Origin of the sequence: Pseudoalteromonas atlantica (assembly GCA_007988745.1) — a bacterium.
Taxonomy (GTDB): Bacteria; Pseudomonadota; Gammaproteobacteria; order Enterobacterales; family Alteromonadaceae; genus Pseudoalteromonas; species Pseudoalteromonas atlantica.
This window is the reverse complement of record BJUT01000010.1, coordinates 1-93,896: the sequence shown is the minus strand read 5'-3', so window position 1 is coordinate 93,896 and position 93,896 is coordinate 1. Positions and strand designations below refer to the sequence as shown.

Here is a 93,896-nt window from a genome sequence, read left to right as displayed (position 1 = left end):
TTCCTAAATTACATAGTTGTAATTACTTGGCTGCTGAGTTCCAAGCGGGGTGAACTTTAAATATTTTTATAAATTTGGTCAAGTATTTTTTAGCAATATTTAACTGTTATCGTTTATTTTTGATAGACTCGAGAAAAATACCTCGCGAAACGACAAAAACAATGAAAAAAAGTATCTGTATACTTGCTTTGCTACTTGCAGGGTGTGCAAGTAATGAAGCGCCTCCTTATGAAATAAATAACAAGCAGTTTTATGAGAACGTGGATGAGCAAGGTAACAAAATATTTGCTTATGTTGTATCGGTAAAGGCTGAGCATCGCAGTAACATAAACTTAAATAACGGCGGGCGAGGCGAAAAAAGACCGAGCCGCTCTGATGTAAAACGTTACATAGAACAAGAACACTTCGAAGACTCTAGTGTGTTAAAACTTAAGCTTGAGGATGAAGCCGTCAGGTTTTTAAACGAAACCCTCAGTGAAAATAACTATTGTGAAAATAAACACGAAATTACACAAGTGCTATGGCGTGACTTAAGTGTGCAGCTAAGAGGGCGTTGTTTGTAGTATGTTGGCCGATAAAGCAAAGCTTGCGCAGTTGTTAGCGCAATTAGGTATAAATTACGATGTAATAGAACACCCTGCGTTACATACCAGTTTAGATGCTGATGCATTTATGGTGGAGCGCCCAGGTACGCGACTTAAAAACTTGTTTTTGCGTGATAACGAGGGCAAAAAACACTTTTTAGTAATTACCGCACACGACAAACAGCTCGATTTAAAAACCCTATCTAAGCAACAGGGACTTTCTCGGTTGGGGTTTGCCTCTAGCGAGCGGTTAGCACGTTATTTAAAAGTGGCGCCCGGGTGTGTGTCTATGCTTGCTTTAGCAAACGATAAACAAAGCAATGTTACTTTGTGGCTTGATCAAGATATTTGGTTTAACGAGCTGTTTCATTGTCACCCGTTTGAAAACACCCAAACTTGGCTGCTTACAAAAAATGACTTAAACACCTTTTTTGAGCATACAGGGCATCAGCCTCGGGTAATGTTTTTACCTTCTCGATAGCCTAATGTTACTAAGACTAAACCAATAAAACACACACTCAGTAAGCAAAGCATAAATGCAGTTTGCCCTGAGTGTTGATAAACAATACCTGGCAATAACGAGCCCAACGCCCCGCCACTATAATAAAACGATACATACCCGCCATTTGTTACACTTGCAGGCGCTTTGCTAATCTTGTTAACAAGTGGAGCAGCGCTTGAGTGTATAACAAACATAGCAGCACAAAATAACGTAAACGCGATTAAAAACACACTCAGTTGCTGGCTTATAAGTAATACAATGCTTAAGTTATACACGATAAAAACCGCAGCAAGTAAATGCCAAGCTGAAGGCACTTTTTTAGCAAGCCAAGGTGTTGCAATAGATGCTAAAGCACCGATTAAGTAGCCGCTGTACACTAAGCCAATATCGCGTGTGTTTGTAATTAAAAAGGTGTTTTGCAAAATAAATGGTAGGTAATTTAATAAGGCTGCAAAGCAAAAAAACATACAAAAAACGGCACAATACAATTTTAGTACTGCCGCATCTTTTAGCTGCTTAATATACGTTAACGGCGTAAGTGCTGACTGATTAGATACCACAAAGCCCGTGGGCTTTATACTTATAGCCAGGCCAATAAGCACAATCGAAATAACATAATAAAAACTTTGCCAATACCATAAATCACTAAATAAAGCGGCTAATACTCGGCCAAAGTAGCCGCCAGCTATGGTACTGCCTATGTATAAGGTCATATTTTTTTGTAAGGCATCTGCGCTGTAACGTATACCAATAAAGCTTGTCATCGCGGTAAGCGCGGCAGGTAAGGTTAAGCCTTGTATAAAACGCACCAAAAGTAATAGCTCAAAACTTGGCGCTACTGTAAACAGTATGCAGCTCACTCCTAAAATAAACATAGCAATACGTAAAATAATAAACGGGTTTTGCTTGGCTAAAAATAGCCCATAAACCAAAGGTGCAATTGCTAAAGGCAGCATGGTTACGCTCATTAAGCTGCCAGCAAGCGTAGGGGAGACGTTAAATTCGCTAGCAAATAAGCTCAATAAAGGCTGAGGTGCGTACAGCACAAAAAATATAAACACCGAGCAAATAAGTAAATGAGCAAAACGCATTGTAAGGCTTAAAACGTAAGCTGATAATTTAGCCAAAGTATATGAAAAATGGCTTATATTTCATAGGTTAAATCATTAACAATTGCGCTAAATCAAAGTGTATATTCAGCCCTTTGCTAGATTAATGCTAATAGCACTGTTATTTGTACTCGTTGGTGATTAAAATAAACCTAATATAAGTTTTTAGTGGAACAAAGCCATGGGTTCATTACAAGACCAATTGCTGCAAGCAGGGTTAACAACATCGCACAAAGCTAAAGTTGCTAAGTCAGAAAAACGTAAGCAACAAAAAAAGCAAAAAAAAGGGGCTACCAGTAACCCAAGCGATCTGCAAAAGCACATACAGCAAACTAAATTAGAGCAGCAAAAAAAGGCTGAAGAACTTAACCAGTCGCGCCAAGAAGAGCTTAAGCAACGTGAGCAAGTTGCTCGTGTTAAGCAAATACTTGAGCACCATAACCAAGACTCTATCCGCGGTGAGCGTACCTTTAATTTTACCTACGATAACAAAGTAAAAGGGATAGACGTAAACGAGAAAACCCAAAAAGCGTTATCGGGTGGTCGTTTAGCTATTTGTGTACTGGAAGGGCAGTTTTACGTACTCGATGATGAGCCGGCGCGTAAAGTCGCAGAAGTTGATGAAAAGTACATTGTTTTTCATGTTGAACCTGAAAACAAACCAAAAGATGAAGACGACCCATATGCAGACTTTGAAGTACCAGATGATTTAGTATGGTAAGTGTCTGTTCAGTATTGTTTGCTAAAGTTAACAACAATGGCTGAAAACGTAGTCATGTTTGTTTGATCGCCTAACGTAAATTGATACGTATGCTTTTTACTAGATTGTTTACTACAATCAATAGACTATTTTCTAACCGTCAAAAAGAAGAGTGAATATAATGAGCAAGATGAAAGCACTAATAGTAGGCGCGGGTATTAGTTTAGCCGCAAGTTTTTCGTTTAACGCCGCCGCTGCTGATGGCGAAGCCCTTTACACCCAAAAAATGTGTCAAACATGTCACGGTGCAGAAGGTAAGGCACCTATTATGGGCGCATACCCTAAAATTAATGGTCAAAACAAAGACTATTTAGTGGCCCAAATGAAAGATATTAAATCGGGCGCGCGTAGCAATGGTATGACTGCCGCAATGAAAGCAATGGTTGCAACGGTAACGGACGAAGAGTTTGAAGCAATTGCTGACTACCTTTCAAAGGTAAAATAAAGCACCGCGTTTAAAAACGTATTATCGTTTTAAATTAAAGCGCAGCGTAAACAGCCACACAATTGTGTGGCTGTTTTGTTTGTGTTTGCTATAAAATTAATACTGCTTTAGACTTCTAAACATCTATTCGTACTTGAGTTGTTGTACGTATTTTAAAAGGCTGATTATGATTGATTTACCCCAACTAGATTTAAAAAATAAAGTGTCGGAGCAAGAGTGGCAATTGCGCGTAGATTTAGCTGCTTGCTACCGATTAGTAGAGCATTTTCGTTGGGGGGATTTAATATACACGCATTTATCGGCACGTTTACCTGGCACTGATCACTACCTTGTAAATGCGTTTGGCTTAACGTTTGACGAAGTAACTGCATCAAACCTAGTAAAGGTTGATTTGCACGGCAATATTATTGACGACACCCCCTTTAGCATTAACCCGGCAGGTTTTACTATTCATAGCGCAATTCACGAAGTGCGTGAAGATGCTCATTGCGTTATTCACTTACATACAAAAGAAACCATTGCCGTTGCTACACAAAAAAATGGCCTATTGCCACTAAGCCAATACTCTATGTTTTCGCTCCCTTCGCTGTCGTACCATGGCTATGAAGGGCTGGCTGTAAATGATGACGAGCGCAAAGTATTACAAGATGATTTAGGCAATACCAATCATATGCTATTGGTAAATCATGGTGGCTTAACCGTAGGCCCAACCGTAGGCGATGCCTTTATGCGTTTTTATGACTTGCAACGTGCCTGCGAAATTCAGCTTGCATTACAAGCCAGCTCACAAGAGGTTATTCCGGTGCCGCAGCCAATTATCGACAATATTTATAACCAAGCTAATGTGGTACATAGCGGCAGCACAGGTGGGCAATTAGCGTGGCCTGCCATGTTACGAAAAGCGTACCGACTTGATCCCAGTTTTGCACAATAGCCTGCGTGGCTAATAAGGAATTTTAATGAAAGTAAATCGCGTAGAAGTATTTGATATTCATTGCCCAGAGCGTCCAGCCTGGACGCCGGTTTTTGTACGTATTCATACCGATGAAGGTATTAGTGGTGTAGGTGAGGCTGGTTTGGCTTACGATTTAGGCCACAGCGCAGCAGCAGCAATGATAAAAGAAATGGCTGATGCTTTTTTAATTGGGCACGACCCATTTCAAACCGAAAAGTTATGGTCGCGTATGTTACGCGAAAGCTTTTGGGGTTTAGGTGGCGGCCCTGTTGTTTATGCAGCAATGAGCGCCATAGACACAGCACTTTGGGATATAAAAGGTAAAGCACTTGGTTTACCGGTATACCAATTACTGGGCGGCAAAGTAAACGATAAGCTACGTACTTATGCATCGCAGCTACAGTTTGATTGGGACAGCGAATTTAAAGCGTTAGTACAACCGCAAGAATACGCAGAAGCGGCGTTAAAAGCGATTGGCGAAGGTTATGATGCAGTAAAAGTTGACCCTATCCAATACGATAAAGACGGCAATACGTATTACGACCGTACTAAAATAATTTCTCGCGCTGAAATGAAGCTATACCGTGCTCGTATGCAAGCTATACGTGAAGCAGTTGGCGATGAAGTGGATATTATTTTTGAATGCCACAGCTTACCTGGCGCGACCTCTGCTATACAAATTGGTGAAATAGCCGAAGAGTTTGATTGCATGTACTACGAGGAGCCAGTTAACTACTTAAACCATTCTTTACATGCAAAAGTAGCAGATAAAGTGGCAGTGCCAATTGCAGGCGGTGAGCGTTTATACAACCGCTGGGGTGTGCGTCCTTATTTAGAAGATCAAAGCATTGATGTACTACAACCCGATATCGGTTTATGTGGTGGCTTTACTGAAACTAAAAAAGTATGTGACTACGCCGATATTTTTGATGTGCGTATTCAGGCGCATGTATGTGGTGGGCCAGTTGCAACAGCTGCATCGCTTCATTTAGAAACCGCTATTCCTAACTTTTTGATTCATGAGCATCATACATATGCCATTAAAAAGTGGAACCGAGAGCTGTGCTTACAAGATCCACAACCAAAAAATGGCTTTTTTGAAGTATCAGAAGAGCCAGGCTTAGGCATTGAATTAAATGATGAGATTGTTATGCGCTCGCAACGTGTAGAAATTAAATAATTTAAGCTTTATTTAAAGAGCGTTATTTAAATACTATTGTTTAAAGTAAAAGCCGGTAAGTGATAGCTCACTTACCGGCTTTTTTATAGCTGTGTTTCTCTAATACCGATGAGCAATACCATTTGAATAGTTAGTGGGTTTAATTGGCAAGATTAATTGTACACGTAACGCCTTTTATCTCAGCGGTGGCTTTACTATCAAGGTGGCGTATATAGCAGCGATTATTGTTTATCATTAACTCAAATTGATCGGGAAAGTTAAGCTGTTGATTGGCTGTTATATCGCTACGGTTTGTGTTTTTAAGAGTAAAGGTACTGGTGTGAATAAAGATATCGTCAGCAAGCGTTACGTTTTTTATATGCATTAAGCGCTCTATAACACGCTCTACCGCTTGGCTATTTGGCTGGGTAAGTAAGGCATGATGCAGCTTAGGAGTAGGCTGCGTGTTAGATGCGCAACCACTTAAAATAGTTAAAATGCCAAGGGCTGATATTTGCGAATGTAATGTCATAATCATTGCCGCATTTACGTAAGTGGTTAAATTTAATATAGCTTATCTAGGGTATGTTATAAAAATGCTTAGCATTTGCGTAGCTAAGGTTGTGCCATATTTTATTTGTTTTACACAAAGCTTGATGGCTATGCCAAACATCATTATAGCTTGCGTTAATTTGGCAAACCGGAAAGTTACTCGCAAACATAATGCGCTGCTCACCAAAGTACGAGAACATAGTTTCAAAACAATCTTGTTGCTGTTGTAAATTCAACGCTAAAAGCTCAAAACCTGAAAACTTAATCGCTATATTATTGTGCGCACTTAGCATGCGAATGCTTTGCTGCCAGTTATTAATATTATTAGGTAGGCCGCTATGGTTTATTATTATTTTTAGCTGAGGCAGCGCCTTAGCGTAACGAGCAAGCTGAGCGGCTATTGCAGTATTTTCAAGCTCAAACTGGGCTTCATAATGCAGCCCTTGCTGGCAAAGGGTTTGCAAATTACTAAAGCACACTGGGTTTAATAATCGCTGTGCGTTTGCGCCTTCGGTGATATCCCGTATGCCTATTAAATGGGGGTGGGCAAGGGCGTTTATTGCTTTTGCAAATTGCACTGGTGCGCAATCTAACTGAGCGTAACTAATGGCTTTAAAGGGAAGCTTTTTTAAATGCGCCGTTAGCCAATTAAGTTCGTTAATGGGGGCGTTGTTATCAAAACCAGCCTCTACATGTACTATGCCGGCGAGGGTAAAGTCGCTGCTCTCTAGTAGCTCTTTTTCGCTAATAGGTTGTTTTATTAACTCTAAATTTGGCCATGCTGGTGGGTTTTCGCCTTGCAGCCAAGTATATTGCCCCTCGGCAAGGTTAAAAAAATGCACGTGGGGGTCAATAATTTTCAGGCTCATCGGCATGTGCTCATTGTGTGGTATATCCGCCATCAATATTTTGTAGGCTACCGGTTATAAAGCTTGCATCATCACTTGCTAAAAAGCTAACTAACGCGGCAACTTCATCAGCTTGTCCTAAGCGGTTTAGCGGTTGAAGGCTTGCTTCTTCTGCCATTATATCAGCCTTGTTAGCCCCACTTTTTTTACAATAAGCATCTATCGCGTTGTGAAATAGAGGGGTTTCTATTGTCCCTGGGCAAACCGCATTCGCGCGAATATTAAATTGGGCGTAATCAAGTGCTGTAGTTTTTGCCATAGAAGCAAGAGCATGTTTTGTCAGGTTGTAGGCAAACGAGTTAGGCTTACCAATTATTGCCTGATCTGAGGCTATTAAAATAATAGCGCCATTGTTTTGCGCTTTCATGCTGGGTAGTACACTTTGTACAGCCGCATAGGCCCCTTTAACGTTCAATGCAAATAATGCATCGAAAGTATGCTCATCGGTATCCTCAATACTAGCACTGAGGTGTTTACCGGCGTTAGAAACAAGTACATCTATGCGTGGGCTTTGTTTACAAATGGCCGTAATACAGGCTTTTACAGCACTAACATTACTCACATCGCATTGGTGAAAAACCCCCAGCTCGCTGTACTCAATATCCAAATTGTGCACCGTGTAGCCATTTTCAATAAAGCGTTTTACAACCGCTAATCCAATGCCTTTTGTACCGCCTGTAACAATAGCAACCTTAGACATACTTGCTCCTAATTTAAGGTGTGTGATTAGTGAGAGTGACCACAGCCGCCTTCAGCGTGAACATGGCCATGCGAAATCTCTTCACTGGTTGCTTCACGAACCGATACCACTTCTAAATCAAACGTTAGCGTTTTGCCTGCAAACGGGTGGTTTAAATCGCAATCTGCATTAAAGCGGCCTACTTTAACTAATGTTACCTGGTGTTGTCCTTGGTTTGAGTGCACCATCGCAGTCATACCTGGTTTCCACACTTTTACGTCACCTTGAAGGTGTTTAAGCGGAATACGCTGAATTAAATCGTCAACGCGCTCACCGTATGACTCGCTTGGCTCAAGTGTTACGCTAAACTTATCGCCTGCGGCTTTGCCTTCAAGGGCTTTTTCTAAGCCAGGAAGCATGCCTTCGCTGCCATGAATATAGCTAAGAGGCGCGTGGTTTACACTGCTTTCTAGTTGCTCGCCCGCTTCGCTTAATGTGTAATGAAATTCAACTGCTGAATTTTTGCTAATTTGCATGCTTGTCTCTTTAAGTTTTTGACTAAGTTAAAAGCCGATTTTACGCGAAATACCGAGCTTTATAAACTCAGCGTGGTTGAATAAGTGATTTTTGTAGATCTTGCAGTAAATCTTGTTTTTGTTGCGGCTGTTTGGGTTTTTCTGCCTGGGGAATAAATAGCGTTAATTGCGTGCCAGGCTTTAAAATGCTTGAGGCACTTAAGTTGTTCCATTTAGCTAAATCACTGTGCGGCACTTCGTAAAGCTGACTAATGCTCCACAAGCTATCGCCTTGTTTTACTTCATAGTCTATTTCAATGGTGGGGATCACGACTTCTTGTGGCTCTAAATAAGGACTAATTTGATAATCTATAGTGAGCGATTTGGGGAGCGTTTTAGGCTGTCCAACCAGCAGCTTTTCACCTATGCCTATCATATTATTTTGTTTGCCATTGAGCTGCTTTAACGCGCTTACTGACATGCTGAAGCGTCTTGCAATGCTGTATAGCGTATCATTTTTTTTAACGATGTATTCGCCTGCAAAATTAGACTTAAAAAACTGACTTTTTAACAGTGCCTCTTGGCCGATAGGTAAAAGCAATGAGTGGGGGCCATTAGGTGAGCTTTGATTTTTTAAATAGCCTTGGTTAAGCGCGTGCAACTGTTTTGAGCCAACCCCAGAGAGCTTAGCGATGACCGAAAAATCAAACTGTTGGCCCACATTCATTTGCGTTGTTATTGGTTTATTAGCCAGTTTAGGACGCTTAAAGCCTTTTTGCGGGTGTTTAACTAAGTAGCTTAGCGCTAACAGTTTAGGTACGTAGTCGGCCGTTTCTTTTGGCAGCTTTAGGGAAAAGTAATCGGTACTTTTGCCACGTTTTTTATTTCGCTCAATGGCTCGTTTAACACGCCCCTCACCACTATTATAAGCCGCTAGGGCGTGTAGCCAGTCGCCATCAAAGCGTTTGTGTAAATAGCTGAGGTATTCAAGTGCGGCATCGGTGGAGGCAAGTACATCTTGTCGGCCGTCATACCACTGATCGGATTTAATGCCAAAATGATGCGCTGTGGCGGCCACTAACTGCCAAACACCTACTGCTTGCTGCGATGAGGCAATGGTGGGTCTAAAATCACTTTCTACAAAGGGCAGTAAAGCCAGCTCCATAGGCAGGCGCTTTTGCTCAATTTTTTTTACGATATGATACAAATAAGGCGCGGCGCGTTTATTTACAGTGGGTAAATAGTTAGGTTGTTTTAAATACCAGTTAATACGCTTTTTTAAGGCGCGATTTTGATACACCGTAAAATGTAGATTGTTGGCAATATGCACCCATAGGTTTTTAGCTTTGGCGGGGCGCTTTTTTACAATTGTTTTTTTTGCCTTTACCGGCGGCGCAGTATTGGCTTGCTGTAATTGTTTTGGCTGTATAGGCTCAAGCTCTATTTGGTTTTCGTAGCTTGGCTCAAAGTGAGTAAAAATTTGTGGTGCGTCTGTTTCGGGTTGTGTTTGTGTGCTGTTACAGCCATACAAAAAAATCATTACACAATTTACAAGCAATCCACGCATCTTCATCTCTTATCTACAATCCTTTATTTTATAACACTACTGCGCGTGCTCAATTAACTGGGCGCGCTTAAGCCCAGCCTGTAAAAATAACTGGCTCGACTTTGTATTTAACGCTTCTTGTTTATATGGTGCTAAAACATCTGCAGGGAAACTCTCAGTAAGTTGCTCAAGCGTTTGTTTTTTATTGTTTTTCACATGGGTTATTAAATTTGTTAAAAACAATAAAGGCTGCTTAAGTTGCGCTTTTTCAAGCGCCCCGCCGTGGCCGGGAAGTATTGTACGCAAATTAGGCTGATTAATATAGCGTTTGAGCAAGGCTTGCCAATTTTGTAACTGGCCGTGGCCTGGGTAGGGTAGCCAGTCAACAATATCGCCGCCTATTAGCAGCGTGCCATTATTGGTACTAAGTGTTAAATCGCCGTTTGTGTGGGCTTTTTCGGGTGTTATTTGTACCGCAAAGCTACCTAAATCAATACTTTGTTGCTCGCTGATTACGGTGCTAGGTGATTTTAAGTTATAGGTTTTCCAACGTAAAAAACGTTGTTTAGCTAAAGAGAGCTTTTCGCGCCACTGTGCTTGCTGTTGCTCGGGCAATGTGGCTAAGCGCTGATAGCTCAGCTCTATACTTTTTTCATAGCCTGCTAACTTATCATCGTAAGCCTTCTGGTATGTGGCAAAATTATCGGCTACCTGTTTATGCACTATTAGCTGCGCTTTTGGGAAGGCATTTTGTAATACGGCCATGCCGAGTAAATGGTCGTCATGAAAGTGGGTCGCAACTAAATAACAGAGCGGGGTTTTAAGGTGTTTTTTTAACTGTTTTGCCAGTGCTTCAACGGCTGCAAAGTTTCCGCTTGCATCAACCATGAGTGCGCATTGCTCGCCCTCTATGAGCACTTGGTTGGAATCGTAAAAACGTAATTTATCTTGTTGTTTTAAAAATTGCACATTCTCGTTTATTTGCTGCCAAGTAACCGCTGCCTTACTAGAGTGAGAAAATAGGCTAAGGGTAATAAAAAGGGCGGGGATTACAGTTACTAAAAGGGGTTTTAATGTCATTGTGTGTCTCTGCGCAGCATTTATTTACCCTCATAATAAACAAAAAGCGCACGGGGCGCTTTTTATTTTTTTATTGGGTCACTCGCCAAGCATTGGCTGAGTTTATCAATGAGTTGATCTTGCTGCTGTTGCTCTACACTGGCATGCGTTTTAGCTTCTAGCAACTCATGGCTAAGTGTAAGTGCTGCTAAAAGTATCGCCTGTTGTTCGTTGCGAACTGATGAGCGTTGCTTTGTTTGCTCAACCAAGTCATTTAAATTTTGTGCTGCTGCTATTAATGCATCTTCTTGCCCAACCGGGCATGCAAACTGCTGCTCTTTACCTAGCAACTCAACTGTGACCCGCTGGTTTTGCAGCTCAGACATTAGCTTGCCTGTTGTGCGCTTTGTAGTTTATCAAGTAAGCCTGTTAACGTAGAGCTGGCATCTTTTTGCTTTTCTTCGTTTTCAAGGGCTTCTAGTTGTAAAATTTCGTTTTCGTCACTTAGTTTTGCATTTTGCTCTTTTAAGCTAGCAACATCTGCTTGTAATTGGTTGTTGCGCTCGATAAGCGAGTCAATCAGTTGTTCGAGTTGTTGAAGAGTTGTGTTGTTCATAAAGGCGCTCATATAACTGTAATTAATGTCATGCAAATGTAAAGCAAAGTGTGTTGTTTTGCCAGCATTTACGGTGGTTTTAGCACAATTTTATTGTTTATTAAGTGATAATTCAGGGTGGCGGCTTTTTTGTTCATAAATGGTTCACTTAACTGCTCGCAAAGCGGTGTATAGGTTGCCAAAATACAGAGCTTATGGTTCACTGCCGATATTAAATTGCGTATAGCGAAAATTAACAATGCTTAGTTACAGACACTCTTTTCATGCAGGTAACCCTGCCGATGTGCTTAAACATTTAGTACTTGCACAGGTACTTCAATATCAAACTATTAAAGATAAACCCCTCGATTATATTGATACCCACTCAGGTGCGGGATTTTTTGAGTTAAGTTCATCTGATGCCCAAAAAACACAAGAATACAAAGAGGGCATTGCTAAGCTTTGGCAACATAGCAGTAAACACGAGGCGCTAAACGATTATATTGCATTAATTAAATCGTTTAATGATGGGGATGAACTGGCGTTTTACCCCGGTTCGCCAAAAATTGCTGAGCATTACTTACGTCGTCAAGACAAAGGCTGGTTTTTTGAATTACACCCGCGCGATTTGCAGTTACTTGAGCAAAACATGCAAGGTAAGCGCTCTATTCGCGTACGTGGCGAAAACGGTTTTGCCGGATTAATAGGGCTACTTCCGCCAGCTTCGCGCCGTGCATGTGTGCTTATTGACCCACCTTATGAAATAAAAGACGATTACGATACTGTAGTAAGCACACTAGTTAAGGCGCACCAGCGCTTTGCAACCGGCACATATATGATTTGGTACCCCGTTGTTGATAGAGAGCGAATCAATACAATGGAGCAAGGGCTGATTGAGTCGGGAATGCGAAATATTCAATTATTTGAGTTAGGCACGCAAGCGGATACTGACGTACACGGTATGACGGCATCAGGCATGATTGTTATTAACCCACCGTGGAAATTAAAACAAACTATGGACAGCATATTACCTGAATTAGTTGAGCTTTTAAGTGAGCCTAGCGGGTTTTATAGAAGCGAGCAGTTAGTCGACGAATAACTGCCTGCCATTATGTAAAGTAAAAGCCCAGCTGGGCTTTTATTTAATTAAAATAAACCGCATTAAAGGTGGCAAGCGTGTTGCCATTGTTATCTTTTAATTCTAAAGACTCGCCTTCTATAGCCCACTTTTGCGTGTTATTGAGCATGTTTAACATAGCCGCTTCTTGCTCCATGCTTTGTGAGCACATTTTTTTTGTACTTGCCAATTGGCTAAACGAAATTGAATGTTGCTCTGTGCTATAGCTACCACTGACGTTATTACACCCTAAAAAGCCGTTAACGCGGTTATCTTTATCAAATTGTATAAATGGCTCTTTTGTTCTTACACTGACTGTTTGCGCATTAATTGTAACGGCTTTCCAGTATGTATTTGTCAGGGTAACATCGCTTTTAGGTGAGGCGACTTTTTCAAGCTCAATTTCGTGAAGAATCCCCGAGTTTGCATTTTTAAAAGGGTCGTACTGCATTGTGCTGGTATAAAGAACCTTGTCTTTATTAATGATTCTAGCGGTGAGGTTATAGCGGTGTTTATCAACAATGTTGTTGTCATCATAAGCTAGCTCCACGGTATACGGCGGCGCTTTATTTATATCAATTACTTGTTGCGTAATTATTTCGGCTTTTACATCTGCTTTTGACACATCAGATAGCGTTACAATTAGTTGTGAGCCAGGGCGTGGCATACTGCGATCTTTATAGCTCACTTGCGTGGTTAAACCCATAACGCTTTTTTCTTGTACTGTGGATTGTGATTCGTTAGCTGGTTTTTCACAACCCGCTAATGTGAGTGTACTTAGGGCTAATAAACCTAAGCCAGTAAATGTACGTTTTTGAAACCTAAATTGCTGCTTTGCCATGCTTGCGCTCCTTATTCCTATATTGCTGGTAAGTGTAGGGGGGAGGAGCTTAATCATGGCTTAATTTTTTTAGCCACAAAAAAAGGCGCTAATGCGCCTTAATATAATGCTTTAGCGCTATTTTTTTACAAACTTTGTTAAAATAACAATACGTTGGCCGTCTACTCGCCCTTCAATATGTTCAGGGTTATTTGTTAAGCCTATATTGCGTACTGCTGTGCCGCGTTTGGCGGTCAAGCTACTACCTTTAACGTCTAAGTCTTTAATTAAAGTAACCGTATCGCCAGCTTGTAGCACTACGCCGTTACTGTCTACGTGTTTTATATCGTCATCTTCAGCAAGGGCTTTTTTGGCCCAAGCAAGGGTGTCTTCTTCTAGGTAAATCATGTCGAGCGCATCTTGTGCCCAGCCATTATCAACAGCTAAGCGCGTTAGCATTCTGTAAGCCACTACTTGTACGGCAGGTGTTTGGCTCCACATGCTGTCGTTTAAACAGTGCCAATGTGTTGGGGTAAGCTCGCTGTTGTTTTCTATTTGATCTTTACAGGTTTGGCAGGTGTAAATGCATTTGTCTGAATGGGTTTCAGTAACAGGAGGCACTTCGTAAACAGATAAGTGTTCGGTTGCGCTGCATAATTCACACTGGTTATTACTGCGCTCGATTAAGGCTTTTTCAATACTCATAAGGCGTTCTTATATAGGAAGAGGTTTACATTTGGCCGTATTATACCCTAGCAAAGGTAGGCGGCGATACTAATCCCTTAAATTTTGTGCGGGTATTGGGTTAATGTATTTATCTTCTATGCGTTTTATGTAACCACTGCTATGTAAGTGGGCAAGGACTTGGTTAATTTTAGGCAGTAACGCTTTGTGCTTAGCAAGTAAACGCACTCTTAAATAACCATGCGAATGCTGGGCGCCAAACTCAGTATTAATATTTAGTTGTTTAGACCAATACGCTGCGGTGTGAATGCCCATAATGGCAACATCAATACGCGCTTTAGATAATGCAATCATTAGCTCTTTTTCAGAGGGAAAATCGACGCGGTTAAATTTTGCATCATCATGGTAGTAGTAGCCAAGTACTGTACCGACCTCTTTAGAGTATAAACTTTGCTTAGTTTGATATTGCGCGACGTTATCAGGCAGCGCGACAATCATTTCGGTTGCGAGGATCAGCGGCTCTGAAAAAATATAGTAAGGGTTATCTCGCTCGCTATGCGCTAACCATTTTAAAGAAATTACATCAAAATCAATAAAGCCGTTTTCTAAATATTTGGTAATTCGCTTAGTGGGAAGCTCAACGTGATTGGCGGTAATATTTGCTTGCGCCATTAAAGCGGTGATTATTTCTGGCAAAATGCCGGGTTTTTCTGGGTTGTTGGTGTAAAAAGGGTAGTGACTACCTGACGCACTGACATTGTAATTTAGTTCTGGCTGGTTTTGCTGGGCATGAGCAAACGTAGCAAGATGCAAAATAAATATGGATAAAAACAACTTTAAAAAATACAAATACGTAACCTTTGCTAAACTTTTAACCTTGAGCGTTATGTAATTTAACTCAGCTTGTAATGATTCTAGAATCTTCATAGCAGTTGAATTACAGTGTATAACCTAATTGTAATAAACAACGTCAAATTAGATAGGCTTTTATTAAGTGAATCCCACAAATATTCTACAGAACGGGCAAAAGATAACACAGTTTGTTGCAAGGCAACCTATTTTTGATGCGCAGCAGAATGTGTTTGCTTATGAGCTGCTTTATCGCGATTCAGCCCATAATGCATTTCCTGTGGGAACATCTGATGAGCAAGCAACTAGCCGTTTGTTTTTTAATACGCTGATGATGCTAGGGCCAGACAAACTTACAGCGCATCATTTAGCGTTTATTAACCTTTCTTCAGCCACTATTTTAGAGAATTTTCCTAAATTGTTAGTGCCACAAAATTGTGTGTTAGAAATCGTTGAGCGTACGAACAAAATAGCTGAGGTAACTCAGCGCGTGAAAGCGCTCAAGCAAGAGGGATACAAGTTTGCCTTAGATGATTACGATGGCGACGATAAATGGGCGCCATTACTTGCGCATGTAGATTACATCAAAATTGAAATGGACGATGTAATAATTAAAACCAATATGCGCATAAAAAAAATTAAACGCGCTAATCCGCATGCAAAAATTATTGTTGAGCGCATAGAAACTCACGCGCAATTTCACTCGTTAAAACAAGCCGGTTGCGATTTATTTCAGGGTTATTTTTTTGCCCGCCCAGAGATGATCACTTACAAAGATGTGGAGCCGGGTAAGGTGATTGTGTTTGATTTACTGCGCTTTATGGCAAAAGAATCTTTATGCTTTGATGAAATACAAAAACAAGTAGCCAGAGATGTGGCAATTACAGCACGTGTATTGAAATTAGCGAACGCACGCTCGGGCAGTACTAAATTAACCATTACCTCTATTTCGCAAGCGGTTGTGTATTTAGGAGAGGACATCATAAGGCAACTGGTGCGGGTGCTGGCGCTGAGCGAATTAGGCGCCGATAAGCCCTCAGAACTCACAAAACTTGCCTTAACCAGAGCGCAGTTTATTGCGCTATTGCTAGGGCAAAACCACGCAGAAATGGTTGGACAGGGCTACTTGGTTGGGTTGTTTTCTGTGATGGATGCAATTTTAGATACAGACCTTGAAGCGATTGTTAAAGAGTTTTCGCTAGATGAAAGTATTGCCCAGGCATTATTAAACAATGAGGGCATTTTAGGGCAAAGCCTTGCGCTTATTAGGGCGTTTGAACTAGATGAAATGGATAAAATAGCGGTGTTAATGCCAGCAATAAACAGTGATTTGCATATAGGCCATATTTTTAATTATGTTCTTGATGCACTGTTGTATAGTGACGAAATTATTGAGGCTATTGCAGAATAAATATGCGTAATTGGTTATCTATTTTAAGTATTGTGGTTGCATTAGGGCTGTTATTTCCTGGTGTTACCAAACCTGTATTATCGATTGAGGGCAACATTGATAAATCGCAACTCGCCAAAGCCGGTATAGAAATGCTGGCTGAGGAAGGCGATGGCCGTACCCGCAGTATGTTAATGATGTTCTCTAGCATGTTGGGACTTGATAAATTAGAGGGTGAAATAAACGCGTATAGCAAAACACAAAGCATTTGGGGAACCGTAAACGAACTAGCTAATAATAATAATTTATTTGTAGCGGCGTTAGTTGGGTTGTTTTCTATTGTGATCCCAAGCTTAAAATTACTGCTGCAATTACTGTATTGCTGCTTGTCGGCCAGCGGATTTAAAAATAAGTTAGCTGTGGTTATTTGCGCACTGAGCAAGTGGAGCATGGTGGATGTGTTTGTTATTGCGTTAATAGTGACTTATTTGGCAGGCAATGCACATGGCCAAAGTAGCGATTTACTAATTATGCATAGCACTTTTGGTGAGGGATTTTGGTATTTTAGTGCTTATTGTATTTTTGCTATTTTAGCGAGTAGCTTAATTACATCACCTAAAAAAGAAAATTAATTATTTGAGTTAGCTCAATAACTCAAATATTATTACTGGGTAATTTACTTAATAGGCTTTGTTTTGCAGCGTTTTTACTCAAATTTACTCGTTGTTGTGATGCTACTCACGTTTGTGGGGCAAGCCGTTGCGTCTGTAAATCAGCAGTGCGAAATGCCACATATGAGCCTATCAGCAAAGCATGCCACACATGTAATGAGCGAGAGTAAATTGCATACAGGTATGATGGAAATGGATTGCTGCAGTGATGAAGCAGATGTTCAAAATGATTGTCATTGCCCAATAAATGGCTGTGGAAGCAGCTCTATTTTAACGTCCCCGGCCTTATTTCCTGCTTTTTCGTTATCGAGTGAAAAAGTTACCCAGCTTAATAGCGGTATTTCCTCCCCCCCTAGTAATACCTTATATCGCCCTCCTATGTTTGCTTAAACGCAGGATAGGTGTGATACCAATCGACTTGATTATTTAGTCATTTAGCGTGCCAAATAAAGCGTTAACAGCGTTATAAACCTCTCATGTAGAACAACTACATGCCGATATTTATGCCTTGTTATCACTCTATTTAACTGTCGCTATACATAACGACTAATTTAACACCATTGGTATGAGTGAAATTTAGCTATATTCGCTTAAAGCGCCTGTTCTGCTTGTTAATTTAAGATTTTATTTTTAATTTTAGATGGAGCAGGCAATGACCCGCACTGTAATTTTTAAAGCTGTATTACTGAGCGCCACCTTATTTGGTGCTGTATTTAATAGTGATGCTATAGCAAAAGCATCAACCCTTAATTTAACGGATGCCATAAACCTAGCGCTCAATAACGAGCCGTGGCTGATCGCCAGTGAGCAAAAGCAAGCCGCCGCCACTGCGCAAAGTATTGCTGCAGGTACTCTACCAGACCCCGTATTAAGCATAGGTTTGCAAAGCGTACCCGTAGATGGCTTTGCGTTTGATCAAGAAAACATGACGCAGTTAAAGCTGGGTATAAGCCAAAGCTTTAGCCGTGGTAATAGCTTGGCTCTTAGCCAACAAGCAATAAAAGAAGAAGCACTTGAGCACCCGTGGCTTAGGGCGCAGCGAAAGGCGCAAGTAAAAGCTAGGGTAATGGAGCTGTGGTTAAATGCCTACAGAGCACAGCAAAGTATTGCGTTAATTGAACAAGATAAAGCATTGTTTAGCCAGTTAATTGAAGTTACTGAAGCCAGTTACTCCAGTAGTTTAGGTAAAACCCGTCAGCAAGATATTATTCGCTCACAATTGGAGCTCACACGCCTTGAAGATAAACTGATTGTATTAGCGCAGCAGCTAGATGCCGCTAAACAAGGGTTAGCCCAGTGGTTACCACAGAGCGTATTACGCCAACCATTAAGCCTAACTTTTACAGCGCCAGCCCCGCTTACCCAATTTAATAGCTTAGACTTTGATGAGCTCATTAAGTTACTTATGGCGCATCCCTCTATGGTGGCTATAGATCAACGTATAGCCGCTAAACGCACACAAGTGAGCCTTGCTAAACAAAGTTATAAGCCACAACTTGGCGTAAATATGGGTTATGGCTACCGCGCTGATAACCAAGCTGGTGAATCGCGTGCTGATTTGCTTTCGGTGGGGGTGAGTATTGATTTACCTTTATTTACCGATAACAGGCAAGATCAGCAAGTTAATGCGGCTATTGCTAATGCAGAGGCCATAAAAACCGACAAACGCGTGGCGCTACAAAGCTTAAAAGGACAGTACTTTAAAGAGGTTAGTCAACTTGAGCGAATTGAGCAGCGCAATACGCTTTATCAAAACACATTATTACCGCAAATGTCGCAGCAAGCTCAGGCTACTTTAAACGCGTATACCCGTGACGATGGCGACTTTTCTGATGTTATGCGCGCGCGTATTAGTGAGCTAAACGCCAAAATAGATGCCCTTAATATTCAAATAGACAAACACATAATTATTGCTCGCTTAAATTATTACGCAGCCAGTTTAGACTCGCTAGTAATGGCTGAGCTACAAGGATAAAACAATGAAAACTAACTTAAAATACCTTGTAGCGCTGCTTATTGGTGCCACGTTAATGTTTATTGCTAATCGCTGGTTGATTGATGACACTGAGCACTTAGCCACAACCGCTGATAATAAAAAAGCGAAGCCGCTGTATTGGGTTGCGCCAATGGACAGTAACTATAGGCGCGATGAACCAGGGCTATCGCCAATGGGGATGGAGCTGGTGCCTGTATATGCAAACGCTGAAAACGACAGCCCAGGTACTATAAAAATATCACCTGAAGTGGTTAACAACTTAGGCGTTAAAACCAGTAAAGTGCAACTGAAAACACTGCAAAGTGATATTCAAACAATCGGTTATGTGCAATACAATCAAGATCAGTTAACTCATATTCACCCCCGCGTAGAAGGGTGGATAGAAACCCTATTTGTAAAAGCGCAAGGGGAGCCCGTTAGTGCTGGTGAGCCACTTTACACACTTTACTCTCCTCAACTTGTGAACGCACAAGAAGAATTTTTACTCGCAGTAAATAGAAAAAACAGCGTATTGATCCGGGCTGCTAAAGCGCGTTTAGAGTCGCTAAATGTGTCTGATGGCTTTATTGAGCGCTTAGAAAAAAATAAAAAAGTGATGCAAAACATTACATTTTACGCGCGTCAAAGTGGCGTGCTTGATGAGCTTAATATACGTGAAGGTTTTTATGTTAAGCCCGGCACCTCAATGATGAGCATCGCTAAATTAGATCAAGTATGGGTAGAGGCAGAAGTATTTGAGCGCCAAGCAGCTTTAGTGAGCAAAGGGCTTCCCGTTACAATGACCCTTGATTACATTCAAGGTAAGCAGTGGCAGGGCGTAGTAGATTACATTTACCCAGCGCTAAATGCTCAAAATCGTACTTTACGTGTAAGGCTGCGTTTTGAAAATACCGCAGGGCTACTTAAGCCTGATATGTTTGCCCAAGTAAGTATTCACACACACAGTGACTCACCGCAATTAGTTATACCTAAGCAAGCGCTTATTCGTACAGGTGCACAAAACCGAGTAGTACTTGCCCTAGGCGATGGGCGTTTTAAATCGGTGGCGGTAAAAGTAGGGCAAATTAGCCAACATGAGGTGGCTATTTTATCGGGCATTACGAAAGAAGACCGTGTTGTGACTGCTGCGCAGTTTTTAATAGACTCTGAATCGAGTAAAGACTCGGACTTTAAGCGTATGAGTGCACCGAGCACTCATGCCATGAGCGACATGCCTAACATGGAAATGGACAAGGCTGAAGCGGTTCAAACAGCTACAGTAATGGGAACCATAAATAATATAAACGCAGCGCAGCGGGTTATTAATATTAGCAGAGAGGCTATTGCTAAATGGAACAGAGGCCCTGCTACTATGGACTTTATACTTGCTAAAGAGCTTGATATTAGTGCGCTTTCACCTGATCAGCAGGTTCATTTTACATTTAGCATTATTGAGGGCGAATTTGTAATAAGCAAAATTGCTGAGCACCCTACTGACGAAGGCGCAGCTCATCATTCAATGCATGGGGAGTCATTATGATAGCTGCTGTTATTCGCTGGTCGGTTGTTAATCGTTTTCTCGTCTTGTTACTGAGTATTATTGTATTTGGCGCGGGTATTTACAGTGTAAAACAGACACCCGTTGATGCGCTTCCGGATTTATCGGACGTACAGGTAATTGTTAAAACCAGCTACCCAGGCCAAGCGCCCCAAGTAGTGCAAGACCAAGTTACCTTCCCGCTCACCACGGCAATGCTGTCTGTGCCTGGCGCTAAAACGGTGCGTGGTTTTTCATTTTTTGGCGACTCGTATGTGTATATTATTTTTGATGAAAATACCGATATTTACTGGGCCCGTAGCCGCGTACAAGAGTATTTAAGTCAGGTAGAAAGCCGCTTGCCGGCAAGTGCAAAGGCACAACTTGGGCCCGATGCCACAGGAGTGGGGTGGGTTTATTTATATGCATTAGTCGATAAAACAAATCAGCTCAATATAAGCCAGCTTCGTAGCTTGCAAGATTGGTTTTTAAAATTTGAACTGCAAAGCGTTGAAGGTGTATCTGAGGTAGCCGCTGTAGGTGGCATGATAAAGCAGTACCAAGTGGTTGTAGACCCCGTTAAGTTACGTGCTTATGGCCTTCCTCTTAGTTTGATACAAACTGCAATTAGCCAAGGTAATCAAGAAACTGGCGCCTCAGTAATCGAAATGGCTGAAGCCGAATACATGGTAACCAGCACAGGTTATATTAAAAGTGTCGCCAACTTAGAAGCCATTCCATTAGGAATTAACGCCCAAGGAAGTGCATTACAATTACGAGATGTAGCGGATGTGCGCTTAGGTCCTCAAATGCGACGAGGCATTGCAGAGCTAAATGGCGAAGGCGAGGTTGCGGGTGGCATTGTGGTGATGCGTTATGGCGAAAACGCCCAAGAAACGATTTCTCGGGTAAAAGCAAAACTTGAGTCTTTAAAACAAGGGTTACCCGAAGGGGTTGAAATAATTCCGGTTTATGACCGCTCCACGTTAATAAAAAGCGCGGTCGATAACCTAAGTAGTAAATTGTTTGAAGAGCTCATTATTGTAGCCTTAGTGTGCGTGGTATTTTTATTTCATGTGCGCTCATCGCTGGTGGCTATTATTACCTTGCCTATGGGTATATTAATGGCTTTTATTGTGATGTATTGGCAAGGCGTAAACGCTAATATTATGTCGTTAGGCGGGATTGCTATTGCTATTGGCGCTATGACAGATGGTGCTATCGTAATGATAGAAAACATGCATAAACACATGGAAAAAACGCCACTGACCAAGCAAAACCGCTGGCAAATAGTGACTAAATCGGCCACCGAGGTAGGCCCTGCATTATTTTTTAGCTTGCTCATTATTACTGTAAGTTTTATGCCTGTATTTATTTTAGAGGCGCAAGAAGGGCGCATGTTTGCCCCGCTTGCTTATACAAAAACGTATGCGATGGCAGCCTCTGCCGGCTTAGCTATAACCTTAGTACCGGTGTTAATGGGCTACTTTATTCGGGGTAAGGTCATTTCTGAGCACAAAAATCCTGTTAATAGAGCTTTGGTTGCAGGGTATAAACCGCTTTTAGCCACCGTACTTAAATTTCCAAAAAGTACGTTATTTATTGCATTTATAGTGACGGTTATAGGCTTTTATCCGGTAAACAAAATAGGCAGTGAGTTTATTCCTTTGCTAGATGAAGGCGACTTAATGTATATGCCTACAACTTACCCTGGGCTCTCTATTGGCGAAGCGCGAAAAATTTTACAGCAAACGGATAAGCTCATAGCCTCTGTGCCTGAAGTAAAAACTGTATTTGGTAAAATAGGGCGCGCCGATACCGCAACCGACCCCGCACCGCTGACAATGATTGAAACCTTTATTCAATTTAAGCCTAAATCACAGTGGCGAGAGGGCATGACGAAGCAAAAAATTAAAGCCGAGCTGGAAAGCTTAGTTACATTACCGGGCCTTACAAATGCGTGGGTTATGCCAATAAAAACGCGAATTGATATGCTTGCCACCGGTATTAAAACGCCTGTAGGTATTAAAATCGCGGGCCCAAGCCTGTTAGAAATTCAAAACATTGGGCAGCAAATTGAGCAATTGTTAAAAGACGTGCCCGGCACAGCCTCAGTGTATTCAGAGCGTGTAGCCACAGGGCGTTATATTAAAGTGGATATAAACCGTGAAAAAGCAGCACGGTATAATCTAAATATAGCCGACATACAACAGGTTGTGGCCACTGCAATTGGCGGCTCAAACGTGACTGAAACAATTGAAGGGCAACAGCGTTACCCGGTAAATTTACGCTACCCGCAGAGCTTTCGTGCTTCGCCTGAAGATTTAAAATTATTACCTATTATTACACCTTCAGGCCAACATATTGCACTTGGCGATGTTGCTAATGTATTTATTGAAGATGGCCCTACCGGTATTAAAAGCGAAAACGCGCGTTTAAATGGATGGAGCTTAATTGATATTAAAGGCAGTGATATTGGCAGCTATGTAGCACAAGCTCAGCAAGTACTTGGCGATAACCTACAATTACCCGCTGGTTATTCAATTACTTGGGCAGGGCAGTACGAATACATGCAACGCGCAAAAGCAAAGCTTACTTATGTGATCCCGCTTACACTCGCGATTATTGTAATACTGCTATACCTTAATTTTAAATGCCTAAGCGAAGTACTTATTATTATTGCCACCCTTCCTTTGGCTATGGTAGGCGGCATTTGGCTAATGTACTTTGAAGCGTTTAACTTTTCGGTGGCAGTGGGTGTAGGGTTTATTGCATTGGCCGGTGTTGCGGTAGAAATAGGCGTCATAATGCTTGTATATTTAAACCAAGCTTATACAGAGCAGCGCCAGCAGTGCGAGCAAACTGAAACTGCATTTAACTTACAAGCGTTACAACACGCTATTATGCAAGGTGCAGGGCTAAGAGTGCGCCCCGTAATGATGACGGTGGCTACCATTATTGCTGGCTTATTACCCGTTTTATACGGCACCGGCACCGGTAGCGAAGTGATGAGTAGAATAGCTGCGCCGATGGTAGGCGGGATGCTAAGCGCAATTATACTTACGTTATTGGTTATACCTGCGGTGTATTTACTGTGGAAAAAGCAGCATATTAGTCAATAGGTGTTGTTCTTTGTGAGTTAAAATTTGCTGAATGTAATGGTGGTTAAATCGCGGTGTACGGTTTTTACCCTTGTGAGCTTGATAGCTGCCCCTAATTCAGCAGGCTCTAATAGCACACTTTGGGCAATACCTGTTTTATTGCCCTATAAAAATTACCCGTATTTTGTAACTTGTACCAAATAACCCACCTAGCTCCTGTTTTTTTATTTTTAATGCATTGTTTTTAATTGAGTTTATGTTGGCACGGTTTACGCAACCTGTACCTTATACAGTCAACTTAGTAAGGAATGCACATGCAAGTTAAAACAATTAAAGAAGTGTACGATTGGACCGTTTTATTTCACACACAAATGGCGGCAAATTTTTACAGCGTTAAGGAGTTACTTGATGAACGTAACGCGATGCTAGTGGACTATTATTTAGATTATGAAAAAAAGTTAGCTGAAGACTTAGTTGGCTTTAAAGCAATTACAGAGATCAACACCTTAGATACTTACAGCTACGAATACTTTGCAGACAACCCCGAGTTAATTACGTTTAACGATATTAGCAAAGACCAAGAATTTGATGAAAAGGTGATTCAAAACTACCTCTCTGAGCAGCACAAAAAAGTAATTGAACTTTACGAGTACTTATTAGAGCGCGCTGAGACAGAAAACGGTAAAGAAAAGCTCGAGCAAATTTTAGAGCTTGAAAAGCAAGGCGTTAAGCAAATGATGCAAAGCTCAAACCGCCATATGGATATGTAAACCTGATAAAATAACCTGGTTTTATCTTTATAGGTAAAGCTTCAAACGCCCTTGGGTTTACCCCGAGGGCGCTTTATTATGTGTGCTTTACATGGGTGTAAATAAAGCAGCAAGCTCACTTTAAAAAGCGCGTGTCGCAATTACATTACTTTAGAACAAACAATGTCACAGGCTTTTAATAGCCTTATAAAATTAAACGCACTCAAACTGAATCCCTGCTTTTTTAAGATAGAGCTGCTCTTGCTCTAGGTCTGCTTGTAGCAATGTATGCTCTTGCAAATAGCTGTTACTAAACTTAATAAATAACCCTAAGTTGCTTGCGCTTATTTCCATATCCGGCTTTAAGCTCACTTGGCGCTTTTGATTAAATAAAATGGCCAAGCGTAAAATAACAATCAGTTTAAGCACGTGCTTTTGAGAAATAGTTAAAAACTCAGGCAGCTCAGTCAGTTTAATTTTTTTACGATAAAAGCGTATAAGTGAGCTTAAAATAAGTTGCTCTTGCTGCGTAAAACCGGGCAATTGACTATTCGCCACTATATAAGCGCTGTGTTTGTTAATCCCCGATGAGTTAATTGATAAACCAATTTCGTGTAATTTTGCTGCCCAAGTTAATAAAGCAATATCGTCGTTATTATCTAAATGCCATACATTTTTTAACTGTTTATAGAGCCAAATAGCCGTATCAGCAACACGCGCTGCATGCGCTTTATCAGCGGTGTAGCGCTCACTTAAATTATTAATGGTGTTTGAGCGAATATCTTTATCGGCAAGCTTTTGCTGCATTTCGTGCAGCAACCCTTCGCGCAACGAAAAATCGCTGTAGGTAAGCTCTTTAATGGCAAACTCTGTAAATATCGCAATTAAAATTGCTAAACCACCACATATGCTTTGTTGGCGCTCGGGTGTAAGCCCTGCAATAGCTAAGTTATCAATATGTTTAGCACTAATAAATTGCTGTTTTAACGCGAGTAAATCATCGTAAGTAATTTTAGGTTGCTGCGGATTTGTGGCGCTTATCATCGCTAATATTGACTTTATAGTGCCCGAGGTGCCAATTACTGTTTGCCAATTTTCGCTTACATAATTAGAAAAAATGGCTTCAAGCTCTTGCTCGGCTCTTATTTGCGCTTTGTTAAAGCGTTTGGCCGAAATTTTTCCATCGCTAAAAAACTGCTTTGTAAAGCTAACGCAGCCCATATTACGGCTAGATAAAAGCTTATGCTTGAAATGTTTACCTATTATAAGCTCGGTACTGCCACCGCCAATATCGATCACTAAGCGGTTTTCTTCATTATGAACATAATGCGCAACGCCCTGATAAATAAGGCGCGCTTCTTCTTGACCTGCAATTACATCAATATGAAAAGGAAACACAGCGCTAGCTTGGGCTAAAAAGGCGTTAATATTTTTAGCACGCCTAAAAGTGTAAGTGGCAGCTACCTTTACATTACTTGCGGGGAACTCATGTAAGGTTTTAGCAAATTGCTTTAGTACCACGAGGGCGCGGTCTATTGCAGCTTGGCTTAAGCGAAATTTATCATCTAACCCATCGGCTAAATAAACGCGTTGTTTTTCTTTGTGCAAAATTTGCAAAGTGCCGTTTACTTCTCGGGCAACCACTAAATGAAAGCTGTTGGAGCCTAAATCAACTGCGGCTATTGAAGGGTGATCATTCATTATAATAAGTGTGTTCCCATTTTTTTAGATAATCGTAAATTGCTATCTGAGAGCGAATTTTTTTACGGTTACCCCTTCTTACATAAGCGTTTTTTTGCTCGCTATCAATAATGCGTGCTTTGGTACGGTCTTTAAATTGTAGCTCTAATATATCAACTATAAGGCGTTTTAACTTAACATCCAAAATAGGAACACCTACTTCAACACGATGATCTAGGTTACGTGTCATCCAATCAGCAGAAGATATAAATACTTTTTCATCGCCATTGTTACCAAATACCATTACGCGAGGATGCTCTAAAAAGCGATCAACAATACTAATTACCTTAATATTATCGCTAAGTTTAGGCACGCCAGGGATGAGCGAGCACATGCCACGTACAATAATTCTAATTTTAACGCCGATTTGACCAGCTAGGTAAAGCCTGTCTACCAGCTCTTTATCGACGAGGTTATTTATTTTTACCGTTATTTTGCCTGGTTTGTTGTTTTTAACATGGTCAATTTCGTTATTGATTAAATTAAGCAGCGTTTCACGGGCATTAATTGGCGAAAGCATTAAGTAGTCAAATTTGAACGGTTTATAACTGCTTTCTATAAATCTAAATACGCTGTCGCTTTCTTCACAAATACCAGTGTGGCGAGTAAATAGGCTAAAGTCAGTGTAAATTTTGGCTGTTTTTTCATGGAAATTACCAGTGCCAATATGAGCATATTTTACTATTTGGCCTTTTTCTTTACGGTGCACCACACATAATTTACTGTGCACTTTTAGTGCGGGTATACCAAAAATCACTTTAATACCTGCACTGCTTAGCACTTTTGCCCATTCAATATTATTTTGCTCGTCAAAACGTGCTTTTAGCTCAACCATAACGGTCACTAATTTACCGTTTTGAGCGGCATTAATTAACGATGAAATCAGCCTAGATTTGCTCGCTACACGATAAATATTAACCTTTATTTGCGTAACCTTAGGGTCGAAGGCCGCTTGGCGCACATATTCAAGCACATGATTAAAAGTATGATAGGGGTAATACAGTAAAATATCTTGCTCGCTAATAGCGTCAAATACACTGGCATGTTTATTAAACGCACTACTTTGCAATGCTGGGAGAGGTTTGTTTTCTAAATATTGGCGCCCTACATTAGGAAACGATATAAAGTCTCTAAAATTACGATAACGCCCCCCAGGAATTAACGCATCATGATGCGTGACACCGAGGCGCTTTTTCATCACTTTTAGCATGTTTTCAGGCATGGCTTGATCGTAAACCAACCTTACTGGCTCAGCATAAATACGTTGTTTTAACCCTTTGGACATTTTATCAAGTAAGCCAGCCTCTAGCTCGTCGTCTAGGTTGTACTCTGCATCGCGAGTTAATTTAATTGCATAACCGGCAATGCTTTTATAAGAAAAAAAGCTACTAAATACATCGTTTAAAAAGTAAGTGATGACATCATCAAGCATTACAATGGTTTTATGGCGGCGGGTTTTTTCTGGAGGCAGGTTTATAAAGCGATCAACCCTGTCGGTGGGTACCTCAAGCATTGCGTAATAACTTTTTTCATCACTCATTTCTACAAATAAGTAGGTCATGGTGTCGTTTATATAGGTAGAGAAGTCTTTGTTCTCGTTTAGCAAAATAGGAGAGGTATGTTGAAGAACGTGATCATGAAAGTAATTTTTTAACCAGTTTAAATGAAACTCACTGAGCTCATCGGGGCGACTAACATGAATGTTATGATGGTTTAAGTCGGTTAATACCTGCTGATGTATGTGGTTAAATTTTTTACCTAGCTGGAGTACTTTTTTTTGTATCTCACTAAGCAGTATTTCGTCTTCTTCAAAATTAGCATCGGGGAGTTTATTTAATAAAATTCGGCGCTTTACATCAGCAACGCGCACTCTAAAAAATTCATCTAAATTATTAGAGAAAATGCCCAAAAAACGCATGCGCTCAATAATCGGGTTATTTTTATCTTTAGCCTCTTGTAGTACACGCTCGTTGAATGACAGCCAGCTTAATTCTTTTGCAAAATATTCAGTTGTTTGAGGGGGCTCTATATGGGCATTCATATCTATTCCGTTATCAGGATATGTTTCAAATTTAATTTGGGGCTGTGCGTGCGCTTATGAGGTTTACAATGTAAAAAGCGATAAAAGTAGTAATAATCAGCCCTTTTTATTCAAACATACGCCAGTTAGATGACATAAAAATGACTACCATGTCATTTTTATGTCAACGGCGTTTGGGCTATGCCTCTTCAATATCTACAATTAAATCACTGGTAATCGATTCAAGTGCATCAATAACTTCTTCTTTATTCATACCACTGGGTAAAGTGACTGTAGCTACGGCACTAAAAATAGGCACTCCCCAATTTGGCGCACTTTGTTGCCTTGAGTTTAAGTGAGTAATGCTAGCGCCTTTGTGGCGTATTACACTTGCCAGCTCCTGAACAATGCCCGGGCGGTCATTGCCAGTAATGACAAAATTTATTTGCTCTTTGCTACTTGGCTCTACTTCTGTGTTGCCAGTTTCAATCCGTACGTCGAGTTTAGGTAAGGCATTTAATGCGTTTTGCAATGCTTCAAAGTGCTCTTGCGCTACTTCTACCTGAATAATACCGGCAAAGTGGCCTAGTAAGTGGCTTAAATTACTGCTCAGCCAGTTACCCTTATTTTGCAAGATAACCGATGAAATACTTTCTACTAATCCGGGCCGGTCTTGCCCTAAAATGGTGATCACCAACTGCTTCATAAATAGCTCTCTCTAAGCCTGAAAATGTAAATGCGTAGGCATTAAGTGTTTATAACGTTTCTATCATTGTAGTGGGTAATATAAACCCATAAAAAACTAATTGTTTATTATTACTTATTTGTGTCTTTATCGTTGAATTTTTTTAACTTTAGCGCTGCGGTCTGGTTTCGTTATACATAGATTTAGTATTGTCTGCGTTAAATTGTTTGTCCAATAAAAGCACAAATTAGTTCCCATAAGAAGATAAACTCACACTGAATTTATTAACAATTTTATAGCACTTTTGATAATAAGTGTCATTTATGAACCATAACATTTATTTTTTTCATGCTTTGAGCGCTATGCACTTTATTTAACCATAAAAGTGTTAACAACTAATGCGCCATAAAAGCATAAATTTAGTCATCTTCAGTAGGGCAGTAAAACGCGTTATTAAATAGCTAAATAGGCACTAATTTAGGGCATTTATATTAAATATTTCCCCTTTTTTGTATCGATTTATGTTGTGGCATATCAGTGAGTAACAATTAAGCAAGCGCTGTCATTAGAAAAAAGGACTGATTTTAAAGCGTTTAGGCGGGTATTTATTACATCTGTAACATTACTGTCATCTTGATGAAATATAATTTGTAGAACGACAGAATTAAAGGGTGTTTTGATGACTTCCAATCCGAATAAGCCGACTTTAAATACGGATCGAAGCCGTCTATTTAAAGACCGGTTTGCAAAGTGGGGTATTTCCGCAGGCGGAGTAATGGTATTAATAGCATTGTTATTAATATTCTTTTACCTTCTTTATGTAGTACAACCAATTTTTGAATCAGCAAAAGTAGAAAAACGTAACAGTTTTAACGTTGCTAATGCTGAACAAATTGTGGGCTTAGGTGTTGAGGAGCAAACTGAGGTTGCTTTTTTACTCTCTCAGCAAGGAAAGGTAGATTTTTATAGTGTGCAAGATGGCAGCTTTGGTAAAAAGCTTAAAACATTAAGCGCCGAGCTACCTAGTGATGCATCAAGCTTTGCAAACAGTGCGCCGTTTCAGGGGCATTATGCGTTTGGTTTAGAAAATGGCTCAGTGGTGCTGGTAGCACCTAAGTTTTTAGTTACTTTTCCTAACAACGAAAGAAAGCTAACGCCACGTTTAGATTACCCACTTGGCAAAATGGCATTAGAAGTTGACGAGCAAGGTGCTGCCATTAAGCGTTTTGCATTTAGTCATTACGAAGATAAAACAGCCGTGGTTGCTTTAACCGAAGACAAACGCGTTTTATTTAGCAGCTTTGTTGCTGAAGAAAACATGTTTACCGGTGAAGTAGAATGGGTAGTTGAGCGCACTGAGCTTAATATTGAAGGCCGTGTTGATGAGCTTTTAATTTCGCCAGACACCACCCGCACATTTGTACGTTCTGCAAATCAAATTTATGTTTACGATACACGCTATCCAAGCGAAGTAGAGCAAATTCAGCTGCTTTCGGCTAACGAAGAAAGTGCTAACTTAGTGTCTGCGCAGCTACTTGCTGGTGCTAACTCACTCATGCTTGCAAACGATAACGGTGAAGTATCGCAGTGGTTTGAAGTCAATACAGACAGCGGCCGTGAGTATCAAAAAATTCGCTCGTTTGAAACAACTAAACAAAGCAAGCTGAACATTTTTACCGAGTTTTATCGTCGAACTTTCTTCACCACGAGCAGTAACGGTGAGTTAGGTGTGTATTACACCACAAGTGAGGCAAAACTTTGGCAAGGTAAAGTAAGTGATGGCGAGATTAAAAACTTTGCTATAGCTCCGCGCTCAAATGCCGCCCTTATTTTAGCCGATAAACAACTAACCGTATTAGAAATTCATAATGAGCACCCAGAGGTTACCTGGTCTGCACTTTGGCAAGAAGTGTGGTACGAAGGTTACCCTGAGCCTGGTTATATTTGGCAATCTACATCGGCAAGTGATGACTTTGAGTCTAAATTTTCATTGGTTCCTATTTCGTTTGGTACGTTAAAAGCAGCGCTTTACGCCATGCTATTTGCAGTACCCATTGCGCTTTCTGCCGCTATTTACACCGCTTACTTTATGTCGAGCGAGCTGCGTAAAGTGGTAAAGCCAACGGTAGAAATTATGGAAGCCCTCCCAACTGTAATATTAGGCTTTTTAGCAGGCCTGTGGTTAGCGCCACTTATAGAAGAGCACCTACCTGCTATTGTCGGCTTATTGATTTTATTACCGTTAGGTGTATTAGCAACAGCACTAGGTTGGACTAAGTTGCCAGCGAGTATTCGCCATAAAATCCCTGAAGGGTCGCACTCTATTTTACTTATTCCGGTTGTATTATTTATAGGCTGGGTATCGTTTGCAATGAGCGAAACAGTAGAGCTTTGGATGTTTGACGGAAATGTACGTCAGTACCTAACTAACGAGCTGGGTATGACGTTTGACCAACGTAACTCTTTAGTTGTTGGTATTGCGATGGGCTTTGCCGTTATTCCTACTATATTCTCGATTGCAGAAGATGCCGTATTTAGTGTTCCTAAACACTTATCAAATGGCTCACTAGCACTTGGTGCTACGCAGTGGCAAACGCTAGTACGTGTTGTACTACTTACAGCAAGCCCAGGTATTTTCTCTGCCGTGATGATGGGACTTGGTCGTGCAGTAGGCGAAACCATGATTGTATTAATGGCAACAGGTAATACGCCAATTATGGATTGGAGTATTTTCCAAGGTATGCGTACGCTTGCAGCAAACATTGCGGTAGAAATGCCTGAATCAGAAGTAGGCAGCTCGCACTATAGAATATTATTCTTAGCAGCATTTGTACTATTCATATTCACCTTTATTTTCAACACAGTGGCTGAGTTTGTTCGTCAGCAACTGCGTGAAAAATACAGCTCAATGTAAGTGGAGAGACACGACATGGTAAAGCAGTGGTTTAAGTCTGGTTCTCCTTGGATTTGGATGACAGGTGGTGCGGTAAGCATCAGCTTAATTTCAGTTCTCGGTTTATTAGCAATGATAGCTTGGAAGGGATTAAGCTTTTTCTGGCCATCTGAGGTAGTTCAATTTGAGCTAGAAGGGTCTATTTCAAAACAAACCATCATTGGTGAAGTTTACGACCGAGAACTTGTGCCTACAGCGCGTTTAGCTGCAACAGGTATTGATGTATCAGATTTTAATAAAGACGAAGTTGAGCGTTTACTTATAAAAACAGGTAACCGCGAATATGTAGATTTAGATTTTCGTTGGATATTAGAAACCGATATTACTGAGCAAAGTACACCGGCTACGCTTGCTGTATTTGAGCGCAGTAAAAACGGTAACTTTTATGGCTACATAGAAGGTGTAATTAAAGATGGAAAGCCGGTTACTAGCGATAAAATCGAAACCTTACATGAGCTAGTAGAGCGTGCGGTTGATTTAAACGACGAAGCGCTTGATTTACAAAATGGCGACATTGGTCATATCAACTACGAATTAGAGCGTCTTCGCTTACAAGAAAAGGCGTACCTACTTGATGACGAACTAACCGATGAGCGTGTTGCCGAGCTTGCTCAAGCACGTGCCGAGTTACGTAACGAATATGCAGTACTTGAAAAAGAGTTATTTGCACTGCGTAAAAAAGCCAAGCGTGACCAAGTTTTAGTTAAGGACATGCGTGGTGAAGTAGTCACCATTCCACTGTATCAAGTGCTTGATGTTTGGTTGCCTAACGACATGGGCTTTTTCTCAAAGTTAGGTCATTACTTTGTACAACTGGGTAAGTTTGTATCAGACGACCCACGTGAAGCAAACACCGAAGGCGGCGTATTCCCTGCTATATTTGGTACAGTATTTATGGTTATGCTGATGGCCGTTATTGTGACCCCATTTGGTGTTGTAGCTGCAATTTACTTACATGAATACGCAGCTAAAAATGCAGTAACTAAGATGATTCGTATTGCGGTAATTAACCTTGCCGGTGTACCGTCTATTGTTTACGGTGTATTTGGCTTAGGCTTTTTTGTTTACATGTTAGGTGGTAGCCTTGACCAACTGTTTTACCCAGAAGCTGCGCCTACGCCAGTATTTGGCACGCCAGGTGTTATGTGGTCTGCGCTTACATTAGCTATTCTTACATTACCGGTTGTTATTGTATCAACCGAGGAAGGTTTATCGCGTATTCCTAGTACAGTGCGTGATGGTTCATTAGCGCTTGGTGCCACCAAAGTTGAAACCTTATGGCGTATTATTATTCCTATGGCAAGCCCAGCAATTATGACAGGTTTAATACTTGCTGTTGCTCGAGCGGCCGGTGAAGTTGCGCCGTTAATGCTCGTAGGTGTGGTAAAAATGGCCCCTACGTTACCACTTGATGGCAACTTCCCTTATTTTCACTTAGATAGAAAGTTCATGCACTTAGGCTTTCATATTTATGATGTGGGCTTTCAAAGCCCGAATGTTGAAGCGGCACGCCCGCTGGTATACGCAACGGCCTTCTTATTAGTGTCGGTGATTATTACCCTCAACATAACAGCGATAGGCATACGTAACCATTTACGTGAAAAATTCAGATCGCTTGAACACTAATTAGTAAAGAATTATAGGTAACAAACATGATTACAGTCGCTCCACAAGTAAACCAAGCTAACAAAAGCTTGAAGTTAGACTTAGAAAACTTAACTGATGACCAAAAAGCGTTAGAGATTAAGGACCTTGATCTTTACTATGGTGAAAAGCAAGCGCTTAGCAAAGTAAATATGAATATTCCGAAAGGCCAAGTTACGGCGTTTATCGGTCCATCTGGTTGTGGTAAATCAACGCTATTGCGTTGTATTAACCGCATGAACGATTTAGTTGATGTGTGTCGTATTGAAGGTGAAATATTACTTCACGGCCAAAACATTTACGATAAAAGTGTAGATGTAGCCGCGCTTCGTCGTAACGTGGGTATGGTGTTTCAGCGTCCTAACCCATTTCCTAAATCAATTTATGAAAATGTGGTTTATGGCCTACGCTTACAAGGTATTAAAGAAAAGCGTAAGCTAGATGAAGTGGTAGAACAATCACTTCGCGGTGCGGCTTTATGGGATGAAGTAAAAGACAGATTACACGATAGTGCATTTGGCCTATCAGGTGGTCAGCAACAGCGTTTAGTTATTGCCCGTTCAATTGCGATTGAACCTGAAGTACTATTACTTGATGAACCAACATCGGCACTTGATCCAATTTCTACTTTGGTTATTGAAGAGCTAATTAACGATTTAAAGAACAAATTTACCGTTGTTATTGTGACACATAACATGCAACAAGCAGCGCGTGTATCTGATCAAACGGCCTTTATGTACATGGGCGAGTTGATTGAATACTCAGACACAAATACCTTATTTACAACGCCAAGCAAAAAGAAAACGGAAGACTACATTACAGGCCGTTACGGCTAGTCGTATACGTTTTAGTGTTGTAAACGAATTTAAGAGAAGGTAATTATGGAACATAATATAAATAAGCATATTTCTGGGCGCTTTAACCAAGAGCTAGAAAATGTTCGTAACCATGTACTTAACATGGGTGGCCTAGTTGAGCAGCAGCTAAGCAGTGCATTAGATGCAGTAAGTCGCAATGATGCTGAACTGGCACAAAAAGTACGCCAGAACGATTACAAAGTAAATGCAATGGAAGTTAGCATTGATGATGAATGTACGCGCATCATTGCTCGTCGTCAGCCTGCAGCGAGCGATTTACGCTTAGTAATTGCTATTGCAAAAACGATTGCCGATTTAGAGCGCATTGGCGATGAAGCAGAGCGCATTGCTAAAGTGGCACTTGATTCATTTACTAAAGATCAGCAAGATTTATTAGTGAATATTGAAAACATGGGTCGCCAAGTTTTAAAAATGCTACACGATGTACTTGATGCGTTTGCGCGCATGGATGTACAACGCGCCTTTGAAGTACATAAAGAAGATGCAAAAGTTGACCGTGAATATGAAGCAATCACGCGTCAAATTATGACTTACATGATGGAAGATCCACGCTCAATTCCTAAAATTATGGATTTAGTATGGTCTGTACGTTCATTAGAGCGTATTGGCGACCGTTGCCAAAATATTGCGGAATACATTATTTATTTTGTTAACGGCAAAGATATTCGTCATACATCTCAAGAAGATATAGAAAAATCGTTGTAGGTTTTTATCTATCATTCTTTTTTATTAAAGCGGCTTAGTGCCGCTTTATGCATTGTTAGCCATGATGAAATAATAAAAAGCGTTCACAATCGCGGCTAATACTGTAAAATTCATGCTGCAAAGCATATCAATTTGATTAAAGGGTCAGTTATGCCTACAAACGCGTTTTTAGGAGTATTTGCAAAATCTCCTATCAAACCAATGGAAGAACACATCAAGAAGGTTCATCAAGCAAGTAAAGCCTTGATACCTTTTTTTAATCACGTATTTAAAGAAGAGTGGCAGCAAGCAGAAGAGCTTCGCTTAACTATTCGTAATTTAGAGCGTGAAGCTGATGATATGAAAAGAGATATACGCTTACAATTACCGCGTGGTTTATTCATGCCGGTAGAGCGTACAGATCTGCTCGAACTCGTAACTCAACAAGATAAAATAGCAAATAAGGCTAAAGACATTGCAGGGCGCGTAATTGGCCGTGAAATGACAATTCCTAGCGCTATGCAAGCAGACTTTTTAGCTTATCTAACACGTTGTGTTGATGCGACTAAACAAGCATCAAAAGCAATTAATGAGTTAGAAGAATTGTTAGAAACGGGCTTTAAAGGTCGCGAGGTGACTTTAGTAGAAAAAATGCTCGTAGAATTGGATGCCATAGAACAAGACACGGATGAAATGCAAATTAAAGTACGCCGCCAACTACGCGATGTAGAAAGCGAGCTAAACCCAATTGATGTTATGTTTTTATACAAAATAATTGAATGGGTTGGCGAACTTGCAGATATTGCAGAGCGCGTAGGATCACGTCTTGAGCTGATGCTAGCTCGTTAATTTATAAAAATCAGTTCAAACGAAAGATTAAGGTTACACAATGGATATCATTGCATCTTACGGCACGGTATTAGTTTTAATTGCCGCAGCAGTCGGCTTTTTTATGGCTTATGGTATTGGCGCGAACGACGTTGCTAATGCGATGGGTACTTCGGTAGGTTCAAAAGCGTTAACAATTAAACAAGCAATTATTATTGCTATGATTTTTGAATTTGCTGGTGCTTACTTAGCAGGTGGTGAGGTTACATCAACAATCCGTAAAGGTATTATTGATGCTGCGCCTTTTGCTGCTCTCCCTGATTTAATGGTTTTAGGTATGATCTCTGCACTTTTTGCAGCAGGTACTTGGCTATTAATTGCCTCATTTTTAGGTTGGCCTGTTTCAACAACTCACTCAATTATTGGTGCAATCATTGGTTTTGCATTAGTTGCAGTGGGTACAGAGGCTATTCAATGGAATAAAGTAGGTGGTATTGTAGGTAGCTGGATTATTACACCTGCTATTTCGGGCTTTATTGCTTACTTAATCTTCATGAGTGCGCAAAAGCTGATTTTTGATACTGATGCACCACTTAAAAACGCAAAACGCTTTGTACCTTTGTACATGGGTTTAGCGGGCTTTATTATGGCGCTAGTAACAATCAAAAAAGGCTTAAAGCATATAGGTATTAACCTAGGCGCTACTGAAGGTTATTTAATTGCGATCGCGATTGCTGTGATTGTAGCTATTATTGGTAAAATTGCGATTTCACGTTTAAATATCGACCCTAAAGCCGATAAACAAATGCAATTTAATAACGTAGAAAAAGTATTTGCGGTATTAATGGTATTAACAGCGTGTTGTATGGCGTTTGCGCATGGCTCAAACGATGTAGCGAATGCAATTGGTCCACTTGCTGCGGTTGTGAACATTGTTGAAAGCAATGGTGAAATTGCTAAAAAAGCGGCTATTGCTTGGTGGATTTTACCACTAGGTGGTTTTGGTATTGTTGCCGGTCTTGCTATTTTAGGTAAAAAGGTAATTAAAACGATAGGTGAAGGTATTACTCACTTAACGCCTAGCCGTGGTTTTGCTGCAGAATTAGCTGCTGCGTCTACCGTTGTTATTGCATCAGGTACAGGTATGCCAATTTCTACTACACAAACCTTAGTTGGTGCGGTATTAGGTGTAGGTATGGCACGTGGTATTGCTGCACTTAACATGGGTGTTATCAGAAACATTGTAGTTTCTTGGGTAATTACATTGCCAGTTGGCGCTGCCCTTGCTATTGTTATTTTCTACGTACTAAGAACCGCGTTTGGGGTTTAACAAAAAAGTACTCAAAGACTTTTAGCTTGAAAAGATCTCAACGCCCTAGGTGTTGGGGTCTTTTTATTTGTGGAAAGAAAAAATGACCAACCTACCAAGTATTAAACAGCTACAGTATTTATTAGCTGTACATCAGCACCAGCATTTTGGCCGTGCAGCAAGTGCGTGCTTTATTGGGCAATCTACTTTAAGCAGTGCAATTCAAAACCTTGAAGAAACACTCGGTTGTCAGCTAATTGAGCGAGAAAATCGCAGCCTTATGTTTACCAGTATTGGTGAAGAGGTCGTTGAGCGCTCTCGTAAAATTATTAACGATACAATTAGTTTAAAAGAGCTAACCAAAAGCTTTTTAACGCCACTCAGTGGTAAGTTAGTGGTAGGGGTTATACCCACTATCGCCAGCTTTATAGCGGCGCCTTTGTATCACTTTTGTAAGCAAACCTTTTGTGATTTAGAGTTGGTACTTGTTGAAGATACCAGCGACAAGTTATTAGATAAGCTTGAACACGGCCATATTGATTTAGCCTTATTAGCCTTACCGTACCAAACGGAGAAGTTTCATACTCAAGTATTGGCTAAAGATCACTTTAGTTTAGTGCACCATAAAGATTACAGCCCTGCTAAAGGCGTTGAAGACTTTAACTTGTTACCCGATGCTAGTGTGTTTTTATTAGAGCGAGAGCATTGTATGACGGGGCATGCATTGAGTGCGTGTCATCTAAACCGCTCAAGTTGTATTAACCCTTTTGAAGCTGCAAGCTTACATACCTTATTAAGCATGGTAGAGCATCAGTTAGGGGTTACATTTTTACCGCAAATGGCGATTAATGCGGGCATTCTTAAAGATAAAAACATGATAGCAACCCCATCGCAAGGCGATGCCTACAGAGATATAGGCATACTGTGGCGTAAAACCACAGGAAGAATTCGCGACTTTAAGTTATTCAGCCAACAGCTAGAAGTGTTTTTGGCTCGCCAATGTAGCTTAGACTTTGAGAGTTAAGCCTATTTACCTTTAAGGTTAAAGTGCAGCAGTAATATGTTGCTTTAGGTAAACAGGGTCTGTGAAGTGTGGTTATTGGTCACTATTAAGCACTCGCGTAGCATAAACAAAACAGCAGCCTACAAGGGCTGCTGTTTGCTATGTGTTTGGCTTTCAAAGGGTTCGAGTTCGGGTAGAAAAAGCAAGTAAATCCAAACCACTACATTAAAATACGGGAGTAGGCCTAAAGTAGCGAATACGCCTACTGGGTAGCCCTTTAGCTGCGCGTACCGGTAGCACTGATACGCAATTACACAATGTATTACGAGAAGTAAAATAATCAACTGCGTCATACCTTCCTCCTTAAACCTGACAAGCTTTAACCTCTATGTAATTGCTAGTCATGTATGCTTATAGGTAATGTCATGTATGCTTATAGGTAATGTCATGTTTTTATTGTTAAATCATCAAAATAACAAGACATTTACTAAGTGGTACGTAAAGTATAGGCAATAAGTGCAATAATGATAGTAATAAAATGCTTAAAACTGTTTAAAAATGTTTAGCTGGCGCTAGTGTGTTGTTGGATAAAAGGTTTCTTCTGGTAAATAATTTTAAGCGTTGATTGTACTTTTTCTACAGGCACGGGACGGGCAATAAAATAGCCTTGTCCGTAGTCAACACCAATCTCTTTTAGTGCAAAAAATATCTCTTCGCTTTCTACGTATTCTGCCACAGAGCGCTTATCAAGGGAGCGGCTTATATCGTTAATGGCCTTAACCAGTGCTAAGTCAATGGGGTCGTTAATCATGTCGCGTACAAACGAGCCATCTATTTTTACATGTTGTGCAGGTAACTGTTTTAAATAGTTAAATGTGCTAAAGCCTGTACCAAAATCATCAATAGAAAAATGACAGCCTAAACTGTTTAGTTTTTCTATCATTTTACGGGTGGCTTTTAAATTGTTAACTGAGGCTGACTCGGTAATTTCAAAAATAATACGCGAAGGCGGTACGTGGTATTTTTCTAGGCTCGATTCTATATGTGGCACTAAGCGCTCATCTAAAAACGATTGGGCAGAAAGGTTAATAGCCACTTGATTTAAATCTGGGTGTTCAGCCACGCTAGCAATGGCATTGCGAATAACACATTGGTCCATTAAAAAGGTGTCGTTTAGCAGCTCAAGAGAGGGAATAAATTGATTAGGGAAAATAAGTTTATCGTCTACTTTTAAACGCAGTAACGCTTCAAAATAAGCCACTTTATTGGCTTTAAAGTCCCATATTGGCTGATAGTGCAGCTCTACGTTATCTTGCTGAAGTGCTTGTCGAATCTCATGGCCCCACTCAAGCCCTGTTTGCAAGGTGTTATTTTGCGCATCTTCTTTTGAGTAGCAGTGGACTAGGTTACGGCCTAAACTTTTAGCAATATATAAGGCTATATCGGCTTGCTTGAGGCACTCACTCGGGTCGCAATTTTTAGCTGTTATTTGCGTTAATCCAATAGAGCAGCTGATTGAATACACTTGGTCTTCAGATTTAAACTCGTGCTGTTCAATCGCGCTACAAATACTCTCTGCAATTAGGTGAGCGTCAAGCAGCTGCGTATTTTTTAAAATAACAGCAAATTCGTCACCGCCTATTCTACACACTAAATGTTTAGCGCTAATGTTGGCTTCAAATAATTGAGCTACATCTTTTAGTACAATGTCGCCTTGTTGGTGGCCTTTGCTGTCGTTAATTATTTTAAAATGATCTAAATCGATGTAAATAAGTGCGTGCTCTACATCACCATAGGTGTGCTTGGTTTGGCATATTTTATTGAGTTGTTGATCAAAATAATAACGATTATGTAAACCTGTTAGCGTATCGTGCAAGGCTAAGTGGCGCAGCTTTAATTCAGCTTGTTTACGCTCGTGTATGTTGTCGATTGTGGCAGTAATGGTGGCATTATTACGGCTGTTTTTTATTAGCTGTAAGCGGCATTCCACCCAAATCTGATTGCCATTTTTATGATTAAGTTGAATCTCGACTTGCTGCTGGTGCATGCCGCCATTAAGAATATCGTTAATGGTCGTATTTAGTTTTACTTGGCATTCATCAGAGCAATAATCGATTAATGATTTTTGCAAAGACGATTTAACCCCAAAGCCACTTAGTGTTTCCCAAGCAGGATTGATAAAGCGAATTTTACCTTGTTGGTCGAGCTCTAAAACCACCGTATTTAAATGCAGCAAAATGCGTTGGTGCGCCGAAAACAGCTCTTTGTAGCGTACTTCGCTAATACTTAACTGTTCAACCTTTTGGGCAAACTCAGCATAACTAACCATAAAGTCTTCACGGCGCGCAGCATGGTCACATACTTTATTTAAAAACGAAGGGTCGTATGGCGCTCTTATAAAGTCGGTAACGCCGGATAGCAGCAGCTGCTCTGCATAGTCGGCATCGTTATTATCAATAATAGTTACAATGGCTTGTTTAGGGTTATGTTGCAGTATTTCTTCGACTAAAACACTTGAAGTATCTGCGCGCGACGCGGTTGCATCAAGCAGTACAATAGCAAATTGTTGTTGGTTGTAAGCATTTAAAGCACTTTGGCTTGAGGTGACATGGGTAATGGCAAAATTGAGCTTAAGTTGCTCTGCTATTTCATCGGCTTTTTGCGCTATTGGTTCAAGCAAGAGTAAATTAAGGCGGCTGCTTTTTTCTAAATGCGTAGACAGAACATTGGCCAGCACCTGCGGCAGCATATCTTGGTGCTCAAAAGGCAGTACGGCATCTATGCCATAACTACGAGCGGTGGTTTCTGCTATACGCTCACAGTAAATAGGCGGAATAAGTAAAATAGGGGTGTTTTTTGGGGTGTTAAGTAAGCCTGAGCGGATCATGCGAGAAAAACGCCAGCCATCTATTTTCCCCACGCTTAAGCCCGTAATAATCATGTTTACTGGCTGCTTTTTTAACAGGGTGAGTGCATCTAGGCTATCTGCGGCTTCAATAAATTCAAATACGTTTAAGTACTCTAAAGTGGCGCGTATAGTGCGGCGTTCTTCGCTACTTGCGTTTAGAATGAGCAACTTCAGCTTATCTGCCACTTTTTTATAACCCCAAAACTAAACCATCATTATTAAGGACAGTAAGAATAATGATATTTACCAATAAGAACAAGATTATTTAAAGTAGTTACTCAAATGTATCTAAAATAGGGCGAATCCTCTCAACTGTGGTAGATATCTTGAGCTTAGCCGAGGATAGATATACACTTGGCGCGATTTTAATGATGTGGAATACCGACTATGCGCGTGGCTGACTTTAGCTTTGACTTACCTGATGAATTAATTGCTCGTTTTCCTAAACAAGAAAGAACCAGTAGCCGTTTACTAACCCTAGATGGCCCAACTGGCAACGTTGAACACAAAGTGTTTAGCGACCTACTTGATTTAGTAAACGAAGGTGACTTATTAGTATTTAATAATACCCGCGTTATTCCTGCCCGTATGTTTGGCCAAAAAGCCTCTGGCGGTAAGGTCGAAGTACTTGTAGAGCGTGTAGTTGATGAACACCGCGTACTTGCCCATGTAAGAGCAAGTAAGTCGTTAAAGCCTGGTAACGAAGTTATTTTAGAAGGCAAAGCAAAAGCGACAATGATCGCGCGTCACGATACGTTATTTGAGCTTGAATTTGATCGCAGCCAAAATGTACTCGATATTCTAAACGACATTGGCCACATGCCTTTACCTCCTTACATTGACCGCCCAGACACCGAAGCTGACCGCGAGCGTTATCAAACCGTTTATGGCGAAAAGCCCGGTGCAGTAGCAGCGCCTACAGCAGGGCTGCATTTTGACGATAAGCTAATGGCGGCATTAAAACAAAAAGGCGTAAACATGGCGTTTGTTACGCTACATGTTGGCGCAGGTACGTTTCAGCCGGTGCGTGTAGAAAGCGTAGATGAACATGTCATGCACTCTGAATACATTGAAGTACCTGATGAGGTGGTTCACGCTGTTGCTAATACAAAAGCTAACGGTGGCCGTGTTATAGCTGTGGGAACTACTTCTGTGCGCTCGCTGGAGTCGGCAGCAAAAGTACACGGCGGTAAATTAGAGAGCTATTTTGGCGATACCGATATTTTTATTTTTCCGGGTTATCAGTTTAATGTAGTTGATGCCATGGTGACTAATTTCCACTTGCCAGAATCAACCCTCATAATGCTAGTAAGTGCCTTTAGCGGCCAAGATAACATTATGGGCGCGTACAACACGGCTATAGAACAAAAGTACCGCTTTTTTAGCTACGGCGATGCGATGTTTTTAACACGTAAATAAGCACGTTTTTATCCGGTACCGTTTTTAAAAGCCCAGCTCGCACGCTGGGTTTTTATTTGCCTGCGCTAATACGCAGTGAATTTAGCGCAGCTAATAGTAATAACGGGGCAAAAAGGGTAGAATCGAGCGGTTAAATTATAGCTTGTTGGACTGTTTTTCCGACATTGAGGATGATATGAAATTTGAATTAGACCGCACCGACGGAAAAGCGCGCCGCGGCCGCTTGATTTTTGACCGTGGTGTAATAGAAACGCCTGCATTTATGCCAGTAGGTACTTACGGTACTGTTAAGGGCATGACCCCAGATGAAGTTAAAGCCACAGGGGCACAAATTTGTTTGGGTAACACCTTTCATTTAATGCTACGCCCAGGTACTGAAATCATTAAACAACACGGTGATTTACACGACTTTATGAATTGGGACTTTCCAATTTTAACCGACTCAGGTGGTTTCCAAGTATTTAGCCTTGGTGCTATGCGTAAAATTACCGAAGAAGGCGTGTTGTTCCAATCGCCGGTAAATGGTGACCAAATTATGATGTCGCCTGAAAAATCAATGGAAGTACAGCGTGATTTAGGCTCAGACATCGTCATGATTTTTGACGAATGTACGCCATACCCTGCCACCGAAAAAGAAGCAAAAGACTCAATGGAGCTATCGCTTCGTTGGGCTAAGCGCTCTAAAGAAGGCCACGGCGATAACCCATCAGCCTTATTTGGTATTATTCAAGGTGGTATGTACCCAGAGTTACGTGCACAATCACAAAAAGGCCTAGAAGAAATTGGCTTTGATGGTTACGCATTAGGCGGCCTATCGGTTGGTGAGCCTAAAAACGAAATGATGAATATTCTTGATCATTGTGCGTACAAAATGCCAGAAGACAAACCGCGCTACTTAATGGGTGTAGGTAAACCTGAAGACTTAGTTGAGTCTGTACGCCGTGGTATTGACATGTTTGACTGTGTAATGCCTACCCGTAATGCACGTAATGGTCATTTATTTATTACCACAGGTACAATTAAAATTCGTAACGCAGTACATAAAACAGACACTGGCCCACTTGATCCTGAGTGTGATTGTCATACCTGTAAAAATTATTCGCGTGCTTATTTACATCACCTTGATAAATGTAACGAAATTTTAGGCGCACGACTAAACACAATCCATAACTTACGTTACTATCAGCGTGTTATGGAAGGCCTACGCAATGCAATTAGCGAAGGTAAACTAGAAGAATTTGTTAGTGATTTTTATGCTCGCCGTGGCCAAGACGTGCCAGAGCTTGCAGATATAAATTAAAATTTAAAAATATAGAGGAAGTATTATGAGTTTATTTATTTCAAACGCACACGCCGCTGCTGGTCAACCTGCTGCAAGTGGTGGCTGGGAAATGCTAATTATGTTAGCTATTTTCGGTTTAGTTTTTTACTTTTTAATTTACCGCCCACAAGCTAAGCGTGTTAAAGAGCACAAAAGCCTTATGAGCGCGATGGCTAAAGGTGATGAAGTACTTACCCAAGGCGGTTTAGTAGGTAAAATTGTTAAAATTACTGAAGATAAAGATTTCATCGTGATTTCTTTAAATGAGCAAGCTGAAGTAACAGTACAAAAATCGGCAGTATCTGCTGTATTGCCTAAAGGCACAATGAAGTCACTATAAAAATAAAAAGGACATGCCTGTGTTAAACAAGTTTCCAATTTGGAAGTATTTACTTGTTTTAGCTGTGGTAGCCATTGGCCTTTTATATGCTTCTCCAAACCTGTATGGCCGCGATCCGGCCATTCAGGTTTCGGGGGCAAAAGGCGCAGATGTCGATCTCAGTGTAGTAGACAAAGTAAACGCAACCCTCAAACAACATAATGTAACAGCTAAGTCTACCGTGCTTGAAGGCGGCCAAGTATTAGTACGTTTTAAAAATGTTGAAGAACAGCTAAAAGCGCAAGACTTACTGCGTAATTCTCTTAGCGACGATTATATCTCTGCTATTAATATGGCACCTGCGCAACCTGCATGGTTAAAATCATTGGGTGGTAACCCTATGAAGCTAGGTCTTGATTTAAGTGGTGGTGTTCACTTCACCATGGAAATCGATATGGCAACCGCGGTAGATAATCAGCTAGAGCAAATGGAACAAGATTTTCGTAGCGACCTACGCGAAGAAAAACTTCGTTACCGTAGTGTTCGCCGCGTAGCGGGATCTGAGCGTATGCGTGTAGAAATGCGTACCGAAGAAGATAAAGAAGCGGCTGAACGCTTTTTAGCATCGCGCTACCCACTAAACGTATACATTGATGATAGCAGTAACGATCGCGCATTTTTTGCCACTATGAGTGAGCAAAAGCTTAAAGAAATACGTGACTACGCTATTAAGCAAAACGAAACCATTATTCGTAATCGTATTAACCAAATTGGTGTTGCAGAGCCTAACGTACAGCGCCAAGGTGCTGAGCGTATTATTGTGCAACTACCAGGTGTACAAGATACAGCACGCGCTAAAGAAATTTTAGGTGCAACGGCCACGCTTGAATTTCGTGAAGTAGACGAAAACGCAGATCCAAGTGCTGCTGCTCAAGGACGTATTCCTGCGGGCACAGAAATGATCATGAGCCGTGATGGCTACCCTGTGGTACTTAAAAAACGTGTCATTCTTGAAGGTAGCCATATCACTGGTGCGCAATCAGGAAACGACGAATACCAGCGCCCACAAGTAAGCATTACCTTAGATAGCAAAGGCGGGGCAAAAATGAATGCCTTTACCAAGCGTGCTATTGGTAAGCGCATGGCAACGGTATTTATTGAATACAAGCCATCGGGTAAAAAAGATGCTGACGGTAAAGCACTTCCACCTATTAAGGTAGAAGAGGTTATTAACGTTGCGACTATTCAGGCTCGTCTTGACCGCTCATTCCGTATTACAGGTATTGATAACCCAGCCGAAGCCCACAACTTAAGCTTACTATTACGCGCCGGTGCATTAGTAGCGCCAATTCAAATTGTTGAAGAGCGCACAGTAGGCCCAAGCCTAGGTCAAGAAAACATTGAAGCCGGCATGACAGCTGTAGCCCTTGGCTTTGCGTTTGTACTTGCCTTTATGCTTATTTACTACAAAGGGTTTGGTTTAGTTGCCAACATTGCACTAGCAGCTAACTTAGTGCTTATTGTAGGTGTAATGTCGTTAATCCCAGGAGCCACTCTAACGCTGCCAGGTATTGCCGGTATTGTATTAACAGTGGGTATGGCGGTTGATGCTAACGTACTTATTTTTGAGCGTATTCGTGAAGAGCTGGCCGATGGCCGCAGCCCTCAACAAGCCGTTCATTTTGGTTACGATAGCGCCTTTAGTACTATTTTTGATGCCAATATTACCACCTTAATTGCTGCGGTTATTTTATTTGCAGTAGGCACTGGCCCTATTGCAGGTTTTGCCGTAACGCTGGCAATTGGTATTTTAACTTCAATGTTTACAGCCATAGTTGGTACCCGTGCGGTAATTAACTTATTTATTGGTGGTAAGCGCATTGATAAACTTTCAATTTAAGGAGCGGACATGCAAATTTTAAGTTTGGGTGGTAAAACCCTACGTTTCATGTCACTTCGTAAAGTGGCAATGGGTTTTTCTACGCTATTAATTTTAGCGTCGTTTGCCTCAATTTTTATCAAAGGTTTAAACTTTGGTTTAGATTTTACTGGCGGTACCGCTGTAGAGGTTGGTTTTTCGCAACCTGCAGATTTGAAAAAAGTACGCTCAGTATTAGCTGAAAACGGGTTTGCCGATGCCTCAGTGCAGCTGTTTGGTTCTAGCCAAGATATTTTGGTTCGTTTAGCGCCGCGTGGCAGTGAAGTAAAAGCCGAAGTTATTGGTAACCAAGTTATTACTGCCTTAAAGCAAGCTGATGAGAGCGTAGTAATGCGCCGCATTGAGTTTGTAGGCCCAAGCGTAGGGGAAGACTTAAAAGAGCAGGGTGGCCTTGCCATGTTAACTGCGCTTATTTGTATTTTGATTTACGTGGCATTTCGCTTTGAGTGGCGTTTTGCTGTGGGCGCGGTAGGTGCACTATTACACGATGTAATTATTACAGTGGGTTTGTTTTCTGTATTAGGGTTAGAGTTTGACTTAACTATTTTAGCGGCAATATTGGCGGTAATTGGTTACTCACTTAACGATACTATTGTTGTATCTGACCGTATTCGTGAAAACTTCCGTAAAGTACGCATCGACGACACTATCGAAATTATCGACATGTCGTTAACGCAAACACTTAACCGTACACTTGTAACGTCAATCACCACTATTTTGGTATTGATTGCGCTATTTGTGTGGGGCGGACAAACCATTCATGGCTTTGCTACAGCCCTGTTATTTGGTGTGTTCATTGGTACTTATTCTTCAGTTTACGTTGCAAGCTCGGTAGCTATTACCATGGGCGTAAGTAAAGAAGATTTAATACCAGAGGTAATTGAAAAAGAAGGCGCAGACCTAGACGCATTGCCGTAATAGAGTTAACGCTAAATAAAACCGCTCAATTGAGCGGTTTTTTATTGCGCGCGGTTTTATAGAGCTTGGTTGCTTTAAGATTAAACGTACACGCTTTTTAGGCTGAACTTAAAGCCTTGAGCCGGTTATATAATTAAGCCATTACAATAACGTATGAATAGTTAACAGTATATTAGGCTATAAACTTAGCGCTTAGATTGTACCGCCCCTAAATTGAGCAAATTTAATCCTGAAAGGTCAATAGCACCTAATGCCATAAAATTGTCATACAGGCTTGCTACTTTAATGCCCCTATTAAACGACAATCAGGTTTTGCAGTGACGATGCAGCGCAAAGTACTAGAGTACATTTTAAGTAACGGTGAAATAACCACGTTATTTCAGCCTATTTTTGATATAGCTAATCAAACAATTATAGGTTACGAAGCGCTAAGTCGAGGGCCTAAAAACAGCCCTTTGGAAATGCCTAACCGACTGTTTGAAGCGGCCAGTGAACACGCTTTAATTTCAGAGCTTGAGCTATTATGCCGCTCAAAAGCAATTGAAAACTTTGTAAAGCTTAATCTAAACGGTAAGTTATTTTTAAATGTAAGCCCTAAAACCTTGCTCGACCCTTGCCACCCAAAAGGTGAAACCTTGCACTTAATAGAGCAGTTTGGTTTAGCAGCAAACCGCGTGGTAATTGAGGTGACAGAGCAAGAAAAGGTCGACGATGGTTTTTTATTATTAAAAACAATTGCACACTACCGCGAGCTGGGTTTTACCATTGCCATTGACGATTTAGGTGCTGGTTACTCGGGCTTAAAACAGTGGTCTGAACTATGCCCCGACTTTGTAAAAATCGACCGTTACTTTATTGATCATTGCGATGAAAGCGAAGTTAAAAAAGAGTTTTTAAAATCGATTACGGTACTCGCAAAAGCAACAAACACCGCAGTAATAGCCGAAGGCATAGAAAGAGTAGAAGAGCTTGCCTATGTTGAAAGCTTAGGGATAGCAAACGTACAAGGTTTTTTACTGGAAAAACCAAACTCAAATCCAAGCCTTGATTACAGCTCAGAGCAATTACAAGCATTGAACTTTAAACAGCCAAGCAATACGTTTGATCAATCAATGGCGATTGGCTGGCTTGCTGTTACACAAGAAGCAATAGACAGCGAAACCCGTTGTAAAGACGCCCACAAGCTATTCGAAAAAGATAAAGCCGTGATGAGCCTAGCGGTTTTAAATAAAGCCGGCCAACCGGTTGGGTTACTACATAAAGATCAGCTCACTGAGGTGTTTGCTGCGCCCTATGGCCATGCACTTTACGACAAGTGCCCCGTAACCGACTTTATGGATAAACAACCTTTAGTGGTGGATGAAAACCAACTTCTTGATAGCGTGAGTCAGCAAATTACAGAGCAAGACTTTGATATTCGCCGCCATATTGTGATCACCCGAAATAAACGTTACCTAGGGCTTGCCCCATTGCGTGATATTCTAAAGCACATAACAGAAGAAAAAATTCGTCACGCCCAGCATGCTAACCCACTCACCATGCTCCCTGGTAATGTAGCGATTAATGAGGCAATAGAGCAAAGGTTACGCTCACAAAGTGCGTTTTCGCTTGCCTATATAGATCTTAATCACTTTAAGCAGTTCAATGATTTATACGGCTATGCCAGTGGCGATAGTGTGATTAAATTATTGGCAGATGTAACCGTGCAAGCATGCGAAAACAGTGCTAACTTTGTAGGACATATAGGTGGTGATGACTTTATGGTTGTGTTTGACCAATCAGATGCTGTGTATATTTGTAATACCATAATTGAGCAGTTTGAACTGCAATCACGCACTTTTTTTACGCCTGAGCACATTAAGAGCAAAGGCTACTGGGCTACAAATCGTGAGGGAGAAAAGCAATTTGTACCTTTACTTACGTTATCAATTGGCCTTGTGGAGCCCGACTTACAAGAATGTAAAAACAGCCATCAAGTTGCAGCACTTGCAACAGATGCTAAAAAAGAGGCTAAGCGGTATCGCCATAGTTATTTGTTTATTTGTAAGCGCAGAAAGCCTGCGCCTGCCGTAGTGCGCTTAGCACCAGAGAATAAACAGGTGGTATAAAAAAATAGGTAATTATTATGTTGCCATTAAAAGTAGTTGTTGGTGGGTTTGCTTTATTTGCGGTTAGTTTTTTTGTGCAAGGGGTAGAAATTGTTAATGTTGCTCAAAAGCAAAGTGTGCAAAATGCCCGTGAAGAATACCTAAGTGAGCTATTAACACGAGCCCTAGAGCGGGCTAATTACCCTGTAGACATAAAAATGCAGCCAGTGAGCTTACAGCAACAGCGTGACCTGATTGAGCTAGATAAAACAGAGTTAGATGTTTATTGGAGCATGAGCAGCCCAGAACGAGAGGCACGGGCAATAGCCGTTAAAGTCCCGCTATTTAAAGGCTTTATAGGTAAGCGCGTTTTATTAACCAGTAAAAAAAATGTCGAAAAATTTAAAGGCATTACCACTTTGGCGCAATTAAGTGAGCTCTCGGCAGTGCAAGGGCATGATTGGCCAGATACAAAAATAATGGCCTATAACGGCTTACATGTAAGGCCGCTGAGTAACTATCAAGCTATGTTTACGCTTACTAGCCGGGGCAGAATCGATTACTTTCCTCGCTCATTTATCGAAGTTAATTCTGAGCTTGTTGCCAATGCGCAGAGTAACTTAGTTATTGTGCCTAATTTATTTATTAGTTATCCCACCGGTATTTATTATTTTGTTGTAAGTAGTAAGCCAGCTTTAGCGCAAGCCATAGAGCTTGGGTTGCAAAACATGCAAAACAGCGGAGAGTTTGATGCGTTATTTGATGAGTATTTTGCAAAAGACATAAACTCTCTCCCTTTTACAAAAGGTTATACCACGGAGCTAAAGCTCGATAACCCTTACTTTTAAAACAAAAAAGGAGCCATAGGCTCCTTTTTTATAATAGGGTTACATGCACTTTATTAGCGAAGTAACGCTTCAGGTAATACTGGGCGAATTTCACGGATAATTGCTTGCGTAAGCTTAGGTGCACCACAAATAATGTTACCGCTATTGTTGTAGTTAACGCCACCTGCAAAATCAACAACCATGCCGCCAGCTTCTTTTACAAGTAACTCGCCTGCTGCTGTGTCCCACGGTTTTAAACCAATTTCAAAAAAGCCATCAACACGGCCCGCAGCTACATACGCCATATCTAGCGCTGCAGAACCTGCACGACGAATATCAGCAGTTTGTGTAAACAATGCTTTAAACGCGTCTGTGTATGCATCTAAGTGATGTTTTTGTTTGAAAGGGAAGCCTGTTGCTAAAATTGAACCAGCTAATTCTACGGTTTTAGTAACGCGTAAACGCTTGCTGTTTAGCTGTGCGCCTTGACCACGAGATGCAGTGAAAAGCTCGCCACGAATTGGATCATAAATTACAGCTTGGTCTAAACGACCTTTTACTTTAAGTGCGATAGAAACCGCGAAATGAGGGATACCCTTGATGAAGTTAGTTGTGCCATCAAGCGGGTCAACAATCCATTGGTAATCTGCATCTTTGCCTTTGTGCTCACCTAGTTCTTCACCAACAATGCAGTGATCAGGGTAAGATTTTAAAATTGTATCACGAATTGCGGCTTCGGCTTCTTTATCAATGTTAGTCACTAAGTCGTTAGTGCCTTTTTGTTGAATTTCAACTTTTGATAAATCTTCACTTGCGCGAAGTAAAATTTTGCCTGCGTTGCGCGCAGCGCGAACCGCAATGTTTAACATTGGATGCATGGTATTACCTTTGGGTTGTAAAAGAACGTTTATATATTTAAGCCGGCGTATTTTAGCGACTTTTGCCATAAAGTAAACAATAAACCCCAAATACTTTTGTGCGTTTTTTGTACGGCCTTGAAATGCATGTAAATTTATTCGTATCTAAGACATGTTGGCGTGTATGGATTGAAATTTGTTCAACCGAAGGGCAACTTAATCACAGCGCGAAGTGCGAAGCCTTGGGGGCTCAATAACTTCCATGAAGCAAAGCTTCCGCGTCCTGCTAGCAAACATACTGTTGTAAAAATTAATCTTACAAGGGCAATACACGCCAATAATACTAAAAAGTAAAAAAAGTGCTTTACCTAAAGTTAGCTTGAGGTTTTATCTTGTGTTTAAGCATTCAACTAGGGTAAATAATAATGAAATTAGAACACGTACATTTAGTAGTAAACGATATAAATGCCATGCTTAAATTTTACCAAGCAGCCTTTCCTTATTGGTCAATTAGAAGTGAAGGGCATAACACCTGGTATGGCAAACCTAAGCGCTGGGTACATTTTGGCGACGATAACCATTACATTGCTATAAGCGATAATGGCGAGCATAAAAACAGAGATTTGGCAGGGCACCAAGTCGGACTGGCTCACTTTGCCTACGTTACAAACAACCTAGACGCTGTTATACAGCGCTTAAAACACGCCGGATTTAGCATTGATAAAGAGGGTGCAGAAAACCCATTTAGAAAAAACGTATATTACTTAGACCCAGCAGGATTCGAGGTTGAGTTTGTGCAGTATATGAGTGACATTCCAAGCGAGCGTAATAACGACTTATAAAATAGGCAGTAAACAACGGTGTAGAAAAGCGCATAATATGGCTTTTCTACCCATTGTGTTTTTACCCGTATTATTTATTACTCACCCCAAGCTGGGCCTTTAAATCATTAGCAAAACTCACAAACTTTTCTTTAATGGTGCGTTTAACTTTTACCTCCACCGAACCTAAAACTGTTTTACCTTCTAGGTTAATTGTGGGGCCTTGGCGCTTATTAAGCGACACCGTTTTGTTTTCAAAACTACCTAATATACAAAACATTTTAGAAACTACATTAACGTGCTCTGGTACGTAAATTTCTTCGCTGCCAAAAATACAATTTACATGCACGGTAACATGTTGGTGGGCAAAAATAGCATCAGTAAAATCTAAAACAATCGACCCCATATAGTTTTGAATATAAATATCTTTAGGCACCACCCATTGGCCGCTACGCTCGCTTGAGCCTAAAATGCTTCGCAGTGTTAAGTTTTCTTCATCCGCTTGTTGGGCACTGTAATTAGGGGCAAATTGCGTTTGCTTTTGAGCACTGTACTGGGTATCTGTAGTAAGGGTTAAATCCTCTACTAAATTAAGTAACGCAGTATTATCGGTTGCTTCCATTGCACTGTCTAAACGCCTTTCAAAGGCTTCAGCTGAAATAACGCCATGGCTGTAGTTATAAATAAGTTGGTCTATCACTTGTTCGCGAACTTGCTCTATTGGGCGGTCTTCAATTTTTACAGACATGGGAATAATCCTTTTTATATGAGTTACCACTATACATAGCAAGTGCTGTACCAAAACTTAACTATCTATATATCAATGGCTTATTATTTTAATAACTCCGCTTAATTTATTATATTAACGATAGATTAACCAAAACAGCAATATAATCGTTATTTTCACCACTTAAGAAAGTTTTACCTAATAGCCTGTAAATGTTTACTCGGAGGTATTTTTATTTATACCCAATAAAACAGCTAACCCCATGAATTTAAAGTATTAATAAAGTTGGCCTAAAGCTCGCATATACAAAAGTGTCTTTAATCAAAAGGAGAAAGATTATGAAAACATTCAACAAATCTATGATTGCGACTTTAGTTCTAGGTACTACAGCTATGGGTGCTCAAGCGGGCACTTGGGAAAATGAAAGTAAAGATGCTTGGATTGATGGTAAGGCAGAAACAGTGCTTCTTATGAACACTAATCTAAACAACTTTGACATTAACACTGATGTAAAAAATGGCAAGGTAGTACTTACAGGTAAAGTAAACAGCGACCTTGATAAAGAGCTAGCTGAAGAACTTGTAATTAGCCTAGATGGCGTATCTGATGTAGAAAACAACCTAACTGTTGTGAAAAACATGGATATGGACGACAAAGATCGTGACACTATGGATGATGACGATAACGACTTAACTGACGCTAAAATCACCACAGTAATTACTACACGTTTCTTATTTGACTCAGAAGTTGACGGTACAGATATCGACGTTGATACCGACAACGGTATAGTAAAACTTAAAGGTTCTGTTGAAACAGAAGCTGAAAAGCAGTTAGCAGTAAAAATCGCTAAAAATGCTGAAGATGTTCGTGACGTAGTAGATGAACTAACTATTGTTGCTGAATAATACACTATACTAAAAAGCCCAGCTTAGCTGGGCTTTTTGCTTGTCATTTTTAAAGGAGCTACAACATGGATATCATTCGTATAATATTGTCGATTTTATTACCGCCACTGGGTGTATTTTTACAAGTTGGTTTAGGTATGCACTTTTGGCTAAATATTTTACTAACTTTACTGGGTTACTTCCCTGGTTTAATTCACGCTATCTACATTATTGCTAAAAAATAATGTGTGGTGTGTTCAATGTGAGCCGGCCACTTTTTTATAGTTATTAAAATTGTAAAAAAGCGGCTTACATACTTCTGTGTTTATTTTTCTGTTATTTCCTGCCTATTCGCATGCAAAAAGATTACTATTTAAGCAGTCAGCTTACTGATTGTTAAAATAAAGGTTTTTGCTAGTGACAAGCCTTAAAAAACTTTTTATACTGCAACCCGCTTTAGTCGCTCAGTGGCTAAACGCTTCAAAAATTAACTACCTCGTAGTTATACAAAGTTGGCCCCTTAGCTCAGTTGGTTAGAGCACACGACTCATAATCGTTAGGTCCCCAGTTCGAGTCTGGGAGGGGCCACCACTTTTACAAGCTTTCCAAGTAAATACCTACTAACCGAATTACCCTGTGATAATAGTTTTAATAGCAATAGATAAATTTCTATGCTTGTTCTGGTTTCATATAAATTCGAGCCTAGAATATAATCAAAAATTAATGTACCCTTTTTGTTTTTAATAAACGAGGGAATGTTATGTCAAATAAAATTATGATAGAACGAAATATCGGTGTTTTACGTGAAAAAATCAGAAGCGCTGATACTACGACAGTTATGGGGTGTGTTGCTATTGCAACGAGCGCAGATATGTTGTCTGGAGCTAAGCTATCTAAAACACAATATAGTTTCATCGTAAACAGTCGCCAGCGATGTAATTTAATAAAAATTGCTCTGTACAAAGATTTAACTAAGTTAATTAGTGAGAAGGCTATACCCAAAATATTATCTGCTGCTGATCCTACCTCTGATTTATCAAAAGCTGCTTTTATGACTGAAGCCTCAGCAGATTCTATAGGAGAAGCTTTAGAGGTAAAAACGGGCATACCGGCATTCAAAACGGCAGCTGTTTTAAATGCGTTAAGTACAGGTGTTCAGATTAAAACAATGTGGGATATACAAGCTATTGAGGATGGCTTTGCGCAAAGTCCAAGGCAGTTTGAGAAGTTATTTGCCGATTGGAGAAGCTGGAATATTGAAGAACGTTATCAGGTGGCTCGATGAAAAAATTATTAATTTTACTTTTACCAAGTACATGTTTTGCACAGTTTTCAGACTTGTCATTGTGTGAAAACAAACAATCTATGCTAGGTATGGAGTTCTATACTCACTGTGTGGGTGTAGCTGACGCTTCTGTAAAAAAGTTGGAATCCGATGTAACAACTAAGCAGCTTTATGATTACATTACTTTAGGGCTCAAAGACGCAAGTACTTTAGAAAGGTTTCTCTCAGATGATTTGATTGGAACTTTACATGCAATTATATCTATTGATCCAGAGCTACATTACTATACTACAGTAGGTAATAATGTTTTAGTGATGACCAAAGAAGGACTAAATATTTTTGAAAAACACGATGGTTATTGGTTACAAAAATTAGTATCAAAAAAGCCCAATAGATAAATATGTTGCTATTGCATGATGAATGGTATGTGTAATTACTTTAAGTAAGTTTGTAGTTCCAGCCCTAAAGTGAGCTAGCTCTTGTTAAGTTGTACAAGAGCTATTTTGCGTATGGATAATGACTCAGTTTTTTCTCTTTATTATTAGTTGTACTCGGTGACTAGTTGTTTACTTGAAGCGGACAAATTATTCAGTAGCTAAGCCGAAGAGGGTTTTATAGCAAGAAGATATTAGAGCTAAAACTCTTTCAATCGTGAAGAGGGGTTTATGGCAAAGTTATTAAATGCGTTATTAGTACTTAAGTGCTGGTTATAGGCAAAGCCTCTGCGGCTCAACGATAATTAAAAGTCTTTAATTGGAACTTTTTAGACTTGGCTAAGAGTGAACTTACGTAGTTAAAAGTTGAACTCTACTACCTCAAACTATGTACCTCAACTTAAGTTAACTATCTTAATTTTTAATACATTTAAAGTTTGACCTGTAAACTTATAATTATAATCTCAGAAACAAGTTAATTGTTTTGTATACATTTTTAATGTAGGTATCTTAGTATTTGGAAGGGAAGTTGCTGTATTTGTTTAATGAGAGTTTAGGGTCTAAATAAGTAGCCTCTAGCAATGGCTTGCTAGAGGCTTTAACCAATTAATTTACTTGGTACTTACTGTTAGTACGAATGTAAATAGTGGCTGTTTTGTCGCTAGTGTTCTCAATCGTGTGGGTAAAGTTACCGGTTGATTCTACATAGCTGCCTGCGCTTAGGTTTTGCGCTTTATCTTGCTCGCTTGAGTTGTACTCAACGGCGCCGGCTATAACAACAGCACGAAATTCGCTTGCATCTGTTTTTATTTCACCTTTAAAGCCGGCAGGAAGTTTAATCATTGAGCCGTTCATATCGGCTGTACTTCCCCAAAGGTAGGCTGTTTGAACGCCTTGGACGTTAATGTCGTTTAAATCGCTGCTGTTTAGCCATACTATGTTGTCTGCATGTAGGTTTAACGGGCGCTCACCATTATCAAACTGGGCATTAGTTGGTTTAACTAAGTACGGCCCAGAGTCGATTTCTAAGTAAATTAAATTTGTTTCAGCATTGGCTGCAGTGGTGTGGTTTTCACCTGCAGGTTGTGTCCAAAACGAACCCGCTGGCATCCACATTTTTTCAGCTGTTGGGTCGTCATTATGCATTTGCCCTTCAATAACGATACCGCGGTAAGTAATGTTGTGAATGTGCGGCGGAGATTCAAAGCCTTTTTTAAAGCGTACTAACATGCCTGTTGCGGTGTCGGTTGTGCGGTTTCCCCATAAATCTGCAGCGCCAGGGCTTTTATCACCACGTAGCGGGTTTAAGTAACCCCAGTCAATATTGCTTGCAGCAACAACTTTTGATGTGCTTTGCTCTGCAGAGGCTGGCGTTGATATAAGTGTTGCAACCAGTGCAAGAGTTGATGCGTTTAGTAAAAATTTCATTTAAAAGCTCCGTTAAGTTGGTATAGCGCTATAGTACGGCTTAAAATTCAGTCAATAAATGGGTATAAGTTAAATACACTTTCGCAAAAACGTGGATAATAACGCTATAGTTACGCATGCTGGTTTATGCAATAAGAGAGTTTGATGAAAATAGCTGATTTACAAGTATTACTCAAAGTGGCTGAGCTGCAATCAATTACAGCTGCTGCAAATCAATTAGATATGAGCTCATCGGCTGCAAGTGTCTCGTTAAAGCGAATAGAGCAGGCGCTTGGGGCACAAATATTTGTACGCACAACAAGGCAAATTCGCCTCACGCCTGAAGGGGAACGGTATTTACCCCTGTGTCAGCAGGCTCTCGATTTATTGCAACAAGGGCAAGTGCTTATTCATGAGGAGCAGCAATCTATTAGTGGTGAAGTGCGAATAGCAGTGTCATCGGAAATGGGGCGCAACCTTATGCGGGTATTGCTAAATAATATTATGGATAAACACAGCGAAGTGACGCTGCGCTTACAAGCAAGCGACAGTCGCGCTGATTTTTACCGTGATGGAATTGATGTTGCGCTGCGTGCCTTAACTAAAGAGGCCGCACAGGAGCTAAATTTATACGGCTTTAAAATTTGTAACATTGCACATGTGCTATGCGCCTCGCCTGAGTACATTAAAAAGCACGGTGAGCCGTTAACGCCAGATGACCTACTGAATCATAATGCCCTTTTATATAAGCTCTACGAGGTAGTGCATGATGGGTGGGAGCTGTATAACGATAATCAAAAATACAAGGTTAAAATGAGCAGCGACCGCGCCGTGAACGATGGCGATATAGTAAGGCGTTGGTGTGTTGATGGCACCGGGATAGCCAAAAAATCGGCCATTGATGTAGCTGAAGATTTATTAGCGGGCAGACTAAAAAGGCTAATGCCTGATTACAAAATCCCCCTCACTGAAATGTGGTTAGTACTGCCTAGCCGCCAGCTTATAACGCCTGCCATTAGGCTTATTCGTGATGAGTTAAAACACACTATTAGCCAATTAAGAAAAAACCTGATTGCGCAAGGTATAATTAACGAGCAAGAGTGGCCCGATTCACCCTAGTGCACCTTACGCGAGGTTAGTGTTGCTAGCCTTGCGCCTTTAAATTAAATTCGCTTTCCTGTGGTGGATTAAATTAAAATACACGCTCTTCTTTTATGTTCTATTTTTTCTAATTATTGGGCTTATTGCTCAGCCGATCCTATATTTATTCTAAGCAAGTGTTAGTTAAGTCCTTTATCCATTTACAGGTATCGTATGTTACTTAAACAAAAAGTTTATATTAGTCTTATTTTGGCTATTGTTGTGCCGTTAGCGGTTTCTACATTTTTATTTTCAAATAGTATTCAAAATCATACCGATGAAAAGCTCGCAAAGGTTGATTTACCCACCGCACTGAGTGAAGTAAAAAGCAAAATTGAACTCGAACTTGCCACTCCTATAATTGTTGCCAAAGAAATTGCGCAAAACAGCTTTGTAAAACAGTGGCTAAGCAACGGTGAGAGTGAGCAAGCAAGAGCCGATTATATTAATTATTTAGCCAGTATTAAAAAAGATAACAACGCAGTTATTGCTTATATAATTTCCAAAAATACCAACAACTATTACACCGATATTGGCATATCTAGACAGATAGATAGAAGCGAAGATGTATGGTTTGATCAGTTTTTATCTTCTAACAGACCCTTTGAAATAGCACTGGATATAGATAAAACCACAAATAGCATGGTGGTTTTTATTAACTATGCACTGCAAATTAATGGTGAGCGTACCGCCATTACAGGCGTAGGGCGCTCGCTCGATTCTATGATCAACTTAATTAACGAATACCGTATTGGCGAAGCCGGTGTGGTGTATTTGGTCTCTGATGAAGGTGAGGTAATGCTTCACAGTGACAGAAGTAAAATGGGTCAAAAAATTAATATTAACGATATAAAAAATGGCGCCATTATTAGTAAAACAATGGCAGGCGAAGATTATGTTGTGTCGAGTACGCCTATTGAGTCATTAGGTTGGCATTTAGTGGCGGAAGTGCCTGAGCAGCAGTTATACGGGCCAATAAATAGTGCCATTAATAGCAATTTGTTATTTGGTGTGATCATTGCCATTATTGGCTTTGCCTTGGCCAGAGTTTTAGTGTCGCAAATATTTAAACCCATTGAAAACATAACTGCTGCAGTGAGCGCGTTAACTAAAAAAGATGGCGATTTAACCGTAAGGCTGCCTACTAACGATAACAACGAAATATCAGAACTTGCCGCTAACTTTAATTTATTTTTAGAGCAGTTACATGGCATGTTTAAGCAAGTGTCGGACTCAGCAAACCACGTTAAAAGCATTTCAGAAAATGTGTTAGTACAAGTACAAGGCGCGGCCAACTTGGCCGAGGTACAATCATCGAGCACGCAAACGGTGGCGGCAGCCGTTAACGAAATGGAAGTAACCGTACAAGACATTTCAAACAGTGCTAGTAATGCCTCTGACATTGCGACTTCAACAGAAGAAGCGACTCATAAAGGGGTGGAGTTTGTTAATAGCACGATAAAGCAAATGGAGCAGCTAGAAAACGCCATGGCTACCTCGGTTGCCTCGGTAACTGAGCTTTCAGGAGAGATAAAGTCAATTACGCAGGTGCTTGATGTTATTAAAGCAATATCAGAGCAAACTAACTTACTGGCACTCAATGCTGCCATAGAAGCCGCGCGGGCAGGCGAACACGGTCGTGGTTTTGCCGTTGTAGCCGATGAAGTAAGAACCCTTGCTATGCGTACTGCAGAGTCGACCGAGCAAATTAACGAAATGATAGACACATTAAATTCTAAGGCTTCAAGTACGGTGTCGGCTATAGAGCTTGGCAGTAAAAATACCCTAGAAAACGCCGAACGTTTAAAAGTAACGGGTAGTACCTTAACGGGTATCTCTCAAGAAATTGTTACCCTAAGTGAGCTAAATAGCTCAGTGGCTACAGCCACCCGCGAGCAAACGTTGGCTACCTCAGAAATTAGTCAAAATGTGGTGATGATTTCTGATTCTGCTGAGCAAACAAAACAAAATATGAAAACCTCAGAGCAGCTATGCAATGGGCTAAATGAAGAGTCGAATATATTAAAAGACTTACTGGGTAAGTTTACGCTTTAAAAAAAGTGACAACATTAAGCTAAAAAACGCGTTGTAACTTAGTTAATCTAAGCTTTGATTAAGAGGTTTATTATCCAAAGTTTAGGTTAATAACAACGCGTTTTTAAAAGGGTTAATTTTTACGGTAAATTTCGTGTTGAATGTCGTAAATATTAACGCTTAAGCTGTCAGAATCTCGGCAATAAGTTTTTAAGCACTCAAGCAAGCGCTCGCTTAACATTTGTTTTTGTTCAATAGAGCGCCCGGCCATGATATGCGCCGCAATATGAATAAACCCTTCTTTTCCTTCACCTAGCTGGTATTGCTGATAAGCAATAGCGCGGGTTTTAATGGTTTCTAAGTCAAACAAACCACTTTGAAAAGTCGCGTTGTGCACTTTTTCAACAAGTACTTGCGGTAATACAGGAAGATCTTCAGAGTGTTCAATAATAATGTGCGGCATTTACGCGTTTCCTATTATGAGTTACTACGTGGGCGTACGTATAATTGTACCAAAGCCTGAACTGTGCGCTAACCCCTCAATGGCCTAAATTTAGTTGTATTAATTTTTGATGGTAGTATAAAAACAGTCACGTGAACCTTCGCTTATAAAGCAAAATTAAGGATTAATATGAAATTACCACACCGCTTTAAACGTTTAGCTGTGCTATTAAGTGCAGTGGTTACCTTAAGTGCCTGCTCAGATGATGTTGCATCGGTGAGCTTAGGGCTGTTTACTACTAAAGATGTAGTGGTAAATTCGCAGCAAGACCCACTAGTAAAAGGGGTTACGTGCCATATTAGCCATATTGAGGCCGACTTAGATTTTTCAGATCCCTCTGATATGTCTATTGCGTGTCGCCAAACAGGGCCAATTACAGCCGATATGTTACAAGCAATAGATCGCAGTAAGTCGGGCGAAGTGGTGTTTAAGTCATCAAAAAGTATTTTATTTAAATCGCTAAAAGTGCGCCGTATTTACGATGCACAAAACCGCACATTACTGTACTTATCGTACTCGACTAAGGAGTCGAGCGGCAGCCACCACCACGCACTTTCAACTGTGCCTTTATACAATACACAAGCTTGGAACTGGGCACTTGAACAAAAATAAGAGCACACTATGTTAGCGTTATTTAAATCAAAGCCGCTGCTAGAACAAGCCGAGCAGCAGTGGCTAATTGATACCTTCATTTGGGCGGTAGAGCACTTTGATGCCGCATTTTTTACCAAGCATACGCAAATAATATTGCCAACGGTGGCGCATTTTCCTGATTCGGTATCGAGTATTGAGGAAATGGCCACTAAGGTATTTGTACGAGTACGTGATTACGCAGGTATGAGTGCGTGGCCAATACAATTAGTTGCGCCACAACAGTTACAGCCGCAAGTATTTCCGCATTTTGAATTTGCTGAACACTTACGTGGAGAGCAAAGCCAGCTTATTGTACCGCCAAGCCATACGATTAATATCTCATTTAACCCTAATCAAATTAATCAGCCGCAAGATTTAGTGGCCAGCTTTGCCGGCACGCTGGCTACTGTATTAATTCATCATGTTGGGGTGTTACCGCCAGGCGGTAAAGACTACTTACCACAAGCGGCAGATGCGCTGGCCTGTTTTTTAGGGTTTGGGGTAATGATGAGCAACACTGTGTATCAATTTAAAGGCGGGTGTGGCTCGTGCTATAACCCTTATGCTAATCGTGAAGCGAAGCTAAGCGAAACCCATACCGTATTTATGCACGCGCTGATTAGTTATTTTAAAAACGATCGTGACTCTAAAAAACATTTAAAGCCACATTTGCGCAGCCAATTTAAAAAAGCCCAAAAAGAGATCAAAGCATTAGTTGATAACTCTGCTAATCCGCTATTGCTTGCCTATGCACCAACTTAAACCGGATACTTGTGAACTACTTAGACGAATTTTTACTGATTGCCATCGCCCACTTTTTTGCAGTAGCCAGCCCAGGCCCCGACTTTGCCGTGGTGCTCAAACAAAGTATACAGCAGGGCAGGCGTAACGCCCTATGGACAAGCGCTGGTGTGGGCGCTGCTATTTTATTACACGTAGGATATTGCGTATTAGGGGTTGCGCTAATTTTAACGCAATCGCCTAATTTATTTATGGCATTAAAGTATGTTGCGGGGGCGTATTTAGCCTATTTAGGTGTACAAGCATTAAGGGCTGCCAAACCACCGGTAAATAAAACAGACAACATAGAAAACAAAACTACCCCACAGGAAAGCGTATGGCATGCATTTAGGCGCGGCTTTTTAACCAACGCGCTTAATCCTAAAGCCACTCTCTTTTTTATGTCGTTATTTACCTTAGTTATTAGTGTAACTACACCAACTAGCGTGCAAATTGTGTATGGGGTTTATATGGCTCTGGCAACGTGGGTGTGGTTTTCTATGCTTTCTTTAGTGTTGTCAAAACCTAGTGTACGGGCGTTTTTTCAAAAAAGCGGCTATTGGTTTGACCGGGGTATAGGTGTTATTTTAATTGCTTTAGCCATTCGTGTAGTAATTTAACCCTAGGGAGAAGTCATGCCTATTTATAATTTTTCGTTTGGATCGAATATGTCCTCTAACCGCTTGCTTGCGCGTTTACCAAAAGCAAAGCGAGTCGGCACGGCTGTACTAAAAGGCTACGAGCTTACGTTTAATATGCTATTTAAAGATGGCTCGGGCAAGTGCAGTATTCAAAAAAGTGATGACAAAAACGCCTTGGTATATGGCGTGGTGTATGAACTTGATGAAGCCGAAAAAGCAATTTTAGATACCATAGAGGGCCCAGGCTACGATTGCGTGGCTATTAAGCCCATTTTGTTAGATGGTGAGCAAATAGAGGCCCATTGCTATATTGCTAACACTCACGATAACGATGTACTGCCATACGACTGGTATATTCAGCACGTTCATCGCGGCGCGCTTGAGGCGGGCGTACCAAAAGAATACAGTGATGCAATACTTAAACGGCCGCATAAGCCCGATACAAATAAAGAGCGTGCTGATATTGAATTTGCAGTGCACCAAAAATAATAAGGATAATCATGAAACTCACCAAATTAGCCAGTTTAGCGTTGTTTGCCAGTGCCACTTTTAATAGTTGGGCACAAATTAATACCACGGACTTAGAAGAGGTTATTAACACCTCAATGGCACGCTTTGACGTACCGGGTATGGCGGTAGCGATTGTGCAAGACGATAAAGTTGTATTTGCTAAAGGGTTTGGGATAAGCAACCTCAATACAAATGCAAAAGTGAACAAAGACACACTTTTTGGTATTGCCTCAAACACAAAAGCGTTTACCAGTGCAGCGCTGGCTAAGTTGGTTGATGAAGGTAAGTTAAGTTGGGATGACAGGGTGATTGACCACTTACCTGAGTTTAGGTTGTACGATTCCTACGTCACCCGCGAAATGCGTGTTCGTGATTTATTAAGCCATCGCAGTGGCTTAGGGCTTGGGCAGGGCGATTTAATGATTTGGCCAAGTACTGATAAATCTATAAAGGATATTTTAGCCGGCCTACAGTATTTAAAACCAGCCAGCAGCTTTCGCAGCCAGTATGCCTATAACAACTTAATGTTTGTAACCGCAGGCGAAGTGGTGGCACGTGTATCAGGTATGAGCTGGAATGATTACATCGAAAAAAATATATTACAGCCTTTGCACATGGATAACTCGCGCGCGGGCTTTTCGCGTATTCCAAAAAGCAATAAAAACTGGGCAATTGGCCACATACCAATGGATGGTAAGCTCAATCCTTTTTTTGTTAACTACCTAGAAGACTTTAGAGGCGCAGGGGCTATTGCATCAAGCGTAAACGATATGAGCCAATGGTTACTAACGCAGTTAGCTGGCGGAAAAATGCCAAGCGGCGAGCAACTATTTAGTGAAAAACAGCAAGCGCAAATGTGGCATCCGCATATTACCTCTATGGCTTCTAAAAGTGCGTATGAGGCCTATCATCAGCAATTTAGAGGTTATGGGCTAGGTTGGAGCATTGAAGATTACCACGGTTTTAAAAAGCTAGGCCACGGCGGGGGCATTTTAGGTATGGTGTCGCAAGTTACATTATTGCCTGAGAAAAAGCTCGGCATTGTTATTTTATCTAATCAGCAAGCATTTAGTGCACTTTCGGCAGTAACCCACGAAGTGCTAGAAGATGCCCTTGAGCTTGAAGATAAAGACTGGGTTGAAGAGTTGGCTAAAAAACATTTTGCGAGTAAACAAAAAGCCTACGCCAATGCAAAACCCGACACCCCAGCTGATTACCAGCCACAGTTACCTAATATAAATTACACCGGCACGTTACATTACGATTGGTACGGCGATGTAATTATTGAGCAACTAGATGGCAAACTACGTATTGATTTTACCCATACCAAACGCTTAAAAGGCACGCTTGAGCATTACACGGGTAATACGTTTATTGTTAAGTGGGATGAAAAGCTACTCGAGGCCGATGCGTTTATTCGTTTTGATATGGGCGCAAACAACCGTGTTAATAGCGCAAAAATGCGCGCGGTATCAACAGCAGTAACAGACTTTAGTTTTGATTTTAGAAACCTTAATTTAAAAGCTAAGTAGTGATGCTATACACCAAAGTCGCAAAGCCACCGTAAGGTGGCTTTGTTATATTAAGCACTCACATTAAAGGAGCGTTTATGCGTACTGCAGTTATTTCACATCCTCATTGCCGTAAACATAAAATGATTGACGATCATCCTGAGTGCCCAGAGCGCCTAGATGCTATTGCAGATAGACTTTTGGCAAGTGGGGTAGATATTGGCTTAACGCATCTACAAGCGCCTAAAGCGCAGCGTGAGCATTACTTATTAGCCCATGATGAGACATTAGTTAACCTTGTGGAGCGCTTAGTTCCTGAGCAGGGGCTACATAACCTTGATGGCGACACCTGGCTTTGCCCTGATTCATTTAAAGCGGTAGAGCGCGCCGTTGGAGCAGGGTTGTTGGCTGTAGATGAAATACTCGCAGATAAACTCGATGCGGCGTTTTGCGCTGTACGCCCGCCAGGGCATCATGCCAATGCACACGCTTCTTCTGGGTTTTGTGTATTTAATAATTTAGCTATAGCGGTTAAGTATGCCCAAAGTAAAGGCGTTAAGCGTATAGCAATAGCTGATTTTGACGTACACCATGGTAATGGCACCCAAGACATATTTATAAACGATGAAAACGTATTACTTTGTTCGCTATTTCAATACCCATTTTACCCAAACACAGCCGTAAAAAATAACAGCCACATAGTTAATTCCCCTTTGCCAATTGCCAGTAGTGGCGATGATTTAAAAGAAGTGTTTAATACCCAATGGTTGCCAAAATTAAAAGCCTTTAAGCCAGAGCTGCTATTTATTAGTGCAGGGTTTGATGCCCACCTAGAAGATGACATGGCAAGTTTAAAGTTTGTAGAAGATGACTACAGCTGGCTTACAGAGCAATTATGCGACGTTGCAAAAGAGAGTGGTTGCAAGGGTGTTATATCTTACCTTGAAGGGGGCTATGCGCTATCAGCATTAGGAAGAAGTGCTGTAGCGCATATAAAAGTGCTTAGTGAGTACTAATACCAATCCGCAATAATACTTAATTAAGCGAATTGGTATAACTAAAGGGTTATAAACCCAGTAAATCAAACGCCTGCTTGGTATTAAGGGTTTTAATTTTGCCAAGGCAGCATTGCCCTTCATTTAATAAATAAGTGGTGACCAGTTGCGCTAGCTGCTCCTGTGAAAGAGGGGCGCATGCAGCGCCTTGCAGGTCAACGTACTCACCTTGCTTGTTTAACACGCGCACATTACTAAGCTCACTTTGCGTAACGCTGTGCAAACACGCTTCTTGTTCTTGTTTATCGTGCGCTATTTCAAGCTCATTATAAACAATTAATAACTGTGGAAAGCTGTTTAGCATAGTTACCCTACGGTTACCTCGTATGAGGTAAATTTACGCACATTAATAACGCCAGTATCAAAAATTAAGTACTGACCTTTTATACCTTGCAGCACGCCGCTTACTACTGGGTTTTTATCAAAATTAAACGAGCTAATTTTAGTGGGGTACTCTGTTACCGGAAAGTTTAAATCAACCACGTCTTCATCAAGTTGCTCTATGGCTGTGGCACCAAATAACTCGCTTAGCTCGTTTAATTTATCGCTAATTTGCGGGATCAGCTCTGCCGCAGCGGCTTTAAGGTCAATGGCTTCGTTTTGACCCTTTAGCATGTTACGCCAATTGGTTTTATCGGCAATAAACTCGGCCAATGCCACCTCAACTAAGCCTGATTGCAAACGTGTTTGTACTTTAAAAATAGGCAGTGCTTGAGTGGCGCCTTGATCAACCCAACGTGTCGGTATTTGTGTATGGCGAGTAATACCTACTTTAAGCCCAGAGGTGTTGGCTAAATACACATAATGCGGGATCATGCAGTTTTCTTCGCCCCATTGCGGCTCGCGGCAAGTGCCTTTATCGTAATGGCAGGTTTCTGGTTTCATAATGCACATATCGCAGCTAGCAAGCTTGCGCATACACACAAAACAGTGGCCTTGCGAGTAACTCTTTTTGGTTTTTTTGCCACAGTTTGAGCATAAAATGGTACCGCTAAACGTCAGCGTTAACTCTTTACCAATGAGTGCGTTTAGGTCGACTAGGTTGTCGCCCACAGGAAGATGATATTGAACCGGCTCTGTTAAGCTCGATTTTAATTTACGCAAAGTGCCTTGCATCTTTACTTGGCCCCTAAAGATGTTGATATTAAAACGTGGAGTTTAACATCTTTAAACTGTATTGGCTTTTTAAGAAATACAAATAGTCATCTAGGGGGAGTGGCTTAGCGTATAGGTAACCTTGCGCTCTGTCGGCGCCCATTTCTTTTAATAAGTGGTGCACATCTTGGGTTTCTATGCCTTCCATGGTTATAGATAGCCCTAGGTTATGTGCCATATCTATAGCGGTTTGCACAATCACTTTATTGGCGGTGTTATTTGTTAAGTCAAATACAAACGATTTATCTACTTTAAGCTCCGTAAAGCGATAATTAACCAAATAACTTAGCGATGAATAGCCAGTGCCGAAGTCATCAAGGACCACGCGCACCCCTAAATCAGAAAGCTCATTAACCAACGAAATAAGCGCTTCGTGGCTTTCGACTAATGCTGACTCCGTTAATTCAAACTTAAGAAGCTGCGCCGGAACTTGGTATTTTATAAGGACGTTTTCGACTTTTTCGGCTAGGTTTTTAATCGACAGATTTTTAGCACTTAAATTTACGCTAATTGGGTGATCGTTATAGCCCTGCTCGGTTAGTTTGACGATATCTTTACAGGCTTGCTCAATAACCCATAAGGTAAGCTCGTTAATAATACCTGTGTGCTCAGCAAGGGTGATCAGCTCTTCTATCGATACGCCTTTAAAAGCCGGGTCGGGCCAACGTAGCAGCGCTTCGGCGCCACATACTTGATTAAAGTTCAGCCCTATTTGAGGCTGATAATACAACGCTAGTTGGTTGTCTTTAATTGCTTTTTGTAATTTAGCGGCCAATGCCACATCCATTAATATATTACTGCCGTTAGAAGCGCTTACTACTAAATCGTTATTACTTTTAGCTTTTTTAAGTGCCAAGTAACCCCGTTTCGTCCAGTATTCAAAGTCGTCACTGTGGGCTGCGCTACTAATCCCTATGTTATAGGTAAGTTGTAAGTTTAAGCCTTGAATTTCGTATTGTTTGGGCAGGCTATTTATAACTTTAATTAAGGCCCCTTCAAGTGACTCCTGGTTTTGGTTTTTAGTAGATATGCAGGCAAATACCCCGCTGCCTAAGTCGGCTAAGCGGGGGCTGTTATTAAAATCTGTATCGAGGTTGGTAAATTCGCGCTCATGGCTAAGCTCTAACTCTATTTGTTTAGCCACGTGCTTTATTAAAGTGTAGCCCTGCGATGGGGTAATAATGGTATTGAGCGAGTTAAAATGGCGAATTTTAATTAAACACAAGGTGGTATTACGCCCCTGTGCTTGTAAGCTCATAAACGCTTGTTTTAATTTGGCACTGTTAAGTAATTTAGTTTGCTGGGTATGTGTAGCATGATAAAGCGCACGCTCGCGCTGGTAGCGCACTCTATCGGCAAGTGCCATAGCCATTAAAATAACTTCACACAATATAGCCACTAAAAACGCGTGACGAATCGCAAAGCTATAATCCAAATAGCCCGTTAATTCTAATGGCTGTATTGCCGCGCCAACAATGAGGGGAACCCACGAAAAAACGTAAAACTTCGCCCACCTAAAGCCCGTGCGTAGTTTGTTATAAATTAAAATAACACACGTAATATATAACAAGCTTAATACACAAAAAAAGATGGGTGCTGCAATGTACTCGGGTATAAATAAAGTGGTGATTGATAATAAAGATATTAAAATAAGTAGCGCTTTACTCATTTTATAGCGCCAGCATTTGTCCTTGTGGTAGCGCAAAAACATGGTGCAAAAGGCGAGCGTAAAAAAGGCCATTGCGTAGTTTGAAAAAATCACTTTTTCGTGTAAGTACAATTGCCACTCTAGGGGCCACAAGTAAAAGCCAAAGCCCATTACAATGCCCATTAAACACAGCGCACTAATTATATAGCCTATATAAACTAAATAAACGCGGTCTTTAATCCCAAAATAAAGCACTAAATTATACAGAGCAGCCATTAATAACACGCCGGCAAATATGCCCCAAATGCCGGTTTGCGAGCGAACTAAATCAACAAATTCTTTATGGCGATACAAATTAACTGGTGTTTTGCTGATCCCCGTTGTATCTATTTTTATGGCTAAGCGCTCTGTTGTTTTACTCTCAAGTGCGAAACGTATATGCGGTACGCTATATTGAAAAAGCGTAAGAGACTTTACTTTATCACCTAATTTATAGCTTTCTATAAGCTCATTTCTTTTGTTTAACCGATACACGCTGAGGTGATCAACCATCGGGTTATCGAAATGGGCAACAATGTCTTGAGCATCCAAACTTTTATTTTCAAGGTCTATAAATAGCCAATAGTTTTGCTGTTTAAAGCTCCATTGAATATCGGTTAACGGCTGGTGGGTGATTAGCTCGGGATTTAAAATAATATCGTTGAGTGTGTGAGATTTACTTTCATCTATGTAGTAGGCAAAGTCTAAATATACAGGCGTGGTTTTATCGATGGTATAGCGAGTCGGCACAACCAGGTTAGAAGCGAGTGTGCTAATAATATAAAATATGAAAATCAGTATGGCTATGGCCGCGGCATGATAACGTAAAGTTTTCGTTTCCAACGTTGTATACTTGTAATAAATCTTTTAATTAGTGTAGCACTAAAAAAGCGCATATAAACTGCGCTTTTTTAGTTAAATTTTTAGGGCCTGCTTATCCTTCAGGATTAAAATTTGTTCTAACTAGGGACGATTTAATCGTGGCGCGAGGTTTGTAACCTAGTGGGCTAAGTAAAAACCGAGCAACAAAGAGTTAATCGTCCCTAGGACGAACCTTCGTGCAGCGCGTGTTTGGTATTTATACTGCGTTATCGCCTATTTATGGGGAATAACCACACTACATAGGCTCTGCCTTGCCTAAATACCAAACACACTGCTGCAAATTTAATCTCGAAAGATAAACAGGCCCTAAGTTAAACCAATAATTTAGTTACAGGCTACTGCTCTCGGGCAATCGCTCTGTAAGCAATATCGGTGCGGTACTCCATACCTTCCCAGCTAATTTGTTTTACAAGCTCGTATGCACGTTGCTGTGCCTCGGTAACGGTATTGCCGAGTGCCGTTGCACATAATACACGTCCACCTGCGGTGACAACGTTTTCGCCATCTTGCTTAGTACCCGCATGAAATACTTTTTCATCAGCAGGGTAGTTAACTTTAAGGCCTGATATTGCATCACCTTTAGGGTAATCACCTGGGTAGCCTTTAGCAGCAAGTACAACACCTACGGCTGCGCGCGGGTCAAACTCAATGGTTGTTTTATCAAGCTCTTCGCGGTTAGCCGCTTCAACTAGTTCAACTAAGTCTGATTTAAGACGAAGCATCATAGGTTGCGTTTCAGGGTCACCAAAACGACAGTTGTACTCAATTACTTTAGGCGTGCCCTGGGCATCAATCATTAAGCCTGCGTATAAAAAGCCAGTGTAAGGATGACCTTCGCTTGCCATACCCTCAACGGTAGGAACGATGACTTCGTTCATAATGCGCTGGTGGATTTCGTCGGTTACTACAGGTGCCGGTGAGTATGCGCCCATGCCGCCAGTATTTGGACCTTCATCGCCATTGTATGCACGCTTATGATCTTGGCTTGTTGCAAATGGCAAAATGTTTTTACCATCAACCATAACAATAAAAGAGGCTTCTTCGCCTTCTAAAAACTCTTCGATCACGACGCGGCTGCCAGCCTCGCCAAAAGCATTACCGGCAAGCATATCGCGAATAGCATCTTCAGCTTCGCGTTCATCCATTGCCACAATAACGCCTTTACCAGCTGCTAGGCCATCTGCTTTTATTACAATTGGCGCGCCTTTTTCTTTTAAATAAGCAAGGGCAGGGTCAATTTGTTCAAACGTTTGGTAATCAGCGGTTGGGATGGCATGGCGAGCTAAAAAGTCTTTAGTAAACGACTTAGAGCCTTCTAGCTGCGCTGCACCGGCTGTTGGACCAAAAATAGCGAGACCGTGTTCACGGAACTTATCTACTACGCCTAATACAAGCGGTACTTCAGGGCCAACAATCGTAAGTTCTACATTGTTTTGTTGTGCAAAGCTTAATAGGCCATCTAGGTCTTCAACGTTAATTGCAACGTTTTCTAGTTTTGGCTCAAGTGCAGTACCGGCATTACCCGGTGCTACAAATACAGTGTTTACTTTCGTGTTTTGAGCGGCCTTAAACGCAAGTGCGTGTTCTCGGCCGCCGCTGCCAATGACTAATACATTCATGGCGAAATATTCCTATTTAAAGCGGTTTTTTAAATTTCAGCGTCATACGGTCGCTTTCACCAATAGCTTTGTATTTATCAGCGTCTTGTTCGCCAAGGCGTAAGCTAGGTGGTAGCGTCCACACCCCTTTAGGGTGATCGGCTGTATCTTTTGGATTGGCGTTAATCTCACTGCTTGCAACTAATTCAAATCCAGCTTTTTTAGCTAAATCGACCACGTAACTTTGCTTCATGTAGCCGGTTGATTTTTGGTCCTCATCAGGTCGGCTTTCATCTAAGCGATGTTCAACTACACCTAATACGCCACCTGGTTTTAACGCTTTATAAAAAGACTTAAATGCACTGAGTGCGCCTTTAGTGTCTTTACCCATGTACCAGTTATGTACATTGCGAAAGGTTAATACCATGTCGGCAGTGCCGGCTGGGGCAATATCAGTGTGCGTTAATGGGGCAAACTCAGAAATTTTTACTTTGCTAAAACGCTCATCTTCGGCCACTTTTTTCTTAAAGCCAGCTAAAGAGCGCTGGTAGTAACCTACCGATGAATCACTCGGAAAATGCGCTGCGTAATATAAGCCTTGCTCTTTAAGTGCTGGGGCTAAAATTTCGCTGTACCAACCACCGCCTGGGGCAATTTCAACCACGGTCATTGTTGGTTTAAAACCAAAAAATGCCAGTGTTTGCTCTGGGTGACGGTATTCATCGCGGGCGCTATTTTTAGCGCTACGCTCGCTTGATTGAATAGCATGGCTAAGGCTTGACTCATGGTTATGGCTAAGTGCCATTGTTGAGGTCAGCGTAAGCGAGGCAACAAGTAGTGACTTTAGTGCAAATTTCATCGTTTGTTCCTTAACATTTTATATAGGTGTTGAACCAGAATACGTGAATTGATTGCAAACAAAAAGGGCTAAACGTTGTGTTTAACCCTTTGTGTGATTAGTGGCGGAAGTGGCGCATGCCGGTAAATACCATCGCCATGCCAGCTTCGTCAGCGGCGGCGATAACTTCTTCATCGCGCATTGAACCACCCGGTTGAATAACCGCGGTAATACCAGCGGCTGCTGCTGCGTCTATACCATCACGGAATGGGAAAAACGCATCTGATGCCATCACAGAGCCAGGTACTTCTAGATTTTCATCAGCGGCTTTAATACCCGCTATTTTAGCTGAGTAAACACGGCTCATTTGGCCTGCGCCTACGCCAATGGTCATACCGTCGCGGGCATATACAATCGCATTTGATTTAACAAACTTAGCTACTTTCCAGCAAAATAGTAAATCTTTAAGTTCTTGCTCAGAAGGTTGGCGCTTAGACACGACTTTTAAATCGCCTTGGGTAACCATGCCTAGGTCGCGGTCTTGTACTAAAACACCGCCGTTAACGCGTTTAATATCGTGGCCAGTTGCTTTGCCACTCCATTGACCACACGCTAATAAGCGTACGTTCTTTTTCGCTTCAACAATTTTTGCTGCTTCGCTTGAAACGCTAGGAGCAATAATTACTTCAACAAATTGACGCTCAACAATGGCTTGTGCTGTTGCAGCGTCAAGCTCGCGGTTAAAGGCAATAATGCCACCAAACGCTGAGGTTGGATCTGTTTTAAAGGCGCGGTCGTAAGCACTAAGAATATCTTCGCCAATTGAAACGCCACACGGGTTTGCGTGTTTAACAATAACACATGCAGGTACATCAAATTCTTTAACACACTCAAGTGCTGCGTCGGTATCTGCAATGTTATTAAACGACAGGGCTTTACCTTGTAGTTGAGTAGCTGTTGCAACAGACGCTTCGCTTACGTTGTTTTCAACATAAAAAGCAGCATCTTGATGTGAGTTTTCACCGTAACGCATATCTTGCTTTTTAGTGAATTGCGTATTGATAGTGCGTGGGAATTTAGTCTCTTCAGCGGCTTCTTCAGTGTAATCAGGTACCATTTTGCCAAAGTAGTTAGCAATCATGCCATCGTACTGAGCTGTGTGCTCATACGCGGCAATGGCTAAATCAAAACGTGTTTTGTACGTTGTTGAGCCATTGTTGCTTTGCATTTCGCTAATAACGCGCTCGTAATCGTTTGCGTTTACCACGATGGTGACGTCTTTGTGGTTTTTAGCGGCTGCACGAACCATGGTAGGTCCGCCAATATCAATGTTTTCAATAGCATCTTCAAGGCTGCAGTTTTCTTGAGCGACAGTATTCGCAAAGGGGTATAAGTTAACTACAACAATATCGATAGCAGAGATGTTGTTATCTGCCATTACGCTTTCATCTTGTCCGCGACGCGCTAAAATACCGCCGTGAATTTTAGGATGAAGGGTTTTTACGCGACCATCCATGATTTCAGGATGACCTGTGTGATCTGATACTTCAGTCACTTTTATGCCGTTATCAGCAAGGAGTTTGCAGGTACCGCCAGTTGATAAAATATCTACACCTTGCGCTTCTAGTGCGCGGGCAAATTCAACAATACCGGTTTTATCAGACACACTTAATAGTGCGCGACGAATAGGACGATGAGTATCCATTGTAGTTTAATTTCCTCAGTTAATGAGCTAGCTTAGAAGCGGGCATTTTAACTGATTACTACTCAAAAAACGACTTATAAAGCGCCAATAAGCGTGAGCATTTTGCAACATCTCTACTAAATTGTGCGCATAAAAAAAGCACCCTAAGGTGCTTTTTTGCATGATACCAATTGTATTTGATTAGTAAGCAGTTATAACGATAGAAAAACAAGTCTATAACAAGGCAAAAATTTTACAGTGTAGTTATTCTACATAAGAAATTTTTAACGCCGTTATGGGCTTGTTTAGTTCGTTAGCATGCTTACGATTTCAATATAATTGGTATTAGTTCATGCCGTATTTTTTAAGCTTTTTACGTAAAGTACCACGGTTGATACCTAGTAAAATTGCCGCACGAGTTTGGTTACCACGTGTGTATGTCATTACTTCTTCAAGTAATGGCGCTTCTAGCTCTGAAAGAACAAGGTCGTAAACGTCTTGCACATCTTGACCGTTAAGCTGCTTTAAATAGTGGTGAACAGCTTTTTTTACTGCATCACGCAATGGCTGCGGTTTCTCGTGTGACTGAACATGAGGGTTTGTGATAAATGGAGAAGTCACGTTTTGTTCGAACATTATTTAATCTCTTTCTTTCTTAGTTAGCTGCTAGTGTTTTAAAGTATTGCGTTAATGCGTCAACCTGTGCTTGTGGGTTGTCGAGCGCATTAAATACTCGCCTAAACTGACCGTCACTGTCATGGGTTTGCAAATACCAAGATACATGTTTGCGAGCGATTCGCGCTCCCATTGGCTCGCCGTAAAACGCATGGAGGTTATCTAAATGCTCCATTAAAATACTTCGCACCTCTGAAATAGCAGGTGGTGGTAAGTGTTCTCCAGTTCGCAAATAGTGGTCTATCTCCCTAAATATCCAAGGGCGACCTTGGGCGGCTCGGCCAATCATGATGGCATCTGCACCCGTATAGTCCAAAACCTGCTTTGCTTTTTCTGGAGATGTAATATCACCATTAGCAACCACAGGTATCGACACTGAGCGTTTTATATCCCTAATCGTGGCATATTCTGCTTCACCTTTGTACATACATGCGCGTGTACGCCCATGTACGGCAAGTGATGCAATGCCATAACGCTCAGCTATTCTCGCAATCTCTACACCATTACGGTTGTCCTGATCCCATCCTGTACGGATTTTAAGTGTGACCGGGATATCAACAGCGTTAACCACTGCATCAACTATCTCTTCCACAAGTTCAGGAAACTGTAATAATGCAGAGCCTGCGAGTTTCTTGTTCACTTTTTTTGCTGGGCACCCCATATTGATATCTATGATCTGTGCACCGTTAGCAACATTGAATTGTGCGGCCTGCGCCATAAGCTCAGGATCAGCTCCTGCAATTTGCACCGCGCGTATACCCGACTCACCGCTGTGATCCATACGGTTCATCGATTTTTCAGTTTTCCAAACCTTCGGGTTTGACGATAACATTTCAGACACGGCCAAGCCTGCGCCTAAGCGGCGGCAAAGCTGTCTAAATGGTCTGTCTGTAATACCTGCCATTGGCGCGACTATTACATTATTCTCAAGTTGGTATGAACCGATACGCACTGTATTCAATAGGCCTCTTTTCAAGGGGCGCTAAGTTTACGGTTTTTTTAGGAAAAATCAAAGGCTATAAATTGAACAAAAGTGACTTTTTTTTGCCCTTTTCGTATTGACTTTTGATAACCGCATGACAAGTGGGTCGATTTGTTTGAAATTTAAACAAAAAATAATTTTGTCAAATTATGCGTGCTAATTTTCTAACTGTAAAAAAATAGTAAAGCCTGTTAAATACAGGCTTTACATGCAAGTTTTGAGTTAAAACTCTAAATTTATAAATGTATGCGGTTAGCTATTTTTTGTACCGCTTACACGGGTCCAATCACCCTCTAGTGCAATATCGTCAAGCTCAATAAAGGGTGCGTAAATATTGGCAACCGATTGGGCTTGCTCTTCTAATATGCCCGACATAGCAATTTTGCCACCCGGTTTAAGTAATCCCAAAATTACACTGTGAAGCTCACGCAGCGGCTGCGCTAAAATATTAGCCACTACAATATCAGCACTAAACTCAGGTTGGTTTTCTGGTAGGTATACCTCAAGCTTATCGGCTACGCCATTACGTTGTGCGTTATCTAAGCTTGCTTCAAGCGCTTGCGGGTCAATATCAATACCTATCATGCGCTCTGCACCAAGTTTAATGGCTGCAATGCCTAAAATTCCCGAGCCACAACCAAAATCAACCACTGTTTTACCACTTAAATCTTGGCTTTCTAACCATTTAAGGCACAATGCCGTTGTTGCATGCGTACCCGTACCAAACGCAAGGCCTGGGTCGAGCAGTACATTAACTGCATCTGGGTCTGGAATGTCGCGCCAGCTTGGGCAGATCCACAGTTTTTCGCCGAACTGGATTGGGTGAAAGTTATCCATCCACTCACGTTCCCAGTCTTTATCTTCTAGTTGCTCAATTTTGTATACCAGCATGTCTTTAATTTCATCATGACGCTTAAGTAATGCAATTACCGCGTTCATATCATGATTGGCTTCAAATAGACCAATTACAGTGGTATCGGCCCAAAACTCAACGGTGCCAATTTTAGGCTCATAAATAGGGGTGTCTTTAGCGTCAATAAAAGTAACAGAGGCGCTGCCTGCTTCCATTAATAAGTCACTCACTGCATCTGCGGTAGCAGCATTGGCATTGATACGGATTTGGATCCAAGCCATGGTTGTTTCCTTTAAATAGAAAAAAGGCCGCTACAGCGGCCTTTTTAGTTTATATGAAGCGCTAAATTATTTAGCGTCTAAAAAGCTTTTTAGTAAATCAGAGCGAGAAGGGTGGCGTAATTTACGCAGTGCTTTCGCTTCTATTTGACGAATACGCTCACGTGTTACGTCAAACTGTTTACCTACTTCTTCTAAGGTGTGGTCGGTATTCATATCAATACCAAAGCGCATACGAAGTACTTTAGCTTCACGGGCTGTAAGGCCTGCTAGCACGTCGTTTGTTGCGCCACGAAGAGATTCCATTGTTGCCGAGTCGATTGGCGAATCAATAGTGGTATCTTCGATAAAGTCACCTAAGTGCGAATCTTCATCATCACCGATTGGTGTTTCCATCGAAATTGGCTCTTTGGCAATTTTAAGTACCTTACGGATTTTATCCTCAGGCATCATCATGCGTTCTGCTAATTCTTCAGGATTTGGCTCACGACCCATTTCTTGTAACATTTGACGAGAGATACGGTTAAGTTTATTAATCGTTTCTATCATATGTACCGGAATACGGATTGTTCTTGCTTGGTCAGCAATTGAGCGGGTAATCGCTTGGCGAATCCACCACGTAGCATAAGTCGAGAACTTATAACCACGGCGGTATTCAAACTTATCTACCGCTTTCATCAAGCCAATGTTACCTTCTTGGATTAAATCTAAGAACTGTAAACCACGGTTTGTGTATTTTTTAGCAATTGAGATTACAAGACGTAAGTTAGCTTCAACCATTTCTTTTTTCGCACGGCGCGCTTTTGCTTCACCAATGCTCATACGACGGTTAATGTCTTTAATACGCTCAATGCTTAAGCCTGTGCTTTCTTCAATTACACATAGCTTTTGGATGCAACGAATAATTTCAGGCTTCACTTCTTCAAGTTTAGCTGAATGTTTTTCGTTAGCATTTATTTCTAGGTCTAGCCACGCTGAGTCAGTTTCGTTATTAGCAAAGTGCTTAATAAACGTTTTCTTAGGTAGCTTAGCAATTTGTACCGCTTGTTTCATGATAAGGCGTTCTTGAATACGCACTCTATCCATCATTTCACGCATGTTGTTAACCATGCGATCAAACTGTTTTGGTACTAATTTAAAGGTTCTGAAAAGCTCGCCAATTTCAAAAATAGCGGCTTGAGAATCTGGGTGCGAACGCCCTTTTTCATCAAAGGTAGCGCGAGCTTTAACGTATAAATCACGTAAGTTTTCAAAGTGAATACGGGCTTCTTCTGGATCTGGGCCTGTATCTACTTCTTCTTCGTCTTCATCGTCATCGCTGTCTTTGTCATCTTCATTGTCGTCTTCATCAAGTTGTTCTTCACTTAATTCAGAGCCAATGTGAGTTGCTGAGATTTGCGCTTCGTCTTCGTTAGGGTCGAAAAAGCCTGAAATAATGTCGCTTAAGCGCATTTCTTCTGCTTCAAACTTATCCCACTGTTCAAGTAGGTAAGTAATCGCTTCAGGGTATTCGGCAACAGAAATTTGTACCTGGTTGATACCTTCTTCAATGCGCTTAGCGATTACAATTTCGCCTTCACGTGTAAGAAGTTCAACAGTACCCATTTCACGCATATACATGCGCACTGGGTCAGTTGTACGGCCAATTTCTTTTTCTACAGTTGCAAGGGCTGCAGCAGCAGCTTCTGCTGCGTCTTCGTCTGTCGTGGTTTCTTGCATCATTAATTCATCAGCATCAGGCGCGTTTTCGCTAACCTTGATACCCATGTCATTAATCATGCTAATGATATCTTCTACTTGATCTGAGTCGATTATGTCTTGTGGAAGGTGATCATTTACTTCAGCAAAAGTTAAGTAGCCTTGCTCTTTACCTTTTTGAATCAGAAGTTTTAATTGTGACTGAGGAGTTGGATCCATAGAGATTGTTTCTTCCACTCTGATAAGTTGATACAACAGGCGTCATCATAGAGTTAGCCTTTTAACTAACTTTAATAATGTGACGCAGTGAATAGCACAGTATAACAGTTTAAATCAAGTCTGACTAGCTGTTACTCGCTTTTAGCGCTGTCATAAGTAAATGACATTCTAGTTTTTCATCACTTGATAAGCCCTGTGTCTTGTCCTTTATTAATAGGGTCTCTAGTCGATAATTTAAACACTGATCTTCAATAAATTTAAAAGTATTTTGAAAAACAGTCTCTAAACGCTCATCACTAATTTGGTGCTGCCATGTGGCAAGCTTTACTAGCGGTTCGTAATCTTCGGAATCTCTAAATGATTCGAGTAAAACTGCTGTGTTTGCATTGTCTTTTTGCAATGCGCGCTCTTGTAAGCGCAGTAGCAAACCAATACCCGCTATGTTCATTTGTGCCAATTCTGGCAAATGGGGCACACTTTTAGCTAACTGTGGGTGCTGAATTAAAATACCAATAGCTTGGCGCATTGGGGTAATTTTAAATTTTCGCTCAACAGCGTGTTGTTGCTTTGGTGTTTTTAAGCGGCTATTTAGTTGCTCACGCGTACGGCCAATTAATCGCCCTAACTGCTCTAAAATATTTTCTTGGTAAAATTCACTCGGAATTTTTTCAATTAACGGCAAAGCTGCACTCAACAGCTTAGCTTTGCCTGAGTCGAGTGTTAGGTCTACTTCTTGGCTAAGCTTATTAAATAACACTTTGGTAAAATCATCTGCTTGGCTTAAACGTTGCTCAAACTGTGTTTTACCTTCTTGCTGAACCAGTGAATCAGGGTCTTCGCCGTCAGGTAAAAATACAAAGTGTAATGCTTTGCCATCGTTTAAGTAGGGCAGGGCATTTTCTAGTGCTCGCCATGCAGCGTCGCGGCCAGCTCTGTCGCCATCGTAACAACAAATAACTTTGTCGGTGGTTCTAAATAGCGTATGCATATGCTCGCTTGTTGTTGCGGTGCCAAGCGCAGCTACGGCATATTCAATACCTTGCTCTGCAAGTGCGACTACATCCATGTAACCTTCTACAATAAGTACATGTTCAAGCTTTTTATGTGCTTGTTTTGCCTCATAAAGACCATATAGCTCAAAGCCTTTGTGAAAAATACGGGTCTCTGGTGAGTTGAGGTATTTTGGCCCTTGGTCGGCTTGCATTACACGCCCGCCAAAGGCGATAACACGGCCACGTTTGTCACGAATAGGGAACATTAACCGATCGCGGAAAAAATCAAACTGCCTACCTGGTGTTTTTTCTGAGGCGAGCTTAAGCTCGACCAGCTGTTCTTTTTGCTCTTTTGTTCTGCCAAGCTGTTGGCACAGCGCTTCCCATTCGCTCGGCGCATAACCAATCATAAACTTTTTAACGGTTTCGCCACTTAAACCACGCCCTTTTACATAGTCAATCACCGCAGCAGAGTTACTGTGGTGCTTTAATTGATGCTGGTAAAAGCGTGCTGTGTGTAACATTAAATCGTAATCTGAGCGCTTTTGCGCTGCCGTGCGCTCAGGTGCTGAGCTACTGCCTTTCTCGCGAGGTACGTCTAAATTTAAAAGGCTTGCGAGCTCTTCTATGGCATCAACAAATTCAAGCTTGTCGTATTCCATAACAAACGAAATAGCGTTGCCATTAGCACCACAGCCAAAGCAGTGGTAAAACTGTTTATCTTGAGAAACAGTAAACGAGGGGGATTTTTCGTTATGGAAAGGGCAGCAAGCTTGGTAGTCTTTGCCTGCTTTTTTAAGACCAACTTTAGAGTCTATTAGCTCTACAATATCTGTTCTGGCGAGTAAATCGTCAATAAAATTTCGTGGGATCTTTCCAGCCATGTTTTGTAAGTAGTCCTAACAATTGGTGAGGTGTAATTTCAACACAATGCGCGCATTTATAAAAGGGGTATCGGTAAGCTAAAAAGCTACATTATATCCATGGGCAATAATACTTAATCATTTTTAGGTGCTAAACCTGACGCTAACAGCGTGCAAAGCTAGGATATTGAAGGTAGAGCAGTGCAGGCGCAGTAAGTGATAGCCCTAAATAACCCATTTTACCTAGCCCTCGATGTGCTTTTGTAGCTACACAATAAATCACTTAATTACATGCACGAGCATTACTTAAAAGCGTTTTGTTTATCTACTTAAACGAAGAAACCGAGCACTAGGCTCGGTTTGCTTTAATCATACTTTGTGTATGTGGGAGTATTAGGCTGTTAATCGTTGCTTAATTAAACCAGAAAGCTTGCCCATATCGGCACGTCCTTCGGCTTTGCTTTTGATTATACCCATTACTTTACCCATGTCTTGCATACCTGCTGCATTAGTATCAGCAATAGCCGCATCAATAAGGGCAACAATTTCTTCTTCACTCAATTGTTGAGGTAAAAAAGTTTCTAGTGCTGCGATCTCATTGGCTTCAATTTCGGCTAAATCTTCACGCCCAGCATCTTTGTACTGAGTGTAAGAATCACGACGTTGTTTAACAAGCTTCACTATAACGGAGGTAATACCTGCGTCGTCTAGTGTTATTTGCTCGTCAATCTCACGTTGCTTGATTGCGGCAAGCACCATGCGAATAGGGTTAAGACGTTGTTTGTCTTTCGCTCTCATCGCATCTTTTTGCGCATCTTTTAGCGTTATTAAAAGGCTCATTTATACAAGACCTAATACTATTAGTATAATTTAACGCGACGTGCGTTATCGCGAGAAAGCTTCTTCATGTGACGCTTAACCGCTGCAGCTTTTTTACGCTTACGCTCAGCTGTTGGCTTTTCATAGTGCTCGCGACGACGAACTTCTGAAAGGATACCTGCTTTTTCACATGAACGCTTGAAGCGACGAAGTGCTACGTCAAACGGTTCGTTCTCTCTTACTTTAATTACTGGCATTAAAAATTCACCTACCTAAATTATGAGCGTTGCTCAAGTTGATCAAACATTGATCAAGTGGTTCAAAAATGGTGCGGTATTGTAATCCGAAGCAACACCACATGTAAAGGATAATATTAACAGAAATGCAGCGGCTTAAATAGTGTTAATTTGGCTGGCGTTGGTATAGCCTACAGAATACTTGCCCTGCTTTTTTCTCTTTAATTAACAGCCAGTTATCTGGTTGTGAAAAGCTGCTTAGCTCGGTTTCTACCTCAACATAAATGAGCGCGTCTTCGCTAAGCCATTGGTTATTTTCTAATAAATCACAGCTACTTTGCGCTAAGTTTTTACGAAATGGTGGGTCAACAAAAACTAAATTAAATGGTGAATTTGTATTCTTTTGCTCTAAATATGAGAGTGAATTAGTGTGTTTTACCTGTGCATTTTCAAGCTTTAAGGTACTAATATTTTGCTCAATTTGCTTAGCAGCCGAGGCATCTAGTTCGATAAACGTGGTGCTTTTAGCAAACCGAGACAGCGCTTCAAAGCCAAGCCCGCCAGAGCCTGCAAAGCAATCGAGTACTGTTGCATCGCGCGTATCTTGCATTAACCAATTAAACACGGTTTCTTTAATGCGGTCTGTTGTTGGGCGTAGCCCTTCTACATTTTTTACCGGCAGTTTACGGCCACGAAATTGCCCGCTGATTACTCTAATAAAGCCGTCAGTAGATTTGCTAATTGCTTTATTTTTCGTTGTTTTTTTTCTCATTTAGGTCACTAAAAAATGGTATAAGGGATCTAGCTCAGATAATATTGTGCGTAGTTTACGTTTAGCTTCATTTTTCAACCGCATTAAAAGTGTTACTATTTAGCACTTACGTTTTGAACGGTTGTTTGGCCGGCACGCTTTGCTGAGCCACACCAAGCTATTTCAAATTTTAGTTTATCAGATTTTTATAAGTGGTTATTAGCAAGTATGGCAAAAAAAAGTAAATTCATGTCTTGGCTCGGTTTTGGTAAGTCAGATAAAAAACAAGCAGAAGCTGATAAACAACAGGCATTAGCTCAGCAACAAGAAGCTGAGCGCTTAGCGGCAGAAAAGGCCGAAGCAGAGCGTGAAGAACAAGCACGTATTGCTGCTGAAAAAGCACAAGCAGAGCGTTTAGCAATTGAAAAGGCTAATGCAGAGTTGCTTGCAAAAGAGCAAGCCGAAGCACAGGCGCAACAACAAGCACAAGCTGCACGTTTAGCTGAGCAAGAAGCGCAAATGCGTTTAGAGCAAGAGCGAATGGCTGCACAGCGAGCTGAGCAACAACGTTTAGACACAGAGCGCGAGCAAGCTGAGCAAGATGAAAAATTAGCAATTGAAAAAGCCAACGCTGAGTTGCTTGCGAAAGAGCAAGCTGAAGCACAGGCGAAGCAACAAGCACAAGCCGCTCGTTTAGCAGAGCAAGAAGCGCAAATGCGTTTAGAGCAAGAGCGTGTTGCAGCAGAAAAAGCAGAAGCTGAACGTTTAGAGCAAGAGCGAATTGCCACAGAACAAGCAGAAGCTGAGCGTATAGAGCTGCAGCGTATTGCAGCAGAGCAAGCAGAAGCTGAACGTGTAGAACAAGAGCGTATTGCACAAGAACAGGCAGAAGCTGAACGTGCAGAGCAACAGCGTATTGCAGCAGAACAAGCAGAAGCTGAGCGTTTAGAGCAAGAGCGTATTGCAGCAGAACAGGCAGAGGCTGAACGCTTAGAACAAGAGCGTATTGCACAAGAACAGGCAGAAGCTGAACGCGCAGAGCAAGAACGTATTGTTGCAGAAGCAGAAGCTGAGCGTTTAGAGCAACAGCGAATTGCTGCAGAGCAAGCAGAAGCTGAGCGCTTAGAACAAGAGCGTATTGCACAAGAACAGGCAGAAGCTGAACGTGCAGAGCAAGAACGTATTGCAGCAGAGGCCGAAGCTGATCGTTTAGAGCAAGAGCGCATTACGGCAGAGCTTGCAAAAGAAGAAGCTAAACTTGCCGAAAAGCCTAAAAAAGAAGGCTTTTTTTCACGTCTTAAAAAAGGGTTATTAAAAACCCGTGTAAATATAGGCTCTGGCTTTGCATCTATTTTTAGTGGTAAAAAAATAGACGATGATTTATTTGAAGATTTAGAAACACAGCTTCTTACCGCCGATTTAGGTGTTGATACCACCATGAAGCTGATTGATAGCCTTACTGATGCCGCCGATCGCAAGCAGCTTAAAGATGGCGATGCGCTTTATGACTTAATGAAGCAAGAAATGGCCGCAATGCTTAAAACAGCTGAGCAACCGCTTGAGATACATGCTGATAAAAAACCATTTGTTATATTAATGGTCGGTGTAAACGGCGTAGGTAAAACGACAACCATTGGTAAGTTAGCTAAGCAATTTCAAAATGAAGGTAAGTCGGTTATGTTGGCCGCAGGTGATACCTTTCGTGCAGCAGCCGTAGAGCAGCTGCAAGTGTGGGGCGAGCGTAACAGCATTCCTGTTATTGCCCAGCACACTGGTGCAGATAGTGCCTCGGTGGTGTTTGATGCATTTCAAGCCGCTAAAGCGCGTAATGTAGATGTATTAATTGCTGATACAGCAGGGCGCTTGCAAAATAAAGATAACTTAATGCAAGAGCTTGAAAAAATAGCACGCGTAATGAAGAAAATTGACCCCGATGCACCGCATGAAGTTATGCTAACCATTGATGCGGGTACAGGTCAAAATGCAATTAGCCAAGTAAACTTATTTAATCAATGTGTTGGTTTAACCGGTATTACCCTTTCAAAACTTGATGGTACTGCTAAAGGTGGGGTTATATTTGCGGTTGCAGATAAGTTTAATATTCCTATTCGTTACATTGGTGTTGGCGAAGGTATTGATGATTTACGCGCATTTAAAAGCGATGACTTTATTGACGCTTTATTTAGCCAAGATGAGGATGACGCTTAATACATAAAAGGGAGCTTGCTCCCTTTTTTGGTCTGTTTATCTTTTGAGATTAAACATGCGCTGCCCTTTGGACTATTTACTTTTTATTGCTCGGTTTTACTTAGCCTTCTGGGCTATAAACCTTGCGCCGCGATTAAATAGTCTCTAGGCAAAGCAAATTTCAATCCTGAAAGGTCTGCAGGCCCTAGCTAAGGAATTCCATTTTACTAATTTGGGACTGGCATAATAAAAAATGATAAATTTTCAGCAAGTAAGTAAAACCTATCCGGGTGGGCATCGCGCTCTCGAAAAAGTTACATTTCATATTAAGCCTGGCGAACTGGCTTTTTTAACAGGCCACAGTGGTGCGGGTAAAAGTACCTTATTAAAGCTCATTAGCTTAATGGAGCGCCCCTCTGCAGGCAACGTGCTAATTAATGGTGTTGATTTAAATAAAGTTAATTCTCGGCAAATTCCTTATGCACGCCGCGATATTGGTATTATTTTTCAAAATCATCGTTTGTTAGAGCGTTACACTGTGTTTGATAACGTTGCACTGCCGTTGATTATTGAAGGCACTTATCATAAACAAATCGCTAAACGAGTTCATGGTGCGCTAGATAAAGTAGGGCTGTTAGATAAAGTTAAATGTCATCCTTCTACACTCTCTGGTGGTGAGCAGCAACGCGTAGGTATTGCCAGAGCGATTGTAAATTCTCCGCCTATTTTATTAGCTGATGAACCAACGGGTAACCTTGACCCCGAGCTCTCTATGGAAATATTAAGGCTATTTGAAGATTTTAATAAACACGGTACGACAGTACTTATAGCAACACACGATCTAGGTCTGGTGTCGCGTTTAAAATACCGTAGCCTGACTTTAAAAGATGGCCGAATGCTTGAAGACCCACTTGCGGAGGGCACGCTGTGAGCTTGTTATTTAAAGGACGCCAAAACTCAAACGATAAACAAAAAAAATCAGCCATAGCTGGCGGTTATTTTTTTATTATTAATATTTTTCGCCAAGGTGTGCACAGTTTAGGTGAAATGTGGCGTACGCCACTTGCATCATTAATGACAATTGCTGTACTTGGGCTAAGTTTAACATTGCCTGCAACGCTTTATTTAGTCGTAAAAAATGTACAGCAAGTCAGTAGCGGGTTTGAAGAAGCCAGTGAAATATCGCTTTTTGTAAAAGAAAGTATGAGCGAACAAGAAACACAAACCTTAGTAAAGCGTTTAGCACTTTACGCCGAGGTAGAAAGTGTTGAATTTATTTCTAAGCAACAAGCATTAACTGAATTTAAAGATGTGTCGGGGTTTGGGCAAGCTTTAGAATACCTAGATAGCAACCCGCTACCCGATGTTGTATTAGTGACACCTACTAAGCGGCATCGCCAGCCTAATGCGGCTAAAGCGCTGCTTACAAAGCTTGAGAACGAGCGCGAAGTAGATTTTGGTAAGCTTGATATTGCTTGGCTTGAGCGCCTAAATGCATTATTAGACTTATTAAAAGAAAGCGTTATCACAATTGCTTTATTACTTCTTACCTCTGTCACGCTTATTATTGGTAATACGATTCGTTTATCGATTATGGATAAAAAAGAAGAAATACAAGTAATGAAGTTAGTAGGTGCTACCAATACATTTATACATGCTCCGTTTTTGTGGACCGGCATTTGGTATGGCGTTATAGGGGGCTTGTTTGCATTTATTTGTATTGCCTTAATGATGTGGTGGTTAACTAGCGCAGTAAGCAGCGTTGCAGGCGTGTATCAAACAAGCTTTTCGTTAATTGGTTTAACGCTTAATGAGTTTGGCGCATTAGTATTACTAGCAACCAGCTTAGGCTTTATTGGTTCTTACTTATCGGTTAACCGATATATTAAAGAAATTGAGCCTGATAAAGTATGAGTACAGCTGCTAATGGCTGACTCAAAAATGTCATGTTTGTATATTATTATCCTCAAATGAGATTAGTTGTAAATGCGCTGTTACGCTTGCGCTAATCTCTTGCAATCCCTTAGTTCATCACTTATTCAGTCGCATGTAGTAGACTTAACATACACTAAAAAACCGCTTGATTTACGCTTAAAAAAAGTTTTAAATTGGGGTTAGCACTCTTAGAGAAAGAGTGCTAAGATGGTTTCAAATGTTTATCACCGAGGTGAAAAATGAGTAAAGATTTATACGCAATGGCACTTACAGTTGGGCAACAAAGCGCAAGCATGGACGGCTACCTTCAAGCGGTTAGCACAATTCCTATGCTTAAAGCTGAGCAAGAGAAAGAGCTAGCAACACGACTTCAAGAAGAAGGCGATCTTAGTGCTGCAAAGCAACTCATTATGTCGCATTTACGCTTTGTAGCACATATTGCTAAAAGCTACTCGGGTTATGGTTTACCGCAAGCCGACTTAATCCAAGAGGGCAATATAGGCCTGATGAAAGCGGTTAAGCGTTTCGACCCAAGTGTGGGTGTACGTTTAGTGTCTTTCGCTGTTCATTGGATTAAAGCAGAAATTCATGAGTTTGTGCTTAAAAATTGGCGCATCGTAAAAGTTGCGACCACTAAAGCGCAACGTAAATTGTTTTTTAATCTTCGTAAAAACAAAAAACGTTTAGGTTGGTTTAACCAAGCTGAAGTAAGCACTGTAGCGAATGAGCTAGGTGTGAGTGAAAAAGAAGTTCGTGAAATGGAATCGCGCATGAGCGGCCAAGACATGGGCTTTGACTTAACGGGCGACGATAACGACGACGCACCAACAAGTACATATTCACCAGTACAATATTTAACAGACGGCTCAGCTGATTTAGCTGACGATATTGAGCAGCAACAATGGCAAGAGCAGTCACATACTCGTTTATTTAGCGCGCTTAAAACGCTAGACGAACGCTCACAAGACATTGTAAGTGCACGCTGGTTGTCTGATGACAAAGCAACACTACAAGAGCTTGCTGAAAAATACAGTGTATCTGCTGAGCGTGTTCGCCAGCTAGAAAAAACAGCGATGAAAAAGCTGCAAAGTGCTATGAGCTAATAGCGCAAAAAATGTAAAACTTAAAAAGCCCTGCATTAATATGCGGGGCTTTTTTTTAACTAAAAAAGCTAACTAAAAAGGTTAATAGAAAGTATCGTTTGTCTTGTTCTGCTTACCTCTAGTCACATCTATGTATCTTTTAATTAAATGTACGCTATTTAAAATTAATGAATAAGTTTGGTTTTAATTTAAATAGATGATTTTAGTTTGTTTTTAATTTGGGTATATGAAAATATTCGCGCACCTGAGCGACTTATCGCTCAAATCGTAGCTTAATTAAGTCATTTAATTGCTGGTTTGTTGCCTTTCAATTTCATTTAACGCGAGTATTTACACTCAATATGAACTCATATTCACTAAAGAAAAAAATCTTGCTATCGGTCGTTCTTGCCCTAGCCGTTATTATTGTATTGCTGTCCTGGAATAGCTATACCTCTCAAAAAGCGTTACTGCTAAAAAGCAGTATTGATAACGTAAGCCAATCTGGTAAGCAACAGGCTACGAGTATTGAAAATTGGCTAGCTAGTCGTCAGCAGATAATTAAATCGGTTGCGAATAAGGTTGAGGACAACACGCTCAGCGCACTACAGCAAGCAGCATTTTCAGGTGGCTTTCAGTTAACTTACTTTGGAGATAGTAGCGGAAAAATGACTGACTCTGATCCCAGTATTGATCGCACCGGCTACGATCCGCGCACTCGTCCATGGTATAAACAAGCACTGCTTCAAAGTAGCACCGTAATTACCAAACCTTATTTAGATACCGCGTATAATCTGTTGGTTGTTTCTATTGCTAAAACCACGCAAAGCGGTGTGGTTGCGGGGGATTTATCGATTGAGGCCTTGGCCGATAGCGTCAATACAATGTCTTTGCCTGCGGATGGGTACGCCATTATGATGCATAAAGATGGCACTGTGGTTGCCTACAAAGACGCTAGAAAAGTAATGGCAGATATTACGCGTATTGACTCGAAAATAAATCATCAATTAATTTTATCTAACAGTCAAAACGGTGAATTTACTCCTGTTTACTTTGAGAGTGAAGACCGAGAGAAGCTAGTTTGGGGTGAAAACATTAACAATACAGATTGGCAGTTGCTGTTTGTATTGGATAAACAAACTTTAGAGGCTCCGCTTATTAGTTTATTGCTGACCCAATTAGTGCTGGTTGCAGTAGCACTTTTACTGAGTGTGTTGGCTATTTCATGGTTATTGGGTGTATTGCTCGCCCCTTTGAGCCGAGTGTCGCAAGCTTTATCAACAATTGCAGATGGTAACGGTGATTTAACCCAGCGTATAACTGTTGATACGCAAGATGAAGTTGGGGTTCTGGCTGGTAGTTTTAATCGTTTTGTTAGCAGCCAACATGAACTGATCAGTCATATTCGTCAATTAGCTACTGACTTAGACTTTGATGCAGAGAAAAGCTTGATCACCAACCAAAGCAGTGTCAGTGAGTTGCAGCGCCAGCAACAAGAAGTGGCTATGGTTGCTACCGCGGTCACAGAAATGGCGAGTGCAACCCATGAAATTGCCGCTAATGCAGAAAACACCGCAACCGCATCGCAACAATCGGCACAAAGTAGCCGTGAAGGTAAGCTGTTAGTTGATAAAACCAGAAACACGATTAATTCACTCGCGGGCGAAATAGACCAAACTACCACAGTTATTGGTGAATTAAGTTTGCATGCTCAGGCTATATCGAGCATTTTAACTACCATTCAAGAAATTGCAGAGCAAACAAATCTCTTAGCACTTAATGCTGCAATAGAGGCCGCCCGTGCGGGATCGCAGGGGCGTGGTTTTGCAGTGGTTGCCGATGAAGTGCGCGTGTTATCAAGAAGAACACAAAACTCTACAGCCGAAATTTATACCACTATAGAAACCTTACAAAACACCACTAAAAAAGCAGTGAGCTTGATGGACAGCAGTAAGGGCTATGCCAACAATAGTGTGGATGATGTAAATGCTGCCGCACACGCACTAGAAGAAATTACTTTGGCGGTAAATGAGATTTCTGATATGGCGGGTCAAATAGCGGTTGCAGCAGAAGAGCAAACGCAAGTGACCAATGAAATTACTAGAAATACGGTTGCCATTAAAGATGTAACCGATGAAATAACTACCTCAGCTACCGCGCATTTAAGCCAAGCCGAAGTATTAAAAGACAGAGCTACAGATCTAAATGCCAAGGTAGCGACATTTGTTTTATAAATACCATACTTATAATTGAGTTAAATTAACTGATGGAGTAAGGTGCTCGCTTACTCCATCAGTTTAATGAAACGGCTTGTTGTTGGGCTATTTGTACATACTTACGTTCTACCAGCTGTGAGATTGGTACCAGTTCAAAGCCTTGCTCAGTGAGCTCAGGTAGCGCTTGGCGTAAAAAGTCGATGGTTTCTGGGTAGGGGTGGGCAATCGCTATGGCAAAGTGATGTTTAGTCGCTTTATATTTTAGCTCATCCAGCCTTTGCTGCAGTTGCTCATGCGTGGTTATATTGTCTAAAAACACATGGCGGCCTATATTTTCAACCCCAATAAAATTTGCCGCATTTTGCGCTTGGCTTAAGTCGGTAGTACGGCTATCTAAAAAGAATAAATTACGTTTTTTAAGTACTTCCATAGTCCACTTCATGGCTTGGCTTTGTTGAGTGAGTGCCGACCCCATATGGTTATTAACCCCTTTTACTTGCGGTAAGCTTGCCAGTGCGGTGCCTAAAGTTTTTTGTAGCTGTTCTTTATCCATATTTACAGTGAGCCCACCAGGGCCGAGTGCTTTACCGTTCAAGGCTTGCATAGGTACATGCAATAAAAGCTCTTTATTTGCTTGGCTGGCAAGCGTGGCAAAAATTTGAGAGTAGGGTGTGTGGGGCAAAATTGAATACGACAATTGCCCTGGTAAGGTAAGAAATTCTAAATCTCGCTGATGATAGCCAATATCATCAATTACGATGGCTATTTGCTTTGCCCAAGCAGTGCTAGATACAAAGCAGATAGCCAACAACAGCCATTTTATTATTTTCACGTTTATAGTTTTTATTATCTTTTTAATTTATTAAGGGTATTTTTTAATCTCAGCGCCGGGTAATAAAGCTATCTCAGCAGCCATTTTTAGCGCTAACTGCCTTGAATTTACTTAAAATTTATAGCTAAAGAATAGCAGAATCTAATAGTGTTAATATTTATTCTGTTATTAAATCGCTTACCTAGAGTTTAGATTATTTACTATTGCATGCTAAGTAATTGCTTAGCTTTTACTAACTGCAAGTCGCCCAGTATTTCATGTTCAAATTGTGGTGTATTTTTGTTCTGCTCATTTTTTATTATAACGGCTTTATTTGATTGTGGAAGGGTTGCTTGCGCAATTGCTACATCGGGGGTAACTCCTACGCCTTCAATAGATACGCCCGCAGGTGTAAAGTACTTAGCAGTTGTTAATTTTAGCGCTGTATTACCATCACCAAGTGGGATCAAAGATTGCACCGAGCCTTTGCCATAAGACTGATTACCAACCACTGTAGCACGCTTATTATCTTTTAAAGCAGCGGCGAGTATTTCAGCCGCAGAGGCCGAATTTTCATTAATAAGCACCACAATAGGCAAGCCTTTTAGTATGTCGCCTCGTTTAGCGTAGTAGGCTTGATTAGCGTCGTAATAGCGCCCTTTAGTGGTGACTATAGTGCCGCTTTGTAAAAATAGATCTGCTACCGCCACTGCGCTTTGTAAAGTACCACCTGGGTTGTCACGTAAATCAATGACTAACCCTTTAAGGGGCGTGCGATAATCATTTTTAAGTGCAGCTACCTGCAGCGCCACTTCATGTAAGGTGTGATTAGAAAAATTATTTATGGCTAAATACCCAGTGCCTGAGTCGAGTAATTGGCTAGTGGCGCTTTCTAAGTTTATTTCTTTGCGATTTACCGCAAAGCTAATTGGTTGCTGCTGCCCTGCGCGCTTTATTGTTAGTTTAACCGCGTTAAAGCGGGTATCTTTTATCAACGCAGCTACTTGCTCTAAGCTACCTGTTTGCGTGTTTATATCATTAACACTAACAATAATATCGCCCGCTAAAATACCGGACTTTTTGGCTGGGGAGTTTTTAACAACACCAACAATAGTAATGTCACTGTCAATGTCTTTCACTTCAATGCCCACGCCTGTGTAATGGCCATTTGTATTATTAAACAAAGCGTCTAAGTCATTTTCATTGAGGTATTTAGAATAAGGATCTAGCTGGTCTAGTAAAATTTCTACTTGCTGATTATTAAAGGCACCCTGTGCACCTTTTGTCAGTGATAAGTCATCGACATAATAGGCTTTAATGTTGAAGAGTATTTCAGAAATTTGCTGACTTTTAAGATCTTTAACTGAGCTGGCAAGTAATGAATTGCTAAAACAAAAAATAGCAATACAGGTCAATGCGCACAATAAAAACAAATAGCGCGTACGGGAAGAGGGAAATGAGCGTGTTTGTGGTATTTTTTGAGTCATCAGCTGCTCCTAATGCGGTGCAGCTGTTTTATTCACTTAAATACGTCTGCACCATTTAACAGGATTTACTGCGCGTCCTTTGTGGCGTATTTCAAAGTATAGACCAGAACTCGATTGTCCGCCGCTTTGACCTACTAATGCCAGCGTTTCGCCTTCTCGAACCATGTCGCCCACATCTTTTAATAATGTTTGCGCATGGCCGTATAGGCTCATAAAGCCCTCACCATGATCAACCACAATAACCCAGCCAAAGCCTTTAAGCCAATCAGCAAAAACAACTTGGCCATTATTAATACTGTTTACATTAGTGCCTTCTTTTGCACCAATTAACACGCCTTTCCAGTCTATGCCGCCATGTTTGCGCTGACCAAATGTGTGTTTTAACTTTCCTTTACTGGGCCAATTAAGCTTGCCTTTACTTTTATTAAGGCCGAGTAATTCAATTTTTTGAGTCTTCTCTTGCTCAAGTTCTTCAATGGTGGTGATTAATGTTTGCTCGTTGTCTTTTAAGTAATTAATCGAGCTTTTAGTGCTATTGAGCTGTGCTTGTAAGTTTTTAAGATTAGTTTGGCGCTCGCTTTGGGCGTTTACTAGCGCGCTTTGGCGTCTTTTTTGTTCTTCAAATAAGGCGGCTAATTTTTGTTTGGTTTTGGCAAGTGCGGCTTGGTTTTCTGCAATTTGTTGTTGTAGTACTTTAAGCTCTTCAATTTGCTCTATGCGCGCTTTATTTAAATAGTTGTAATAGCTTAAGGTACGCTCAAATTTAGCTGTGTCTTGCTGGTTTAAAAGCATTTTGGGGTAGTCGTCGCCCCCAGCCATGTAAGCACTTTTTAGCTGGGCAGCTAAAATGGCTTGAAATTGCGCGTGTTGCGCTTTTAATTGCTGTGCTTTTTGTTGCTGTGCTTGTTGTTTTTGCTCGGTTTCTTTTACTGATTGCTCAGCCATATTGAGGGCTTTGGCATTTTTAGCTATTTCTAACTCGTGTTTTTTTAAGTTTTTTTGCAGTGCGGCAATTTTTTTTCGCTGTGCATTGTACTCTGCTTGGCTTTGCTCTAATGCAGATTGCACTTCAGATAGGTCTTTTTTAGTGCGGTTTTCGTTAGCAGTTGCAGGTGCAACCACTAACGAAACCAATACAACTGTATAAACACTAAACCAATTTACTGGTTTGCTCATGTGTTATTTCAACGCCATGATTGGCGTGCCGGTCATTTCGCTTGGTTGCTCCATGCCCATGAGGTGTAGCATAGTAGGTGCTACATCACTTAATGCTTTGCCTTCACTTGGCGTTGCATCACGTCCTACATAAATAAATGGCACTGGCTCGCTAGTGTGAGCGGTATGAGCTTGGCCCGTGGCAGTATTTGCCATTTGCTCTGCATTACCGTGATCGGCTGTGATAAGTGCTTCACCGCCAAACTCATCTAGCGCTTCTACCACGCGGCCTATACATGCATCAACAGCTTCACAGGCTTTAACCGCGGCTTCAAACACACCAGAGTGACCCACCATATCGCCATTCGGGTAATTACAAATAATGGCATCAAACTTACCGCTTTTAATAGCTTCAATAAGTTTGTCGGTTAGCATTTCTGAATTCATTTCTGGCTGAAGGTCGTAAGTGGCAACCTGTGGAGAAGGAATTAATTCGCGTGATTCGCCTTCAAATTCATCTTCGCGTCCGCCACTAAAGAAAAACGTAACATGAGCGTATTTTTCTGTTTCAGAAATACGTAGCTGCGTTTTGCCATTTTTTTCAAGCCATTCACCTAATACGTTTACCAGTGGCGTAGGACCAAACGCGACAGGGGCATCAATATCGGCTGAGTATTCTGTCATCATTACAAATGCACTTAACTGTGGTGATTTTTTCTTTTCGAACCCATCGAAGTCTTGCTCTACAAAGGCACGGGTGATTTCACGGGCACGGTCGGCTCTAAAATTAGCAAAGATGATGGTGTCGCCATCATTAATTTGTGCTGCTTCAGTGCCTTGTGGTGTAATGGTGGTTGGTGCTACAAACTCATCGTTTTCGTCGCGCTCATAGGCGGCTTCTAATGCCGACACACCATCAGCATAATTAAACTCGCCTTCACCTAATGCCATTACATTGTAGGCTTTTTCTACACGGTTCCAACGGTTGTCTCTGTCCATGGCGTAATAACGGCCCACAAGAGACGCTAAGCGGCCACAATTTAGCTCGGCAAATAAGGCTTCTATACGCTCTATTGATGCTTTAGCACTGCGTGGTGGTGTATCACGACCATCTAAAAAGCCATGAAAATATACTTCTTTTGCACCGCGTTTAGCGGCTAATTGAATACTTGCGACAATATGATCTTCGTGGCTGTGAACACCACCTGGGCTTAATAAACCCATAATATGCACGGCTTTGCCTGCAGCGACTGCTTTATCGATGTTTTCAACAAGTGCAGGAGTTGAGTCAAATTCGCCATCGTTGATTGCTTTGGTAATGCGAGTAAAGTCTTGATAAACAACACGACCAGCACCTAAATTTACATGGCCTACTTCTGAGTTACCCATTTGCCCTTCAGGTAAGCCTACATCTAAACCTGAGCCTGAAATTAATGTGCGTGGGCGGGTTGCCCATAGGTTGTCTAAAACGGGGGTGTTGGCTGCAAGAATCGCATTGCTTTGCTCATCTTCGCGGTATCCCCAACCGTCTAAAATCATTAATACCAGTGGTTTTTTATGCTCTGTCATAATAGCTCCTGAAAATTAGCACCTGTTGATGGGCACTGTGCACCGAAAAGGTTATCTGGTTAGTTTTAGCATACCGTGTTTTAGCGCCAGAATCAGCACTGAGAACAAGATATTAAATTTTTTACTTACTTTCATATATGGGGTGCTTTATGAGTTTTTAAAGCGCAGCAAACTCGCATTTTAACTTGGTTTGGGTATACTTGCGTGGCTAAAGTACAAAATACCTAGAATATTAGGGCGTGTTGCACTTTGGTGGCTGAATTTGCAGCAGTATGTTTGG

Annotated in this window: 85 protein-coding genes and 1 tRNA gene; 47 read left to right on the top strand and 39 right to left on the bottom strand. The window is 41.1% G+C overall.

Annotated features, from left to right (window positions below; all coding sequences use genetic code 11):
• Positions 1-161 precede the first annotated feature (161 nt).
• Together PAT01_RS07115 and PAT01_RS07110 are read left to right on the top strand one after the other, a co-directional pair.
• Complete coding sequence (locus tag PAT01_RS07115) at positions 162-563, top strand: putative periplasmic lipoprotein (protein WP_024031465.1); 402 nt, start codon at positions 162-164, stop codon at positions 561-563.
• 1 nt (position 564) lies between these two features.
• A complete protein-coding gene (locus PAT01_RS07110) occupies positions 565-1,065 on the top strand; it encodes a prolyl-tRNA synthetase associated domain-containing protein (protein ID WP_096042387.1) in 501 nt (166 codons plus the stop codon).
• On the opposite strand, the gene PAT01_RS07105 is transcribed toward PAT01_RS07110, so the two are convergent.
• Complete coding sequence (locus PAT01_RS07105) at positions 1,032-2,177, bottom strand: MFS transporter (RefSeq protein WP_154945225.1); 1,146 nt, start codon at positions 2,175-2,177, stop codon at positions 1,032-1,034. The genes PAT01_RS07110 and PAT01_RS07105 overlap by 34 nt on opposite strands.
• 199 nt (positions 2,178-2,376) lie before the next feature.
• Between PAT01_RS07105 and PAT01_RS07100 the strand changes: the two genes are divergently transcribed.
• From PAT01_RS07100 to PAT01_RS07085, 4 genes are all read left to right on the top strand, one after another.
• A complete protein-coding gene (locus PAT01_RS07100; RefSeq protein ID WP_004587650.1) occupies positions 2,377-2,916 on the top strand; it encodes a DUF2058 domain-containing protein in 540 nt (179 codons plus the stop codon).
• A 160-nt stretch (positions 2,917-3,076) separates the two neighbouring features.
• Positions 3,077-3,400, top strand: coding sequence for a c-type cytochrome (locus PAT01_RS07095; RefSeq protein WP_004587649.1), 324 nt, complete (start codon positions 3,077-3,079; stop codon positions 3,398-3,400).
• Positions 3,401-3,566: 166 nt separating this feature from the next.
• The gene (locus tag PAT01_RS07090) at positions 3,567-4,334 is read left to right on the top strand and encodes a class II aldolase/adducin family protein (protein WP_024031462.1); all 768 of its coding nucleotides are present in this window, start codon (positions 3,567-3,569) and stop codon (positions 4,332-4,334) included.
• A gap of 25 nt (positions 4,335-4,359) precedes the next feature.
• Positions 4,360-5,535, top strand: coding sequence for a mandelate racemase/muconate lactonizing enzyme family protein (locus PAT01_RS07085; protein ID WP_054983246.1), 1,176 nt, complete (start codon positions 4,360-4,362; stop codon positions 5,533-5,535).
• Positions 5,536-5,674: 139 nt separating this feature from the next.
• Here the strand turns inward: PAT01_RS07085 and PAT01_RS07080 are convergent, their stop codons facing one another.
• The 8 genes from PAT01_RS07080 to zapB form a co-directional block, all read right to left on the bottom strand.
• Complete coding sequence (locus tag PAT01_RS07080) at positions 5,675-6,046, bottom strand: hypothetical protein (protein WP_154945224.1); 372 nt, start codon at positions 6,044-6,046, stop codon at positions 5,675-5,677.
• A gap of 46 nt (positions 6,047-6,092) precedes the next feature.
• The gene (locus tag PAT01_RS07075; protein WP_154945223.1) at positions 6,093-6,935 is read right to left on the bottom strand and encodes an amidohydrolase family protein; all 843 of its coding nucleotides are present in this window, start codon (positions 6,933-6,935) and stop codon (positions 6,093-6,095) included.
• A gap of 10 nt (positions 6,936-6,945) precedes the next feature.
• A complete protein-coding gene (locus tag PAT01_RS07070; protein ID WP_154945222.1) occupies positions 6,946-7,674 on the bottom strand; it encodes an SDR family NAD(P)-dependent oxidoreductase in 729 nt (242 codons plus the stop codon).
• Positions 7,675-7,700: 26 nt separating this feature from the next.
• The gene (locus PAT01_RS07065; RefSeq protein ID WP_024031457.1) at positions 7,701-8,189 is read right to left on the bottom strand and encodes an FKBP-type peptidyl-prolyl cis-trans isomerase; all 489 of its coding nucleotides are present in this window, start codon (positions 8,187-8,189) and stop codon (positions 7,701-7,703) included.
• A 67-nt stretch (positions 8,190-8,256) separates the two neighbouring features.
• The gene (locus PAT01_RS07060; protein ID WP_154945221.1) at positions 8,257-9,735 is read right to left on the bottom strand and encodes a LysM peptidoglycan-binding domain-containing protein; all 1,479 of its coding nucleotides are present in this window, start codon (positions 9,733-9,735) and stop codon (positions 8,257-8,259) included.
• A gap of 36 nt (positions 9,736-9,771) precedes the next feature.
• Positions 9,772-10,794 (bottom strand): MBL fold metallo-hydrolase, encoded by a 1,023-nt coding sequence (locus PAT01_RS07055; RefSeq protein ID WP_154945220.1) that lies wholly within the window; start codon positions 10,792-10,794, stop codon positions 9,772-9,774.
• A gap of 62 nt (positions 10,795-10,856) precedes the next feature.
• Positions 10,857-11,159 carry a cell division protein ZapA gene (locus PAT01_RS07050; protein WP_004587640.1) on the bottom strand — a complete coding sequence of 101 codons (303 nt, stop codon included), beginning with the start codon at positions 11,157-11,159 and terminating at the stop codon, positions 10,857-10,859.
• Complete coding sequence (zapB, locus tag PAT01_RS07045; RefSeq protein ID WP_154945219.1) at positions 11,159-11,389, bottom strand: cell division protein ZapB; 231 nt, start codon at positions 11,387-11,389, stop codon at positions 11,159-11,161. The genes PAT01_RS07050 and zapB overlap by 1 nt, the downstream gene beginning before the upstream one ends.
• Positions 11,390-11,627: 238 nt before the next feature.
• Between zapB and PAT01_RS07040 the strand changes: the two genes are divergently transcribed.
• Positions 11,628-12,467: a 23S rRNA (adenine(2030)-N(6))-methyltransferase RlmJ gene (locus tag PAT01_RS07040; RefSeq protein WP_055252599.1), complete on the top strand. Its 840-nt coding sequence runs from the start codon at positions 11,628-11,630 to the stop codon at positions 12,465-12,467.
• 43 nt (positions 12,468-12,510) lie between these two features.
• Here PAT01_RS07040 and PAT01_RS07035 read toward each other — a convergent pair whose 3' ends face one another.
• The 3 genes from PAT01_RS07035 to PAT01_RS07025 all read right to left on the bottom strand — a co-directional run bounded on the left by PAT01_RS07035 (position 12,511) and on the right by PAT01_RS07025 (position 14,838).
• Positions 12,511-13,326, bottom strand: coding sequence for an META domain-containing protein (locus PAT01_RS07035; RefSeq protein WP_154945218.1), 816 nt, complete (start codon positions 13,324-13,326; stop codon positions 12,511-12,513).
• A 117-nt stretch (positions 13,327-13,443) separates the two neighbouring features.
• The gene (locus tag PAT01_RS07030; RefSeq protein WP_004587636.1) at positions 13,444-14,010 is read right to left on the bottom strand and encodes a PhnA domain-containing protein; all 567 of its coding nucleotides are present in this window, start codon (positions 14,008-14,010) and stop codon (positions 13,444-13,446) included.
• A 69-nt stretch (positions 14,011-14,079) separates the two neighbouring features.
• Entirely contained in the window at positions 14,080-14,838 is a 759-nt protein-coding gene (locus PAT01_RS07025; protein WP_186807274.1) for a substrate-binding periplasmic protein, read from the bottom strand.
• 145 nt (positions 14,839-14,983) lie between these two features.
• On the opposite strand from PAT01_RS07025, the gene PAT01_RS07020 reads away from it, so the two are divergent.
• The 7 genes from PAT01_RS07020 (at position 14,984) to PAT01_RS06990 (ending at position 24,282) form a co-directional block, all read left to right on the top strand.
• A complete protein-coding gene (locus PAT01_RS07020) occupies positions 14,984-16,249 on the top strand; it encodes an EAL and HDOD domain-containing protein (RefSeq protein ID WP_154945216.1) in 1,266 nt (421 codons plus the stop codon).
• A gap of 2 nt (positions 16,250-16,251) precedes the next feature.
• The gene (locus PAT01_RS07015) at positions 16,252-16,860 is read left to right on the top strand and encodes a paraquat-inducible protein A (protein WP_154945215.1); all 609 of its coding nucleotides are present in this window, start codon (positions 16,252-16,254) and stop codon (positions 16,858-16,860) included.
• A 63-nt stretch (positions 16,861-16,923) separates the two neighbouring features.
• Entirely contained in the window at positions 16,924-17,289 is a 366-nt protein-coding gene (locus PAT01_RS07010; protein ID WP_318299742.1) for a hypothetical protein, read from the top strand.
• A 262-nt stretch (positions 17,290-17,551) separates the two neighbouring features.
• A complete protein-coding gene (locus PAT01_RS07005) occupies positions 17,552-18,874 on the top strand; it encodes a TolC family protein (RefSeq protein WP_154945214.1) in 1,323 nt (440 codons plus the stop codon).
• A gap of 4 nt (positions 18,875-18,878) precedes the next feature.
• On the top strand, positions 18,879-20,414 hold the full coding sequence (locus tag PAT01_RS07000) for an efflux RND transporter periplasmic adaptor subunit (RefSeq protein WP_154945213.1): 1,536 nt from the start codon (positions 18,879-18,881) through the stop codon (positions 20,412-20,414).
• The gene (locus PAT01_RS06995) at positions 20,411-23,533 is read left to right on the top strand and encodes an efflux RND transporter permease subunit (protein ID WP_154945212.1); all 3,123 of its coding nucleotides are present in this window, start codon (positions 20,411-20,413) and stop codon (positions 23,531-23,533) included. The genes PAT01_RS07000 and PAT01_RS06995 overlap by 4 nt, the downstream gene beginning before the upstream one ends.
• A gap of 293 nt (positions 23,534-23,826) precedes the next feature.
• On the top strand, positions 23,827-24,282 hold the full coding sequence (locus tag PAT01_RS06990; protein ID WP_004587628.1) for a hypothetical protein: 456 nt from the start codon (positions 23,827-23,829) through the stop codon (positions 24,280-24,282).
• Positions 24,283-24,474: 192 nt separating this feature from the next.
• Here the strand turns inward: PAT01_RS06990 and ppx are convergent, their stop codons facing one another.
• The 3 genes from ppx to PAT01_RS06975 all read right to left on the bottom strand — a co-directional run bounded on the left by ppx (position 24,475) and on the right by PAT01_RS06975 (position 28,727).
• Positions 24,475-25,962, bottom strand: a complete 1,488-nt coding sequence (gene ppx, locus PAT01_RS06985; protein ID WP_154945211.1) for an exopolyphosphatase — start codon at positions 25,960-25,962, stop codon at positions 24,475-24,477.
• Entirely contained in the window at positions 25,955-28,042 is a 2,088-nt protein-coding gene (ppk1, locus tag PAT01_RS06980; protein ID WP_004587626.1) for a polyphosphate kinase 1, read from the bottom strand. The genes ppx and ppk1 overlap by 8 nt, the downstream gene beginning before the upstream one ends.
• 178 nt (positions 28,043-28,220) lie before the next feature.
• Complete coding sequence (locus PAT01_RS06975) at positions 28,221-28,727, bottom strand: glycine cleavage system transcriptional repressor (protein WP_024031441.1); 507 nt, start codon at positions 28,725-28,727, stop codon at positions 28,221-28,223.
• Between the two features lie 658 nt (positions 28,728-29,385).
• Between PAT01_RS06975 and PAT01_RS06970 the strand changes: the two genes are divergently transcribed.
• From PAT01_RS06970 to PAT01_RS06940, 7 genes are all read left to right on the top strand, one after another.
• The gene (locus PAT01_RS06970) at positions 29,386-31,620 is read left to right on the top strand and encodes an ABC transporter permease subunit (RefSeq protein WP_154945210.1); all 2,235 of its coding nucleotides are present in this window, start codon (positions 29,386-29,388) and stop codon (positions 31,618-31,620) included.
• 15 nt (positions 31,621-31,635) lie between these two features.
• Positions 31,636-33,285, top strand: a complete 1,650-nt coding sequence (pstA, locus tag PAT01_RS06965) for a phosphate ABC transporter permease PstA (protein ID WP_138579517.1) — start codon at positions 31,636-31,638, stop codon at positions 33,283-33,285.
• A 26-nt stretch (positions 33,286-33,311) separates the two neighbouring features.
• On the top strand, positions 33,312-34,139 hold the full coding sequence (gene pstB, locus PAT01_RS06960) for a phosphate ABC transporter ATP-binding protein PstB (protein ID WP_004587622.1): 828 nt from the start codon (positions 33,312-33,314) through the stop codon (positions 34,137-34,139).
• Positions 34,140-34,184: 45 nt separating this feature from the next.
• Positions 34,185-34,886: a phosphate signaling complex protein PhoU gene (gene phoU / locus PAT01_RS06955; protein WP_004587621.1), complete on the top strand. Its 702-nt coding sequence runs from the start codon at positions 34,185-34,187 to the stop codon at positions 34,884-34,886.
• A gap of 150 nt (positions 34,887-35,036) precedes the next feature.
• Positions 35,037-35,714 (top strand): TIGR00153 family protein, encoded by a 678-nt coding sequence (locus tag PAT01_RS06950; RefSeq protein WP_004587620.1) that lies wholly within the window; start codon positions 35,037-35,039, stop codon positions 35,712-35,714.
• Between the two features lie 40 nt (positions 35,715-35,754).
• Positions 35,755-37,023, top strand: a complete 1,269-nt coding sequence (locus PAT01_RS06945) for an inorganic phosphate transporter (RefSeq protein ID WP_024031439.1) — start codon at positions 35,755-35,757, stop codon at positions 37,021-37,023.
• 82 nt (positions 37,024-37,105) lie between these two features.
• On the top strand, positions 37,106-38,026 hold the full coding sequence (locus PAT01_RS06940) for a hydrogen peroxide-inducible genes activator (protein ID WP_004587618.1): 921 nt from the start codon (positions 37,106-37,108) through the stop codon (positions 38,024-38,026).
• A gap of 119 nt (positions 38,027-38,145) precedes the next feature.
• Here the strand turns inward: PAT01_RS06940 and PAT01_RS20225 are convergent, their stop codons facing one another.
• Together PAT01_RS20225 and PAT01_RS06930 are read right to left on the bottom strand one after the other, a co-directional pair.
• Complete coding sequence (locus PAT01_RS20225) at positions 38,146-38,358, bottom strand: hypothetical protein (protein WP_154945209.1); 213 nt, start codon at positions 38,356-38,358, stop codon at positions 38,146-38,148.
• A gap of 209 nt (positions 38,359-38,567) precedes the next feature.
• On the bottom strand, positions 38,568-41,099 hold the full coding sequence (locus tag PAT01_RS06930) for an EAL domain-containing protein (protein ID WP_121638044.1): 2,532 nt from the start codon (positions 41,097-41,099) through the stop codon (positions 38,568-38,570).
• A 201-nt stretch (positions 41,100-41,300) separates the two neighbouring features.
• Here PAT01_RS06930 and queA point away from each other — a divergent pair, with 201 nt between their 5' ends.
• The 7 genes from queA (at position 41,301) to PAT01_RS06895 (ending at position 49,764) form a co-directional block, all read left to right on the top strand.
• Positions 41,301-42,332 (top strand): tRNA preQ1(34) S-adenosylmethionine ribosyltransferase-isomerase QueA, encoded by a 1,032-nt coding sequence (gene queA, locus PAT01_RS06925; RefSeq protein ID WP_154945208.1) that lies wholly within the window; start codon positions 41,301-41,303, stop codon positions 42,330-42,332.
• A gap of 175 nt (positions 42,333-42,507) precedes the next feature.
• A complete protein-coding gene (gene tgt / locus PAT01_RS06920) occupies positions 42,508-43,632 on the top strand; it encodes a tRNA guanosine(34) transglycosylase Tgt (protein ID WP_004587614.1) in 1,125 nt (374 codons plus the stop codon).
• A 25-nt stretch (positions 43,633-43,657) separates the two neighbouring features.
• Positions 43,658-43,993, top strand: a complete 336-nt coding sequence (gene yajC / locus PAT01_RS06915; protein WP_004587613.1) for a preprotein translocase subunit YajC — start codon at positions 43,658-43,660, stop codon at positions 43,991-43,993.
• Between the two features lie 19 nt (positions 43,994-44,012).
• Positions 44,013-45,872: a protein translocase subunit SecD gene (secD, locus tag PAT01_RS06910; protein WP_004587612.1), complete on the top strand. Its 1,860-nt coding sequence runs from the start codon at positions 44,013-44,015 to the stop codon at positions 45,870-45,872.
• Positions 45,873-45,881: 9 nt separating this feature from the next.
• A complete protein-coding gene (secF, locus tag PAT01_RS06905) occupies positions 45,882-46,829 on the top strand; it encodes a protein translocase subunit SecF (RefSeq protein WP_004587611.1) in 948 nt (315 codons plus the stop codon).
• Between the two features lie 317 nt (positions 46,830-47,146).
• Positions 47,147-48,937, top strand: a complete 1,791-nt coding sequence (locus PAT01_RS06900) for a GGDEF domain-containing protein (RefSeq protein WP_096740221.1) — start codon at positions 47,147-47,149, stop codon at positions 48,935-48,937.
• 17 nt (positions 48,938-48,954) lie between these two features.
• Positions 48,955-49,764, top strand: a complete 810-nt coding sequence (locus PAT01_RS06895; protein WP_004587609.1) for a substrate-binding periplasmic protein — start codon at positions 48,955-48,957, stop codon at positions 49,762-49,764.
• A gap of 53 nt (positions 49,765-49,817) precedes the next feature.
• On the opposite strand, the gene suhB is transcribed toward PAT01_RS06895, so the two are convergent.
• The gene (suhB, locus tag PAT01_RS06890; RefSeq protein ID WP_121638042.1) at positions 49,818-50,621 is read right to left on the bottom strand and encodes an inositol-1-monophosphatase; all 804 of its coding nucleotides are present in this window, start codon (positions 50,619-50,621) and stop codon (positions 49,818-49,820) included.
• A 404-nt stretch (positions 50,622-51,025) separates the two neighbouring features.
• On the opposite strand from suhB, the gene PAT01_RS06885 reads away from it, so the two are divergent.
• Positions 51,026-51,442: a VOC family protein gene (locus PAT01_RS06885; RefSeq protein WP_004587607.1), complete on the top strand. Its 417-nt coding sequence runs from the start codon at positions 51,026-51,028 to the stop codon at positions 51,440-51,442.
• A 70-nt stretch (positions 51,443-51,512) separates the two neighbouring features.
• Here the strand turns inward: PAT01_RS06885 and PAT01_RS06880 are convergent, their stop codons facing one another.
• Positions 51,513-52,169: a LiaF domain-containing protein gene (locus tag PAT01_RS06880; RefSeq protein ID WP_121638040.1), complete on the bottom strand. Its 657-nt coding sequence runs from the start codon at positions 52,167-52,169 to the stop codon at positions 51,513-51,515.
• A gap of 317 nt (positions 52,170-52,486) precedes the next feature.
• Between PAT01_RS06880 and PAT01_RS06875 the strand changes: the two genes are divergently transcribed.
• From PAT01_RS06875 to PAT01_RS06855, 5 genes are all read left to right on the top strand, one after another.
• On the top strand, positions 52,487-53,053 hold the full coding sequence (locus tag PAT01_RS06875) for a BON domain-containing protein (RefSeq protein WP_154945207.1): 567 nt from the start codon (positions 52,487-52,489) through the stop codon (positions 53,051-53,053).
• 65 nt (positions 53,054-53,118) lie between these two features.
• On the top strand, positions 53,119-53,277 hold the full coding sequence (locus PAT01_RS06870; RefSeq protein WP_004587604.1) for a YqaE/Pmp3 family membrane protein: 159 nt from the start codon (positions 53,119-53,121) through the stop codon (positions 53,275-53,277).
• Positions 53,278-53,546: 269 nt separating this feature from the next.
• A tRNA-Ile gene (locus PAT01_RS06865) sits at positions 53,547-53,623 on the top strand.
• Between the two features lie 169 nt (positions 53,624-53,792).
• Positions 53,793-54,317: a hypothetical protein gene (locus PAT01_RS06860; RefSeq protein WP_138579481.1), complete on the top strand. Its 525-nt coding sequence runs from the start codon at positions 53,793-53,795 to the stop codon at positions 54,315-54,317.
• The gene (locus PAT01_RS06855; protein WP_138579479.1) at positions 54,314-54,715 is read left to right on the top strand and encodes a hypothetical protein; all 402 of its coding nucleotides are present in this window, start codon (positions 54,314-54,316) and stop codon (positions 54,713-54,715) included. Before PAT01_RS06860 ends, PAT01_RS06855 begins: the two co-directional genes overlap by 4 nt.
• A gap of 642 nt (positions 54,716-55,357) precedes the next feature.
• On the opposite strand, the gene PAT01_RS06850 is transcribed toward PAT01_RS06855, so the two are convergent.
• Positions 55,358-56,179: a DUF4437 domain-containing protein gene (locus PAT01_RS06850; RefSeq protein ID WP_138579477.1), complete on the bottom strand. Its 822-nt coding sequence runs from the start codon at positions 56,177-56,179 to the stop codon at positions 55,358-55,360.
• Between the two features lie 144 nt (positions 56,180-56,323).
• On the opposite strand from PAT01_RS06850, the gene PAT01_RS06845 reads away from it, so the two are divergent.
• Both PAT01_RS06845 and PAT01_RS06840 read left to right on the top strand, forming a co-directional pair.
• Complete coding sequence (locus PAT01_RS06845; protein ID WP_064387367.1) at positions 56,324-57,277, top strand: LysR family transcriptional regulator; 954 nt, start codon at positions 56,324-56,326, stop codon at positions 57,275-57,277.
• 195 nt (positions 57,278-57,472) lie between these two features.
• Entirely contained in the window at positions 57,473-59,353 is a 1,881-nt protein-coding gene (locus PAT01_RS06840) for a methyl-accepting chemotaxis protein (RefSeq protein WP_055252630.1), read from the top strand.
• A gap of 112 nt (positions 59,354-59,465) precedes the next feature.
• Here PAT01_RS06840 and PAT01_RS06835 read toward each other — a convergent pair whose 3' ends face one another.
• Entirely contained in the window at positions 59,466-59,795 is a 330-nt protein-coding gene (locus PAT01_RS06835) for a 5-carboxymethyl-2-hydroxymuconate Delta-isomerase (protein WP_154945206.1), read from the bottom strand.
• Positions 59,796-59,963: 168 nt separating this feature from the next.
• Here PAT01_RS06835 and PAT01_RS06830 point away from each other — a divergent pair, with 168 nt between their 5' ends.
• The 6 genes from PAT01_RS06830 to PAT01_RS06805 all read left to right on the top strand — a co-directional run bounded on the left by PAT01_RS06830 (position 59,964) and on the right by PAT01_RS06805 (position 64,925).
• Positions 59,964-60,446 carry a CreA family protein gene (locus PAT01_RS06830; RefSeq protein WP_004588642.1) on the top strand — a complete coding sequence of 161 codons (483 nt, stop codon included), beginning with the start codon at positions 59,964-59,966 and terminating at the stop codon, positions 60,444-60,446.
• A 9-nt stretch (positions 60,447-60,455) separates the two neighbouring features.
• On the top strand, positions 60,456-61,229 hold the full coding sequence (locus tag PAT01_RS06825; protein ID WP_055252632.1) for a hypothetical protein: 774 nt from the start codon (positions 60,456-60,458) through the stop codon (positions 61,227-61,229).
• Positions 61,230-61,240: 11 nt separating this feature from the next.
• Positions 61,241-61,867, top strand: coding sequence for a LysE family translocator (locus tag PAT01_RS06820; protein WP_054983275.1), 627 nt, complete (start codon positions 61,241-61,243; stop codon positions 61,865-61,867).
• 15 nt (positions 61,868-61,882) lie between these two features.
• Complete coding sequence (locus tag PAT01_RS06815; protein WP_154945205.1) at positions 61,883-62,377, top strand: gamma-glutamylcyclotransferase family protein; 495 nt, start codon at positions 61,883-61,885, stop codon at positions 62,375-62,377.
• An 11-nt stretch (positions 62,378-62,388) separates the two neighbouring features.
• Positions 62,389-63,930 (top strand): serine hydrolase, encoded by a 1,542-nt coding sequence (locus tag PAT01_RS06810; RefSeq protein ID WP_154945204.1) that lies wholly within the window; start codon positions 62,389-62,391, stop codon positions 63,928-63,930.
• A gap of 77 nt (positions 63,931-64,007) precedes the next feature.
• On the top strand, positions 64,008-64,925 hold the full coding sequence (locus PAT01_RS06805; RefSeq protein ID WP_154945203.1) for a histone deacetylase family protein: 918 nt from the start codon (positions 64,008-64,010) through the stop codon (positions 64,923-64,925).
• Between the two features lie 49 nt (positions 64,926-64,974).
• Here PAT01_RS06805 and PAT01_RS06800 read toward each other — a convergent pair whose 3' ends face one another.
• The 14 genes from PAT01_RS06800 to rsmD all read right to left on the bottom strand — a co-directional run bounded on the left by PAT01_RS06800 (position 64,975) and on the right by rsmD (position 81,195).
• Entirely contained in the window at positions 64,975-65,268 is a 294-nt protein-coding gene (locus PAT01_RS06800; RefSeq protein WP_004588636.1) for a hypothetical protein, read from the bottom strand.
• 2 nt (positions 65,269-65,270) lie between these two features.
• Entirely contained in the window at positions 65,271-66,080 is an 810-nt protein-coding gene (locus PAT01_RS06795) for a DUF2797 domain-containing protein (protein ID WP_055252638.1), read from the bottom strand.
• Positions 66,081-66,108: 28 nt separating this feature from the next.
• Positions 66,109-68,649, bottom strand: a complete 2,541-nt coding sequence (locus tag PAT01_RS06790; protein WP_154945202.1) for an EAL domain-containing protein — start codon at positions 68,647-68,649, stop codon at positions 66,109-66,111.
• Between the two features lie 374 nt (positions 68,650-69,023).
• Positions 69,024-70,307 (bottom strand): phosphoribosylamine--glycine ligase, encoded by a 1,284-nt coding sequence (gene purD, locus PAT01_RS06785; protein ID WP_024031418.1) that lies wholly within the window; start codon positions 70,305-70,307, stop codon positions 69,024-69,026.
• Positions 70,308-70,323: 16 nt separating this feature from the next.
• The gene (locus tag PAT01_RS06780; RefSeq protein ID WP_024031417.1) at positions 70,324-71,145 is read right to left on the bottom strand and encodes a class I SAM-dependent methyltransferase; all 822 of its coding nucleotides are present in this window, start codon (positions 71,143-71,145) and stop codon (positions 70,324-70,326) included.
• Positions 71,146-71,242: 97 nt separating this feature from the next.
• Entirely contained in the window at positions 71,243-72,829 is a 1,587-nt protein-coding gene (purH, locus tag PAT01_RS06775) for a bifunctional phosphoribosylaminoimidazolecarboxamide formyltransferase/IMP cyclohydrolase (RefSeq protein ID WP_154945201.1), read from the bottom strand.
• A gap of 324 nt (positions 72,830-73,153) precedes the next feature.
• Entirely contained in the window at positions 73,154-73,444 is a 291-nt protein-coding gene (gene fis, locus PAT01_RS06770) for a DNA-binding transcriptional regulator Fis (protein WP_002957804.1), read from the bottom strand.
• A gap of 19 nt (positions 73,445-73,463) precedes the next feature.
• Positions 73,464-74,435 (bottom strand): tRNA dihydrouridine synthase DusB, encoded by a 972-nt coding sequence (dusB, locus tag PAT01_RS06765; protein ID WP_004588630.1) that lies wholly within the window; start codon positions 74,433-74,435, stop codon positions 73,464-73,466.
• Between the two features lie 282 nt (positions 74,436-74,717).
• The gene (gene prmA, locus PAT01_RS06760) at positions 74,718-75,599 is read right to left on the bottom strand and encodes a 50S ribosomal protein L11 methyltransferase (protein ID WP_154945200.1); all 882 of its coding nucleotides are present in this window, start codon (positions 75,597-75,599) and stop codon (positions 74,718-74,720) included.
• A 66-nt stretch (positions 75,600-75,665) separates the two neighbouring features.
• Complete coding sequence (gene rpoD / locus PAT01_RS06755; protein ID WP_004588628.1) at positions 75,666-77,513, bottom strand: RNA polymerase sigma factor RpoD; 1,848 nt, start codon at positions 77,511-77,513, stop codon at positions 75,666-75,668.
• Between the two features lie 124 nt (positions 77,514-77,637).
• Complete coding sequence (gene dnaG, locus PAT01_RS06750; protein ID WP_024031414.1) at positions 77,638-79,389, bottom strand: DNA primase; 1,752 nt, start codon at positions 79,387-79,389, stop codon at positions 77,638-77,640.
• 372 nt (positions 79,390-79,761) lie between these two features.
• Positions 79,762-80,208, bottom strand: a complete 447-nt coding sequence (locus PAT01_RS06745) for a GatB/YqeY domain-containing protein (protein ID WP_004588626.1) — start codon at positions 80,206-80,208, stop codon at positions 79,762-79,764.
• A gap of 20 nt (positions 80,209-80,228) precedes the next feature.
• Positions 80,229-80,444 carry a 30S ribosomal protein S21 gene (gene rpsU / locus PAT01_RS06740; protein WP_002957797.1) on the bottom strand — a complete coding sequence of 72 codons (216 nt, stop codon included), beginning with the start codon at positions 80,442-80,444 and terminating at the stop codon, positions 80,229-80,231.
• 145 nt (positions 80,445-80,589) lie between these two features.
• Positions 80,590-81,195 (bottom strand): 16S rRNA (guanine(966)-N(2))-methyltransferase RsmD, encoded by a 606-nt coding sequence (gene rsmD, locus PAT01_RS06735; protein ID WP_004588625.1) that lies wholly within the window; start codon positions 81,193-81,195, stop codon positions 80,590-80,592.
• A 207-nt stretch (positions 81,196-81,402) separates the two neighbouring features.
• Between rsmD and ftsY the strand changes: the two genes are divergently transcribed.
• The 5 genes from ftsY to PAT01_RS06710 all read left to right on the top strand — a co-directional run bounded on the left by ftsY (position 81,403) and on the right by PAT01_RS06710 (position 88,612).
• Entirely contained in the window at positions 81,403-83,382 is a 1,980-nt protein-coding gene (ftsY, locus tag PAT01_RS06730; RefSeq protein ID WP_154945199.1) for a signal recognition particle-docking protein FtsY, read from the top strand.
• A 232-nt stretch (positions 83,383-83,614) separates the two neighbouring features.
• Positions 83,615-84,292 (top strand): cell division ATP-binding protein FtsE, encoded by a 678-nt coding sequence (gene ftsE / locus PAT01_RS06725; RefSeq protein ID WP_138579895.1) that lies wholly within the window; start codon positions 83,615-83,617, stop codon positions 84,290-84,292.
• Positions 84,289-85,275 (top strand): permease-like cell division protein FtsX, encoded by a 987-nt coding sequence (ftsX, locus tag PAT01_RS06720; RefSeq protein ID WP_004588622.1) that lies wholly within the window; start codon positions 84,289-84,291, stop codon positions 85,273-85,275. Before ftsE ends, ftsX begins: the two co-directional genes overlap by 4 nt.
• Before the next feature lie 260 nt (positions 85,276-85,535).
• Positions 85,536-86,399, top strand: a complete 864-nt coding sequence (rpoH, locus tag PAT01_RS06715; protein ID WP_004588621.1) for an RNA polymerase sigma factor RpoH — start codon at positions 85,536-85,538, stop codon at positions 86,397-86,399.
• A 341-nt stretch (positions 86,400-86,740) separates the two neighbouring features.
• Positions 86,741-88,612, top strand: coding sequence for a methyl-accepting chemotaxis protein (locus PAT01_RS06710; protein WP_096042353.1), 1,872 nt, complete (start codon positions 86,741-86,743; stop codon positions 88,610-88,612).
• 58 nt (positions 88,613-88,670) lie between these two features.
• On the opposite strand, the gene PAT01_RS06705 is transcribed toward PAT01_RS06710, so the two are convergent.
• The 4 genes from PAT01_RS06705 to gpmM form a co-directional block, all read right to left on the bottom strand.
• Positions 88,671-89,426, bottom strand: coding sequence for a divergent polysaccharide deacetylase family protein (locus tag PAT01_RS06705; protein WP_154945198.1), 756 nt, complete (start codon positions 89,424-89,426; stop codon positions 88,671-88,673).
• 200 nt (positions 89,427-89,626) lie between these two features.
• The gene (locus PAT01_RS06700; RefSeq protein ID WP_154945197.1) at positions 89,627-90,892 is read right to left on the bottom strand and encodes a S41 family peptidase; all 1,266 of its coding nucleotides are present in this window, start codon (positions 90,890-90,892) and stop codon (positions 89,627-89,629) included.
• Positions 90,893-90,928: 36 nt separating this feature from the next.
• Positions 90,929-92,068: a murein hydrolase activator EnvC family protein gene (locus PAT01_RS06695; RefSeq protein WP_096042350.1), complete on the bottom strand. Its 1,140-nt coding sequence runs from the start codon at positions 92,066-92,068 to the stop codon at positions 90,929-90,931.
• 3 nt (positions 92,069-92,071) lie between these two features.
• Positions 92,072-93,616, bottom strand: a complete 1,545-nt coding sequence (gene gpmM / locus PAT01_RS06690) for a 2,3-bisphosphoglycerate-independent phosphoglycerate mutase (RefSeq protein WP_154945196.1) — start codon at positions 93,614-93,616, stop codon at positions 92,072-92,074.
• Positions 93,617-93,896 lie beyond the last annotated feature (280 nt).

What these genes read in the sequence shown, in the direction of transcription:
- PAT01_RS07115 (WP_024031465.1), top strand. Translation starts at nt 162, where the DNA reads ATGAAAAAAAGTATCTGTATACTTGCTTTGCTACTTGCAGGGTGTGCA.
- PAT01_RS07110 (WP_096042387.1), top strand. Translation starts at nt 565, where the DNA reads ATGTTGGCCGATAAAGCAAAGCTTGCGCAGTTGTTAGCGCAATTAGGT.
- PAT01_RS07105 (WP_154945225.1), bottom strand. Translation starts at nt 2,177, where the DNA reads ATGCGTTTTGCTCATTTACTTATTTGCTCGGTGTTTATATTTTTTGTG.
- PAT01_RS07100 (WP_004587650.1), top strand. Translation starts at nt 2,377, where the DNA reads ATGGGTTCATTACAAGACCAATTGCTGCAAGCAGGGTTAACAACATCG.
- PAT01_RS07095 (WP_004587649.1), top strand. Translation starts at nt 3,077, where the DNA reads ATGAGCAAGATGAAAGCACTAATAGTAGGCGCGGGTATTAGTTTAGCC.
- PAT01_RS07090 (WP_024031462.1), top strand. Translation starts at nt 3,567, where the DNA reads ATGATTGATTTACCCCAACTAGATTTAAAAAATAAAGTGTCGGAGCAA.
- PAT01_RS07085 (WP_054983246.1), top strand. Translation starts at nt 4,360, where the DNA reads ATGAAAGTAAATCGCGTAGAAGTATTTGATATTCATTGCCCAGAGCGT.
- PAT01_RS07080 (WP_154945224.1), bottom strand. Translation starts at nt 6,046, where the DNA reads ATGACATTACATTCGCAAATATCAGCCCTTGGCATTTTAACTATTTTA.
- PAT01_RS07075 (WP_154945223.1), bottom strand. Translation starts at nt 6,935, where the DNA reads ATGAGCCTGAAAATTATTGACCCCCACGTGCATTTTTTTAACCTTGCC.
- PAT01_RS07070 (WP_154945222.1), bottom strand. Translation starts at nt 7,674, where the DNA reads ATGTCTAAGGTTGCTATTGTTACAGGCGGTACAAAAGGCATTGGATTA.
- PAT01_RS07065 (WP_024031457.1), bottom strand. Translation starts at nt 8,189, where the DNA reads ATGCAAATTAGCAAAAATTCAGCAGTTGAATTTCATTACACATTAAGC.
- PAT01_RS07060 (WP_154945221.1), bottom strand. Translation starts at nt 9,735, where the DNA reads ATGCGTGGATTGCTTGTAAATTGTGTAATGATTTTTTTGTATGGCTGT.
- PAT01_RS07055 (WP_154945220.1), bottom strand. Translation starts at nt 10,794, where the DNA reads ATGACATTAAAACCCCTTTTAGTAACTGTAATCCCCGCCCTTTTTATT.
- PAT01_RS07050 (WP_004587640.1), bottom strand. Translation starts at nt 11,159, where the DNA reads ATGTCTGAGCTGCAAAACCAGCGGGTCACAGTTGAGTTGCTAGGTAAA.
- zapB (WP_154945219.1), bottom strand. Translation starts at nt 11,389, where the DNA reads ATGAACAACACAACTCTTCAACAACTCGAACAACTGATTGACTCGCTT.
- PAT01_RS07040 (WP_055252599.1), top strand. Translation starts at nt 11,628, where the DNA reads ATGCTTAGTTACAGACACTCTTTTCATGCAGGTAACCCTGCCGATGTG.
- PAT01_RS07035 (WP_154945218.1), bottom strand. Translation starts at nt 13,326, where the DNA reads ATGGCAAAGCAGCAATTTAGGTTTCAAAAACGTACATTTACTGGCTTA.
- PAT01_RS07030 (WP_004587636.1), bottom strand. Translation starts at nt 14,010, where the DNA reads ATGAGTATTGAAAAAGCCTTAATCGAGCGCAGTAATAACCAGTGTGAA.
- PAT01_RS07015 (WP_154945215.1), top strand. Translation starts at nt 16,252, where the DNA reads ATGCGTAATTGGTTATCTATTTTAAGTATTGTGGTTGCATTAGGGCTG.
- PAT01_RS07005 (WP_154945214.1), top strand. Translation starts at nt 17,552, where the DNA reads ATGACCCGCACTGTAATTTTTAAAGCTGTATTACTGAGCGCCACCTTA.
- PAT01_RS07000 (WP_154945213.1), top strand. Translation starts at nt 18,879, where the DNA reads ATGAAAACTAACTTAAAATACCTTGTAGCGCTGCTTATTGGTGCCACG.
- PAT01_RS06995 (WP_154945212.1), top strand. Translation starts at nt 20,411, where the DNA reads ATGATAGCTGCTGTTATTCGCTGGTCGGTTGTTAATCGTTTTCTCGTC.
- PAT01_RS06990 (WP_004587628.1), top strand. Translation starts at nt 23,827, where the DNA reads ATGCAAGTTAAAACAATTAAAGAAGTGTACGATTGGACCGTTTTATTT.
- ppx (WP_154945211.1), bottom strand. Translation starts at nt 25,962, where the DNA reads ATGAATGATCACCCTTCAATAGCCGCAGTTGATTTAGGCTCCAACAGC.
- ppk1 (WP_004587626.1), bottom strand. Translation starts at nt 28,042, where the DNA reads ATGAATGCCCATATAGAGCCCCCTCAAACAACTGAATATTTTGCAAAA.
- PAT01_RS06975 (WP_024031441.1), bottom strand. Translation starts at nt 28,727, where the DNA reads ATGAAGCAGTTGGTGATCACCATTTTAGGGCAAGACCGGCCCGGATTA.
- PAT01_RS06970 (WP_154945210.1), top strand. Translation starts at nt 29,386, where the DNA reads ATGACTTCCAATCCGAATAAGCCGACTTTAAATACGGATCGAAGCCGT.
- pstA (WP_138579517.1), top strand. Translation starts at nt 31,636, where the DNA reads ATGGTAAAGCAGTGGTTTAAGTCTGGTTCTCCTTGGATTTGGATGACA.
- pstB (WP_004587622.1), top strand. Translation starts at nt 33,312, where the DNA reads ATGATTACAGTCGCTCCACAAGTAAACCAAGCTAACAAAAGCTTGAAG.
- phoU (WP_004587621.1), top strand. Translation starts at nt 34,185, where the DNA reads ATGGAACATAATATAAATAAGCATATTTCTGGGCGCTTTAACCAAGAG.
- PAT01_RS06950 (WP_004587620.1), top strand. Translation starts at nt 35,037, where the DNA reads ATGCCTACAAACGCGTTTTTAGGAGTATTTGCAAAATCTCCTATCAAA.
- PAT01_RS06945 (WP_024031439.1), top strand. Translation starts at nt 35,755, where the DNA reads ATGGATATCATTGCATCTTACGGCACGGTATTAGTTTTAATTGCCGCA.
- PAT01_RS06940 (WP_004587618.1), top strand. Translation starts at nt 37,106, where the DNA reads ATGACCAACCTACCAAGTATTAAACAGCTACAGTATTTATTAGCTGTA.
- PAT01_RS20225 (WP_154945209.1), bottom strand. Translation starts at nt 38,358, where the DNA reads ATGACGCAGTTGATTATTTTACTTCTCGTAATACATTGTGTAATTGCG.
- queA (WP_154945208.1), top strand. Translation starts at nt 41,301, where the DNA reads ATGCGCGTGGCTGACTTTAGCTTTGACTTACCTGATGAATTAATTGCT.
- tgt (WP_004587614.1), top strand. Translation starts at nt 42,508, where the DNA reads ATGAAATTTGAATTAGACCGCACCGACGGAAAAGCGCGCCGCGGCCGC.
- yajC (WP_004587613.1), top strand. Translation starts at nt 43,658, where the DNA reads ATGAGTTTATTTATTTCAAACGCACACGCCGCTGCTGGTCAACCTGCT.
- secF (WP_004587611.1), top strand. Translation starts at nt 45,882, where the DNA reads ATGCAAATTTTAAGTTTGGGTGGTAAAACCCTACGTTTCATGTCACTT.
- PAT01_RS06895 (WP_004587609.1), top strand. Translation starts at nt 48,955, where the DNA reads ATGTTGCCATTAAAAGTAGTTGTTGGTGGGTTTGCTTTATTTGCGGTT.
- suhB (WP_121638042.1), bottom strand. Translation starts at nt 50,621, where the DNA reads ATGCATCCAATGTTAAACATTGCGGTTCGCGCTGCGCGCAACGCAGGC.
- PAT01_RS06885 (WP_004587607.1), top strand. Translation starts at nt 51,026, where the DNA reads ATGAAATTAGAACACGTACATTTAGTAGTAAACGATATAAATGCCATG.
- PAT01_RS06880 (WP_121638040.1), bottom strand. Translation starts at nt 52,169, where the DNA reads ATGTCTGTAAAAATTGAAGACCGCCCAATAGAGCAAGTTCGCGAACAA.
- PAT01_RS06875 (WP_154945207.1), top strand. Translation starts at nt 52,487, where the DNA reads ATGAAAACATTCAACAAATCTATGATTGCGACTTTAGTTCTAGGTACT.
- PAT01_RS06870 (WP_004587604.1), top strand. Translation starts at nt 53,119, where the DNA reads ATGGATATCATTCGTATAATATTGTCGATTTTATTACCGCCACTGGGT.
- PAT01_RS06860 (WP_138579481.1), top strand. Translation starts at nt 53,793, where the DNA reads ATGTCAAATAAAATTATGATAGAACGAAATATCGGTGTTTTACGTGAA.
- PAT01_RS06855 (WP_138579479.1), top strand. Translation starts at nt 54,314, where the DNA reads ATGAAAAAATTATTAATTTTACTTTTACCAAGTACATGTTTTGCACAG.
- PAT01_RS06850 (WP_138579477.1), bottom strand. Translation starts at nt 56,179, where the DNA reads ATGAAATTTTTACTAAACGCATCAACTCTTGCACTGGTTGCAACACTT.
- PAT01_RS06845 (WP_064387367.1), top strand. Translation starts at nt 56,324, where the DNA reads ATGAAAATAGCTGATTTACAAGTATTACTCAAAGTGGCTGAGCTGCAA.
- PAT01_RS06840 (WP_055252630.1), top strand. Translation starts at nt 57,473, where the DNA reads ATGTTACTTAAACAAAAAGTTTATATTAGTCTTATTTTGGCTATTGTT.
- PAT01_RS06835 (WP_154945206.1), bottom strand. Translation starts at nt 59,795, where the DNA reads ATGCCGCACATTATTATTGAACACTCTGAAGATCTTCCTGTATTACCG.
- PAT01_RS06830 (WP_004588642.1), top strand. Translation starts at nt 59,964, where the DNA reads ATGAAATTACCACACCGCTTTAAACGTTTAGCTGTGCTATTAAGTGCA.
- PAT01_RS06825 (WP_055252632.1), top strand. Translation starts at nt 60,456, where the DNA reads ATGTTAGCGTTATTTAAATCAAAGCCGCTGCTAGAACAAGCCGAGCAG.
- PAT01_RS06815 (WP_154945205.1), top strand. Translation starts at nt 61,883, where the DNA reads ATGCCTATTTATAATTTTTCGTTTGGATCGAATATGTCCTCTAACCGC.
- PAT01_RS06810 (WP_154945204.1), top strand. Translation starts at nt 62,389, where the DNA reads ATGAAACTCACCAAATTAGCCAGTTTAGCGTTGTTTGCCAGTGCCACT.
- PAT01_RS06805 (WP_154945203.1), top strand. Translation starts at nt 64,008, where the DNA reads ATGCGTACTGCAGTTATTTCACATCCTCATTGCCGTAAACATAAAATG.
- PAT01_RS06800 (WP_004588636.1), bottom strand. Translation starts at nt 65,268, where the DNA reads ATGCTAAACAGCTTTCCACAGTTATTAATTGTTTATAATGAGCTTGAA.
- PAT01_RS06795 (WP_055252638.1), bottom strand. Translation starts at nt 66,080, where the DNA reads ATGCAAGGCACTTTGCGTAAATTAAAATCGAGCTTAACAGAGCCGGTT.
- purD (WP_024031418.1), bottom strand. Translation starts at nt 70,307, where the DNA reads ATGAATGTATTAGTCATTGGCAGCGGCGGCCGAGAACACGCACTTGCG.
- PAT01_RS06780 (WP_024031417.1), bottom strand. Translation starts at nt 71,145, where the DNA reads ATGAAATTTGCACTAAAGTCACTACTTGTTGCCTCGCTTACGCTGACC.
- purH (WP_154945201.1), bottom strand. Translation starts at nt 72,829, where the DNA reads ATGGATACTCATCGTCCTATTCGTCGCGCACTATTAAGTGTGTCTGAT.
- fis (WP_002957804.1), bottom strand. Translation starts at nt 73,444, where the DNA reads ATGTTCGAACAAAACGTGACTTCTCCATTTATCACAAACCCTCATGTT.
- prmA (WP_154945200.1), bottom strand. Translation starts at nt 75,599, where the DNA reads ATGGCTTGGATCCAAATCCGTATCAATGCCAATGCTGCTACCGCAGAT.
- rpoD (WP_004588628.1), bottom strand. Translation starts at nt 77,513, where the DNA reads ATGGATCCAACTCCTCAGTCACAATTAAAACTTCTGATTCAAAAAGGT.
- dnaG (WP_024031414.1), bottom strand. Translation starts at nt 79,389, where the DNA reads ATGGCTGGAAAGATCCCACGAAATTTTATTGACGATTTACTCGCCAGA.
- PAT01_RS06745 (WP_004588626.1), bottom strand. Translation starts at nt 80,208, where the DNA reads ATGAGCCTTTTAATAACGCTAAAAGATGCGCAAAAAGATGCGATGAGA.
- rpsU (WP_002957797.1), bottom strand. Translation starts at nt 80,444, where the DNA reads ATGCCAGTAATTAAAGTAAGAGAGAACGAACCGTTTGACGTAGCACTT.
- rsmD (WP_004588625.1), bottom strand. Translation starts at nt 81,195, where the DNA reads ATGAGAAAAAAAACAACGAAAAATAAAGCAATTAGCAAATCTACTGAC.
- ftsY (WP_154945199.1), top strand. Translation starts at nt 81,403, where the DNA reads ATGGCAAAAAAAAGTAAATTCATGTCTTGGCTCGGTTTTGGTAAGTCA.
- ftsE (WP_138579895.1), top strand. Translation starts at nt 83,615, where the DNA reads ATGATAAATTTTCAGCAAGTAAGTAAAACCTATCCGGGTGGGCATCGC.
- rpoH (WP_004588621.1), top strand. Translation starts at nt 85,536, where the DNA reads ATGAGTAAAGATTTATACGCAATGGCACTTACAGTTGGGCAACAAAGC.
- PAT01_RS06710 (WP_096042353.1), top strand. Translation starts at nt 86,741, where the DNA reads ATGAACTCATATTCACTAAAGAAAAAAATCTTGCTATCGGTCGTTCTT.
- PAT01_RS06700 (WP_154945197.1), bottom strand. Translation starts at nt 90,892, where the DNA reads ATGACTCAAAAAATACCACAAACACGCTCATTTCCCTCTTCCCGTACG.
- PAT01_RS06695 (WP_096042350.1), bottom strand. Translation starts at nt 92,068, where the DNA reads ATGAGCAAACCAGTAAATTGGTTTAGTGTTTATACAGTTGTATTGGTT.
- gpmM (WP_154945196.1), bottom strand. Translation starts at nt 93,616, where the DNA reads ATGACAGAGCATAAAAAACCACTGGTATTAATGATTTTAGACGGTTGG.